Source organism: Bradyrhizobium huanghuaihaiense, from assembly GCF_007830635.1.
GTDB lineage: Bacteria > Pseudomonadota > Alphaproteobacteria > Rhizobiales > Xanthobacteraceae > Bradyrhizobium > Bradyrhizobium huanghuaihaiense.
Window position 1 is genome coordinate 1 of the sequence record NZ_VLLA01000002.1, and the last position, 113,769, is coordinate 113,769.

101 protein-coding genes and 3 pseudogenes are annotated in these 113,769 nt (G+C 64.4%); 67 read left to right on the forward strand and 37 right to left on the reverse strand.

The genetic code is table 11. From position 1 onward, the window contains the following. A pseudogene (locus IQ16_RS04045) lies at positions 1-281 on the reverse strand (IS110 family transposase); the annotation flags it as partial. Between the two features lie 513 nt (positions 282-794). Between IQ16_RS04045 and IQ16_RS04055 the strand changes: the two are divergent. Further along, entirely contained in the window at positions 795-4,010 is a 3,216-nt protein-coding gene (locus IQ16_RS04055) for an ATP-binding protein (RefSeq protein WP_018648900.1), read from the forward strand. Between the two features lie 425 nt (positions 4,011-4,435). On the opposite strand, the gene IQ16_RS45480 is transcribed toward IQ16_RS04055, so the two are convergent. After that, complete coding sequence (locus IQ16_RS45480; RefSeq protein ID WP_018646836.1) at positions 4,436-4,600, reverse strand: hypothetical protein; 165 nt, start codon at positions 4,598-4,600, stop codon at positions 4,436-4,438. 350 nt (positions 4,601-4,950) lie between these two features. Between IQ16_RS45480 and IQ16_RS04060 the strand changes: the two genes are divergently transcribed. After that, entirely contained in the window at positions 4,951-5,184 is a 234-nt protein-coding gene (locus tag IQ16_RS04060; protein WP_018646837.1) for a DUF3551 domain-containing protein, read from the forward strand. Between the two features lie 342 nt (positions 5,185-5,526). Here IQ16_RS04060 and IQ16_RS04065 read toward each other — a convergent pair whose 3' ends face one another. Further along, the gene (locus IQ16_RS04065) at positions 5,527-5,934 is read right to left on the reverse strand and encodes a hypothetical protein (RefSeq protein ID WP_018646838.1); all 408 of its coding nucleotides are present in this window, start codon (positions 5,932-5,934) and stop codon (positions 5,527-5,529) included. Between the two features lie 503 nt (positions 5,935-6,437). Between IQ16_RS04065 and IQ16_RS04070 the strand changes: the two genes are divergently transcribed. Continuing rightward, positions 6,438-6,782 carry a hypothetical protein gene (locus tag IQ16_RS04070; RefSeq protein WP_018646839.1) on the forward strand — a complete coding sequence of 115 codons (345 nt, stop codon included), beginning with the start codon at positions 6,438-6,440 and terminating at the stop codon, positions 6,780-6,782. Positions 6,783-6,861: 79 nt separating this feature from the next. Here IQ16_RS04070 and IQ16_RS04075 read toward each other — a convergent pair whose 3' ends face one another. Continuing rightward, positions 6,862-7,905 carry a medium chain dehydrogenase/reductase family protein gene (locus IQ16_RS04075; RefSeq protein WP_018646840.1) on the reverse strand — a complete coding sequence of 348 codons (1,044 nt, stop codon included), beginning with the start codon at positions 7,903-7,905 and terminating at the stop codon, positions 6,862-6,864. 177 nt (positions 7,906-8,082) lie between these two features. Here IQ16_RS04075 and IQ16_RS04080 point away from each other — a divergent pair, with 177 nt between their 5' ends. Next, positions 8,083-8,394, forward strand: a complete 312-nt coding sequence (locus IQ16_RS04080; RefSeq protein ID WP_145831279.1) for a hypothetical protein — start codon at positions 8,083-8,085, stop codon at positions 8,392-8,394. A gap of 126 nt (positions 8,395-8,520) precedes the next feature. On the opposite strand, the gene IQ16_RS04085 is transcribed toward IQ16_RS04080, so the two are convergent. Continuing rightward, positions 8,521-8,763, reverse strand: a complete 243-nt coding sequence (locus IQ16_RS04085; RefSeq protein ID WP_018646842.1) for a DUF1127 domain-containing protein — start codon at positions 8,761-8,763, stop codon at positions 8,521-8,523. Positions 8,764-8,934: 171 nt separating this feature from the next. On the opposite strand from IQ16_RS04085, the gene IQ16_RS04090 reads away from it, so the two are divergent. From IQ16_RS04090 to IQ16_RS04110, 5 genes are all read left to right on the forward strand, one after another. Further along, positions 8,935-10,503 carry a winged helix-turn-helix domain-containing tetratricopeptide repeat protein gene (locus IQ16_RS04090; RefSeq protein ID WP_020608077.1) on the forward strand — a complete coding sequence of 523 codons (1,569 nt, stop codon included), beginning with the start codon at positions 8,935-8,937 and terminating at the stop codon, positions 10,501-10,503. Between the two features lie 127 nt (positions 10,504-10,630). Further along, positions 10,631-12,484 (forward strand): caspase family protein, encoded by a 1,854-nt coding sequence (locus IQ16_RS04095; RefSeq protein WP_145831280.1) that lies wholly within the window; start codon positions 10,631-10,633, stop codon positions 12,482-12,484. Between the two features lie 444 nt (positions 12,485-12,928). After that, the gene (locus IQ16_RS04100) at positions 12,929-14,563 is read left to right on the forward strand and encodes a flavin-containing monooxygenase (protein WP_145831281.1); all 1,635 of its coding nucleotides are present in this window, start codon (positions 12,929-12,931) and stop codon (positions 14,561-14,563) included. Positions 14,564-14,631: 68 nt separating this feature from the next. Then, positions 14,632-15,825: a methyl acetate hydrolase AcmB gene (gene acmB / locus IQ16_RS04105; RefSeq protein ID WP_018646846.1), complete on the forward strand. Its 1,194-nt coding sequence runs from the start codon at positions 14,632-14,634 to the stop codon at positions 15,823-15,825. A gap of 53 nt (positions 15,826-15,878) precedes the next feature. Further along, positions 15,879-17,990 (forward strand): sigma-54-dependent Fis family transcriptional regulator, encoded by a 2,112-nt coding sequence (locus IQ16_RS04110; protein ID WP_244635523.1) that lies wholly within the window; start codon positions 15,879-15,881, stop codon positions 17,988-17,990. 40 nt (positions 17,991-18,030) lie between these two features. Here the strand turns inward: IQ16_RS04110 and IQ16_RS04115 are convergent, their stop codons facing one another. Further along, positions 18,031-18,774, reverse strand: a complete 744-nt coding sequence (locus IQ16_RS04115; RefSeq protein WP_018646848.1) for an SDR family NAD(P)-dependent oxidoreductase — start codon at positions 18,772-18,774, stop codon at positions 18,031-18,033. Positions 18,775-18,912: 138 nt separating this feature from the next. Between IQ16_RS04115 and IQ16_RS04120 the strand changes: the two genes are divergently transcribed. The 5 genes and pseudogenes from IQ16_RS04120 (at position 18,913) to IQ16_RS04135 (ending at position 25,236) form a co-directional block, all read left to right on the forward strand. Continuing rightward, on the forward strand, positions 18,913-19,683 hold the full coding sequence (locus IQ16_RS04120) for a methyltransferase domain-containing protein (protein WP_018646849.1): 771 nt from the start codon (positions 18,913-18,915) through the stop codon (positions 19,681-19,683). 209 nt (positions 19,684-19,892) lie between these two features. Beyond that, positions 19,893-20,894 carry a DctP family TRAP transporter solute-binding subunit gene (locus IQ16_RS04125; RefSeq protein ID WP_018646850.1) on the forward strand — a complete coding sequence of 334 codons (1,002 nt, stop codon included), beginning with the start codon at positions 19,893-19,895 and terminating at the stop codon, positions 20,892-20,894. 261 nt (positions 20,895-21,155) lie between these two features. Continuing rightward, positions 21,156-21,497 (forward strand): annotated as a pseudogene (locus IQ16_RS47455) (TRAP transporter small permease); the annotation flags it as partial. Positions 21,498-21,740: 243 nt separating this feature from the next. Beyond that, entirely contained in the window at positions 21,741-23,027 is a 1,287-nt protein-coding gene (locus IQ16_RS47460; RefSeq protein ID WP_026312587.1) for a TRAP transporter large permease subunit, read from the forward strand. Between the two features lie 280 nt (positions 23,028-23,307). Continuing rightward, entirely contained in the window at positions 23,308-25,236 is a 1,929-nt protein-coding gene (locus IQ16_RS04135; protein ID WP_145831282.1) for an alkyl/aryl-sulfatase, read from the forward strand. Between the two features lie 142 nt (positions 25,237-25,378). On the opposite strand, the gene IQ16_RS04140 is transcribed toward IQ16_RS04135, so the two are convergent. After that, the gene (locus IQ16_RS04140; RefSeq protein WP_018646853.1) at positions 25,379-26,449 is read right to left on the reverse strand and encodes a glycosyltransferase family 4 protein; all 1,071 of its coding nucleotides are present in this window, start codon (positions 26,447-26,449) and stop codon (positions 25,379-25,381) included. 271 nt (positions 26,450-26,720) lie between these two features. On the opposite strand from IQ16_RS04140, the gene IQ16_RS04145 reads away from it, so the two are divergent. Genes IQ16_RS04145 through IQ16_RS04160 form a run of 4 tightly spaced genes read left to right on the forward strand, consistent with a single transcriptional unit; the run spans position 26,721 to position 32,640 of the window. Then, positions 26,721-28,484, forward strand: coding sequence for an ABC transporter ATP-binding protein (locus IQ16_RS04145; RefSeq protein WP_018646854.1), 1,764 nt, complete (start codon positions 26,721-26,723; stop codon positions 28,482-28,484). A 57-nt stretch (positions 28,485-28,541) separates the two neighbouring features. Beyond that, a complete protein-coding gene (locus IQ16_RS04150) occupies positions 28,542-30,746 on the forward strand; it encodes an amylo-alpha-1,6-glucosidase (protein WP_018646855.1) in 2,205 nt (734 codons plus the stop codon). Between the two features lie 23 nt (positions 30,747-30,769). Further along, entirely contained in the window at positions 30,770-31,303 is a 534-nt protein-coding gene (locus IQ16_RS45485; protein WP_026312588.1) for a PRC-barrel domain-containing protein, read from the forward strand. A gap of 23 nt (positions 31,304-31,326) precedes the next feature. Beyond that, positions 31,327-32,640 carry an MFS transporter gene (locus tag IQ16_RS04160; RefSeq protein WP_018646857.1) on the forward strand — a complete coding sequence of 438 codons (1,314 nt, stop codon included), beginning with the start codon at positions 31,327-31,329 and terminating at the stop codon, positions 32,638-32,640. A gap of 39 nt (positions 32,641-32,679) precedes the next feature. On the opposite strand, the gene IQ16_RS04165 is transcribed toward IQ16_RS04160, so the two are convergent. From IQ16_RS04165 to fixL, 4 genes are all read right to left on the reverse strand, one after another. Next, on the reverse strand, positions 32,680-33,378 hold the full coding sequence (locus tag IQ16_RS04165; protein WP_026312589.1) for a helix-turn-helix domain-containing protein: 699 nt from the start codon (positions 33,376-33,378) through the stop codon (positions 32,680-32,682). Positions 33,379-33,481: 103 nt separating this feature from the next. Next, positions 33,482-33,904, reverse strand: a complete 423-nt coding sequence (locus IQ16_RS04170) for a response regulator (RefSeq protein WP_018646859.1) — start codon at positions 33,902-33,904, stop codon at positions 33,482-33,484. An 88-nt stretch (positions 33,905-33,992) separates the two neighbouring features. Then, positions 33,993-34,610, reverse strand: a complete 618-nt coding sequence (fixJ, locus tag IQ16_RS04175) for a response regulator FixJ (RefSeq protein ID WP_018646860.1) — start codon at positions 34,608-34,610, stop codon at positions 33,993-33,995. A 3-nt stretch (positions 34,611-34,613) separates the two neighbouring features. Continuing rightward, on the reverse strand, positions 34,614-36,131 hold the full coding sequence (gene fixL, locus IQ16_RS04180) for a sensor protein FixL (RefSeq protein WP_018646861.1): 1,518 nt from the start codon (positions 36,129-36,131) through the stop codon (positions 34,614-34,616). A 207-nt stretch (positions 36,132-36,338) separates the two neighbouring features. On the opposite strand from fixL, the gene IQ16_RS04185 reads away from it, so the two are divergent. The 10 genes from IQ16_RS04185 (at position 36,339) to ccoS (ending at position 45,935) form a co-directional block, all read left to right on the forward strand. Continuing rightward, positions 36,339-37,172 (forward strand): universal stress protein, encoded by an 834-nt coding sequence (locus tag IQ16_RS04185; RefSeq protein ID WP_018646862.1) that lies wholly within the window; start codon positions 36,339-36,341, stop codon positions 37,170-37,172. A 37-nt stretch (positions 37,173-37,209) separates the two neighbouring features. Further along, on the forward strand, positions 37,210-37,635 hold the full coding sequence (locus tag IQ16_RS04190; protein ID WP_018646863.1) for a CBS domain-containing protein: 426 nt from the start codon (positions 37,210-37,212) through the stop codon (positions 37,633-37,635). A 399-nt stretch (positions 37,636-38,034) separates the two neighbouring features. Continuing rightward, positions 38,035-39,684 carry a cytochrome-c oxidase, cbb3-type subunit I gene (ccoN, locus tag IQ16_RS04195; protein ID WP_018646864.1) on the forward strand — a complete coding sequence of 550 codons (1,650 nt, stop codon included), beginning with the start codon at positions 38,035-38,037 and terminating at the stop codon, positions 39,682-39,684. Between the two features lie 12 nt (positions 39,685-39,696). Continuing rightward, positions 39,697-40,431 carry a cytochrome-c oxidase, cbb3-type subunit II gene (gene ccoO / locus IQ16_RS04200; protein WP_018646865.1) on the forward strand — a complete coding sequence of 245 codons (735 nt, stop codon included), beginning with the start codon at positions 39,697-39,699 and terminating at the stop codon, positions 40,429-40,431. Positions 40,432-40,444: 13 nt separating this feature from the next. Continuing rightward, positions 40,445-40,609: a cbb3-type cytochrome oxidase subunit 3 gene (locus tag IQ16_RS04205; protein WP_018646866.1), complete on the forward strand. Its 165-nt coding sequence runs from the start codon at positions 40,445-40,447 to the stop codon at positions 40,607-40,609. Positions 40,610-40,615: 6 nt separating this feature from the next. After that, positions 40,616-41,488 (forward strand): cytochrome-c oxidase, cbb3-type subunit III, encoded by an 873-nt coding sequence (ccoP, locus tag IQ16_RS04210; RefSeq protein WP_018646867.1) that lies wholly within the window; start codon positions 40,616-40,618, stop codon positions 41,486-41,488. Positions 41,489-41,598: 110 nt separating this feature from the next. Beyond that, positions 41,599-43,065 carry a cytochrome c oxidase accessory protein CcoG gene (gene ccoG, locus IQ16_RS04215; RefSeq protein WP_145831283.1) on the forward strand — a complete coding sequence of 489 codons (1,467 nt, stop codon included), beginning with the start codon at positions 41,599-41,601 and terminating at the stop codon, positions 43,063-43,065. A 13-nt stretch (positions 43,066-43,078) separates the two neighbouring features. Further along, positions 43,079-43,564 (forward strand): FixH family protein, encoded by a 486-nt coding sequence (locus tag IQ16_RS04220; protein ID WP_018648250.1) that lies wholly within the window; start codon positions 43,079-43,081, stop codon positions 43,562-43,564. An 11-nt stretch (positions 43,565-43,575) separates the two neighbouring features. After that, complete coding sequence (locus IQ16_RS04225) at positions 43,576-45,768, forward strand: cation-translocating P-type ATPase (protein ID WP_018648249.1); 2,193 nt, start codon at positions 43,576-43,578, stop codon at positions 45,766-45,768. Next, the gene (gene ccoS, locus IQ16_RS04230) at positions 45,768-45,935 is read left to right on the forward strand and encodes a cbb3-type cytochrome oxidase assembly protein CcoS (RefSeq protein ID WP_008138466.1); all 168 of its coding nucleotides are present in this window, start codon (positions 45,768-45,770) and stop codon (positions 45,933-45,935) included. The genes IQ16_RS04225 and ccoS overlap by 1 nt, the downstream gene beginning before the upstream one ends. Here ccoS and IQ16_RS04235 read toward each other — a convergent pair. Together IQ16_RS04235 and IQ16_RS04240 are read right to left on the reverse strand one after the other, a co-directional pair. Next, positions 45,925-47,133 (reverse strand): MFS transporter, encoded by a 1,209-nt coding sequence (locus IQ16_RS04235; protein ID WP_145831284.1) that lies wholly within the window; start codon positions 47,131-47,133, stop codon positions 45,925-45,927. The two genes, ccoS and IQ16_RS04235, sit on opposite strands and share 11 nt — an antisense overlap. A 139-nt stretch (positions 47,134-47,272) precedes the next feature. After that, entirely contained in the window at positions 47,273-47,755 is a 483-nt protein-coding gene (locus IQ16_RS04240; RefSeq protein WP_018648247.1) for a cupin domain-containing protein, read from the reverse strand. Positions 47,756-47,770: 15 nt separating this feature from the next. Between IQ16_RS04240 and IQ16_RS45020 the strand changes: the two genes are divergently transcribed. The 3 genes from IQ16_RS45020 to IQ16_RS04250 all read left to right on the forward strand — a co-directional run bounded on the left by IQ16_RS45020 (position 47,771) and on the right by IQ16_RS04250 (position 49,075). Beyond that, positions 47,771-47,944 (forward strand): hypothetical protein, encoded by a 174-nt coding sequence (locus IQ16_RS45020; protein ID WP_158646912.1) that lies wholly within the window; start codon positions 47,771-47,773, stop codon positions 47,942-47,944. Between the two features lie 48 nt (positions 47,945-47,992). Beyond that, the gene (locus IQ16_RS04245) at positions 47,993-48,277 is read left to right on the forward strand and encodes a hypothetical protein (protein WP_026312856.1); all 285 of its coding nucleotides are present in this window, start codon (positions 47,993-47,995) and stop codon (positions 48,275-48,277) included. 81 nt (positions 48,278-48,358) lie between these two features. Beyond that, positions 48,359-49,075: a peroxiredoxin-like family protein gene (locus tag IQ16_RS04250; protein ID WP_018648245.1), complete on the forward strand. Its 717-nt coding sequence runs from the start codon at positions 48,359-48,361 to the stop codon at positions 49,073-49,075. A 24-nt stretch (positions 49,076-49,099) separates the two neighbouring features. On the opposite strand, the gene IQ16_RS04255 is transcribed toward IQ16_RS04250, so the two are convergent. Further along, the gene (locus IQ16_RS04255) at positions 49,100-49,987 is read right to left on the reverse strand and encodes a LysR family transcriptional regulator (RefSeq protein WP_026312855.1); all 888 of its coding nucleotides are present in this window, start codon (positions 49,985-49,987) and stop codon (positions 49,100-49,102) included. Between the two features lie 198 nt (positions 49,988-50,185). Between IQ16_RS04255 and IQ16_RS04260 the strand changes: the two genes are divergently transcribed. Then, positions 50,186-51,334 (forward strand): patatin-like phospholipase family protein, encoded by a 1,149-nt coding sequence (locus tag IQ16_RS04260; RefSeq protein ID WP_018648243.1) that lies wholly within the window; start codon positions 50,186-50,188, stop codon positions 51,332-51,334. A 91-nt stretch (positions 51,335-51,425) separates the two neighbouring features. Beyond that, positions 51,426-52,370 carry an oxygenase MpaB family protein gene (locus tag IQ16_RS04265; protein WP_018648242.1) on the forward strand — a complete coding sequence of 315 codons (945 nt, stop codon included), beginning with the start codon at positions 51,426-51,428 and terminating at the stop codon, positions 52,368-52,370. Positions 52,371-52,650: 280 nt separating this feature from the next. On the opposite strand, the gene glgA is transcribed toward IQ16_RS04265, so the two are convergent. Further along, positions 52,651-54,066, reverse strand: a complete 1,416-nt coding sequence (glgA, locus tag IQ16_RS04270) for a glycogen synthase GlgA (protein WP_018648241.1) — start codon at positions 54,064-54,066, stop codon at positions 52,651-52,653. Between the two features lie 196 nt (positions 54,067-54,262). On the opposite strand from glgA, the gene IQ16_RS04275 reads away from it, so the two are divergent. The 9 genes and pseudogenes from IQ16_RS04275 (at position 54,263) to IQ16_RS04315 (ending at position 63,663) form a co-directional block, all read left to right on the forward strand. Beyond that, entirely contained in the window at positions 54,263-55,459 is a 1,197-nt protein-coding gene (locus IQ16_RS04275) for a CaiB/BaiF CoA transferase family protein (protein ID WP_018648240.1), read from the forward strand. A 132-nt stretch (positions 55,460-55,591) separates the two neighbouring features. After that, positions 55,592-57,127: an ABC transporter substrate-binding protein gene (locus IQ16_RS04280; RefSeq protein WP_018648239.1), complete on the forward strand. Its 1,536-nt coding sequence runs from the start codon at positions 55,592-55,594 to the stop codon at positions 57,125-57,127. A gap of 7 nt (positions 57,128-57,134) precedes the next feature. Beyond that, positions 57,135-58,085: an ABC transporter permease gene (locus tag IQ16_RS04285; protein WP_018648238.1), complete on the forward strand. Its 951-nt coding sequence runs from the start codon at positions 57,135-57,137 to the stop codon at positions 58,083-58,085. Beyond that, entirely contained in the window at positions 58,072-58,944 is an 873-nt protein-coding gene (locus tag IQ16_RS04290; RefSeq protein ID WP_018648237.1) for an ABC transporter permease, read from the forward strand. Before IQ16_RS04285 ends, IQ16_RS04290 begins: the two co-directional genes overlap by 14 nt. Further along, positions 58,941-59,933 (forward strand): ABC transporter ATP-binding protein, encoded by a 993-nt coding sequence (locus tag IQ16_RS04295; RefSeq protein WP_018648236.1) that lies wholly within the window; start codon positions 58,941-58,943, stop codon positions 59,931-59,933. Before IQ16_RS04290 ends, IQ16_RS04295 begins: the two co-directional genes overlap by 4 nt. Further along, positions 59,930-60,897: pseudogene (locus tag IQ16_RS04300) on the forward strand (ABC transporter ATP-binding protein). The gene IQ16_RS04295 and the pseudogene IQ16_RS04300 overlap by 4 nt, the downstream one beginning before the upstream one ends. A gap of 77 nt (positions 60,898-60,974) precedes the next feature. Beyond that, positions 60,975-62,042 (forward strand): alcohol dehydrogenase, encoded by a 1,068-nt coding sequence (locus tag IQ16_RS04305; protein ID WP_018648235.1) that lies wholly within the window; start codon positions 60,975-60,977, stop codon positions 62,040-62,042. A 114-nt stretch (positions 62,043-62,156) separates the two neighbouring features. Continuing rightward, entirely contained in the window at positions 62,157-63,236 is a 1,080-nt protein-coding gene (locus IQ16_RS04310; RefSeq protein ID WP_018648234.1) for an isocitrate/isopropylmalate dehydrogenase family protein, read from the forward strand. Between the two features lie 10 nt (positions 63,237-63,246). After that, the gene (locus tag IQ16_RS04315; protein WP_018648233.1) at positions 63,247-63,663 is read left to right on the forward strand and encodes an ASCH domain-containing protein; all 417 of its coding nucleotides are present in this window, start codon (positions 63,247-63,249) and stop codon (positions 63,661-63,663) included. 92 nt (positions 63,664-63,755) lie between these two features. On the opposite strand, the gene IQ16_RS04320 is transcribed toward IQ16_RS04315, so the two are convergent. The 5 genes from IQ16_RS04320 to IQ16_RS04340 form a co-directional block, all read right to left on the reverse strand. Next, positions 63,756-64,043 (reverse strand): hypothetical protein, encoded by a 288-nt coding sequence (locus tag IQ16_RS04320; RefSeq protein WP_018648232.1) that lies wholly within the window; start codon positions 64,041-64,043, stop codon positions 63,756-63,758. 175 nt (positions 64,044-64,218) lie between these two features. Beyond that, a complete protein-coding gene (locus IQ16_RS04325; protein ID WP_018648231.1) occupies positions 64,219-65,034 on the reverse strand; it encodes an enoyl-CoA hydratase in 816 nt (271 codons plus the stop codon). 121 nt (positions 65,035-65,155) lie between these two features. After that, a complete protein-coding gene (locus IQ16_RS04330; protein ID WP_018648230.1) occupies positions 65,156-66,505 on the reverse strand; it encodes a L,D-transpeptidase family protein in 1,350 nt (449 codons plus the stop codon). 404 nt (positions 66,506-66,909) lie between these two features. Then, positions 66,910-67,281 (reverse strand): helix-turn-helix domain-containing protein, encoded by a 372-nt coding sequence (locus IQ16_RS04335; protein ID WP_020608151.1) that lies wholly within the window; start codon positions 67,279-67,281, stop codon positions 66,910-66,912. A gap of 30 nt (positions 67,282-67,311) precedes the next feature. Further along, positions 67,312-68,358 carry a LysR family transcriptional regulator gene (locus IQ16_RS04340; protein WP_018648228.1) on the reverse strand — a complete coding sequence of 349 codons (1,047 nt, stop codon included), beginning with the start codon at positions 68,356-68,358 and terminating at the stop codon, positions 67,312-67,314. A 485-nt stretch (positions 68,359-68,843) separates the two neighbouring features. On the opposite strand from IQ16_RS04340, the gene IQ16_RS04350 reads away from it, so the two are divergent. Together IQ16_RS04350 and IQ16_RS04355 are read left to right on the forward strand one after the other, a co-directional pair. Beyond that, complete coding sequence (locus IQ16_RS04350; RefSeq protein ID WP_018648227.1) at positions 68,844-69,110, forward strand: hypothetical protein; 267 nt, start codon at positions 68,844-68,846, stop codon at positions 69,108-69,110. A 203-nt stretch (positions 69,111-69,313) separates the two neighbouring features. Next, complete coding sequence (locus IQ16_RS04355; RefSeq protein ID WP_018648226.1) at positions 69,314-70,045, forward strand: cytochrome c biogenesis CcdA family protein; 732 nt, start codon at positions 69,314-69,316, stop codon at positions 70,043-70,045. Positions 70,046-70,085: 40 nt separating this feature from the next. Here IQ16_RS04355 and IQ16_RS04360 read toward each other — a convergent pair whose 3' ends face one another. The 7 genes from IQ16_RS04360 to IQ16_RS04390 form a co-directional block, all read right to left on the reverse strand. Next, positions 70,086-70,742 carry an HAD family hydrolase gene (locus IQ16_RS04360; RefSeq protein WP_018648225.1) on the reverse strand — a complete coding sequence of 219 codons (657 nt, stop codon included), beginning with the start codon at positions 70,740-70,742 and terminating at the stop codon, positions 70,086-70,088. 227 nt (positions 70,743-70,969) lie between these two features. Continuing rightward, a complete protein-coding gene (locus IQ16_RS04365) occupies positions 70,970-71,887 on the reverse strand; it encodes an MBL fold metallo-hydrolase (protein WP_026312853.1) in 918 nt (305 codons plus the stop codon). Between the two features lie 90 nt (positions 71,888-71,977). Then, positions 71,978-73,183, reverse strand: coding sequence for an NAD(P)/FAD-dependent oxidoreductase (locus IQ16_RS04370; RefSeq protein WP_018648223.1), 1,206 nt, complete (start codon positions 73,181-73,183; stop codon positions 71,978-71,980). A 118-nt stretch (positions 73,184-73,301) separates the two neighbouring features. Continuing rightward, positions 73,302-73,583, reverse strand: a complete 282-nt coding sequence (locus IQ16_RS04375) for a hypothetical protein (RefSeq protein ID WP_018648222.1) — start codon at positions 73,581-73,583, stop codon at positions 73,302-73,304. A gap of 97 nt (positions 73,584-73,680) precedes the next feature. After that, positions 73,681-74,640 (reverse strand): helix-turn-helix domain-containing protein, encoded by a 960-nt coding sequence (locus IQ16_RS04380; RefSeq protein ID WP_035668320.1) that lies wholly within the window; start codon positions 74,638-74,640, stop codon positions 73,681-73,683. 303 nt (positions 74,641-74,943) lie between these two features. Then, the gene (locus tag IQ16_RS04385) at positions 74,944-76,401 is read right to left on the reverse strand and encodes a sensor histidine kinase (protein WP_018648220.1); all 1,458 of its coding nucleotides are present in this window, start codon (positions 76,399-76,401) and stop codon (positions 74,944-74,946) included. Between the two features lie 347 nt (positions 76,402-76,748). Then, positions 76,749-77,090: a DUF1236 domain-containing protein gene (locus IQ16_RS04390; protein WP_018648219.1), complete on the reverse strand. Its 342-nt coding sequence runs from the start codon at positions 77,088-77,090 to the stop codon at positions 76,749-76,751. Between the two features lie 138 nt (positions 77,091-77,228). Here IQ16_RS04390 and IQ16_RS04395 point away from each other — a divergent pair, with 138 nt between their 5' ends. Next, positions 77,229-77,462, forward strand: a complete 234-nt coding sequence (locus IQ16_RS04395) for a hypothetical protein (protein ID WP_018648218.1) — start codon at positions 77,229-77,231, stop codon at positions 77,460-77,462. Positions 77,463-77,554: 92 nt separating this feature from the next. Here IQ16_RS04395 and IQ16_RS04400 read toward each other — a convergent pair whose 3' ends face one another. Then, entirely contained in the window at positions 77,555-77,764 is a 210-nt protein-coding gene (locus tag IQ16_RS04400) for a hypothetical protein (protein WP_145831285.1), read from the reverse strand. Between the two features lie 79 nt (positions 77,765-77,843). On the opposite strand from IQ16_RS04400, the gene IQ16_RS04405 reads away from it, so the two are divergent. The 3 genes from IQ16_RS04405 to IQ16_RS04415 all read left to right on the forward strand — a co-directional run bounded on the left by IQ16_RS04405 (position 77,844) and on the right by IQ16_RS04415 (position 80,758). Next, positions 77,844-78,842 (forward strand): TRAP transporter substrate-binding protein, encoded by a 999-nt coding sequence (locus IQ16_RS04405; protein WP_018648217.1) that lies wholly within the window; start codon positions 77,844-77,846, stop codon positions 78,840-78,842. A gap of 84 nt (positions 78,843-78,926) precedes the next feature. Next, positions 78,927-79,442, forward strand: a complete 516-nt coding sequence (locus tag IQ16_RS04410; RefSeq protein WP_018648216.1) for a TRAP transporter small permease — start codon at positions 78,927-78,929, stop codon at positions 79,440-79,442. Beyond that, entirely contained in the window at positions 79,439-80,758 is a 1,320-nt protein-coding gene (locus tag IQ16_RS04415) for a TRAP transporter large permease (protein ID WP_018648215.1), read from the forward strand. The genes IQ16_RS04410 and IQ16_RS04415 overlap by 4 nt, the downstream gene beginning before the upstream one ends. A gap of 52 nt (positions 80,759-80,810) precedes the next feature. Here the strand turns inward: IQ16_RS04415 and IQ16_RS04420 are convergent, their stop codons facing one another. Then, the gene (locus tag IQ16_RS04420; protein ID WP_018648214.1) at positions 80,811-82,085 is read right to left on the reverse strand and encodes a serine hydrolase domain-containing protein; all 1,275 of its coding nucleotides are present in this window, start codon (positions 82,083-82,085) and stop codon (positions 80,811-80,813) included. 163 nt (positions 82,086-82,248) lie between these two features. On the opposite strand from IQ16_RS04420, the gene IQ16_RS04425 reads away from it, so the two are divergent. Further along, positions 82,249-83,166, forward strand: a complete 918-nt coding sequence (locus tag IQ16_RS04425; protein WP_018648213.1) for a dioxygenase family protein — start codon at positions 82,249-82,251, stop codon at positions 83,164-83,166. Positions 83,167-83,171: 5 nt separating this feature from the next. On the opposite strand, the gene IQ16_RS04430 is transcribed toward IQ16_RS04425, so the two are convergent. Continuing rightward, positions 83,172-84,905, reverse strand: coding sequence for a bifunctional protein-serine/threonine kinase/phosphatase (locus IQ16_RS04430; protein WP_035668316.1), 1,734 nt, complete (start codon positions 84,903-84,905; stop codon positions 83,172-83,174). Positions 84,906-84,965: 60 nt separating this feature from the next. Then, the gene (locus tag IQ16_RS04435) at positions 84,966-85,805 is read right to left on the reverse strand and encodes a formate/nitrite transporter family protein (RefSeq protein WP_026312850.1); all 840 of its coding nucleotides are present in this window, start codon (positions 85,803-85,805) and stop codon (positions 84,966-84,968) included. 677 nt (positions 85,806-86,482) lie between these two features. Here IQ16_RS04435 and IQ16_RS04445 point away from each other — a divergent pair. The 11 genes from IQ16_RS04445 (at position 86,483) to IQ16_RS04495 (ending at position 100,223) form a co-directional block, all read left to right on the forward strand. Further along, positions 86,483-87,799 (forward strand): CmpA/NrtA family ABC transporter substrate-binding protein, encoded by a 1,317-nt coding sequence (locus IQ16_RS04445; RefSeq protein ID WP_018648211.1) that lies wholly within the window; start codon positions 86,483-86,485, stop codon positions 87,797-87,799. Positions 87,800-87,860: 61 nt separating this feature from the next. Beyond that, positions 87,861-88,757 carry a nitrate ABC transporter permease gene (gene ntrB, locus IQ16_RS04450; RefSeq protein WP_018648210.1) on the forward strand — a complete coding sequence of 299 codons (897 nt, stop codon included), beginning with the start codon at positions 87,861-87,863 and terminating at the stop codon, positions 88,755-88,757. A gap of 13 nt (positions 88,758-88,770) precedes the next feature. After that, positions 88,771-89,565 (forward strand): ABC transporter ATP-binding protein, encoded by a 795-nt coding sequence (locus IQ16_RS04455; protein WP_018648209.1) that lies wholly within the window; start codon positions 88,771-88,773, stop codon positions 89,563-89,565. Positions 89,566-89,902: 337 nt separating this feature from the next. Further along, complete coding sequence (locus IQ16_RS04460) at positions 89,903-91,294, forward strand: MFS transporter (protein WP_018648208.1); 1,392 nt, start codon at positions 89,903-89,905, stop codon at positions 91,292-91,294. A 178-nt stretch (positions 91,295-91,472) separates the two neighbouring features. Beyond that, positions 91,473-91,901 carry a globin family protein gene (locus IQ16_RS04465; RefSeq protein ID WP_026312849.1) on the forward strand — a complete coding sequence of 143 codons (429 nt, stop codon included), beginning with the start codon at positions 91,473-91,475 and terminating at the stop codon, positions 91,899-91,901. A gap of 10 nt (positions 91,902-91,911) precedes the next feature. Further along, the gene (locus IQ16_RS04470) at positions 91,912-93,129 is read left to right on the forward strand and encodes an NAD(P)/FAD-dependent oxidoreductase (protein WP_018648206.1); all 1,218 of its coding nucleotides are present in this window, start codon (positions 91,912-91,914) and stop codon (positions 93,127-93,129) included. 1 nt (position 93,130) lies between these two features. Continuing rightward, positions 93,131-95,833, forward strand: coding sequence for a nitrate reductase (locus tag IQ16_RS04475; RefSeq protein WP_018648205.1), 2,703 nt, complete (start codon positions 93,131-93,133; stop codon positions 95,831-95,833). A 364-nt stretch (positions 95,834-96,197) separates the two neighbouring features. Next, entirely contained in the window at positions 96,198-97,094 is an 897-nt protein-coding gene (locus tag IQ16_RS04480) for an SMP-30/gluconolactonase/LRE family protein (RefSeq protein WP_035668312.1), read from the forward strand. 19 nt (positions 97,095-97,113) lie between these two features. Beyond that, a complete protein-coding gene (locus tag IQ16_RS04485; protein ID WP_018648203.1) occupies positions 97,114-97,953 on the forward strand; it encodes an aldo/keto reductase in 840 nt (279 codons plus the stop codon). 188 nt (positions 97,954-98,141) lie between these two features. After that, positions 98,142-99,083, forward strand: coding sequence for a DMT family transporter (locus IQ16_RS04490; protein ID WP_026312848.1), 942 nt, complete (start codon positions 98,142-98,144; stop codon positions 99,081-99,083). Between the two features lie 60 nt (positions 99,084-99,143). Next, positions 99,144-100,223: a zinc-binding dehydrogenase gene (locus IQ16_RS04495; protein ID WP_018648201.1), complete on the forward strand. Its 1,080-nt coding sequence runs from the start codon at positions 99,144-99,146 to the stop codon at positions 100,221-100,223. 108 nt (positions 100,224-100,331) lie between these two features. Here IQ16_RS04495 and ppk2 read toward each other — a convergent pair whose 3' ends face one another. Both ppk2 and IQ16_RS04505 read right to left on the reverse strand, forming a co-directional pair. Then, positions 100,332-101,252, reverse strand: coding sequence for a polyphosphate kinase 2 (ppk2, locus tag IQ16_RS04500; protein ID WP_018648200.1), 921 nt, complete (start codon positions 101,250-101,252; stop codon positions 100,332-100,334). 276 nt (positions 101,253-101,528) lie between these two features. Further along, complete coding sequence (locus IQ16_RS04505) at positions 101,529-101,990, reverse strand: Lrp/AsnC family transcriptional regulator (protein WP_018648199.1); 462 nt, start codon at positions 101,988-101,990, stop codon at positions 101,529-101,531. A gap of 136 nt (positions 101,991-102,126) precedes the next feature. Here IQ16_RS04505 and IQ16_RS04510 point away from each other — a divergent pair, with 136 nt between their 5' ends. After that, a complete protein-coding gene (locus IQ16_RS04510) occupies positions 102,127-104,490 on the forward strand; it encodes a transketolase (RefSeq protein ID WP_145831287.1) in 2,364 nt (787 codons plus the stop codon). A gap of 303 nt (positions 104,491-104,793) precedes the next feature. Continuing rightward, positions 104,794-106,224, forward strand: coding sequence for an aldehyde dehydrogenase family protein (locus IQ16_RS04515; RefSeq protein ID WP_026312847.1), 1,431 nt, complete (start codon positions 104,794-104,796; stop codon positions 106,222-106,224). Positions 106,225-106,580: 356 nt separating this feature from the next. On the opposite strand, the gene IQ16_RS04520 is transcribed toward IQ16_RS04515, so the two are convergent. Beyond that, positions 106,581-107,558, reverse strand: a complete 978-nt coding sequence (locus IQ16_RS04520; protein WP_018648196.1) for an SMP-30/gluconolactonase/LRE family protein — start codon at positions 107,556-107,558, stop codon at positions 106,581-106,583. A gap of 89 nt (positions 107,559-107,647) precedes the next feature. On the opposite strand from IQ16_RS04520, the gene IQ16_RS04525 reads away from it, so the two are divergent. The 3 genes from IQ16_RS04525 to IQ16_RS04535 all read left to right on the forward strand — a co-directional run bounded on the left by IQ16_RS04525 (position 107,648) and on the right by IQ16_RS04535 (position 109,819). Further along, positions 107,648-108,472, forward strand: coding sequence for an NAD-dependent epimerase/dehydratase family protein (locus IQ16_RS04525; protein ID WP_018648195.1), 825 nt, complete (start codon positions 107,648-107,650; stop codon positions 108,470-108,472). Between the two features lie 240 nt (positions 108,473-108,712). Continuing rightward, complete coding sequence (locus IQ16_RS04530; RefSeq protein WP_018648194.1) at positions 108,713-109,009, forward strand: hypothetical protein; 297 nt, start codon at positions 108,713-108,715, stop codon at positions 109,007-109,009. Positions 109,010-109,204: 195 nt separating this feature from the next. Next, positions 109,205-109,819: a hypothetical protein gene (locus IQ16_RS04535; RefSeq protein WP_051123066.1), complete on the forward strand. Its 615-nt coding sequence runs from the start codon at positions 109,205-109,207 to the stop codon at positions 109,817-109,819. Between the two features lie 107 nt (positions 109,820-109,926). Here the strand turns inward: IQ16_RS04535 and IQ16_RS04540 are convergent, their stop codons facing one another. Continuing rightward, positions 109,927-110,757 (reverse strand): potassium channel family protein, encoded by an 831-nt coding sequence (locus tag IQ16_RS04540; protein WP_018648192.1) that lies wholly within the window; start codon positions 110,755-110,757, stop codon positions 109,927-109,929. Positions 110,758-110,782: 25 nt separating this feature from the next. Next, positions 110,783-111,688 carry a transglutaminase family protein gene (locus IQ16_RS04545; RefSeq protein ID WP_018648191.1) on the reverse strand — a complete coding sequence of 302 codons (906 nt, stop codon included), beginning with the start codon at positions 111,686-111,688 and terminating at the stop codon, positions 110,783-110,785. 187 nt (positions 111,689-111,875) lie between these two features. Between IQ16_RS04545 and IQ16_RS04550 the strand changes: the two genes are divergently transcribed. Together IQ16_RS04550 and IQ16_RS04555 are read left to right on the forward strand one after the other, a co-directional pair. Beyond that, positions 111,876-112,139, forward strand: coding sequence for a GlsB/YeaQ/YmgE family stress response membrane protein (locus IQ16_RS04550; protein WP_026312844.1), 264 nt, complete (start codon positions 111,876-111,878; stop codon positions 112,137-112,139). Between the two features lie 22 nt (positions 112,140-112,161). Beyond that, on the forward strand, positions 112,162-112,575 hold the full coding sequence (locus IQ16_RS04555; protein WP_018648189.1) for a hypothetical protein: 414 nt from the start codon (positions 112,162-112,164) through the stop codon (positions 112,573-112,575). A gap of 16 nt (positions 112,576-112,591) precedes the next feature. Here IQ16_RS04555 and IQ16_RS04560 read toward each other — a convergent pair whose 3' ends face one another. Then, positions 112,592-113,527, reverse strand: a complete 936-nt coding sequence (locus tag IQ16_RS04560) for a hypothetical protein (RefSeq protein WP_018648188.1) — start codon at positions 113,525-113,527, stop codon at positions 112,592-112,594. Positions 113,528-113,769 lie beyond the last annotated feature (242 nt).

The following is a 113,769-nucleotide window of genomic DNA, read 5'->3' on the forward strand; positions in this document are numbered from 1 at the left end:
TTCTTCGGTCCTTTGCTATAAGGGCGGACATATTTGGCCGGCATCAACCTGGCATCGTGACCTAGCGATGCGAGTTTGCGGCTCAAATGATGTGCGCCGACGCAGGCTTCCATGCCGATCAGGCAAGGCTGCATATTGGCGAGCCGCGCCTCCACCTGGCCACGCGACCACTTTTGCCGCAGCACGATGGCGCCGCGCGTATCGTGGCCCACGACGTGGAACGAGTTTTTGCCGATATCGATGCCGATCACGGCGATCGCAGTACTGGGTGTCTGGGACATGGCGTGCTCCTTGTCTTGGCGCCCCTGGCCAGCTTATCGCTGGCGGGGCAGGAGCACGGCCGGACCATCCCATTAGCCGAGATCGGCGAGCACAAGGTAGTGCGCTATTTGGTCGGTCCTCCCGGTGGTCGAATGAGGACATCAGATGGTGGACGTCTGCGTTTGGGCCCATCGAAAAGCTTTCTTCAGAAATCGCTTGTGGGGGATCCGCACCCGCGCACGCAACAAGGCGGCGATGACGTCGTGTTCGATTTCTCCAAAAGGGTACGGCACGCCGTCACGTCGGATGACGTCGGGGACGCTCAGCGGCCATGGACCCGTCCTAAAGTGCGCCCAGGAAGCACTGCCATTTCAAGAGTTTGACGCAGAATGCGCTGTACGACTGCGAGCACATGGTATTCAATCCCTGGACCTGTCTGCCTGGGCGCGGGCCGCTCGGCAGCGTCAACTGGATGCGGCTCGCCGTCTATCTTGCCTCGCGGCAGGTACGGCGAAAAGTGAACTTGGTGGGTCATGAGCAGCGAGCCGAAGCCCGATCGTTTGGGCGGACTTCAGCGGACACAGGGGCCGCCGAATGTCGAGAATGAGGCTCCGCATGCCGAACGCCGCCAGCTCACCGTGACATTTATCGATATCGTCGGTTCGACACCCCTGAGCGAGCGGATCGATCCCGAGGAGTTCTTCGCGATTATCAGAACTTACCGCGATATCTGCGACGAGCAGATTCGCCGCTACGGCGGTCATATCGCCAGAATGATTGGTGACGGGTTGCTCGCATTCTTTGGCGTCCCGCAAGCCCATGAAAATGATCCTGAGCGCGCGGTCCGCGCCTCTCTGGCGATTGCCGCGGCGATCAAGGAACACAAGTTTCTGCTGTCGGACGGCAGCTTCGTTCGCCTGGGCGTGCGCATCGGGGTCAACACCGGGGTCGTCGTCGTCGGCAGCGTGCCCGGCGAGCCCCCCGATCGACGGGAAGTGTTCGGCAGTACGGCGCATGTCGCTGCCCGCCTGCAAGGACTCGCGAGTGAGAACGGTATCGTAGTCGGCTCGAGCACTTACGATCTGACCCGCAGAACCTTCAGCTATGCGCCGCTTGGCCGACAAGCTCTCAAGGGCGTGGAGGAGCCGGTCGAGGCTTGGCGTGCAGAGGCGCTTGGGTCAAACGAAAGCAGGTTCGACCGCGCGCGGAGGTCGCCTCTTGCCCCGATGATAAACCGAACCAGCGAAAGTGCGTTACTTGCCGAGATGTGGCAGCAGACTCTCGCCGGCTCGGGGCAAGTTGGCGTCATTTCCGGCGAGCCCGGCATCGGCAAGTCACGTTTGATCCGCCAGTTCCGCAGTTCGCTCGGTGCGTCTCCGCGTGATGTTCTGTCGCTGCAATGTTCGCCGTTCCACATCAACACGCCGCTTGCCCCGGAAATCGAGCGCCTCATACGCGCGACCGGCATCCACGAGACCGACAACGCGGAACTCGCGCTGGCAAAACTGCAATCGCTGTTGGCGAGCACCGTCACCGATCTCAAGCAGGCGCTTCGTTACTACGGGGCGGTGCTATCGATCCCCGCATGCGCGGGATACGAGCCCGCGGATTTCGGATCTCCCCTGGAGCGCGAGCGAGCGTTTCAGGTGTTCGTCGACGCTCTTGTCGCCGCCTCGCGCAAGCAGCCGATCCTCGGGATCGTCGAGGACGTCCAGTGGATGGACCCGACCACCATCGAACTGCTGGTACGCGTGATGGCTCGCTGTCCTGGCGAGCGGATCATGGTCCTGATCACGCATCGCGATGATTACAAGGCCGACTGGTTGTCAAGCACGGCAATTAGACGGGTCCCCCTCCGGAAGCTAGCAGCGCATGAATGCGAGCAGATGGTCGCAGCCGTCGCGGGCAGCGATTTCGTGCCGCGCCAGATTACCAGCCAGATCGTGGAAAGGACCGACGGCGTGCCACTCTTTGTCGAGGAGTTCACGCGGGCCGTCGTCGATGCCGGTGCGGTCCCGCTGGCCGCCGAAAGCCCTGCGCCGAAGTTGCCGGAACCCCTGGTGCCGTCAAGTATTCACGATTCCCTGATGGAGCGCCTTGATCGTCTCGGTCCTGCCAAGCGCGTCGCCCAGATCGCCTCCGTTTTCGGAAGGCGTTTCGACTATGAAGGCATTTTCAACGTGTTTCCGGATAAGAGCCAAACGCTGCCACAGGCGTTGCGAGCTCTCGAGAGAGCGGGGATCGTGTATCGCAGCAAGGAACCTCAAGGCGAGGTCTTCACGTTCAAACATGCGATGATACAGGAAGTCGCCTACTCCTCGTTGCTCATGGAGGAAAGGCGTGAACTCCATGCGCGCGTGGCATCGTGGCTGCTCCAAGAAGCCTCCATTGAAGAAAGCGGCCAGCCGGCGGTATTAGGCTATCATTATGCGCGCGCAGGCAACGTTCCGGAGGCGATCGAGGCCTGGCTCCAGGCTGGCAAATCCGCGCTGCGCAGATCTGCCACCAAGGAAGCCGTGGCTCACCTTCGCGAAGGCCTCTCGCTGATATCCAAGATGCCGGCGTCGCCACGGCGCTTCGAGGCTGAAATCGGACTGCAATCCAATCTGGCGATGGCGTACACGGCCAACGCCGGATGGTCCGACCCGAACGTCTATGGCCCCTACAGTCGTGCACTCGAGCTTTGCGCGAGCCATGGCACCATTCGCGAGAAGGCGACGGTGCTGTGGGGAAGTACCATAGCCAAGCTGGTCAACTGCGAGCTCGCCAAGGGCCTCGAACACGCGGAAAATTTCGTCCGGCGGGCAGAAGAGTGGCGCAACGACGAGGCCGCCCTCATGGCCTACACCGCCGCCGTGATCGCCAATTTCTTCCTCGGTCGTTTGCAGCAGGCGAGTGAGCTCGCGGCTCTGGTCAGCGCTCGCTACAATCCGCGCGAGCACGGCAAGCTGGTCCAGATCTATCAGCATGATCCATTGATTGTATCGCTCGTCTATTCCGGACACATTGAATGGCTGTTGGGCCGGCCCGGCCGGGCCAGAGAGTGCTGCGTGACGGCGCGGCAGCTTGCGAACGAGATCGGACATCCGTTCATGGTGGCTTTTGCCTCCATTCTCGGCGTCGCCGATCACTGGTATGAGGGTGACCTTGCGGAGAACCTTGCCAGCGTGAAGCGTGGTCTGAAGGTCGCTGACGAGTATGGCTATCCGATGTACCGGGTCATCGGTCCATTGTGGGCAACCGCAGCGTTGGCGGCACGAGGCCCCGCGCCGGACGTGCTCGAGCAGCTATGCGGCCTGCTTGATAAGCTGCCCGCCGAGAGCCGGTGCATCCAGATGCCGCTCTATCGAATTCTGCTTGCCACGGAATTCGGACGGATCGGGCAGATGGGCAGGGCTCGAAACTTCGCTGCCTCGGCTGAGGCCCTGGTGAAGCAAACCGGCGAGCGCTGGGCTGCTCCCGAGATTTACCGGATCCACGGCTCGCTGCTGTGTCGCGATCCATCGCGGGACGACCGGGCCGCCATGCGCTTGTTCAAGCGCTCGCTTGCCTCTGCCAGGAAGCTCGGGGCGGTCGGTTGGGAATTGCGCACGGCGATCAGCATCGCGCGCCTGGTCAGCGCAGGCGAGAGCGCATCCGGACGCACTGAGGCACGAGACCTGCTAATATCGACCCGGGCGAAATTCGCATCCGCGGAAACTTCCCGCGATCTGCGCGAGGCCGATGATCTGGTGAGAGTGTTGAACTAGTGTTGGCGCCTGAGATCGGACCGTTGGAGCCGGTGATGCGCAGAGCCTGGAGGCCAAGATTCAGCCAATCGCAGGACATAGCCTCGAACTTGGCGCCGACGCACAAAGTTAGTCGATGAAGCGCCGCGCAATTCGAATCGAATTGCAAGGTTCGACTCCCGATGGTACTCGCGCGCACTGATAAAGTGATCGGCTGAGTGCGTATCTTGTTGCGCTGCATGAGTCGGGATGTGGCCCTTGGCTGACTTCCGTTCCTCGCCTGGCACGGTCCGCTTCAGAGAGCTGAGCCGACCATCGTCGTGGAGCTGCCGAGGGCAGCCTTTGACCCAAGCGGACCTTGCAGGGCCAGTTAAATTCGGTCGGCGATCGTCAGGCACTTGGCTTGCTGCCGATGAGGCATCCAGGGCCACGCCAATGTGTGCTCGTTAGTCTTCCGATTTGATCGAGGCACTGCTCTTGCGCAACGCCTCTAGTGCGATGCGGGTGTGGTGGACAGCTTCTTGGCTGCCGGCCTTTTCGAGCGCTTCGAGAGCCCAGATCAAATACTGCATCGCGGTTTCGGCGTCAGCATTCGGGTTCGTGGTGGTCATGCAACCAGTTCGTAGCGCATTCCATTCTGTTCGTCCCCGGCATCCGCGCATGGACAGCATGCAACTGCGATCGGCCGATGAGTGCAAAAGTGAACAGTCCTTGGATTGTGGAAGCAAGCAGCCGGTCAGTGGCCCGAGGCTGCCTCTCGGCGCTCGTCCATGCGTCGGGTGTCGGGTGTAGACGGGAAGCGGCTTGCAGGGATCTCGGGAAATTCACCGCGAACTCTAAGGGTATGATCGGATCATCATTCGGAGCGCTGAAGTTATAGTCGACCCTGGTCTTGGCGCCTTTCCAACTCAAGTGGAGCACGGGTGAGCACTCACCCAACGAGTAATACAGGAGGACTCCGATGCGCCGTATTCTGTTTGCTGCGGTTTCCGCCATTTTGATCTTGGTCACGGTCGGATCGCTCTCGCCCGCAGTCGCAGATCGCTACTGCCTGCAAGGCCGCCGCTGGGGCCATCCCGGCAACTGCCAGTTCGAGACTCTCCAGCAGTGCAGGGCAGCTGCCGCCGGCACCCATGCGTCCTGCGGGATCAATCCGCGCTATGCATTCGGACGCTCGCGGCAGGGCAGACAGTAATCGAGCGCCGCGCGGGCTCGTGGTCCTTGGTGGACTTGCGTCAGTTTCGGCGGAGGTACTTCTCTTGCGCGAAAGTCGCGCAGGCGGTGCAGCGATGCGCTGCCCCTGTGATCGACGAAGGGCGTGATGTCGCCTGTTGGCCCAGAGCAGGCAAGCTCGTAGGATGGGTAGAGCACTTGCGAAACCATCAGCTCCATGTCGGATGCTGCGGATGGGTTTCGCTGCGCTCTACCCATCCTACGGGCCTGCTCCCCGGTAACCACTGGCGGCTTACATTCCGCGGATCACGCGTCGTCGAATACGCCATCCGCATCTGCAAAATCGGTCTCGCAGAAACGAGCCTTAAGCTTTTAGATCCGTGATCCTCATAATTGCGACCACGTTTCCGTCATTGTACGCCTGCTCTTTCGTGTCCTTGTTGCAGGTCCAGACAAAGTTCTTCTTGCCCGTAAAGACCTTTCCTTCCTGATCGAGCCGAAGCTCCCCTTCGGTGATGTGGCAAACCATGGCATTCATCATCGGGGGGCCCATGGTCTTCGACCCCGGCTGCATGATGACGTCGCGCATCGAGACGGTCTTGAAACCGGGGATGAGGGACGGTGTCTCGCCCTCGTATTCGCGCACCACCACTCCTGGCCACGGCGTCGTATCCTTGTAGCCCGCAGTTTGAGCGGAGGCGGGCTTCATCACGGCTGCGGCAGCCGCTGCCAACCCGATTCCCAATGCAGACCTTCGATTGATCTTGCTCATCGCTTTCTCCTGAAGTTACTGCAACGCCGCCGCAAAAGCGGCTCACGCATTCGTGGACTGTGAATGGTCATGCGAGACCGAAAAGGGGCGGTCTCTCAAGGATGCGTACCTGCCGACAGCATTAGCTCTGCTCGTTCGTCCCGAACGGCGACTTCGGCACATCCCGCTTCAACGGCGACTGCATTCTACGCCACCTGAGATGCTTGAGAAACAGGAGGTTTCGTCTAAAGACCAGATTGGCATACCGTCAAGGGCGGAGGACTGCGGCTCCAGGGAATGCCCGGAGTTGGGCTGAGCTGAACAGCGCAGAGCCCGTTGGATGGGTAGAGCCCTTGCGAAACGATTTACGTCGGCCGTATCGATGGGTTTCGCTGCGCTCTACCCATCCTACGCGCGCTGAGGTTTGCGGCGAGCCAAGCGCCAATTTGGCGCCCCTTCCCAGCCTGGAACTTTGCCGATGCTTTGTCGTTCCCGGTGAGCGGGCGCAAATGTAGGCGGAAGCCATGAAATGGATGCTTGTGGTCCTGGTTGGCGGCGTCTCGCCCGTCAATACCGATCTGGTGTTCGACAAGTTCAGCGAATGCCTCGCCGCTGAGGAACAGATGCAGCAGCACTACGCCGATGCGTTCGACGCGTGGGATCGTATGGCTGCGACCAGAATTGACCGGCGCAGGGACTACAAGAAAGCGCGCGAGATTGAGGCCAAACGGCTGTTGGGCAACGTGGGGACGTGTGTCCCGCATGGTGGCGGTGAGCAGCAGCCCGTTACCTCGCAGCAGCAGCCTCCCGCCACACCATCGCAACAGCCTGCTACGCCATCCCCCTCGCAGCCGGTGCCGCGAACTTAGCAGCAGTGATGGACTGACACCTCGGACGCCAGACGTCGAAGGTCTCATCGTACTACTTATCGCCAGCCGGCGCGCCGCGTCAGGCGGCGCGCTGGTTGCGTCGCGAGGGGAGATCCGGGCACAGCACGAGCTTGCCCTCGAGACCGCCAGCCTCGAGGCGGCGGTGAGCATCGGCCACCTCCTCGAAGGAGATCCGCCCGGCGATGCGCGGCCGGATGGCACCACTTGCCAGAAGCTCGAACAGTTGCTCCAGGTCCTCCTTGAACCAGGCGGGATGTCGCGCCCGCATGGCATTGACCGAGTAAAAGCGGGCTCGCTTGCCGCCGGGCAACAATCTCCACAAGTACAGGCGCGCGATCTCCATCACGATAGGAAGCATTCGACGCTGTGCCTGCACGCTCGCAGAGAAGCCGATGGCGCACAGCAGGCCACCTGGCTTGAGCGCTGCGTATGAGCGGCGATAGCCGTCTTCGCCGACGCCGTCGACGATGACGTCGAACCCGCCCGGCAGAATCCGCGTGAAGTCCTCGTGCTGGTAGTCGATCGGCGCTGCCCCCAGGTTTTGGACGAGCGCCATGTGCTCGCTGCGGACAGTGCCCCACAGCTCGAGGCCGGCCAGTCTCCCGAGCACGAGCAGCGCCTGGCCGACCGCGCCGGCGGCTCCGTGAACGAGAACGCGCTGGCCCTGCTGGACCTTGGCCGCGCGGTGCAGAAGCTGGTAAGCGGTCGTCCAGCTCAAGATCAGCGCGGCCGCTTCAGCGGCGTCCACGCCCACCGGCACGCGGGTCAAGTCGTTCGCGCGAAGCGTGCGATACTCGGCGTTCGACCCGACCACCGTCATGTCGGCCACGCGGTCGCCGATCTGAAAGTCGTGCACGCCTTCGCCGAGCTGATCGATGACGCCTACTACGTCGTAGCCCATCACGAACGGCGGCCGGAGGCGCATCGTTTGCGGGTAGAGATGCCGCCTGATCAACACCTCGGTGTAGTTGAGGCTCGACGCGAGGACGCGAACGCGCACCTCGCCGCGGCCAGCGGTCGGCAGGCGAGCGTCGACGATCTCCAGTGCCTCGGGATCACCGAAGCGGCTGACCTGAACAACCCGATTGCGCTGCTCCATCATGGGCGATCTCCACGCAATACCGTCATTCAGCGCAAGGGCGGCAGACTGCCGTCCGGCTCGAAAAATTGAATTGATCCAGATCAAGCTTGAGCGTGCACCGCTTGGAATTCTCCTCGTGCCAAATGACCAGCCGGGTCATTTGGCGCCATCATTCATATTTTTTTATTGGAGGAGAAAATGCCTGCAGTCATTATGCAGTTCGTTTCGCATCCAAGACCCGGTAGCGATCTTGCGACCGTCCTACAGCTGGCAAAAGAGGGTGCGACACTCTGGAAGAAACACGGGGCCGATGTCAGCTATTGGTCGGTGATCGGCGGCGAGGTCGGAAACTATGCCTTCGTTGCTCGCTTCGATAGCGTGGAAGCTTATGGTCGTACCTTGGCGTCGCTGGGCGCCGATCCGGCTTTCGTTGAATTTCAAGCCAAGCGGCTGAAGGCCGGGCAATCGGATTGGGTGCGCTCCAACGTGGCCATCCAGGTTGATCTCTGACGGAGCGCCTTCTCTCCCGCGTGCGAGACCGCCTTCGGGCGGTCTCTTGCTGTGCGGCCGATGTCGCCTGCTGGGCATTGAAGTCAAGGACATATTGAAGGCGTCCACCGCTGGCGGAGGTCGGCATCATCCGGGCGATCGTATGCCTCGCGGGTCGGTATCCCGGTGCGAGGCCACATAGTCGATCTCGCCATACGTAATGCCGATGTCCTTCAGCTCCCGATCACTCAGGCTGCAAAGATCGCGCCGCAGCCGCTCCCATTTGCGCCACTCTTGAAAAGCCGTCCAACAATTCTTGAAGGCGCTGACACTGCGCCGCTGCGATACGTCCGTCTGGACCAAGCCCGTTGTCTGGTAAATCGTGCTCATGGCAGCATCCTCGGGTGCCTGTTTCCACCCCGGACAAGCTGCCAGGATCCGGCCCAGCACGCTTGACCGGCAACTTACATTTTCCTCACCGCCAGCTTATTCTTGCGATTTCCACCGGGGCCAAAGCGCTGGCCGGTGACCGGGACCTCTGAATTCAGGGAGTTTCGCAGCTTGCGCTATCTCTTCGAGGACTACGCATTGGATCCCGACCGTCGCGAGCTGTATCGCGGCGCGAATGTCGTCCCCGTGGCGCCGCAAGTCTTTGACCTGCTGGACTACCTCATCCGCAACCGGGAGCGGGTCGTCAGCAAGGACGACCTCATCAACGCCATCTGGAATGGGCGCAGCGTCTCGGATGCGGCGTTGACGACGCGCCTGAACGTTGCCCGGAGCGCGGTGAGCGACACCGGAGAAGAGCAGCGTCTGATCAAGACGTTGCCGCGGAAGGGCTTCCGTTTCATCGGACCAGTGCGGGAGGAAGGGCGCGATGGTCGGGTGCTCGCCGACAGCGGGGGCGAACCAGAAAAACCTGCCCTCGCGCTCCCCGATAAACCCTCGATCGCCGTGCTCCCGTTTGCCAATTTGAGCTCCGATCCGGAGCAGGAGTATTTCGCAGATGGCGTCGTGGAGGATATCACGATGGCGCTGTCTCTCTTTCGCTGGCTGTTTGTGATCGCACGCAATTCGAGCTTCACCTACAAGGGCCGGGCCGTGGACGTGAAGCAGGTCGGCCGCGAGCTTGGCGTGCGCTACGTGCTCGAAGGCAGCGTGCGCAAAGCCGGAAACCGCATTCGTATCGCGGGTCAGCTGATCGATGCCGAAACTGGAGCGCATCTCTGGGCGGACCGCTTCGAAGGGCCGATCGAGGACATGTTCGATCTGCAGGACGACGTGACGTCCAGCGTCGTGGGCGCAATCGCCCCGAAGCTGCAGCATGAGGAGATCAAGCGGGCCAGGCGCAAGCCGACCGAAAATCTGGATGCGTACGACTATTACCTGCGCGGGCTGGCGAAAGCGCGTTGGACCAAGGGCGCGAACAGCGAGGCGCTCCAGCTCTTTTACAAGGCGATCGAGCTGGACCCTCATCTTGCCTGTGCCTATGGGATGGCCGCCTGGTGCCATGTTCGGCGCAAGGCGCTCGGTTGCATGAACGATCAAGCGCTGGAAAGTGCGGAGGCCACGCGGCTGGCTCGGAAGGCCGTGGATCTGGGGGCGGATGATCCATTCGCGCTATGTATGGGTGGATACGCACTCGCGTTTCTGGCCCATGAGTTCGATGACGCCGCGGCCTTCATGGATCGGGCACTGGCCGTCAATCCAAACCTGGCCAGAGCCTGGATGCTCAGTGCCTGGTTGCGCGTCTGGAGAGGCGAGCCGGACCTCGCGCTCGAGCACGCTGCGCATGCCATGCGCCTGAGCCCGCGCGATCCGTCCATGTACTACACCACGTACGGAGCCATGGCCTATGCTCATTTCCTGGCGAGCCGCTACGATCTTGCGTTGGCATGCGCCGAACAGGCCGTGCGCGACAATCCGGGTTTTCTGCTGTCGACCTGCATCTCCGCAGCCAGCAATGCGATCGCCGGACGGCGTGAGCAGGCGCAAAGGGCCATGTCACGTGCGCTCGAATTCAATCCCGATCTGCACCTCTCCAACCTAAGAGATTTGGCGCCATTTCGCAGGATGGAGGATTTCGCGATCTTCGCCAGGGCGCTCCGTGACGCGGGCCTGCCGGAGTGACGCGCTCTGCCGCACGCGGCAGGGCGACGGCCATCAACCTGGCCGGCTTGTGTGACTGATATCACTTACGCCGCGCTTGCCTTTCATCAGGCTCCGCATAGGCTGCGCACATATATTCGGGGCTGCAATGGGCGCTTTTCGCTGGTTTTCATTGATCTTTTTCATCTGGCTTGGTTGCGGTCCGGCCCATGCCGAGCGCCGGGTTGCGCTGGTGATCGGCAATTCCGCCTACAAGAGCGTGGCGAAGCTCGCCAACCCCGCGAACGATGCCGTCCTGGTCGGCGGCATGTTCAGGAAGGCCGGGTTCGACTGGATCGATACCCGGACCGATCTCAATGCCGCGGAGATGCGAAAAGCGTTGCGTGAATTCGGCGCGCGGGCCCGAGACGCCGAGGTTGCCGTCATCTACTACGCAGGGCACGGCATCGAGCTGGACGGGACCAACTACCTGATCCCGATCGACGCGGCGCTGGAGACGGACAGTGACGTTCTCGACGAGACCGTGGGGCTCGACCGTGCGCTGTTTGCCGTCGAGCCGGCCAAGCAGCTTCGGCTCATCATTCTGGATGCGTGCCGCGACAATCCCTTCGCCAAGACCATGAAGCGGACCGTGGCGGCCCGCGCCATCGGACGCGGCCTTGCCAAGGTCGAGCCGACCAGCCCGAACACGATGATCGCTTATGCAGCGAAGGCGGGTTCGACGGCCTCCGACGGCGATTCCAGGAACAGCCCGTTTGCAGCGGCCCTCGTCGAGCGGCTGCCGACCCCCGGCCTCGATCTGCGCAAGGCCTTTGGTTTCGTCCGCGACGATGTGCTCAAGACCACCGGCTACAAGCAGGAGCCTTATGTCTACGGCTCCCTTGGCGGAGATGACGTGCCGCTGGTCGCGGCGAAGCCGGTCGTCACCGCGCCGCAGGCAAATCCGCAGGACGCGGTGCGTCGCGATTACGAGCTGGCGCTCCAGATCGGCACGAGGGAAGTCTGGACCGCGTTCCTGGCTGAATATCCCGAAGGCTTCTACGCCAGCCTCGCCAAGGGCCAGCTCAACCGGATCGCGGCCGAGGAGACGCGCGCGGCGGCCGCGGAGAAGGCGCGGCGGGCCGAGGACGAGAAGGCTCGGCTCGCAGCGGATCGGGCGCAGAAGGCAGAGCAGGACAAGGCCGCCGCTGCGGCGAAGGCCGCCGAGGATGCGCGGATCGCCGCGGAGAAGGCCAAGCAGATCGAGGAGGCCAGGGCTGCCGCGGCAGAGCAACGTCGCAAGGAGGCGGAAGCCGCGGTGGCAAAGGCTTTGGCCGACAAGGCGGCTGCGGAGAAAGCGCTCGCCGACAAGATCGCCAATGAGAAGGCCGCTGCCGAAATGGCCGCCAGGGAAGCGGCCGCGAAGAAGGCGCAGGACGGCGGCGAGCTGAAGGTCGCGGCCGTTGCGCCGACGTCGTCACAGCCGAGCCTGTCGCCGCAAGAGGCGGCGAAGGCGGTGCAGTCGGAATTGCGGCGGGTCGGATGCCTCTCCGCACCTGCCGACGGCGACTGGAAGGTGTCCTCGCAGCGATCGCTCGCGATGTTCAACAAGTATGCGGGCACCAGGCTCGACCCGACCGCCGCCGGCCTCGACGCGCTGGACGCGATCAAGGCGAAGCCCGGCCGGGTTTGTCCCCTGGTCTGCGACCGCGGTTTCAGGGCCGACGGCGATGCTTGCGTCAAGATCGCCTGCCGTGCCGGCTACCGCGTCAATGACGACAACGAGTGCGAGAAGATCCAGGACAAAAAACCAACTGCGAGCCGCGAGCAGTCCAGGGCACGCGATGCCGAGCGCAAGAGCGACGAGGCTGCACCCGCCAAGCAGCAATCATCCGGCCAGATGATTTGCAATCAGGCCGGCTGTCGTCCCGTCGCTCGCGGGTGCAGGCTCGTCGCCGACACCTCCGCCGGCATCGGCAACGCCGCCGGGATCAACGGACGAACGCGCGAAGTGTGCAACTGATGCGGCGACGGGGCGTTCTCAGATCTGACGAGAGCAGCAAGATAGAGTCGAGCGCTACGTAACCGTGCGAGTTCGCAGGACGGGGAGGGCGCCTGCGGAACACATCACGTTGAAGCTATCGATGGGTTTCGCTGCGCGCGGTCTGTCCTGCCCGCTGAGCGATGAAGGCCCCGGAAGCCTCCGCCAAGGACTCGAAGAGGGGCTGGTCCAACTGCCGTCGTCCTGGCTTGAAATTCCGGTTTCGGAGACCGAAATTCGATCCGGCCGCACGCTCCCCGTTTGAATTTCGAACGGACGGCAAACAGGCTTGCGCGGCCAACACTTCAATGACTGCAAGCGCTTAAATCCAGAAATCCGGTCTGGCACGCAATCTGCGTTTCTCCCCTTGCGTCTCCCACGCTCTGCGGCGGGGAGCAGAACAAGTCTGACATTGGGAGGGAAGCCATGAGTGAGTCCAAGAGTAACGGCGCGGGCAGGCACGAAAGCCTCGACGCAGTGGTGATCGGCACGGGCGTTGCCGGCCTCTACCAGCTCTACAAGCTGCGCGACGAGCAGGGCCTGAGGGTCAAGGCCGTCGATACGGCCACTGGCGTCGGCGGCACCTGGTACTGGAATCGCTATCCCGGAGCGCGCTTCGACTCCGAGGCCTATATCTACCAGTATCTGTTCTCGGAGGAGCTCTACAAGGGCTGGAGCTGGAGCGAGCGTTTCCCCGGCCAGCCAGAGATCGAAAAGTGGCTCAACTACGTCGCCGACAAGCTCGATCTGCGCAAGGACATCCGGTTCTCGACGACGATCACGAGTGCCGTCTTCAACGAGGCAACGCAGCGCTGGACGATCACGACCGACAAGGGCGACACCATCGATGCGCAGTTCCTGATCACCTGCTGCGGCATGCTGTCCGCACCGCTGACCTCGGTGTTTCCCGGACAGGAGACGTTCAAGGGCGTGCTCGTCCACACCGGCCGCTATCCGAAGGAGAAGCTCGACCTTGCCGGCAAGCGCGTCGCCGTGGTCGGCAACGGCGCCACGGGCATTCAGGTGATCCAGACCATCGCCGGCGAGGTCGGCAGCCTGAAGGTGTTTGTGCGCACGCCGCAATACATCATTCCGATGAAGAACCCGAAATACGGGCCGACGGAGGTCGAGGCCTACAAGGCGCGGTTCGAGGAATTCCGAAAGACCCTGCCTCGCTCGTTCACCGGCTTCGAATACGACTTCACCAACGGCGCCTGGAAGGATCTCACGCCGGAGCAGCGTCACACCGTGCTGGAGAAGATCTGGGATGAAGGTTCGCTGCGGCTGTGGCTCGCCTCATTCGTCGAAATGTTCTTCGAGGAGGATGTCAGCGAGGAGATCTCCGAGTTCGTTCGCAAGAAGATGCGCGCGCGCCTGAAGGACCCCAAGCTCTGCGAGGCGCTGATCCCGACCGATTACGGCTTCGGCACGCATCGTGTCCCGCTCGAGACCAACTATCTGGAGGCTTTTCACCAGGCGAACGTCGAGCTGGTCAGCGTCAAGAACAACCCGATCAAGCGGATCACGCCGCAAGGTATCGAGCTCAGCGACGGAACTTCGTATGGGCTGGACGTGATCATTCTTGCGACGGGCTTCGATGCCGGCTCGGGCGCGCTCACCCGCATCGATATCCGCGGGCGCGACGGCCGCTCCCTGAAGGACGAATGGAGCCGCGATATCCGCACCACGATGGGACTGCAGGTCCATGGCTATCCCAACATGTTCACGACCGGAGCGCCGCTGGCGCCCTCGACGGCGCTTTGCAACATGACGACATGCCTTCAGCAGCAGGTCGAATGGATCAGCGACTGTATCGCCTATCTCAAGAAGAATCACCTGAGCGTCATCGAGCCCACCAAGGAGACGCAGGACGCCTGGGTCGCGCATCACGACGAGATCGCGAACACGACCCTCGTGACCAAGACGAACTCCTGGTACATGGGCTCGAACGTCGAGGGGAAGCCGCGCCGTCTGCTCTCCTATATCGGTGGGGTCGGGACCTACCGCCAGAAGTGCGATGAAGTCGCCTCTTCGGCCTATCCCGGCTTTGCCAAGCAGTGAACGACGCAAGGGGCACGCGAACGCGGCCCCTTCTTTTTCGCAATCCCAAAATTCGACGGAGGAAACACATGTGCAGAGAATTTGCCGTAGACGCCGACGCAATCCTCAACGAGACCGTTGCGACGGGGACAGGTGTCCCGGGCGTCGTCGCCATGGTGACTGATCGCAACGGCAATATCTATGAAGGTGCTGCCGGCAAGCGTCGGACCGACCGGCCGGAGGCGATGACGACGGATACGAACTTTGCGATCTTCTCGACCACCAAGGCGATCACCGGCACCGCCGCTCTTCAACTGATCGAAGAGGGCCGGCTCGACCTCGATGCCCCAGCGAAGAGATATGCGCCCGACATCGGCAAGCTGCAGGTGATCGACGGCTTCGACGCCGACGGCCGGCCGAAGCTTCGCGCGCCGAAGCGCGACGTGACGACACGCATGCTGCTGCTGCACACCGGCGGCTTCGGCTACGACTTCTTCAACGAGAACTATCTGCGCCTGGCGACCGACCACGGACAGCCGAGTGTCATCACCTCGTCGAAGGCTGCGATCATGACGCCGCTTCTGTTCGATCCCGGTTCGAAATGGGAGTACGGCACGAACATCGATTGGGTCGGGCAGGTCGTCGAGGGCATCACCGGCAAACGGCTCGGCGACGTCTTCACTGATCGCATCTTCAAGCCGCTCGGCATGGCGAACACGACGTTCGAGATCAACGACACGGTGCGCAGCAAGCTCGCCGGCGTGCACGCCCGCAACGCCGACGGCTCCCTCACGCCGATGGACTTCGAATTGCCGTCAAATCCGGAGGTCCATATGGGGGGACATGGCCTCTACAGCACGGTCGGCGACTACATGCGCTTCATTCGGATGTGGCTGAACGACGGGAATGGCCCGCACGGCCGGGTGCTCAAGGCGGAAACCGTGAGGATGGCGGAAAAGAACCATCTCGGCGATCTCAAGATCACGGCATTGCCGGGGGTGATCAAGTCGCTCTCCAATGATGCCGAGTTCTTCCCGGGCCAGTCGAAATCCTGGTCGTTCACGTTCATGGTCAATGACGAGGAGGCCCCGACGGGGCGGCCGGCCGGAGCGCTCGGCTGGGCTGGCCTCGCAAACCTGTTCTACTGGATCGACCGGCAGAACGGCTTCGGCGGCTATTGGGCAACCCAGATCCTGCCGTTTGGCGATCCGGCTTCGTTCACCGGGTATTTGCGCTTCGAGACGGCCTTCTATGACACCCTGCACCGCCGCAAGGCAGCGTAGGGACCTGGCAGGTCAGGACATCAGGCGCGCCTTTCGGCTTCACGGCTTTCGCAGTGCGGCCGGAGGCGCGCCAAAGTTGCGCCGCGATCCGATTGTCAGTTGCGCGTTGGCATGGAATGATCTCAAGATCGGCCGATCAAGCTCGGGGTCCCTCAACAACAAGAAGATCTTGGACCACTCAGCGCGTCAAAGGAGGAAGCGTGTTGGGTCAGACGCCAGAGGAAGCTTTTGCGAATCCAGGCATTGAACGCGACGTCCTGACGAGCTGGGAGCACTTCCTGTCCGGGACCGGCGCCGGCGGCCGGGTCGTTCGGCCCGCGATCAACGATTCCTGGCTGCGGAGCCGGAAATCGGCCGTGGACTATCGACGCAGCCAGGCTCCAATGCCGATGAACGACGAACGGCTGCACTGCCTGCTCGACAAGCGCACCCGCCTGGTCCACGCCGGCGCCTCGACCATGGCCCTGGCGCGCGACTACATGCGCGAAACAGGCACGGTCATGGTCCTGACCGACGTCGACGGCATCGTGTTGCGCCTGGAAGGCGATACCAAGCTCGCGCTGCGCAATGCCGTGGAGAAGACGCACCTGCTGCCCGGCAGCAATTGGAGCGAGGCGACCTGCGGCACCAACGCGATCGGCACGGCGCTGGAAACCGGCCAGGCCATCCAGGTGCATGCCACCGAACATTTTTGCTCGGGCATCCAGCGCTGGACTTGCTCGGCTTCCGTCGTCCACGATCCCATCGACGGCGCGGTCATCGGAGCCATCGACATTTCCGGGCTGTCGGATTCCTATGGACGACAGGCACTCGCATTGGCGATCTCGGCGGCTGCGCGCATCGAGGCGCATCTGCTCCAGATGGAGCTGGACGCCCGTTACCGGCTTCTCGATCAATGCTTTTGGATGCTGCCTCCTTCGGACCGCCACCATGCCGTGCTGTTCGATAGCGCCGGGCGGCCCTTCAAGGCGAATGGCGAGATGGCGCAGATCTTACGCGACCTCGGTGCGCCGCAGAGCCAGTCGAATTTCCCGCTCCTTGGAAGCAGCGAGGATCGTCCCGGGACCAATCTGCGGCCGGCCTGGATCAAGGAAGAATGGCTGAGACCGGTGGCCTATCAGGGCGAACATCTTGGAACGGTCATGGTGGCGCCGAAGCCAGGGGTTTCGAGCAGATCCGTTTTTCCATCCGCTCAAGGTGAAGCCAAGGCATTCACCAACATCATCCATGCAGACCCCAAGATGCACGCGGTGCTCGAAAAATGCCGCCGTGTCGGCACGACCGCAGCTCCCGTCCTGTTGCTTGGTGAGACCGGTGTCGGCAAGGAGGTTTTCGCTCAAGCCATTCATTCGGCGTCTCCGCGCCGCGGCGGCCCGTTGGTCGTCGTGAATTGTGGCTCCGTCTCGCGCGAGCTGCTGGCGAGCGAGCTGTTCGGCTATGTCGACGGCGCGTTCACTGGCGCACGGCGTGGCGGCATGGCCGGAAAGATCGAGGCTGCGTCCCGCGGCACCCTTTTCCTCGACGAAATCGGCGAATTGCCGCTCGATCTCCAGCCCATGTTGCTGCGGGCTCTGGAGAATGGCGAGATCAGCCGGGTCGGCGACACCGTGGCCCGCAAGGTGGACTTTCGCCTCGTCGCCGCGACCAACCGCGATCTGCAAGCCGAGGTTGACGCCCAGCGCTTCCGCAGGGATCTGTACTACCGTCTCGCGGTCGTGCCCGTCGTCATACCGCCGCTGCGGGAGCGCTGCGATGACATTCCGCTGCTGGTCGATTATTTCGTCGCCCAGGCAAGGTCACGCTACGGCCTTGCCGATCGCCGTTTTGCGCCGGAGGTGCTCGAGCGCCTGCGCCGGTATGGCTGGCCCGGCAACGTTCGCGAACTACGAAACTTGATCGAGAGCCTGATGCTGACCAGTGACGGCGACCCAATCGAACCGTCGGATCTGCCTGACAGCATCCGGCGGACGGAAGATGCATGCGAACCGGGCCTGTCTCTGGCTGAGTCAGCCGAACGTGACTTGATATCGCGCACGCTGCGGTCGTGTAGCGGCAATGTGACGGCGACCGCGTCCGCGCTCGGTCTCGCCAAAAGCACTGTCTATGCAAAGCTGCATCGTTACAACATCCGCTTGGACCCGAGCTCTGCAAACCCCGCACGTTGATGTCGCCGCAACGTCCGCCGCGGCGTCGGGCGTTGCGCGCCTAAAACTGATACCTCCGTAAGCCCCCATCCACCGGGATCACCGTGCCCGTGATGTAGCGCGCCACCGGCGAGGCCAGGAACACCGCGAGTGCGGCGAGGTCCTCCGGCTCGCCCCAATAGCCGACCGGGATCTCCTCTTCCGCAAAGCGCTCGCGATAGTCAGGCGGATAGTTGCGGCGGATCTGCTCGCTCATGATCCGGCCGGGCGGGATGCAGTTGATGGTGATGCCGTGCTCGCCGATCTCGCGCGACAGGCCCTTGGCCCAGGCGTGCACGGCGGCCTTCGCGGCGAAGGCGGCGTTGAGGCCTTCGGGCTCTGACTTGCCGGTGATGTTGACAATGCGGCCCCATTTGCGCGCGATCATCTGCGGCAGCAGCGCATGCGCGATGCGACGGTAGCTGGTGAAGTTCAGCGCGATCGCCTCGTCCCATTTGCTGTCGGGCGCATCGACGGGCAGGGGACGGCTGCCGCCGGCATTGTTGACGAGGATGTCGACATGGCCGAGCTCCCTCACCGCGAAGGCGGCGATCCTCTCGGCCGCGTCGCTGGTCATCACATCCTGCTCGAACGGCGTGATCAGCCCGGAGCCAACTTCCTTCACCAGCTCGGCGAGCAGGTCGGTGCGTCGCGCCACGCCTAGGACACGGACGCCTTCGGCGGCGAGGCCCTTGGCGATGGCGCGGCCGATGCCGATGCTCGCACCCGTGACGACAGCGGTTTTCGATTTGAGCCCGAGGTCCATGGTCGCACGCCCTCTTGTCTGTTTTTTGCTTGTTCGTTTCCCGCCCTGTCCCCGCCGGGTCATTTGCCCGACCGGGACGAGCAGTGGTAACCAAGAGCCTCTGTAAAGGAAACACGAAAAAGAAAAAGGCGTTGAGCGATGGTCTGGGATCCGCAGCAATACCTGAAATTCTCCGGCCACCGGCTGCGGCCTGCCGTCGATCTGTTGATGCGGATTCCGGATTTCGCGCCGCGCGAGATCGCCGATCTCGGGGCGGGCGCGGGCAACGTCACCAAGCTCATCAAGGAGCGCTGGCCGGATGCGACCGTGACTGGCGTCGAGGGTTCGGCCGAGATGGTTGCCGCCGGCCGCAAGGCGGCGCCTGACGTGGAGTGGTCACATGAAGACCTCGGCCAGTGGCGCCCGACGAAGCCATATGACTTGATCTATTCCAATGCCGCACTGCACTGGCTGCCCAATCATGCGGCACTGTTTGCGTCGGTGATGGAGAAGGTGAAGCCCGGCGGCATGCTCGCGGTGCAGATGCCGCGCAATTTTCTCGCGCCCTCGCACGTGCTGATCGGCGAAACCGCGCTTGATGGTCCCTGGCGCTCCAAGGTCGAGCATCTCGTCACGCCGCCGCCGGTCGAAGGGCCGGCCTTCTATCACGATCTGCTGGCTCCGATGTCCGCCAATATCGACATCTGGGAGACCGAATATCTGCAGGTGCTCGAAGGCGAGAATCCCGTGAAGGAGTGGACCAAGGGGACGTGGCTGACGCGCTATCTCGACGTCCTGCAGGGCGACGAGAAGGCCGCGTTCGAGGCGGCGTATGGGATGCGGGTCGCGAAGGCGTATCCGAAGAATGCGGCGGGGCAGACGCTGTTCCCGTTCCGGCGTCTGTTCATCGTTGCCCAGCGCAAGAGCTGATGGCATTGCCGCAATGCGGCATAAAGTTCGCTTCGTCGTAGCGGAGCGGGTGCCGGGTTGCGCATGCAGCTCTCGTCAAGATAGCTTGGCCGCAGAAAATTGGGCTTAGGTCTAGTTGTTCGGGTGGCGGATTGCTGCCACTACTGACGTGCCAAACCGGACTGCAAAACAAAAAAGACCCGGTTTTAGAGGTTGTTGGGAGGTTCTTCATGCGCAAGCTGCTCCTTGCGGTCGCCGCCGCGGCCGTTCTCACGGCGCCTGCGATGGCCGAGGCCCAGAGCCCCGTCGTCATCAAGTTCAGCCACGTCGTCGCCAACGACACGCCGAAGGGCAAGGGCGCGCTGAAGTTCAAGGAGCTCGCCGAGAAGTACACGGACGGCAAGGTCAAGATCGAGGTCTATCCGAACTCCTCGCTCTACAAGGACAAGGAGGAAATCGAGGCGCTGCAGCTCGGCTCGGTGCAGATGCTGGCCCCCTCGACCGCGAAGTTTGCGCCGCTCGGCATCAAGGAATTCGAGGCGCTCGACCTGCCCTGGCTGTTCAAGGACGATGCGACCTATTCCAACGCGATGAAGGGTACGGTCGGAAAATGGCTGTTCCAGAAGCTCGAGACCAAAGGCATCACCGGGCTCGCTTACTGGGACAACGGTTTCCACATGGTGTCGTCGAACCGTGCGCTGACGAAGCCCGAGGATTTCAAGGGCCTGAAATTCCGCATCTCCGGCTCGAAGATCGCCGACCAGTATTTCCGCTTGATGGGTTCGATCCCGCAGATCATGGCGTTCTCCGAAGTCTACCAGGCGCTGCAGACCGGCGTCGTCGACGGCTGCGAGAACACCGCGTCGAACTACCTGACGCAGAAGTTCTACGAAGTGCAGAAAGACATCACCGTGTCCTATCATGCGCATCTGCAATACGCCGTGATCGTCAACTCGAAGTTCTGGTCCGGCCTGCCGCCTGATATCCGCGCGCAGCTCGAAAAGGCGATGGTTGAGGCGACCGACTACACCAACCTGATCGCGCACCAGGAGAACGAGGACGCGCTGGCCGAGATCAAGAAGACCGGCAAGACCACGCTGCATTATCTGACCGATGCCGACCGCAAGGCGTGGCAGGAGGCGATGCAGCCGACTTATAAGTGGGCAAAGGGCCGCGTCGGGCAGGAAGTGCTCGATCTCGTTGCCAAGGAACTCGACGTCAAGATGAACTGACGCGGTTTCCGGAGAGGACAATACCGACGGTCGGGAGTGCAGGCACTTCCGGCCGTTTCGTATCGATAGGGGGACTTTGATTTGCTTCGCGTGCTCAACCAGGCGCTCAACCATCTCGAAGAGTGGTTGATCGCGACGCTGATTGCGGCTGCAACCGGCCTGATCTTCATCGCTGTCGTGCACCGCTATGGCGCGGGCGAATCGATTGCCCTCTCCAGGTGGGCGGCCGCGCACGGGATGACCTGGCTGGCGTCGCTGTCGATGGCGGTGTTCACCTTCCTGTCCGAGCTCGACCTGTCCTGGGCGCAGGAGCTCTGCATCTACATGTTCATCTGGATGGCGAAGTTCGGCGCGGCCTATGGCGTGCGCACCGGCATCCATGTCGGCGTCGATCTGCTCGTCAACCGCCTGCCCGAGCATTCGCGCAAGCACGTGATCCTGTTCGCGCTGCTGTGCGGGGCGCTGTTCACCGGCATGATCGCGGCCTTCGGTACTTCCTTCGTGCGCGAGATGTTCCACACCGGCCAGCAGTCCAACGATCTGGAAGCGCCGATGTGGTTCGTGTATCTCGCGATCCCGCTCGGCTCCGGCCTGATGTGCTTCCGCTTCCTCCAGGTCTCCTGGTTCTACTACTGGACCGGCGAGCTGCCGCACCATGACGAGACCCATGTCGAGGGCGTGCAGGCGGACGCCTCGCCCGCACTGCATCCGCAGCCCGCCGGCGCCGCGACGAAGGCTGCCGCGAGAAAGGTGTCGCCGCTCGGCGTCATCCTGATCATGGCGCCGGTGCTGATCTTCGCGATGTGCCTTGCCGAAAAGTTCGGCGTGGTGGTGCTGCCGCACTGGATGCGCGCCGCGACCGTGTTCGCTCTGCTGATCGCGCTGATGCTGACCGGCATCCCGGTCTCGATCGCGCTCGGCCTCACCGTGATGACGTTCCTGTTCACGCTGACCACGGTGCCGATCGAAGCGGTCTCGATGAAGCTGTTCACCGGCATCGAAGGCTTCGAGATCATGGCGATCCCGTTCTTCATTCTGGCGGGAAATTTCCTCACCCATGGCGGCGTCGCGCGCCGCATGATCAATTTCGCGACCTCGCTGATCGGTCACTGGTATGGCGGCCTCGGGCTTGCCGGCATCGTCGCCTGCGCCATGTTTGCGCTGGTGTGCGGCTCGAGCGTCGCGACGGTGGCCGCGATCGGCGCCATCGTGCTGCCCGAGATGGTGCGGCACGGCTATCCGATGCGCTTCGGCGCCGGCATCATCACGGTGGCGGGCTCGCTCGGCATCCTGATGCTGCCCTCGATCCCGAAGATCGTCTACGCGGTCTCGACCAACACCTCGATCGGCGCGCTGTTCGTCGCCGGTCTGCTCCCCGGCATCATGCTGACGACCATGCTCTGCATCGTCACCTGGTGGATCGCGCGGCAGCGTGATTATCCGCGCCTCGCCAAGGCGAGCTGGGGCGACACCGTCCGCACCTTCCGCGAGAGCATCTGGGGCCTGATGCTGGTGGTCATCATCATCGGCGGCATCTATAGCGGCCTGTTCACCGCGACCGAGGCGGCCGCGATGGCCGCGGTCTACTCCTTCGTCATCGCGGTCTTCGTCTACAAGGCGATCAAGATTGCCGACGTGCCGCGGGTGCTGCTGCGCGCCGCCAACACCAGCGCGATGCTGCTCTACATCGTCACCAACGCGGTTCTGTTCTCCTTCGTGCTCTCCAACGAGAACCTGCCGGCGACGCTCGCCGACTGGATCGCGGCGCAGAATCTCGGCTGGGTCGGCTTCCTGCTGGTGGTCAACATCCTCCTGCTGCTCGCCGGCAACTTCATGGAGCCGAACTCGATCATCCTGATCATGGCGCCGATCCTGGCGCCGGCGGCCAAGAAGCTCGGCATCGACCTCGTGCATTTCGGCATCGTCATGGACGTCAACATGGAGGTCGGCCTCTGCCATCCGCCTGTCGGCCTCAATCTCTATGTCGCGTCCATGATCGCGCGCATGCGCATCACGGATCTGGCGGTTGCGGTGATGCCATGGCTGATCACCATGCTCGGTTTCCTCGTCATCGTGACGTATTGGCCCGATCTGACGCTGTGGCTGCCGCGGGTGCTGGGGATGCACCAGTGAGGGCGTGCGGGGCCCGACGTCTTACCCTCCCCTGGAGGGGGAGGGTCGATCGCGCGTAGCGCGAGCGGGGTGGGGTGATCTCTCCACTCGGGCACCGCATCGGTGGAGAGACTGTCACCCCACCCCGTCTCTCATCTTCGCTACGCTCAGATGCGAGCCGACCCTCCCCCTCCAGGGGAGGGTAAGAGTAGCGTCACGCCAGCTACACGGCGCTCACGATGGCAATCGGCTGTGAGATAGGCTTAGATGGCTCCAACCAGAGCGGGGAAGGAGCCAGCCGATGACCGAGATTTCGAACGAGCCCAAGGTCGCAACACCATCCGTCATCGCGCAGCATGATGCCATGCTGAACGCGCTGCCGTTTTCCGACACGCAGGATTTCGACGATGCCGCGCGCGGCTTTCTCGGCACCATCGACAACGCGGAGATCACGAACGCGCAGGGGCGGATGGTCTGGAGCCTGAAGCCCTACGGCTTCCTGTCGGAAGAAGCGGCGCCGCCCACGGTCAATCCGAGCCTGTGGCGGCAGGCGCGGCTCAATATGCATCATGGGCTGTTCGAGGTGGTGCCCGGCGTCTACCAGGTGCGCGGGCTCGACATCGCCAACATGACGCTGATCGAGGGCGACAGCGGCGTCATCGTCGTGGACACGCTGACCTCGATCGAAGGCGCGCGCGCCGCGCTCGATCTCTACTTCAGGCATCGGGGCCCGAAGCCGGTCGCGGCCGTCATCTTCACGCACACCCACACCGATCACTGGGGCGGCGCGCGCGGCGTGCTGGAGGAGGACGCGCTCGCCACCGGCAGCGTGCCGATCATCGCGCCGAACCTGTTCATGGAGCATGCGGTCTCCGAGAACATCATCGCGGGACCTGCGATGCTGCGCCGGGCGCAATATCAGTTCGGCCCGTTCCTCGCCAAGGGGGCGCGGGGGCAGGTCGACAACGGGCTCGGCAAGTCGATGGCGGCAGGCGGGGTTGCGCTGCTGCGCCCGACGGATCTGATCATGGCGACCGGCGACAAGCGCGTGATCGACGGCGTCGAGTTCGAATTCCAGATGGCGCCGAACAGCGAAGCGCCGGCGGAGATGCATTTCTTCATCCCGCGCTACAAGCTCTTGAACTTGGCTGAGAACTGCACCCACAATTTCCACAATCTGCTGCCGTTCCGCGGCGCCGACGTGCGCGATGCGCTGGCGTGGTCGAAATATCTGGGCGAGGCTTTGCAGCTGTGGGACGGCAAGGCGGAGGCGATGTGCGGCCAGCACCACTGGCCGGTGTGGGGAGCTGAGCGCATCGGCACGATGATCCGGCAGCAGCGCGATCTCTACAAATTCGCGCATGACCAGACCATTCGGCTGATGAACCATGGCCTCAACGCCGCCGAGATCGCCGAGACCATCCAGCTGCCGAAGAGCCTCGAGGGCGCCTGGCATGGCCGCGGCTATTACGGCCACATCCGGCACAATGTGAAGGCGATCTACCAAAAGTATCTCGGCTGGTACGACGCCAATCCGGTCAATCTCGATCCGCTGCCGCCGGTGGAGTCGGGCAAGAAGTACGTCGAGTATATGGGCGGCGCGGACGCCATCCTGGCGCGGGCGCGCGCGGATTTTGACAAGGGCGAATTTCGCTTCGTGGCGCAGGCGCTCGGCCATCTCGTCTTCGCCGAGCCCGACAATGCGGCGGCGCGTCACCTGCTGGCCGATACGCTGGAGCAGCTCGGCTATGCCGCCGAGAGCTCGACCTGGCGTAACGCCTATCTGTTCGGCGCGCAGGAATTGCGCCAGGGCATGCCCAAAACCCCGCCGCGCCCGCCGATGCCGCGCGAGACGCTGGCGGCACTGCGCACCTCGCAGCTCTGGGACGTGCTCGGCATCCGCCTCAACGGCCCCAAGGCGGAAGGCAAGCACATCGTGCTGAACTGGAGCTTTTCCGACACCGGCGAGACCTTCGTGCTCAATCTGGAGAATTCGGCGCTGACCTACACCGAGGGCGTGCAGGCGGAAGCCGCGGACGCCAGCTTCACGCTGGCGCGCGCGACGCTGGACGAGGTGATCGCGAAGCTGACGAGCTTTCCGGAGGCGGTCGCGGCCGGCAAGGTCAAGCTGTCGGGCAATCCGATGAAGCTCGCCGAGCTGATGGGCCTGATGGACGAGTTTCCGAGGATGTTCGAGATTGTGGAGCCGAAGCGGGTGGTGGTGGGGTAGGGCTCTTGTGCCCCGGACGCAGCGCAGCGCTTCTTCAGCGGTGCGCTGCAGAGCCGGGGCCCATGTTTTCCGAGAGCGTCTCTGCCGCGTGGGTCCCGGCTCTGCGCCGCAGCGCGTCCGGGACACGAGAGCGGCGAATGCCTTACTCCGCGCTGCTGACCAGCTTGATCCGCGGCGCTTGCTCCTCGGTCAGGCTGCGATAGGCGGCGAGATAGTCCAGTGCCATACGCCGCGCGGTGAAGCGGGTCTCGAACTGCTTGCGGATCGCGGCGCGGTTCAGTTGCGGAAGGCGCTTGACGACGCCGGCGGCGCTGATGACGTCCTCGACCACGAAGCCGGTCAGGCCCTCGTCGATGATCTCAGGCACCGAGCCGCGGTTGAAGGCGATCACCGGCGTTCCGCAGGCCATGGCCTCGATCATCACGAGGCCGAACGGCTCCGGCCAATCGATCGGCAGCAGAAGTGCAAGCGCGCCGCTCAGGAAGTCGGACTTCTCGTGATCGCTGATCTCACCGATGAACTCCACCAGCGGATTGTTCTCGATCATCGGCTTGATCAGTTCGTCATAGTAATCCTGGTCGGCGCGATCGACCTTGGCCGCAATCTTCAGCGGGATGCCGCAATGGGTCGCGATCTTGATGGCGCGGTCGACGCCTTTCTCCGGCGCGATGCGGCCGAGCACGGCGAGGTATTCCTGCTTCACCGGTTTCGGCATCAGCAGGTTCTCCGGCAAGCCGTGGTGGATCGTCGTCACCCAATTCGCCTGCGGCACCGGCCGCCGCTGTGCGTTCGAGATCGAGATCACCGGCATCTTGGAGAAGGTGTTGAAGACGGGCTGATGCTCCGGCAGGTCGAGCCGGCCGTGCAGCGTGGTCACGAACGGCGTCGGCTGACGGTAGAACAGCGACCACGGATAGTAGTCGAGATGGAAGTGGAGGAAGTCGAACTCCTCGTCGTCACATTTCTGCCGCACGCGCTCCAGGAGCACCATGTGCAGCGCGTTGGGATCTCGTACGGAACCGTCGAGGCGAAGCGCCCGCGGCCATAATGCATCGAGCTTTGCAGATGTCTGCGAGTCGCCACTGGCGAACAGCGTCACGTCATGCCCCAGGGCCACCAACTCTTCCGTCAACCAATGCACCACCCGCTCAGTGCCGCCATACAGCTTGGGTGGAACAGCCTCCGTCAACGGAGCTACCTGCGCGATGCGCATCTCACCATCTCCTCTGCGATCATGAATGTTGAAACCCCCACCTATGCGGCACTGGCAATGCCAGCCAAGGGAACGTTCCCGCAGTTGCGAAGTTCCTTCTCCCGAACGTTACTTATTCGACACGTTGGGAATGGTCGCGATGCTGCCATCACATCTTCGCAGATCGTCCGCATCCGCATGTCGTGATCACCGCGCCCGGGAACCGGGACGGAGCGGTCGATGTTCAATCGATCAACACCAAAATCGAAAATCACGATGGGGCGACAGCCATATGGATCAGCTTTCTGGATACGCGCGCAGACCATTTGCCTTTGTCTTGCGCTATCTCCGGCGTCGCCTCACATCACATCTGGTGATCCTGACCGCCGTCGTGGCGGCCGTTGCCTGCTCCGTGGGCACGCAGTACGGCGTCAAATCCCTGGTCGACAGTTTGTCGGCGGGAACTGCGCATGGTGGCAGAGTATGGCTGGCATTCATTCTGCTCATGTCACTGATCGCCGCCGACAACTTCCTGTGGCGGATCGCGAGCTGGACGGCGAGCTTCACCTTCGTTCGCGTCACCGGCGATCTCAGGCGTGACATCTTTCGCCATCTGACCGGGCACGCGCCGAGCTATTTCTCCGATCGCATGCCCGGCATGCTGACGAGCCGTATCACCGCGACCTCGAATGCGGTGTTCACGGTCGAGAACATGTTCGTCTGGAATGTCCTGCCGCCGTGCATTGCCACAATTGCGGCAATCATGCTGATTGGAACCGTCAGTCCCTATATGGCGCTCGGCCTGATCGTGATCGCCGGCGGTATGGTGATCGCGATGTTCCATTTGGCTGCCGCCGGCAAGCCGCTACACGACGACTTCGCCGACAAGGCCGCTGTCGTCGACGGCGAGATGATCGACGTCATCAGCAACATGCCGCTGGTCCGTGCCTTCTGCGGCATCAGCCATGAGCACGAACGGTTCGATGCGACCGTCAATCGCGAGCTCACCGCGCGCGGCCGCAGCCTGCGCTATCTCGAGAAGCTGCGGCTGACCCATGCCGGCGTGACCGTGCTCCTGACGGTGGCGCTGATGGCCTGGGCCATCACGCTCTGGCAGCAGGGCGAGGCGACCACCGGCGACGTCGTCCTGGTCTGCACGCTCGGCCTCTCCATCCTCAATGCGACGCGTGATCTGGCGGTGGCGCTGGTCGACGTCACCCAGCACGTCGCCCGCCTCACCGAGGCGATTGCGACACTGCTGGTGCCGCACGAATTGCGCGACCATCCCGAGGCCGAACCCCTGGTCAAGAGCGGCGCCGCGATCGCATTCAACAACGTCACCTTCGGCTATCCCGGGGGTGAGAAGATCTTCGAGCGCTTCAGCCTGCGGCTGCAGCCCGGCCAGCGCGTTGGTCTCGTCGGCCATTCCGGCGGCGGCAAGTCGACGCTGTTTACCCTGCTTCAGCGCTTCTACGATGTCGACGAGGGCAGCGTCACCATCGACGGTCAGGACATCTCCAAGGTGATCCAGCTGAGCCTGCGCGAGGCGATCTCGGTGGTGCCGCAAGATATTTCCTTGTTTCATCGCTCGATCCGCGAGAATATCCGCTATGGGCGGCCGAACGCGACCGACGACGAGGTGCTGCGCGCGGCGATTGCGGCGCGCTGCGACTTCGTCGAGAGCCTGCCTGAGGGCCTCGACACCATGGTCGGCGACCGCGGTGTCAAGATGTCCGGCGGCCAGCGCCAGCGCATTGCCATCGCGCGCGCCTTCCTGAAGGACGCGCCGATCCTGCTGCTCGACGAGGCCACGGCCGCGCTCGACAGCGAGTCCGAGGAGGCGATCCGCGAGGCGCTGACACGCCTGATGCGCGGCCGCACCGTGGTTGCGATCGCGCATCGCCTGGCGACGCTGCGCAATTTCGATCGCGTGGTGGTGCTCAAGGCCGGCAGGATCATCGAGGACGGCGCGCCCGACCGGCTGATGCAGGGCCACGGCCCCTACCGTGAGCTGGTGACGCAGGAGATGAGCCGGCTCGCGAAAGTCGCCGCGTAAGGCCGACAGTCGCGTTCGCGTTGGTTGCGTCTCGAAACAAGCGCAGGGGAGCAGCTCATGGCAGGCGAAGTCATCACCAAGTTCGTCTCAGTGACGCGGACCGTGGAGCAGGTCGTCGAGCAGCCCTTCTATATCCCGATGACGGGGCCGTCGGCGCGCCCGCGACGCTCGCTCAAGCACGATGACACCTTCATCGTGCTTGACAGTCATGGCGACATCGGCGCATCGGCCGGCGGGCCGGACGGGCTGTTTCACCACGACACCCGCTATCTCGCGCGGCTCGAGCTCGTGCTCGACGATCTCCAGCCCCTGCTGCTCGGCTCCAACCTGCGCGACGACAATTCGGCGCTGACCGTCGATCTCACCAACCCCGACATCTACCGCGAGGGCAGCCTCGTGCTGCAAAAGGACCTGCTGCACATCGTGCGCACGGTGTTCCTGTGGCGCGGCACGGCCTATCAGCGCATCGGCGTGCAGAACCACGGCGACCGGCCTGCCGGCTTCGAGCTGACGCTGCTGTTCGACAACGACTTCGCCGATCTGTTCGAGGTCCGCGGCGAGCGGCGGCCGCGCCGCGGGACGGGTACGAGCCGGCTGCTCGGGCCGACCGACGTGCTGTTCGAATATCGCGGGCTCGACGATCGCGAGCGCACCACCGGCCTGCATTTCGATCCGCGTCCGACGCGGCTCTCGGTCAATGCCGCCACCTGGCAGCTCGAGCTGGATCCGCACCAGTCGAAATCGCTGTTCGTGGCAGCGTTGTGCAACCGGCCGGTCACCGAGAAGCCGGCGCGCTTCTTCAGGGGCCTGCTCGCACACCGCCGCGAGATGCGGCAATCGACCATGGGCGCGGCCAGCATCGAGACCTCCAACAACATCTTCAACGAGGTGCTGTGCCAGGCCATGGCCGACCTCAACATGCTGATGACGGAGACGCCGCAGGGCCGCTATCCCTATGCCGGCATTCCCTGGTACTCGACGACCTTCGGGCGCGACGGACTGATCACCGCGCTGCAGATGCTGTGGATCGATCCGCGGATCGCCAAGGGCGTGCTGAGACGGCTCTCGCATTTCCAGGCCAAGGCGATCGATCCACTGGCCGATGCCGCGCCCGGCAAGATCCTGCACGAGATGCGCGGCGGAGAGATGGCGGCGCTGCGCGAGGTGCCGTTCGCGCAATATTACGGCAGCGTCGATTCGACCGCGCTGTTCGTGCTGCTCGCCGGAAGCTATTTCGAGCGCACCGGTGACGAGAAGACGTTGATCGAGCTGTGGCCCGCGATCGAGGCGGGGCTCGCCTGGATCGACGGTCCCGGCGATCCCGACCACGACGGCTTCGTCGAATACCAGCGCGCGACGGAGAAGGGGCTCGCCAACCAGGGCTGGAAGGATTCCTACGACGCCATCTTCCATGCCGACGGCCAGCTCGCGGAAGGCAATATCGCGCTCGCGGAGGTCCAGGGCTACGTCTATATGGCAAAGCAGCTGGCGGCGCGCTGCGCGCTGCGCCTCGGCAAGCCGGACCTCGTGCGCAAGTTCGAGGCCGAGGCCAAGGCACTGGCCGAGCGCTTCGAGCAGGCGTTCTGGTGCGAGGAGCTCGGCACCTACGCCCTGGCCCTCGACGGCAAGAAGCGGCCCTGCAAGGTGCGGACCTCCAATGCCGGGCAAGTGCTGTTCAGCGGCATGATCCGGGAGGACCGCGCCCGTCTCGTCGCCGCCGACCTGATGCGGCCGCATTTCTTCTCGGGCTGGGGTATCCGCACCGTCGCCGTCGGCGAGGTGCGCTACAACCCGATGTCCTATCACGACGGATCGATCTGGCCGCACGACAACGCGCTGATCGCGCTTGGGCTCGCGCGCTACGGCCTCAAGCATTCGGTGGCGCATGTCTTCAAGGGGCTGTTCGATGCCGCCACCTATATGGACCTGCGCCGGCTGCCCGAATTGTTCTGCGGCTTCCGGCGCGAGAAGCGGCGCGGCCCGACGCTCTATCCGGTCGCCTGCGCGCCGCAGGCCTGGGCCAGCGCGACGCCGTTCACGCTGCTGGAGGCGGCGCTGGGCATCGAGTTCGACGTGGCGCGCGGCGAGATTCGCCTGCGCAATCCGCATCTGCCGGCGTTCCTGAACGAGGTCATCCTGCGCGATCTGCGCCTCGGCGATTCCAGCGTGGATCTACGCGTCAGCCGCCACGGCGACGACGTGGCGCTGGAGGTGTTGCGCACGCGCGGCCAGATCCAGGTGTCGATCGTGCTGGCGCGCTAGCGGCGCGCCGTGAGGAGGGTGTTATGCGTGCGATCGGAGCGCTAACCCGAGCGCTAACCTTGGGCGTGGCCGTCGTGGCGGGCCTGGCGGTCGCCGCCACGCGCGCCGCCGACGGGCCGCCCGCGGGCCAGACTGAAGCGAATGCGCCGCCGACGGCCCAGCCGCCGGCCTCGACCGTTCCCGTCACGCCGAAGGACGCCGCGCCGCCGCCGTCGGTCACCATCATCGGCGCGAGCGATGCACATGGCGTGCTCGGCCGCGACGTGCGCAGCGCCGCCGACGAGGACATGGGCCGCATCGTCGATGTCATCGTCGACCGGGACGGGCACGTGCGCGCGGCGGTGATCGATTTCGGCGGGTTCCTCGGCGTCGGCAGCCGCAAGATCGTGGTGGACTGGAACGCGATGCGGTTCGGCAAGATTGCCAACAAGAAGGACAGCATCACGCTGGAACTGACCAAGGCGCAGGTCGCGGCTGCGCCGGAATACAAGGAAGACACGCCGATGGTCGTGCTCGGCGCGTCCGGCAGCCTTCAACCGCTGCAAGCGATCCAGTGAGGTGCCGGGAGGGCTGACCGCCTGTGCTGTTGTCCAGGAAGCCGAACCATGCAGATCGCGATGGCCACGTTGAACGGGACAACGTCGCCGCGCTGCCGCCTGCGGGCATTCCGGCGCCATCGCGTCAGAGCCTGCGCGGCCTCGACTGGTTCATCTTCTTCCTCGCCGACGTGCAGACCGGCTTCGGTCCCTTCATCGCGGTCTACCTGACCACGCAGAAATGGACCCAGGTCGAGATCGGCCTCGTGCTGTCGATCGGCGGCATCGTCGCCCTGATCGGACAGATGCCGGGCGGCGCGATCATCGACGCGGCGAAGTCCGAACGGCTGGTCGCGGCGCTCGCGATCGCGACCATCGGCGCCTGCGCGCTCGCCTATGCGGCGATGCCGGTCTTCCCCGTGGTGGTGACGGCCGCCACGCTGCATGCGATGGCGAGCTGCGTGCTGGGGCCGGCGATCGCGGCGATCAGCCTCGGCCTGGTCGGCCCGCTCGCGATCGGCGAGCGGCTCGGCCGCAACGCGCGCTTCGCCTCGCTCGGCAACGGCGTCGCCGCCGCCGTGATGGGCACGGCCGGATATCTCTTGTCGAGCCGCTCGGTGTTCCTGGTCACCTTCCTGCTCGCGATCCCGACCCTGATCGCGCTGTCGCGGATCCGCGAGGAGGAGGTCGACATCAGGCGCTGTCACGGCGAGATGCCGCCGGAAGCCGCCGACCGCGGCGACACCAATGTCTGGCATTTGATCCGGCAGCGTCCGCTCATCGTCTTCGCGCTCAGCGTGCTGCTGTTGCAGCTCGCGAACGCGGCGATGATGCCGCTGATGGCAAGCGCAGTGACGGCGCGGTCGAGCCAGTGGGCGACTGTGCTGGTCGCGGCCTGCATCATCGTGCCGCAGGCGATCGTGGCGCTGCTGTCGCCGACCGTCGGGCGCAAGGCGCAAGCCTGGGGCCGGCGGCCGCTGCTGTTGATCGGATTCGGCGCGCTGACGATTCGCGGTCTGCTGTTCGCGACCGTGCGCGATCCCTATCTGCTGGTTGCGGTGCAGGTGTTCGACGGCATCACCGCGGCGGTGTTCGCGGTGATGATTCCGCTGATCGTCGCCGACGTCGCCTTCGGCAGCGGTCATTTCAACCTGGCGCAGGGCATCGTCGGCACCGCGACCGGCATCGGCGCGTCGCTGAGCACGGCGCTCGGCGGCTATGTCAGCGACAAGTTCGGCAACGCCACCGCCTTCATCGGGCTGTCCGGCGTCGCCGCGACGGGGCTGTTGCTGATCCTGCTCGTGATGCCGGAGACCCGGCGCACCGGCATGGCCGTGACGAAAGAAATGGCCGGCTGAAGAATTTCAGCCGGCCAAAGTAGGCAGGGAGGAAGAATGTCAGGCGTCGAGATTGTGCAGGCGCTGGCGGTTGCGCAGCACGATCTGGCGGGCACCGGAGAAGCCGAGAATGCCCTGGGTGTGCAGCTGGGACAGCGCACGCGACACGGTTTCGAGCGTGAGGCCGAGATAGTCGCCGATGTCGCGGCGGCACATCGGCAGCGCCATCATGCCGGCAACCGCGAGGCGGCGGTCCATTTCGAGCAGGAAGGTCGCAACGCGCTCCATCGCGGTCTTGCGGCCGAGCAGCAGCATGTGGTCTTCGGCGTGACGCAGCTCGGACGCCGTCATGGCCCAGAGCTTGCGGGCGACCTGAACGTCGGTGCCGGCGGCCTTCTCGAGGCTGGCGCGCTTCACGAGGCGCACATTGGTGTCGATGATGGCCTCGGCGGCGAGGCGGTGGGTGGCGCCGGATTCGAGGCCGAACACGTCGCCGGGAAGATGGAAGGCGCCGATCTGGCGGCGACCGTCTGAGAGAAGCTTGTAGCTGCGCACCGCGCCCGACACGACCTGGTAGACATATTCGGCGGGCTCGTCCTCGCCATAGATCTCCTCGTCCTTGCGATAGGAGAACTCGGTGGCGACGAGGCCGACATGGCCGGTGACCGCGCCGAACTGGTCGGAAACGGGGTGGGCAGGAGCAATCTTGCCACCGATCTGGGTGTTGATCGCCTGGGTCTTGAGTGTCTGGGTCAGCATCTGCGCCATCTCCGTTGTGATGGAACATCGCTACCCGGGTTTGCGCAATCCGGAAATTTCGCGCGTTATCTTAAGGACGTTTACCTACGTAGAATCCCGTAGGTCAATTACCGCGGCGGTCCTGGATGGCGTGGCGGATGCACTTGACCAGGTTTTCATCGAGAAGCGGCTTCAAAACCACGTCCTTGACGCCCACTGCAGCCGCCCGGGTCGAGATGTTCTCGTCCGGATAGCCGGTGATCAGGATCACGGGCGTGTCGCTGTCGGACTTGCGCAGGCGGCCGGCGAGGTCGATCCCGTTGATATCGGGCATCTTGTAGTCGATCACATAGCAGTCCGCGCCCGGCGCTCCGGCGGCATTGAGCAGCGCCGTCGCATTCTTGAAGGTCCGCACGGCGAAGCCGTCGGTTTCCAGCAGGAAGCGCAGGGAGCCCAGCACGGCGGCATCGTCGTCGACCACGTAGACAGTGGGCTTTGCCGATGACGCCATCGGGACACGCTGAGGGTGCGAGCCAATCTCGATCATTCTGACTGGCTAGCACAGGTGGCCACAACCGCCTTGACTTGCCTCAAGCCGACTTGCCTCAAGCCGATTTGCCTCAAGCCGGTTCGGCTCAATCGTTGAGCATGCCGGCGCGCATCGCGAGGCGGACCAGCTCCGAGAGAGAGTTGGCCTGCATCTTGGTCATGACGTTGGCCCGGTACACCTCGATGGTGCGCGGGCTGATGTCGTATTCGCGGGCGATCAGCTTGTTGGAAAGACCTGCGATCAGTCCCTCCATGACCTGGCGCTCCCGGGGACTCAAGGATGCGACCCGGGCCGCGATGTCCTGCGCGACGGCCTCGTTCTTGGCGGCCGGCTCGGCCTGACGGATCGCCGTCTCGATCATGGCGGTGAGACGATCGTCCTCGAACGGCTTCTCGAGGAAGTCGACCGCCCCGAGCTTCATCGCCTCGACCGCGAGCGGCACGTCGCCGTGCCCGGTCATGATCAGGATCGGAAACGGGCTCTGCTGCGCCTTCATGCGCTTCAGGAGCTCGATGCCGTCGAGGCCCGGCATGCGTACGTCGGAGACGACGCAGCCGAAGGCAAGGCCGGGCAGGGCGTCGATGAAGCTCTGCGCGTTGTCGAACAGCGTGACGCCGAAGCCGGAGGAATCCAGCAGAAAGTTCAGCGAGTCCCGCATCGCGTCGTCGTCATCGATGACGTAGACATGTCCTTTGGTCGTCATGCATCAATTCTCGTCGGCTGCCGGGAGGGTGAAGCGGAATGTCGCCCCGCCCGATGCGTTGCTCTCGGCCCACATGCGCCCGCCGTGAGCCTCGATGATCGAGCGGCTGATGGACAGTCCCACGCCCATGCCGGTGTCCTTGGTGGTGAAGAAAGTCTGAAACAGGTTTGGAATGACGTCGTCCTGGAAGCCGGAGCCGGTGTCGGACACCTCGATCTCGATCATGTCGTCGGCGACGGGCGTGTTGGTGACGACGAGCTCGCGCCGCGGCGACTGCGCCATCGCCTCCAGTGCGTTGCGGAACAGGTTGACCAGCACCTGCTGGATCTGCACCCGGTCGGCGAGAACGAGGTCGGCTTCCGGATCGAGGCTGAAGCGGAGCTGCACGTTCTGCTCGCGCGCGCCGGCGAGCCCGAGCGCGCCTGCCTCCTCGATCAGCTTGGACAGGCTCTCGACCCGCTTCTCCGATTCGCCGCGGGCGACGAAGTCGCGCAGGCGCCGGATGATCTGGCCGGCGCGCAGCGCCTGCTCGGCAGCACGGTCCAGCGCGCTCTCGATCTTCGGTGTGTTGGGATCGACGCTGCCGGCGAGCAGCCGCCGCGAGCCCTTCATGTAGTTGCTGATCGCCGCCAGCGGCTGGTTGAGCTCGTGCGCGAGCGCGGACGCCATCTCGCCCATGGCGCTCAGCCGCGAGACGTGGACCAGCTCGGATTGCAGCTCCTGGAGCCGCGCCTGAGTCTGCTGGTGCTCGGTGAGGTCGCGGACGAAGCCGGTGAAATAGGGCTCGCCGCCGGACTGCATCTCGCCGATCGACAGGTGCATCGGGAAGGTGGTGCCGTCGCGTCGCTTGCCCGTCACGATGCGGCCGATGCCGATGATGTGGGGATCGCTGGTCGTGCGGTAGCGCGCAATGTAGCTGTCATGCCGGGAGCGGTCCGGCTCCGGCATCAGGATGCTGACATTCTGGCCGATCGCCTCATGCTCGGACCAGCCGAACAGGCGCTCGGCCGCCGTGCTGAACAGCTGGATGATGCCGTGGCCGTCGATGACGATCATGGCGTCGGGGATCGTGTGGAGGATCGAGCGGAGGTGCGTCTCGCGGGTCCGCAGCGCACTCTCGACCTGCTTCTCCTGGTCGATATCGAGGAAGATGCCGCTGAGATGGCGGGCCGAGCCGGCTTCGTCGCGAATGACGCCGGCGCGGGCGCGGATCCATTGCCCTCCGTTGGAGGCGCCCGCGACCTTGAAGGATACGTCGAAGCCGCCGCCGCGTTCGCTGACGTGCTCGATCGCGCTTTCCACGCGGTCGCGATCCCGGGGCTCGAGCTGCGACAGGAAGAGGTCGTAGCTCGCCGGCTGGTCCTGCGCGATACCAAGCAGGGTCCTGGCGGTGTCCGACCAGTCCAGTTCCCGCGTTGCGAGGTCGAGATCCCAGGTGCCGACGCCGAATCCCTCGATCCGGACCCGGAAATGCTCGCCGCGACCATCGTCCGGCGGATGCGTTACGCGGGTCGGCGACAATCGATGGCTCCCATTCTGGTGCGGCGGGCACGGTGCCGCCAGACGTGAGGGCAATTTCGCCCATGGGCGGGCCGGAGGCAAGTTCGGATGTCTGATTCCATTGCGGGATTTCCCGCAAGCCGGCACCGGCAATTTGATCTACCTCATCCTGCCTTGCAGCGGCGAGGCTAGATTTCGCGCCAGTTCACAGCCGTGCGGAGAAGCCCGATGACATACGCGACCGTGATGGTCAGCCTGGCGCTCGATCAATCCAACGAGGCGCGTCTTCAGGTCGCGGGCGAGCTCGCCGAGCGATTCGAAGCGGCCATCGTCGGGGTCGCCGCGGCGCGGTTCGCGCCGCCGCTCTATTTCACTGACGGCGCCGAGGCCCAGGGGCTGATCGACGAGGGCGAAGCTTCCATCAAGCGGCGCCTGGCGGGTCTGGAGGCGCAATTCCGCGCCGCGACGAAGAATCGTGGCGGGCTCGCGGAGTGGCGCAGCGCCCAGGATTTTCCGACGCGCTTCGTCCTGGCGCAGGCGCGCTGCGCCGACATCGTCGTCAGCGGCGGCCAGAGCCCGGCCTTCTCCGACGCTTTCGCGCTGGCAAGCCCCAAGGATCTGGTGATGCAGCTCGGGCGTCCGCTTCTCGCCGTGCCCGACCGGGCCAACTGGCTCGATCTGCGGAGCGTGCTGGTGGCGTGGAAGGATACGCCGGAGGCGCGGCGGGCGGTGGCGGACGCGCTGCCGATGCTGCGCAAGGCGAGGGACGTCACCATCGTCGAAATTCCGGAGCCGGACGACGACCGTTCGCGCGTGATGGCCGGCGTCACCGACGTCGCCGCCTGGCTCGCCCGTCACGGCGTCACCGCGGCCGCGCGCGCCTCGGAGGCCGCGCGGAACGAACCCGCCGCCGTGCAATTGGAGAAGGTCGCCGGCGACGTCGGTGCTGGTTTGATCGTGGCGGGCGCCTACGGGCATTCGAGGTTCCGTGAGCTGGTCCTGGGCGGCGTCACCCAGTATCTTGTCACGCAATCCACGCGTTGCGTGCTGCTGTCGCACTGACGGCCGGTCGGCCATAGCGAGTTGAGGAGGACGCGCCGTGTACAGATTTCTCGAGCAGACCGCCAGTGGCTACATGACGCGCAGCGTCAAGACGGTGCAGCGCGACCGCAACATGCTCGAGCTCAGCGAGATGTTCGAGCGCGACGATTTCAACTCCTATCCGGTCGAGGACGACGGACAGGTGGTCGGCATCGTCACCAAGTTCGACATCCTGAAATGCTTCGCCTTCACCCCAAACCAGATGCTGCCGCGATATCATGACCTGATGAGCCGCAAGATCGGCGACGTTATGACGGCGGAGTTCATCTATGTCAGCCCCGACACGCGCCTGACGCGCGTGCTCCAGATCATGGTCGAGCACCGCATCAGGAGCATCATCGTGCTCGACGGCGCACAGAAGCTGGTCGGAATCATCGCCCGCGAAGACGTCATCAAGGCGCTCAAGGCAACCGCGGGGGATTGAAGTCGGCAAGTGCTCGGCCTGCATGGTTCGAGACGCCCGCAAGGGCGGGCTCCTCACCATGAGGGTCTAAGACTTCGCCGGGAAACAAGACCTCATCCTGCGGAGCCCGCCCTTGCGGGCGTCTCGAAGGATGGCCACAGGCACGCTGCCTGCCACGTGTCTTCTGCCCCGCAGTCGTAGGGTGGGCAAAGCGAAGCGTGCCCACCGTTTCTGTTGCGGTGTTGGATGGATGGTGGGCACGGCGCAAGTGCGCCTTTGCCCACCCTACGATTTCTGGGCTCGCGGAGCCAACCGGCAGCCGTCTCACATTTAGCAGAAATCCATTTGTCTTGATTTCAATCAATTCCCCGCGAGGGTCAATGTGGTTTCTGGCTCCGTGTTCTTTCAGAGAGAATCCGCATGAGCCAGCCCTCCATCTCCAAATCCATGACCATCGGTGAAAGCGGCCTGGCTGTCGTGTTCGCAGCCACCGCCTTCCTCTGCGTGATCGCCTCGGCCAAGGCGCTCGACGCGCCGTTCGCCTTCCATGCGGCGCTCAGCGCGGCGGCGAGCCTGGCCGCGGTGTTCGTCATCATCAACCGCTACTTCGAGCGTCCGGCGGCGCTGCCGCCGGCGGAGATCAACGGCCGCCCCAACTACAACATGGGGCCGATCAAGTTCAGCTCCTTCATGGCGATGTTCTGGGGCATCGCCGGCTTCCTCGTCGGTCTCATCATCGCCTCGCAACTGGCCTGGCCTGCGCTGAACTTCGATCTGCCCTGGATTCAGTTCGGCCGGTTGCGGCCGCTGCACACCTCGGCCGTGATCTTCGCCTTCGGCGGCAACGTGCTGATCGCGAGCTCCTTCTACGTCGTGCAGAAGTCCTGTCGCGTTCGCCTCGCCGGCGATCTCGCGCCCTGGTTCGTCGTGATCGGCTACAACTTCTTCATCCTCGTCGCGGGCACGGGCTATCTGCTCGGCGTCACCCAGTCGAAGGAATATGCCGAGCCGGAATGGTACGCGGACCTGTGGCTGACCATCGTCTGGGTGGTCTATCTGCTCGTCTTCCTCGTCACCGTCATCAAGCGCAAGGAACCGCACATCTTCGTCGCGAACTGGTTCTACCTCGCCTTCATCGTGACGATCGCGGTGCTGCATCTCGGCAACAACCCGGCGCTTCCCGTCTCGGCGTTCGGCTCGAAGTCCTACGTCGCCTGGGGCGGCATCCAGGATGCGATGTTCCAGTGGTGGTACGGCCATAACGCGGTCGGCTTCTTCCTGACCGCCGGCTTCCTCGCCATCATGTACTACTTCATTCCGAAGCGCGCCGACCGGCCGATCTATTCCTACCGCCTGTCGATCATCCACTTCTGGGCGCTGATCTTCCTCTACATCTGGGCCGGTCCCCACCATCTGCACTACACGGCGCTGCCCGACTGGACGCAGACGCTCGGCATGACCTTCTCGATCATGCTGTGGATGCCCTCCTGGGGCGGCATGATCAACGGCCTGATGACGCTGTCGGGCGCCTGGGACAAGCTACGCACCGACCCCGTGCTGCGCATGCTGGTGGTCTCCGTCGCCTTCTACGGCATGTCGACCTTCGAAGGCCCGATGATGTCGATCAAGGTGGTCAACTCGCTCAGCCACTACACCGACTGGACCATCGGCCACGTCCACTCCGGCGCGCTCGGCTGGGTCGGCTTCGTCTCCTTCGGCGCGCTGTACTGCCTGGTGCCGTGGGCCTGGAATCGCAAGGGCCTCTACAGCCTGAAGCTCGTCAACTGGCACTTCTGGGTCGCCACGCTCGGCATCGTTCTCTACATCTCGGCGATGTGGGTGTCCGGCATCCTCCAGGGCCTGATGTGGCGCGCCTACACCTCGCTCGGCTTCCTCGAATATTCCTTCATCGAAACCGTCGAGGCGATGCATCCCTTCTACATCATCCGCGCCGCAGGCGGCGGCCTGTTCCTGATCGGCTCGCTGATCATGGCCTACAATCTCTGGATGACGGTTCGCGTCGGCGAACGGGAAGTCCAGATGCCCGTCGCTCTTCAGCCGGCGGAATGAGGAGCTCAAGCAATGTCGTTCTGGACACGCCACCAAATCTTCGAAAAGAACTCGATCATCCTGATCGTCGGCATCCTCCTGGTGATCTCGATCGGCGGTCTCGTCGAGATCACCCCGCTGTTCTACCTCAAGAGCACGATCGAGAAGGTCGACGGCGTGCGGCCCTACACGCCGCTGGAGCTGGCGGGGCGCAACGTCTACGTCCGCGAGGGCTGCTATCTCTGCCATTCGCAGATGATCCGCCCCTTGCGTGACGAGGTCGAGCGCTACGGCCACTTTTCGCTCGCCGCCGAGAGCATGTTCGACCACCCGTTCCAGTGGGGCTCCAAGCGCACCGGTCCGGACCTTGCCCGCGTCGGCGCCAAATATTCCGACGACTGGCACGTCACCCACCTGATCAATCCGCGCGCGATCGTGCCGCAGTCGGTGATGCCGGGCTATCCGTTCCTCAGCCAGGCCGAGGTCGATCCCGACACGATCGCCGACCACATGCGCACGTTGAGAGCTGTGGGCGTGCCCTACACCGACGAGCAGATCGCCAACGCAGGCGCCGATTTGAAGGCCCAGGCTGATCCCGACAATGCCGGCTCCGACGCCTTCACCAAGCGCTACGCCAAGGCGGTGGTGCGCAACTTCGACGGCAAGACCGGCACGCCGACCGAGATGGACGCACTGATCGCGTACCTGCAGATGCTCGGCACGCTGGTCGACTTCAAGATCTACAACGAGAAAGCCAATCTTCGCTGAGAAGGCATCAACGATGAAAGCCATCCTGACAGCCCACAATCTTGCGTCCGAGCTGGTGACGACGATCTGGACGCCGGTGTTCGTCGCGATCTTTCTCGCGATCATCGCCTACGCATTTTGGCCCCGTAACAAGGCCGCGTTCGACGAAGCGGCACGCCTGCCGTTGCGGGAGGAGTGAGAGACCATGACCGATCATAGCGAAGTCGATACCGTCACCGGCAAGTCCACGACCGGACATGAATGGGACGGCATCAAGGAGCTCAACACGCCGCTGCCGCGCTGGTGGGTGATCAGCTTCTACCTCACCATCATCTGGTCGATCGGTTACTGGATCGTGTATCCGGCCTGGCCGCTGATCTCGAGCCATACGACTGGGCTGCTCGGCTATTCGACGCGCGCCAGCCTCGCGGTGGAGCTCGCCAATCTCGAGACGCTGCGCGGCGAGAAGATGGCGGCGTTGGCGGCGGCGCCGCTCGCCGACATCGAGAAGGACCCGGCCTTGCTGGCGCTCGCCCGCGCCAAGGGCAGGACCGTGTTCGGCGACAATTGCGCGCCGTGCCACGGCTCCGGCGGCGCCGGCGCCAAGGGCTACCCGAACCTGAATGACGACGACTGGCTGTGGGGCGGCACGCTCGACCAGATCATGCAGACCATCCAGTTTGGCGCGCGTTCCGGCCATGCCAAGACGCATGAGGGCCAGATGCTCGCCTTCGGCAAAGACGGCGTGCTGAAGGCCGACGAGATCGTCACGGTCGCCAATTACGTGCGCTCGCTGTCGGGCCTTCCGACCCGCAAGGGCTTTGATGCGGCCAAGGGTGAGAAGATCTTCACTGAAAACTGCGTCGCCTGCCACGGCGAAGGCGGCAAGGGCAACCAGGAGCTCGGCGCGCCTGATCTGACCGACAAAATCTGGCTCTATGGCTCGGACGAGGCCGCCCTGATCGAGACCATCAGCCAGGGCCGCGCCGGCGTGATGCCGGCCTGGGAAGGGCGGCTCGATCCCGCCACCATCAAGGCTATGGCGGTTTACGTGCATTCGCTGGGCGGCGGAAAATAGCAGGTATGGAGGAAACGGGGCGAACAAAAGCGCCCTCGTTTGAGCTGGATCAAGCGATGCGGCGGCGTCGGCTCTAGGTTTAATCGCACCTTTTCGAGACAAACTTCGCGATGAACAAGACCGTGAACCCGAACGAGCTCACATCGGACGACGATTACGGGCCGCTCTACGCAGCCCACAAGAAGGTCTATCCCCAGAGCGTCTCCGGCACGTTCCGCCGGATCAAATGGGGTCTGATGGCGTTCTGCCTCGGCGTCTACTACTTCCTGCCCTTCGTGCGCTGGAATCGGGGCCTCGGCGCGCCCAGCCAGGCGGTGCTGATCGATCTTCCCAACAGCCGCTTCTATTTCTTCTTCATCGAGCTGTGGCCGCAGGAGGTCTACTACTTCACCGGCCTCTTGATCGTCGCCGCGGTGGCGCTGTTCCTGATGAACTCCATCGGTGGCCGCATCTGGTGCGGCTATCTCTGTCCGCAGACCGTCTGGACCGACCTGTTCTATGCCGTCGAGCGCCTGATCGAGGGCGACCGGCGCGAGCGCATGAAGAAGGACGCCTCGTCCGACCCGATGAAGCTCGAGCGCATCTCCGAGATCGTGCTCAAGCATTCGATCTGGCTGCTGATCGCCTGGTGGACCGGCGGCGCCTGGGTGCTCTACTTCAACGACGCGCCGACCCTGGTGAAGCAGCTCGTCACGTTCCAGGGGCCGATGATCGCCTATGTCTGGATCGGCATCCTCACCGCAACGACCTATCTGCTCGCCGGCTACATGCGCGAGCAGGTCTGCACCAATATGTGCCCGTGGCCGCGCATCCAGGCTGCGCTCACCGACGAATGGGCGCTCAACGTCACCTACCGCTACGACCGCGGCGAGAAGCGCACGTCGGTGAAGAAGGCGGCCGAGCTGCGCGCGCTCGGCCAGCAGGTCGGCGACTGCGTCGACTGCTACCAGTGCGTCGCGGTCTGTCCGACTGGCATCGACATCCGCAACGGACCGCAGATGGAATGCATCCAGTGCGGGCTCTGCATCGACGCCTGCGACAACGTGATGGCCAAGATCGGCCGGCCGAAGCGGCTGATCGGCTACGACAACGACATCAACATCCATCGCCGCCAGGAAGGCAAGGCGCCGATCTACCGCATCGTGCGGCCTCGCACCATCGTCTACAGCGCGATCATCGCCGCGGTCGGCGGCATCATGATCTACACGCTGGCGACCCGCAGCCTGCTCGACGTCAACGTGCTGCACGACCGCAATCCGGTCGCGGTCAAGCTCAGCGACGGCTCGATCCGCAACGCCTATACGGTGCGGCTGCTGAACAAGAGCGGCTACGACCGCGTCGTCGCGATCGACGCGGACGGCCCGGCCAACTTGACCGTCCAAGTCGTCGGCGTGGATTCCGTGACGCCCGACCGGCCGATGGTCGTGATCCCCCGCGACTCCACCAGCGAGCTGCGCCTGCTCGTCACGGCGCCGGCGGAAAGCAATCCGGAGAAGTCGGTCCCGGTGCGCTTCCACGTCACCGATATCGGCCTCGGCGAGGTCGCCTCCGCCACCGACAATTTCGTCGCGCCGTAGGAAGGAGACTGCCATGGCATCCAAGCCGCTGACCGGAACCAAGGTGCTCCTGATGCTGGTCGCTTTCTTCGGGCTCGTGATCGGCGTCAACGTCACCATGATGAAGCTCGCGATCGCGACGCTACCCGGAACCGATGTCGACAGCCCCTATGCAGCGGGCCTGACCTATGACCGCGAGATCTCGGCGGCGCAGGATCAGGCCGCGCGCAAATGGCAGGTCAGCGCCCATATCGAGCGCCGTACCGACGGTGGTGCCGCGATCCAGGTCGAGGCGCGTGATGCGAGCGGCCAGCCGCTCGCCGGATTGAAGTTCGGCGGACGCCTGGAGCGGCCGACCGACAAGCGCGCCGATCTCCAGGTCGAGCTCGCGGAAGCCGGCATCGGCGTCTATCGCGGCAATGCCGCGTCCGTCGCGCCGGGGCAGTGGGATCTGGTGATCGAGGGTGAGGCGCGAGGGGCGCGTGTGTTCCTCTCGCGCAACCGCGTGATCCTGAACTGAGGGATCTCGTCATGCAGGTCACACGCGATTTCTCTCACTATGTTCGCGACGCCGGCGCGGGCCTCCGGCATATCGACCTCGCGGTCGAGGGTGTTCACTGCGCCGGCTGCATGGCCAAGATCGAGCGCGGGCTTTCGGCCATTCCTGACGTCACGCTGGCGCGCGTGAACCTGACCGACCGCCGTGTCGCACTGGAATGGAAGGCGGGCACGCTCGACCCCGGCCGCTTCATCGACCGGCTCGAAGAGCTCGGCTACAGGGCCTATCCGTTCGAGACCGAGAGTGCGGAAGCCGCCGAGGTCGCCGAATCCGGCTTCCTGCTGCGCTGCCTCGGGGTCGCCGCGTTCGCCACCATGAACGTAATGATGCTGTCGATCCCGGTATGGTCGGGCAACGTCTCGGACATGCTGCCGGAGCAGCGCGACTTCTTCCACTGGCTGTCGGCGCTGATCGCGCTGCCGGCGGCGGCCTATGCCGGCCAGCCGTTCTTCCGGTCGGCCTGGCGCGCGCTGTCGGCGAAGACCACCAACATGGATGTGCCGATCTCGATCGGCGTGATCCTGGCGCTCGGCATGTCCGTGGTCGAAACCATTCACCACGCCGAGCATGCCTATTTCGACGCGGCGATCATGCTGCTGACCTTCCTGCTGGTCGGCCGCTTCCTCGACCAGAACATGCGGCGGCGGACCCGCGCGGTGGCCGGCAATCTCGCCGCGCTGAAGGCGGAGACCGCGGCCAAGTTCGTCGGGCCCGACGAGATCTCGCAGGTGCCGGTGGCGGCGATCCATCCCGGCGATATCGTGCTGCTGCGACCCGGCGAGCGCTGCGCGGTCGACGGCACCGTGATCGAGGGCCGTTCCGAGATCGACCAGAGCCTGATCACCGGCGAGACGCTCTATGTCACGGCCGCGCAGGGCACGCCGGTCTATGCGGGATCGATGAACATCTCCGGCACGCTGCGGGTGCGGGTCTCGGCGGCCTCCGAGGCGACGCTGCTCGCCGAGATCACGCGGCTATTGGATAACGCGCTGCAGGCGCGCTCGCGCTACATGCGGCTCGCCGACCGCGCCTCGCGGCTCTATGCGCCGGTGGTGCATGCCACAGCACTGCTGACCATTCTCGGCTGGGTCATCGCGGGTGCGTCCTGGCATGATGCGATCGTGACCGGCGTCGCCGTGCTGATCATCACCTGTCCCTGCGCGCTCGGGCTCGCGATCCCGACCGTGCAGACGGTGGCCTCGGGCGCGATGTTCAGGGCGGGTGTGCTGCTCAATGCGGGCGATGCGATCGAGCGGCTGGCGGAAGCCGACCATGTCATCTTCGACAAGACCGGCACGCTGACGCTGCCCGATCTCGAAGTGATGAATGCGGCCGATATCCCTGCCGACATCTTCGAGCTCGCCGGGCGCCTGGCGCTGTCGAGTCATCATCCGGTGGCCGCCGCGGTGGCGCAGGCGGCCGGTGCCAGATCGCCCATCGTCGGTGCGGTCGAGGAAGCCGGGCAGGGCGTGCGTGCGGTGATCGACGATGCCGAGATCCGTCTTGGGCGGCCGTCCTTTTGCGGAGCCGAGGGCCTCGTCGGCCTGACCGACGACCTCGATCCCGAAGCGTCCATCGTCGCGTTCAGCAAGGGGACCGCAAAATTCATCCTCTCGGTGCGCCAGGGCCTGCGTCCGGACGCGCAGGCCGTGATCGCGGCGCTGAAAGCGCGTGGCATCGGCATGGAGATCCTCTCCGGCGATCGCGAGCCGGCCGTGACGGCGGCGGCGCACGCGCTGTCCATTCCCGAATGGGGCGCCGGCGTCACGCCGGCCGACAAGATCGCGCGGATCGAGGAGCTCAAGCGGCGCGGAGTAAAGGTGCTGATGGTCGGCGACGGCATGAACGATGCGCCCTCGTTGGCGGCAGCCCATGTCTCGATGTCGCCGATCTCGGCCGCCCATCTCAGCCAGGCCACCGCCGATCTCGTCTTCCTCGGCCGGCCGCTGGCCCCCGTGGTCGCCGCCATCGACGCCTCGCGCAAGGCGCTGCATCTGATGCGGCAGAACCTCTGGCTTGCGATCGGCTATAATGTGCTTGCCGTGCCGGTTGCGATCAGCGGCGTCGTGACGCCCCTGATTGCGGCGGCCGCCATGAGCGGATCGTCGATCCTGGTGATGCTGAACTCGCTGCGCGCCCGCAGCGCCGAGCGGGAGATTGTGTGATGGAGATCCTGGTCATCCTGGTACCGCTGGCCTTGATGCTCGGAGGCGCCGGTCTCGTCGCCTTCCTCTGGTCGCTCCGAAGCGGCCAGTACGACGATCTCGACGGCGCTGCCTGGCGCGCCATCGCCGACGACGAGCCGCCGCAGGAAGCCCCGGTCAAGCGCTAGGCTTCAGGGCGAAGGTGAGCAGGGCCGCCAATGCGAGGGCGGCGCCGACGCCGGCGACGCAGGCGTGCCAACCGAATGCGTCGAACAATCGCCCGAGCACGGCCGTGCCGACCAGCCCGCCGCAGAAGTAGCAGGCAAGATAGGTCCCGCTGGCGATGCCGCGGTTGTCGGTTGCCGCATGTCCGACGAAGCCGGTCGCGGCGGCCTGCGCGAAGAACGTGCCGACGCCGACCAGAACCATGCCGGCGAGGACTTCGCCGAGATGCGGCGCCAACATCAAGGGCAGGCCGAGCCCGGCGACCGCGAGCGATAACCAGATCGTGGCGCGCGTTCCCAGCCGCGCGGCAACCTTGCCGGCCAGAAGCGTCGTGACGACCGACGGCAGGAAGACGAAATAGACGAGGCCCAGATCCATCATGCCGAGCGACAGCGGAGGCTGCACCAGCACGAAATTGACGAATGTGAAGGTGCCGATGAAGGCGAACAGGATGCAGAAGCCGATGCCGAAGGCCGCGCGCAGGTGCGGATTGCGCCAATGCGCAATGGTGGCGGCGAGCGGCGAAGCCGTCGGCATGATCGCCTGCATCGGCTGCACGCGTCGAATCGTGAAATACACCAGCACCGCGCCGGCCAGATTGAGCGCCGCAAAGAAGTAGAAATTCCAGGCGAGGCCGAGGCCGTCGGCGACCGCCGCCGAGATCAGCCGGCCGACAAGGTTGCTGGCGACATTGCCGGTGATGTAGGCGGCAAAGGCGCCGCCGGCGTCCGTGGCGCTGCATTGCTCGCCGAGATAAGCGAGGGTAAGCGCGAAGGCGGAGGCCATGCAAAGGCCCTGCGCGACCCGCAAGGCGGTGAAGACGGCAAGATTGGGCGCCGACGCCAGCAGGCCGGTTGGGATCGCCAGCAGCGTCAGGCTGAGCAGGATGCCGGTCCGCCGGTTGATGTGCGGGCTGAAGAAGCCGACGACGAGGCTGGCTGTCGCCATGCCGAAGGTGCTGGCATTGACGGCAAAGCCCATCGCCGCCGGTGTGACGCCGTAGTGCCGCGTCAGCGAAGGCAGGATCGCCTGCGTTGCGAAGAGGTCGACGACGGTCAGGAATGCGGTGAGGCCGATCACGAGCGAGCGCAGCACGAGGCCAGGCGAGTGAGCGTCCATCGTCATCGCGGCCGGTTTGATCGACGCGGAAAGATCGGTCATGGCGTGCATCTCCCGAACGGTGGTTGTCATTCCGGGGTGGTGCGCGAGCACCAGACCCGGAATCTCGAGGTTCTCAGGTGCGCAACTGCGCACCGGAGTTCGCTTTGCGCCCCGGAACGACGGCACACTGATGCGCTCGTTACATGTGATGGTCGTTGGGATCCTTGCGGACGTCGCCGACATAGAGGATGACGGTCTCCCTGCCGAGGTTCTTCCACCAATGCGAGGTGCCGTAGACTTCGGGACGGATGTCGCCGGCCTTGTGCACGATCGGATCGACGCAGTTGGAGGCGTATTCCACGATCTCGCCCTGCTGCACGAAGATCAGCGCGGGGCGGTCATCATGGCTGTGCCAGGGCACGATGCCGCCGGGCGCGATGGTCAGCTTGCGGAAGCGCAGCTCGCGGCCCTCGATATGGGCGGGCTGCTTGCCGAGATCGATTGCGCCAAGCGTGACGTCGGTGACGCCGACGGGCTTATAGTCGACCATCTGCTGCGCGTTCGGCTTGATCTTGTCGGCGGGACACTCGCCCGCGAGCGCCGGCTGCGCCGCAAATGTCAGTGCACCGAGAACGGCTGCGCCCGGCCAGACCAGGCGCGACAACATGTGCTGCTTGAACATGGGAAGTCTCCTCTGTTGGCCGCAACCTCGCTGGTCGCCGGCTATGGCAGGAGCTTCGTCGAGACGGCGTCGATATTGAAATGCCGGCTTGCTTTCGATGCGATAGCCCTGCGCTATCTTGATGCGCGGCGGCTATCGAACCGATTGGGCAACGGCATTTCCGCTTCCGGGGGATATGGCGTCCGATGACGGGGCGCCCGATTGGCGGGCGTTCACGTCAATCCGGAGGAGCATCTCATGCCGAAAGTGTCAAAAACCCTGATCTTTTCCGCCGCCTTCGCGGTGATCGCCACATCGGCCTTCTCGGAAGCGGCCTGGGATTTGAAGGCCGGCATGGCCTATGTCTATGGCGGGCCTGGCAAGATGTCGGCGATGGCCATGGCCCCGGCCGAGAAGAACCACGTGTCCATGATGAAGAACGCCAAGAAGGTGCCCGCCAACACCGTCTTCTTCATGGACAACGGCACGCTGTACTCCACCTCGGGACGGCTCGATCCCACCGGCAATTTCTACGTGAATTGAACCGGCCCTCGCGCAACGGCCGCCCCTTGCGGGCGGCCGGACCTGGAACCTAAGATCGCCCTTCTAACGCCGGAGTGGAAGATGACGTCTCTCTCACCAGCCGACGCCGATCGACTGAGGCTCGCCTTCCAGCGCTGCCGCGACATGGAGGGGACGCTGAACGAGCAGCTTCGGGCCTATGCGGATGCGAGCCGTAAGGTGTTTCCGGCCTATGGCGAGGCGGTCGACCGGCTGGTGGCGAGACTGAACGGCAACGGCGGCGGCGAGACCGCGCCGCTCCCTGGCGATGCGATGCCGCCATTCATGCTGCCGGATGAAAGTGGAAGTCTGGTCGCGCTGCCCGCGCTCCTGCAGCAAGGCCCCGTCGCGGTGATGTTCTTCCGCGGACACTGGTGCCCTTATTGCCGGCTCAATGTCCGCGCCGTGGTGCAGGCGCAGGAGCGCATCAAGGCGATGGGCGCACAGGTCGTCGCGATCATGCCGGAGACGCAAGAATACACGAGGCAGGTCAAGGCCGACTCCGGCGCGCCGTTTCCGATTCTCACCGATCTCGACAACGGCTATGCGCTGTCGCTCAATCTCGCGATCTGGCTCGGCACCGAGATCCAGAGCCTGTTGTCCTATCAGGACATGGCGAAATTCCACGGCAATGACGGCTGGATGCTGCCGATCCCCGCGGTGTTCGTCGTCGGCCGTGACGGGATCGTCAGGGCGCGCTTCGTCGATCCGGATTTCCGCAAGCGCATGGAAATCGACGATCTGATCGAAGCGCTGGAGAGCGCGAGCCGGGAGAACTGAGTTTCGGGCCCGGCAGTAGTGCAGCTACCCCGCGATCTCCCGCCAGTCCGCGCCGCGCAGCATCCGCATCACCGCATTGGCGACGGCCGTGCGCTGCCGGCCGGCGACGCCGTAGAGGCTGACGGTGCGGCGTGCGTCGAGCCCGGCGACTGCCGCGCGTTTGACGCTCTCCGGCACCGGCGAGGTGTGGGGCATCATGGCGATGCCGATGTCGGCCTCGACCAGCTCGATCAAATCGCGCTCGCTCGAAATCTCGTGGCCGTGATCGACGTCGATGCCGTGCTCGCGCAGGCTCGCGGAGATACGCCTGGAATGCTCGCAGTAATTCCGGCCGAGCAATTGCTCCGCGCGCAAATCATCCGGCTCGACCGTGTCGTGTCCGGCAAGACGGTGCTTCCTGCTGACGACGAGATCGAAGTCTTCCGTGAACAGCGGCCAGACGTCGAGCCGCTCCCAGGCCTCGTCGATCTCGGCGGCGATTCCGAGCTCGGCTTCGCCTTTCTTGAGGAATTCGCCGACCTCGCGGCTGGTCCCGCGCAGAAAGCGGAATTCCAGCCGGTTGAACTGGCGTCTGATCGCGTTCAGGTGTGGGATGAGCAGTGCCAGGTCGATCGAATGCGTCAGCGCGATGCGCAGCGCGCCGATCTCGCCGCTCCTGAATGAAGAGGCGAGCGAGCGCGCGCCGGTGGCGGCGTCATAGCACTGCTTCAAGAGCGGATGCATGCGCTGGCCGAGCTCGGTCAGTTGCGCGGCCGGTCGTTCGCGGCGGAACAGGTCGCCGCCCAGCTCGGCCTCGAGCTGCTTGATCGCGCGCGTCAGCGACGGCTGCGTCACGTTGCATTCCTCGGCGGCGCGCGTAAAATTCAACAGCTGCGCCACCGCGAGGAAATAGCGAACCTGGTGCATTTCCATGGATCGGCTCCCCAGCTGGATCGGCCGGAATCTAGCCGATCCGGACAGGGAATGACATCCCGGGCTCGATAGCGCCTGCGTATGGTTATGGAAGCCAGCCGGCATTTCCAAAAGGCCCGACAATCGCCGAGAACGGCAGGACGTAACAATGGCCTTACGCCCGACGAATGATAACCATAGGCTCGACAGGAGCGAGACATGAACGGCATGCAGGACAAGGTACAGCGCAAGAGCATGGACCTGCCGGGGCAGGTCGTTCTCGTGCTCCAGGGCGGCGGCGCGCTCGGCTCGTACCAGGCCGGGGTCTACCAGGCCTTGCACGAAGCCGGCATCGAGCCGGACTGGATCATCGGTACTTCGATCGGCGCGATCAATGCGAGCCTCATTGCGGGTAACTCGCCCGAGCACCGGCTCGCGCGCTTGCGGGAGTTCTGGAAGCGGATGGAGCAGCAGCCGGTCTGGGACTGGCGCGCCTCGTTCCCCGGCTTCAACGAGAAGCTGGCCTATTGGTCGACCGTGACCCACGGCATTCCCGGTTTCTTCCGGCCCAATCCGCTGGCGCATGCCGGCGATTCCTATCCGCTGGGTGCCGATCACGCCGGCTTCTATTCGACCACTCCGCTGGAGAAGACGCTGAGCGAGCTGGTCGATTTCGATCTGGCCAATCGCTGCGCGCCGCGCCTGACGGTCGGTGCGGCCCATGTCGGCACCAGCGAGATGCGTTATTTCGACAGCCGTGACGGCGAGCTGACGGTGAAGCATGTGATGGCGTCGGGCGCGCTGCCGCCGGCTTTCCCGGCCGTGCGCATCGACGGCGAGCTCTATTGGGACGGCGGCATTCTTTCGAACACGCCGACGGAGGCGGTGTTCGACGACAATCCGCGCCGGGATTCGCTGATCTTCTCCGTTCATCTGTGGAATCCCGTCGGGCCGGAGCCGACCACGATGGCGGAGGTGCTGAACCGGCACAAGGACGTGCAATATTCCAGCCGCATCGCGAGCCAGATCGTGCGGCAGCAGCAGGCGCATCGCCTGCGCCATGTCATCAACCAGCTCGCGGCGCGGCTGCCCGAGAGCGAGCGCAGCGATCCCGCGGTGAGGGAGCTGACGAGCTACGGCTGTCCGACCCGCATGCATGTGGTGCGGCTGTTGGCGCCGCAGCTCGAGCACGAGACCCATACCAAGGATATCGACTTCAGTCCGTCGGGGATCACGCGGCGCTGGCATGCCGGCTACGCTCACACGCGATCGGTGCTGGCGCGCAGGCCCTGGATCGGCGAGTTCGATCCGCTCGCCGGCGTGGTGCTGCACGAGCATACGGACGAGATGCCGATTGCGGCGGAGTGAGGGCCCTGTCCGTCATTTGATTGGGCGGTGACGATGTCAAGAGCGTGCGGTCTGGGCTATGATCGCGGCGTCTTCGTCGCGAGACTCGCAAGTGGTCGTTGAGAAGGATCTGGAAGCGGCACTCGATCAGGTCCGCGCTGACGCGGCGGGCCCGGTTGCCGGCGTGTTCGGCCCCGCCTCGGTGACCTGGCAAATCGACCGGGAAGCCCTGAACTTCCTCGGCGCCGGTCGCGCACTGCTGCTGCAACTCTCCCATCCCTGGGTCGCCGCCGCGATCGCCGAGCATTCCACAACCTTTGCCGATCCGATCGGTCGCTTCCATCGCACCTTCGACATCGTCTTCGCCATGGTGTTCGGCTCGCTCGACCGCGCCATGCTGTCGTCCCGGCAATTGCACCGGCGCCACGGCATGATCGTCGGCGAGATGCCGGAGACGGTCGGTCCCTTCGCGGCGGGCTCGCGCTACTGCGCCAACGACATTCCATCGCTGCGCTGGGTTCACGCCACACTGGTCGACACCGCGCTGATGGCGCATGATCTCGTTCTGCCACCGCTCTCGGCGGAGGAGCGCGAGCGCTATTGGGCCGAGAGCCGGACGTTCGGTGCGCTGTTCGGGCTGACGGCGGACGACCTGCCGGCGGATTGGTCCGGCTTTGCCGCTTACACCGCGGCGATGGCGCAATCGGACACGCTGACGGTCAGCACCGCGGCACGCGAGATCGCAACGCAGATCTTCACGGGTGCGCGTCCGTGGTTGCGTCCGCCGCGCTGGTATCGCGCGCTCACGGCGAGCATGCTGCCTGAACGTCTGCGCGCGGGTTTTGGTTTTGAGCTCGACGAGGGCGAAGCCAGATCCGCCGACAATGCGCTGCGATGGATCAGGCGCGTCTATCCGAAACTGCCTTACAGGCTGCGCTATGTCGGCCCCTATCAGGAAGCGCAGGCGCGGCTGCGAGGGGAGCTGCAGCCGGATTGGATGACCCGCTGCCTCAACCGCGCCTGGATCGGCCGGTCGCAGATGGACGTGCGTCGCTAGGAATCGTGTCGCGGACAAGCTGCAACGCGTGAGCGTCGCGGCGCAGAGCCGGGACCCAGAGACCACAAGTTCCTGTACAGCGTGGGCCCCGGCTCAGCAGCGCACCACGTCGCAAGGGCGACGCGCTGCGCCGCGTCCGGGGCACGAGACGGGAGCGAGGCGATACTCTCTCCTCCTCGTCATTGCGAGCGTAACGAAGCAATCCAGACTGCCGCCGCGGAAAGACTCTGGATTGCTTCGCTTCGCTCGCAATGACGGAGAACCTAGCAACGCCTCGGCCTCACACCGACGCCAGCTTCCGATACAGCGCGCTGTAGCTGCTGGCCGAGATGCTCCACGAGAACGAGCGTCCCATGGCGCTGCGGCGCATGGTGTCGAGCTGGTCTTGCGCCATGAAGGCCGAGAAGGCGCGGCGGACGCCGCCGAGGAAGGATTCGTGCGAGGGTTTCGAGAACAGGAAGCCGGTCTCGCCGTCGCTGATGGTCTCGGCAAGGCCGCCGGTCTGGTGACCGATCGGCAATGAGCCGAAACGCTGGGCGTACATCTGGCTGAGGCCGCAGGGCTCGAACCGTGACGGCATCAGGGTGAAGTCGCTGCCGGCAAAGATGCGCCGCGCCTGGGCGTCGTTGAAGCCGATCGCGACACCGATGGCATCGGGACGGCGACGATGGGCGTTGATCAGTGCCTGCTCGAGCGCGGGCTCGCCGGAGCCGGTGACCACGATCTGCCCGCCGGCATCGATGATCTCGTCGGCTGCCGCCAGTACGAGGTCGATGCCCTTCTGGTGCACGAGGCGGGCGACGATGCCGAACATCGGTCCGCGCGACACCGCAAGCCCGAACTGCTTGCGCACGTAATCCGCATTGGCCTTCTTGCCGACCCAGTCGCCGGCGCCGAACTGCTGGGCGAGCTGTGCGCAATAGCGCGGGTCCCAGCTCTCGTCGATGCCGTTGAGGATGCCGGTGAGCTCGGCCGCGTCCGAGCGCAGGCGGAGCAGGCCTTCCAGGCCGCAGCCGAATTCGGCCGTGGTGATCTCCCGCGCATAGGTGCCGCTGACGGTGGTGAGGTGCGAAGCGTAGACCAGGCCGGCCTTGAGGAAGGAGACCTGGTCGTAGAACTCGACGCCGTCGATGTGGAAGGAGCTTTCCGGTGCGCCGATCCGCCGCAGCGCCTCCTTCGGGAAGAGGCCCTGATAGGCGAGGTTGTGGATGGTCAGGATCGACGGCAGCCTGGCGCCGCGCCAGGCGAGATAGGCCGGCACCAGCGAGGCCTGCCAGTCGTTGGCATGGACGAGGTCCGCTGCCCAATTCTTGTCCAGCTTGCCCATGGCAAGCTCAGCGGCTGCCGAGGCGAAGCGCGCGAAGCGGATGTCGTTGTCGGGCCAGTCGTGCCCGGACTCATCGCCATAGGGATTGCCGGGCCGGTCATAGAGCTGCGAGCACAACAGCACATAGACCGGCAGGCCGTCCTTGGTCGCGGCACGGCCGAGCGAGCAGGCCGGCATCTCCGCGAACGGCGGGCAGCGGCCGACAATCTGGATATGCGTGAGTTGCTCGATGATGTCGCGATAGCCGGGCAGCATGATCCGGATATCGGCGAAGGGGCGTAGCGCTCGGGGCAGGGCGGCGGAAACGGCTCCAAGCCCGCCGACGCGGACGAAGTCGTCCATCTCTGTCGTGACGAACAAGACCCTCAAGAACTGCTGCCCTCATCCGATCCCGTTTGCTGCTATGCAAGAACGGGTCCAGTTGTCCCGGAAATTCTCAAGCCCGCCGCAAGACGCGTCTGCTCGGTAAAGACTTTCCTACTCAGCCGCCGCCCTCTAGGGTCGCCGCACCAACAAGAGAGAACATCCATGGTTCCTGAGGGGGCCCCAGGGAGACGCGGCACGCATGCAGCTACCAGACAAGCATGAGGGGACGACGACGAAGGCTTTCGCGGGCCTGCGGGTCCTGGATTTTTCGACCACGATCGCCGGTCCCCACTGCGCGCGCATGCTAGCCGACATGGGCGCCGAGGTCATCAAGATCGAGACCGACGGCGGGGAGACGATGCGGACCCGGCCGCCGCTGCGCAAGGGGTGCAGCACCGCGTTCGGCCAGCTCAATGTCGGCAAGAAGAGCCTGGTGCTCGACCTCAAATCCGACGACGGCAGGGACGCCGTCTACCGGCTGGCCGCGACCGCCGACATCCTGGTCGAGAACTTCCGTCCCGGCGTGATGCACCGGCTGCGGCTCGACTATGACAGGCTGCGTGCGGTCAACGAGAGGCTGATCTACTGCTCGATCTCCGGCTATGGCCAGACCGGCCCCTCGGCCGAGCTGCCGGCCTATGCGCCGGTGATCCACGCCGCCTCCGGCTACGACATGGCGCATCTCGCCTATCAGCCCGGCCGTAACAGGCCCGACTATTGCGGCATCTATCACGCCGACGTCGTCACCGGCACCTACGGTTTTGGTGCGATCGCCTCGGCGCTTTATCAGCGCAGCGTGACCGGGCTCGGCCAGCACATCGACGTCTCCATGCTGGAATCGATGCTGACCTTGACCCTGACCGAGTTGCAGAGCTCGCAATTCGCGGTGGCGCCGCCGCCGCGCCCGATGTTCGGACCGACCGAGACGGCAAGCGGCTACGTCATGATCACGGTCGCCAGCGAGAAGACATTCCAGGCCCTGATGGGGGTGATCGGCCGCCCCGAATGGGTCTCCGATCCGCGCTTCGCCACCTACGCCCCGCGCCGCGAGAACTGGGCGGCGTTGATGGACGGCGTCGAGGTCTGGTCGCGGCAGCTCTCGACCGATGCATGCCTGCTCGCGCTTGGTGCTGCCGGCGTCCCGGCCTCGGCCTATCGCACCGTGTCGGATGCGTTGGCCGATCCGCAGCTTGCGCATCGCCAGGCACTCTCCGAGGTGCGGGACGAGGGCGGCTCGTTTAGGGTGCTCAACCTGCCGTTCCGGATGTCGGGGGCCGACACCACGCCGGCCAGGACGGTGTCCGTGCTCGGCGCGCACACGGACGCATTGCGCGACGAGATCGGCCTTGCCGACAAGGCGCCAATTCCGTCAGGCAAAACGGCCGCGACATCTTGAGCAACATGACGCCGCGCATGCGGCGTTTGATCTCTCGTGTGTTCCTCTTGCCGTGGCGAGCATTTGTCGCCAAGCTTGCTTTCCGAGTCATCAACGATCCGAAACATCGGACGAGGGATCCCGGGAGGAACCATGACGAAGATTGCTGCCGCGGCGCGCAAGCACGTGCCGATTTTCCTTGTTGCGGCATTTGCGCTTGTCTCGCCTGCGCAGGCGCAAAAATCGGGCGGCAGCATCACCGTCGGCCAGGAGCTCGACATTCCCGGTTTCGATCCGCTCAAGGTCGGTGTCTACGACACCTCGACCAACACCGCCGCGGCCGCGATCTTCGACACGCTCACCACACTCGATGAAAAAGGCGAGGTCGCGCCGAAGCTCGCGGTGTCATGGACCCATTCCGACGACTACATGATCTGGACCTTCAAGCTGCGCGAGGGCGTGAAATTCCACGACGGCACGCCGTTCAACGCACAGGCCTTCAAGGAGAATTTCGACCGGCAGAAGGATCCCGCCAACAAGTGCCGCTGCGCCTTCTACATCACCAACGTCAAGGAGGTGCTGGCCCCGGACGACTACACCGTCGTCTATAGGCTCACCGATCCTTCCGTGAACCTGCCGGCGGTGATCACCATCCAGAGCCAGAACAACGTCATTCACTCGCCGACCGCCTGGAAGACCAAGGGCGACGACTACAATCGCAATCCCGTCGGCACCGGCCCGTACATCCTGAAATCATGGACCGCCGGCGACCGCATGGTGCTGGAGAAGAATCCCAATTACTGGGACAAGAGCCGTCCCTATCTCGATCGCATCATCCTGAAGCCGCTGCCCGATGCGCAGTCGCGCTTCGCCTCGCTGCAATCGGGTGAGGCCGACATCATCTGGGACGACGAGAACGACGCCGACAACATCATGAAGGCGCAGAAGGACTCCAAGCTCACCGTGCACACCTACAAGGGCTCGGGCGCGCAGGTCTACGCCTTCAACACCAAGGTCGCGCCGTTCGACGACGCCCGCGTGCGCCAGGCGCTGGTGATGGCGATCGACCGCCCGAAGATGTCGCAGGCGATCAGCAACGGCCTGAGCCGGCCCGCGACCAATCCTTATGGCGACGGCTCCTGGGTCAAGTGCAAGGACGACGGCGCGCTGCCGTTCGACGTCGAGAAGGCCAAGGCGCTGATCAAGGATTATGGCAAGCCGGTCGAGTTCAAGATGCTGGTGAGCGCGACACCGCGCGGCCGCATGATCGGCCAGGTGCTGCAGCAGTTCTGGAAGCGCGCCGGCGCCAACATGGAGATCGAGCAGGTCGACCAGGCCACCATTCCCTCGCGCGCCTTCACCCGCCAGTTCCAGCTGACGCCGTGGCGCATCGTCGACCTCGCCGATCCCGATCCGCAGATGTACGCGAATTTCCGCAGCGGCAGCCCGCTGGCGCTCTCCAGCTTCTCAAATCCCGAGCTCGACAAGCTTCTGGACCACGCGCGCGTCACCGCCGATCTCGGCCAGCGCACCGAGGATTACTGCGCCATCAGCCGCCTGATCAACAAGGAGGCGATCTGGTTCTGGACCTTCCAGAACACGTACTACGCTCTATCGAGCGCGAAGCTGAAAGGCTTTCCGAAGATCTACAACGGCGTGATCGACGTCTCGACCACCTGGCTGGAATGAAAACGCGATGCTGAACTTCGTCGTTCGGCGGCTCCTTGCCATCCTGCCGGTGCTGCTTGCCGTTTCGCTGCTCACCTTCCTGATCGCCTCGCTGCTCCCCGGCGATCTCGCCTTCGTCATCCTCGGCGACCAGGCAACGCCGGAGAATGTCGCGGCGCTGCGCCGTGACATGGGGCTCGACCAGCCATTGTGGTGGCGCTACCTGAGCTGGCTCGGTCACGTGCTGCAAGGCGATCTCGGCCGCTCGTTCCGCACCGGGCAGACCGTGCTGCAGGCGGTCGCCGAGCGCATTCCGGTCTCGCTCCAGCTGATGCTGATGGCCGAGTTCATCGGGCTGCTGATCGGCGTTCCCGTCGCGATCGCCTGCGCCGCGCGCGCCGGCGGCGCCTTCGACCGCTTCATGACCGGCAGTGCCTTCGCGATGCTGTCGATGCCGTCCTTCCTAATGGCGATCCTCCTGATCTACCTGTTCGCGGTCGAGCTGCATTGGCTGCCGGCGACCGGCTATGTGCCGTTCACCGAGGAGCCGCTGGCCAATTTGCGCTTCTTCGTGCTGCCGGCGCTCACCCTGGCGCTGGCGGAATGGCCCGGCATCATGCGGGTGCTGCGCTCCGACATGATCGCGACCTTGCAGGAGGACTATATCGCGCTGGCCAAGGCCAAGGGGCTCAAGCCATCACGCATCCTGTTCGTGCATGCGCTCAAGCCTTCGTCGCTGACGCTGGTGACGGTGACGGGCATCAATATCGGCCGCCTGCTCGGCGGCACGCTGATCGTGGAATCGATCTTCGCGCTGCCCGGCATCGGCCGGCTGCTGGTCGGGGCGATCTACACCCGCGACCTCGTCATCCTCCAGGGCGTGGTGCTGCTGGTGGCCTGCGGCTTCGTCATCGTCAATTTCATCGTCGACATGCTCTACGCCGTGCTCGATCCGAGGATCCGCCATGGCCACGCTTGAGCTGTCGATGCAGGACGAGGCCGTATCTGCGCCGGTGCGACGCGGGCGCAAGCTCGGGTTGCTGTTCTGGCTCGCGAGCGGCTGGCTCGCGATCATCCTGACATTGGCGATCCTGGCGCCGGTGCTGCCGCTGCAGAACCCTGTAGACATGGACATGCTGGAGCGCCGCGCCGCGTTTTCGACCGAGCACTGGCTCGGCACCGACGGGCTCGGCCGCGACGAGCTCGCCCGACTGATTTTTGGAGCGCGCGTTTCGCTGACGGTCGGACTGATTGCGCCGATGATTGGCCTCGTGTTCGGCGGCGCGCTCGGCCTGCTCGCGGGCTATTTCCGAGGGCGGTTCGAGACGCTGGTGGTCGGCAGCATGGACGTGCTGCTGGCGTTTCCGCCGCTGATCTTCGCGCTCGCGGTGACCGCCTATCTCGGCCAGTCCATTCCCAATCTCACATTGATCCTCGGCGTGCTCGGCATTCCCGCCTTCATGCGGGTGGCGCGCGCGGCGACACTGACGCTGGCGCGGCGCGAGTTCGTGATCGCAGCCGAGGCGCTGGGTGCGAGCCATGCACGCATCCTCTTGCGCGAGTTGCTACCGAACGTGATCCTGCCGCTGCTGGCCTTCTTCCTGCTCGGCGTCGCCGTCACCATCGTGGTCGAAGGCGCGCTGTCCTTCCTCGGGCTCGGCGTGCCGCCGCCGATGGCGAGCTGGGGCAGCATGATCGGCGAGGGGCGCGAAAGTCTCGACGTCGCGCCACGGCTGGCCTTTCTGCCGGCAGCGGGCCTGTTCCTAACCGTGCTGGCCTTCAACCTCGTCGGCGACACCTTGCGGGCGCTGACCGACCCGCGTCAGGGGGCGCTGTGAGCATGCCGCTCCTGACCATCGAGGACGTCGCAGTCGAGCTGCCGACCCCGCGTGGAAACTTGCGCGCTGTCGATCACGTGGATCTGTCACTGGAGGCGGGGCGCACACTCGGCATCGTCGGCGAGTCCGGCTGCGGCAAGACCATGCTGTCGCGCGCGGTGCTTCAGCTGCTGCCGAGGAAGGCGAAGCTGACGGGACGCGTGATGTTCGACGGCCAGGATCTGGTGCGGCTCGATCGCGAGAGCCTGCGACAGCTGCGCGGGCGCGATCTCGCGGTCGTGTTCCAGGATCCCATGACCTCGCTCAACCCGGTGCTCACCATCGGCACGCAACTGATGGAGACGATCCAGGAGCATCTCGAGCTCGATGCTTCCGCAGCGAAGGCGCGCAGCATCGAGCTGCTGGCCGCCGTCGGCATTCCGGCGCCGGAGCAGCGGCTCGCGCAATATCCGCATCAATGCTCCGGCGGCATGCGCCAGCGCATCGCGATCGCGATCGCGCTGTCCTGCGAGCCGAAGCTCTTGATCGCGGACGAGCCGACCACGGCGCTCGACGTGACCATCCAGGCGCAGATCCTCGATCTGCTCGCGCGCGAGCAGCAGCGCCGTCACATGGCGATGATCATCATCACCCACGATCTCGGCGTCGTCGCCGGCCGCGCCGACGAGGTCGCGGTGATGTATGCGGGCAGGGTGGTGGAGCGCGCGCCGACGCCAGCATTGTTCAAACGCATGCACATGCCCTACACCGAGGCGCTGCTGGCGGCGATCCCGAAGCTGGAGATCACGCCGCACACGCCGCTGCCTGCGATATCCGGTCGTCCACCCGATCCGACGCGGCCGCTGCAGGGCTGCTCTTTCGCGCCGCGCTGCCGCTATGCCACCGGCCACTGTCGCGAAGCCAAGCCCGGGCTGAAGGGCGCGGAGAGGCCCGATCATCTCTACGCCTGCTTCCATCCGATCCGGATGGCCGAGGGGATCGGCGCATGATGCAGCTGGCCGTGCGCAACGAGGCGCTTCTCAACGTCGACAATCTCGTCGTCGAGTATGGCCTCGGCAACAAGACGGTTCATGCCGTTTCCGGCGTCAGCCTCCAGGTCGCGCGCGGCGAGACGCTGGGGCTGGTCGGCGAATCCGGCTGCGGCAAGCGCTCGGGCGCGCGGTGCTGCAATTGCGCCGCGCCAAATCGGGCCGCGTGCTGTTCGACGGCGAGGATCTCACGGCAATGGAGGGCGAGGCGCTGCGCAGGATGCGGCGCCGCGTGCAGCTGATCTTCCAGGATCCGATCGCCTCGCTCAATCCGCGCCGGCGCATCGGCGACATCGTCGCCGAACCGCTGATCATCGCCGGCGTCAAGAATGCTGCGGAGCGCAAGCGTAGGGTTCACGAGGTGCTCGCGGCGGTCGGGCTCGATCCTGATCTCGTCGTGGGCCGCCTGCCGCACGAATTCTCCGGCGGCCAGTGCCAGCGCATCTGCATCGCGCGGTCGCTGGTGCTCAACCCCGAGTTCATCGTCTGCGACGAGCCGGTCTCGGCGCTCGACGTCTCCATCCGCGCACAGATCCTCAACCTGCTGGAGGAGATGAAGGCGCGCTTTGGCCTGACGCTGCTGTTCATCGCGCATGACCTCGCGGTGGTCAAAGCCGTCAGCGACCGCGTCGCAGTGATGTATCTCGGTCGGCTCTGCGAGGTCGGGCCCTCGGAGCAATTGTTCGCACGGCCTGCGCATCCCTACACCAGCCTGTTGCTGCAGGCGATCCCGGTGCCCGATCCGGATGTGCGTCCCGCCGAGAGTGTGGCGACCGGCGAGCCGCCATCGCCGATTGCACCGCCGTCAGGCTGCCGCTTCCGCACCCGCTGCCCACGCGCCGATCAGCGATGCAGCGCGGAGATACCGGAGTTGCGCGAGGTCGCCCCCGGCCAGTTCGCCGCTTGCCACCATCCGCTGGCCTGAACTAAGACCGGTTTGTCTCGTCTCGCCGGCCATGGCATGGTGAGGCCGAGAACGACAAGCATGCCGGGAGGATTCCAATGAAGAGTTTCAAGGTTGCCGATTTCAAGGCGCCGCTGCAGGAGTTCGACGAGGCGACGCCGCAGCCCTCGGGCACGCAGGTGCTGATCAAGGTGAAGGCCGCCGGCGTCTGCCACAGCGACCTCCACATCTGGGAAGGCGGCTACGATCTCGGCCACGGCCGCAAGCCGCTATCGCTGAAGGACCGCGGCATCAACCTGCCGCTGACCATGGGCCACGAGACCGTCGGCGAAGTCCTGGCCTTCGGCCCGGACGTGAAGCCGACCGACCAGGGCGATCTCAAGCTGGGTGATGTCGGCCTCGTCTATCCCTGGATCGGCTGCGGCAAGTGCGCGACGTGTCTCGGCGGTGACGAGAACATGTGTCTGACGCCGCGCTCGCTCGGCGTCTATTGCGACGGCGGCTATTCCGATCACATGCTGGTGCCGCATCCGCGCTATCTGCTCAATCTGAAGGGCCTCGATCCCGCGACAACCGCACCCTATGCCTGCTCGGGCGTCACCACCTACAGCGCGCTGAAGAAGGTCGAGCAGCATTTCGACACGCCGATCGTGATGTTCGGTGCCGGCGGCCTCGGCCTGATGGCGCTGTCGCTGCTCAAGGCGATGGGCGGCAAGGGCGCGATCATGGTCGACATCGACGCCAGGAAGCGCGAAGCGGCCGAGAAGGCCGGCGCGCTCTCCACCGTCGATCCCAAGGCGCCGGATGCGCTGGAGCAGCTTGCGAAGAAGGCGGGCGGGCCGATCCGCGCCGTGATCGACCTCGTCGGCAACTCTGCCACGACGCAGCTCGGCTTCGACTGCCTGACCAAGGGCGGCAAGCTCATCATCGTCGGCCTGTTCGGCGGCGGCGCGACCTGGGCGCTGCCGCTGATCCCGATCAAGGCGGTGACGATCCAGGGCAGCTATGTCGGCAACCTGCGCGAAACGCAGGAGCTGCTCGACCTCGTGCGGGCGAAGAACGTGGCGCCGATCCCGGTGACAAAGGCCCCGCTCAGCAAGGCCAACGACGCGCTGGTGCAATTGCAACAGGGCGCGGTGGTCGGCCGCACGGTGCTGACGCCGTAGTTTCTCTTTACGTCGTTCCGGGGCGATGCGAAGCATCGAACCCGGAACCTCGAGATTCCGGGTTCGGTCCTGCGGACCGCCCCGGAATGACGTCTGAAAAATCCAGGAACCCCCATGTCCGCAAACAACGCCTTCCACATTGCCGTGCTCGCCGGTGACGGCATCGGTCCCGAAGTCATGGCGCCGGCGCTCGAGGTGCTGCGCAAGGTCGGCGACAAATCCGGCCTCAGCTTCCGCTTCACCGAGGCGCCGGCCGGCGCCAACAATTATCTCGCCACCGGCAAGTCGATGCCTGATACGACGATCAAGCTGTGCGAGGAGGCGGATGCGATCCTGCTGGGCGCCTGCGGCCTGCCGTCGGTGCGCTACCCCGACAATACCGAGATCGCGCCGCAGATCGAGCTGCGCTTCATCTTCGATCTCTATGCCGGCGTGCGGCCGGCGCGCCTCATTCCCGGCGTGCCGAGCCCGATCGTCGGCGCGGACAAGCGCGGCATCGATCTCGTCGTGATCCGCGAATCCACCGAGGGCCTGTTCGCCTCGATGGGCAAGGGCGTCGTCACCCACGAGGACGCGCGCGAGACCATGGTCATCACGCGCCGGACCTCCGAGCGTCTGTTCGAGTTCTCGTTCCGTCTTGCCGAGCGGCGCAAGGCGCGCGGCAAGCCCGGGATGCTCACCTGCGTCGACAAGGCGAACGTGTTCAAGGCCTTTGCGTTCTTCCGCGGCATCTTCGACGAGATCGAGAAGAAGCATCCCGGCGTGAAGACCGACCGGCTCTATGTCGATGCCTGCTCGGCGATGCTGGTCAAGCGTCCCTGGGATTTCGACGTGATGGTGATGGAGAACATGTTCGGCGACATCGTCTCCGACATCACCGCGAGCCTGATCGGCGGTCTCGGCATGGCGCCGTCCGCCGACATCGGCGACAAATATGCGGTGTTCCAGCCCTGCCACGGCACCGCGCCTGATATCATGGGGCAGGGCAAGGCCAACCCCACCGGCATGATCCTGTCGGCCGCGATGATGCTGGACTGGCTCGCCGACAAGCATGGTGTCGAAAGCGCCGCCGAGGCCGGCGAGCAGATCGAGCGCGCGGTCGACGAGATCTATGGCGGCGGCATCAAGCCGATGGAATTTGGCGGCAGCAACGGCACGGCCGACATCACGAAGGCAGTGATTGCCGCACTCTGAAAGGAAGCGGATGAGCACGCAGGTCCCCGAACGCTATCGACATCTCCGGACGTTTGCTTTCGGCGACAGCCCCGGGCTCGCGGACGAATTGCTCGATCTCGTCGTCAGGGGCATCAAGACCGCGACCTGCAGCACGGAAGACGAGCCGAACACATCTACGCCCGGCGAGCGCTGGGTCGTGCTCGATGGACGGGGAGAGCCGCGCTGCGTCATCGAAAGCACCGAGGTCACATATCGGCGCTTCCATGACGTCGACGCCGCCTTTGCCTTTGACGAGGGCGAAGGCGACCGAAGCCTGGACTATTGGCGCAGCGCTCATCGCACCTATTTCGGCCGGCTCGGACGATTCAGCGAAGACATGATGCTCATGTGTGAGCGCTTTCGCCTGATCGAGGTGTTTGGGGAGCTGCCGGTCGCGAGATCATAGCCGAGCGGCGCAGAAGCAGGCGCACCGCGTCCGCGCCTTTTGTGAGTACAAAGCGTTGCGCAAGAAAAGGGGCCTCACGGCCCCTTCATCATTTACCAGCGGTGCCAGTGGCGGTGGCCGTAGCCCCATGGACGGGGGCCGTAACCGTAGAAGCGGCGCGGGCCGCCATAGTAGCCGTAGGCGCCATAATAGTTCGGACGCCACCAGCAGCGGCCCCAGGCGTTGCAGACCATACGCACCTGATCGACGTCGGCAGCCGGGCCTTTTGCAATCCGGTCCGCCTGCGGAATGCCGTTCGGCATTGCCGCAAGGGCCGGTCCCGAAGCGAGCGCCATACCGCCCATGGCAGCCAGGCCAAGAACAGCAAGTTTGAGTTTCATCGCAGTCTCCCTCGTTGGTTCCGGGAGAACTAGCGCCAGATCAATTGGTTGCTACCGCAACGCAGGCGGGAGAGGAATTTAATCTTCCTGAACGTTGGTTCACCTCGCTCTGCTTCGTCGCAAGAGCTCCTCGCAATGACGGCGGTGAGAGAGGCGTGTTTGCAACGACAGCCGTTCACTTGCCCTGAAACTGCGGCTTGCGCTTCTCCATGAACGCCTGTCGGCCCTCGCGGAAATCCGCCGAGTCCATGCATGCGGTGCCGATCGCCTTGATCGCGTCCATGTCGCGTGCGCTCTCGTCCTTCAAGACCTGCGCGATGGTGATCTTGGCCGCCTTGATCGCGAGCGGGGCGTTCTGCGAGATCGTCTCGGCAATCGCCATGGTCTCGCCCCAGAGCTGGTCCTCCGGGAACACGCGCTCGACGAGGCCGATGCGCAGCGCCTCGGCGGAATCGATGCGCATGCCGGTGTACATCAGAAGCCGCGCCCAGGACGGGCCGACTAGCGACACCAGATGCTTCAAGCCGTCATAGCCATAGGCGATGCCGAGCCGGGCCGCGGGGATGCCGAACTGGCTGTCCTGCGAGGCGAGGCGGATGTCGGCGAGCATCGCGACCTGCATGCCGCCACCGAGGCAAAAGCCCTGGATGCAGGCGATGGTCGGCTTCGGATAGTCGGCAAGCAGCGCGCGTTGGGCGACGCTGCGCCTGGCGTATTCCTCGGACGCCGCGGCGTTGTGACGAGTCTTCTCGAACTGGCTGATGTCGGCTCCCGACACGAACGCCTTGCCGCCGGCACCGCGCAGGATCACGACCCGCACGGCGTCGTCATCGCGCAAGGCCGTCAGCGCCTCGCCAAAACCCTCCCACATCTCCAGCGACATCGCGTTGCGCTTGTCGGGATTGTTGAAGGTGATCACGCCGACACCGTCGCCGGCGTGCTGGAGGATCTTGCCGTCGGCGTAGGATTTTTCGTTGGAGATCTCGGGCATCGCGCGCTCGCGTGTTGGTTGGCGAGGCGCAATGTGCGGCCGGTCCGAGGCCGCGGTCAACCGCGGCAGGGGACGCGGCTTTGCATCGGCCCGTGCCGCGATTGCATGGCGCGAGAAGCGCCTATTGCGTCACATGCATGTGCGCGGTCAGCGGATGGCCGGCGGCCTTGCCGAAGAACGCCGCCTCTTCGGCCGTCGCCTCCAGCAGCTGCTCGTCCTGGTTATAGACGTCGTTGCGGAACTGGATGGTCTGGTCCTTGGTCATCCACGCCGTGAGATAGATCCAGGCCACCGGCACCTTCTTCGCCATGGCGACCTCGAGATGCTGGCCGCTGGCGATTTCCGCGTCGATCGCGGCGCGGCTCCATTTCGGCTGGTCCTTGAGCAGCCAGGCGGCGAGATCGCGCACATTGTCGACGCGCGAGCAGCCGTGGGAATCGAACCGGTAGTCGTCGCTGAACAAATTGCGCTGGTTGGTGTCGTGCATGTAGACCGAATAGGAATTCGGCATGTCGATCTTGACCGCGCCGAGCGCATTGAAGGTGCCGTTGTGCTGGCGCACCGTGAAGTTCGGCGTGCGCGTGCCCGACCAGTCGACCGAATGCGGATCGATCGGATTGTCGTGGGCGTCGAGCACCTCCATGTGCATGCGCGACAGATAGGTCGGGTCCTTGCGCATATGCGCCGAGATCTCGGTCTTGGCGATCGAGGCCGGCACCGTCCAGGTCGGATTGAGGACGACGCTGGTGATCTGGGCGGTCAGCGTCGGCGAGGGCTTTTCGGTCTTGCCGACGATGACGCGATAGCGCCGCACCACGACGTCGTTCTCGACCGCTTCGGCAAAGGCGGCGGGAATGTTGACCACGACATAGCGCTGGCCGAAGCCGAAATTCATGTTCTCGAGCCGCTCGAGCGAAGCCTCGAGCTGGCGGATGCGCTTCTGCACGGAGACGTTCATCGCCGCGAGCGTGCGCGGCGTCACCGTGCCGGTCGGCGCGAGGCCGTGACGTGCCTGGAAGCGCTTCACCGCGTCGGCGAGATCCTGGTCGAAGGCGCCGCTGGTCTTGTCGGCGGAAAGATCGCCGGAGAGGATCAGCCGCTTGCGCAGGAGATCGTCGCTCGCGCCCTGGACGCCAAGCGCGAATTTGGCATCCGCGGGGATCGTCGGCCAGCCGCCGCGCACGGCGAGTGCGGAATAGCTGAACGCGGCCTCCTTGATGCGCTGGGCGGAGCCTTCGTCATAGGTCGGCTCGTGCGTCAGCGCGAGCGCCGCGGCCGAGCGGCTTTCGGGCGTCGAGGCGGGCGTCGTTGCGGTTTTCGGCGCAGCTGCGTGGGCCGGATTGGCCGCAGCCGGCACCGTCCCGGCCGTTGCCGGCTTGGGCGTGGCCTGTCCGACGGTCTCGGTTTGTGCCAGCGCAGAGGCGCTGGCGAGCACGCCGACGGCAACGATCATCGCATGGCGTTTCGACATGTGTCCCATCTTCCCCCAGGAGAGCGAGGCCCGGACGGGCACTCGCATTGGCAAGGTTCGGCCGCCGCGCTGCGTACGCCGATTCGCGAAATCGACGGAAAATTAGGACGCCGGTGTTGAGGTCCCATTAAGCACGGCAGTCGAAAGCTCCGCGCGTCCGCCCGCGGAGTCTCTCGATTGGGTCGCAGCAAGGGCGGAATGGGTTCGCGAAAACCGCGATGGGGAAGGGAAAAGGACAAGAAAAAAGGGCGGTCAGGCCGCCCCGAAATACGAAGTCCGCGCGCGGATGGCGCACGCCAAATCTGGTTCAGAAGATCCGATCCAGCCGATCTCGTCCAATCCGGCCGCGCCCCCGTGACGCGGCGGATTGAACGTCGGCCGTCAAGGCCAGACCGTCGATCGGCTCAGCTTTCGTTGGCCGCGATCGATTCCATCAGCGAGACGAGCTGACGCTGCACCGTCTGATCCTTGATCTTGCTGTAGGCGCGCAGCAGGCGGAGGCTGAAAGCCGAATCGAGGAAGAGCAGGCTTTCGACTTCGCGCGCCTTGTTGTCGCCGTCATAGAAGAAGGTCACGGGCACGTCGAGGGCGGACGCGATCTGCTGCAGGCGGGCTGCGCCGACGCGATTGACGCCCTTCTCGTACTTCTGGACCTGCTGGAAGCTCACGCCGAGCTTTTCGCCGAGCTCGGCCTGCGAGATCTTCATCTCGACGCGCCGCAGACGGATCCGCTTGCCAAGCTCAATGTCCGGCTTGCCGGCACTGCGCTGCTTCATTCTTTTCGCCGCTGTTTTCATAGTCGTTTCTCACCGTTCTTCGGTTGAAAATCCCCCGAAGAGCTGGGTCAGGGGTTCGCCCATATACGAGTCCTTGAATTCATGCGGGTGCACGAACTCTTCCTTAAACCACGGGAAGCGAGCTGGATTGAAAGCCTCGATCAGCCAGTCAATCATGTGCCGAACGCGCGGGATGCGGCCGCTACCGGGATGGTAGGACAACCAGATATCCAGCGGTCGGTTCAATTCGACCTCCAGTGGAATCAACTTCCCGCCAAGCGCAATGGCGTAACTCGGGAATACGCCGATTCCGGCGCCATTCGCGACAGCCCAGTAATTGGCGCTTGAGACGTTCGTCTTCATGACCAGAAGGTCACGTTCCTGAACGCCCGGGAAGAAGCTCTCAAAAGTCTCCTTGGCGGCGAGCTGGTCGGCGAATTGCAGCACCAGGCGGTGCTTGATCAATTCATGGGCCGAGCGCGGCGTGCCGTGTTTCTCGAGGTATTTCTCCGAAGCCCAGAACATCAGATGCATGCGGCCGAGCCGCACCAGCTTGACGTCGAGCGCAGAAGGCCGTGACAGGTGGATGGCGACGTCGGCCTCGTGGCGCGAGACGTCGGCCGAGCGCATGGCGCAATGCAGGTCGACCAGGATCTTCGGATAGGCCTGCTGGAATTCGACCAGGCGCGGCGCGAGCCAGAACGTGCCGAGACCCTCGGTGACGGCGACGCGGACCTCGCCGGACAGGGCGTTGCCGGTCGAATCGCTGGTGCGCAACACGTCGAACGCGGCTGCTTCCATCCGCTCGACGGCGGAGACGACGAGCGCGCCCTCGTCCGTCAGATGCGTGCCATGGACGTCGCGGGTGAACAGAGTGGTGCCGGTCTGGCGCTCGAAATCGTCAATGCGGCGGCGGACAGCGTTGATCGACAACGACAGCCGTTCGGCTGCCGAGCGGAAACTTCCGCAGCGGACGACTTCCAGAAAGATGCGCGCCGCATCCCAATCGGAGAGGCCGCTGAGATTTGTTTTTAGGCGTTCCTCTGGAGGAACGCCCCTTTCCGCCAAGGAGTGCATACAAGTCCCTTCAGGCGGCTAAACTGGCAGAATCTGGCGCAAACCACAACCACGGCGGGTTGCGGGGTGACGAGTTTTGAACGTCATCCTTTACTACCTCGCTGCTGGTATCATGGTGCGGCCACGGGCTGGGAATCGGGCAGACGATCGCCTGAATTGAGGGGTGTCGCGTGAGTTCCGTTGCGAGCCTTCAGATGGCTGCGGGATTGTCGGCGCTGTCCGCAATGGACATCCTTGCGCAAATAGCGCTTCCAACTCCCTGCATGGATCAATCACAACGCAACAGGCGTTCTCTCCCCGGCTGTCTCGACGATGGCCGACGATGCGGCGGGCCGATGTTCGTCGGAACCGCGAAATCAACGCAGAAACACATTGAAATCATGTTCAGAGGCGTCGCGGCCTCGTGTTATCCTTGGTCTCCCATGGGGGCCAAAGGGGTCGTCGCAAATACGTCTCGCAGGCCGAATTAACGGAAAGAACGCCCGGTGTCGCATTCAGACGAACAGTTGCAGTCGGTGCTGGAGACGCTCGAGGAGTGCCGCAGGGCGCTCAACGAGATGAACAGTCGCGAGTCGGCCGAGCTGCTGTCGATTGTCATCCTCGACGTGCGGATGAAACTCAAAGGAATTGACAGCGCCGATCTCAAGGCGCTGTGCGACGAAATGCTGCGGAACGCCGGAAGCGAACCGCCGCCCTCTTCCAAGCAGACGCAGGACCAGCCCCGGCGTCCGCTGCTCCGCGTGGTGAAGTAGCCGCGCCGCCTGGTCTCGCTTTTTGGCGAGGTTTGTGCGCGTCCCGATGCCGCATCTGTGATCACGGACGGCATCGGGAGGAGCCCTGGTTTTGTGCGCCTCTGTTGCGCATTCTCCGGCATCGGCTACACCAGAGCCGGTGCTCCGGGCCGCGCGCGTTTCCCGCGTGCCGCACCGGCGCCTGAGATGGCTCCGACTGCATCATGCAAAATGTTTCGATCCCGGCGGCGCTGATTGCCGGCCTCGTCAGCTTCCTCTCCCCTTGCGTCCTGCCGCTGGTTCCGCCCTACCTGATCTATCTCACGGGCGCGACGATCGAGCATGTCGAGAGCGAGGAGCCGGCCTCGACCTCCAAGCGCGCGATCATGATGTCGGCACTGCTGTTCGTGCTCGGCTTCTCCACGGTGTTCGTGGCGCTCGGGGCCAGCGCCTCGTTGATCGGCGGGCTGATCCGGGCCTGGTCGGCCGAGCTGTCGATCCTTGCCGGCATCGTCATCATCATCATGGGCCTGCACTTCCTCGGCCTGACGCGCATCGGCCTGTTGATGCGCGAGGGCCGGCTGCCGATCCCCAGGCCCGTCGGCCTCTGGGGCGCCTACATCATGGGGCTGGCCTTCGCCTTTGGCTGGACGCCCTGCATCGGCCCGATCCTGGCTGCGATCCTCTCGATTGCCGCGGCCGAAGCCACGGTGACGAAGGGCGCGGGGCTGCTCGCGGTCTATTCGGCCGGCCTCGGCATTCCCTTCCTGATCGCAGCGCTGATGATCGAGCAGTTCTCCACGCTGTTCGCGCGCATGAAGGGCCAGCTCGTCAACGTCGAACGCGCCATGGGCGTGTTGATGGTGATCACCGGCATCGGCTTCCTCACCGGCGCGGTCTCCAATGTGAGCATCTGGCTGCTCGAGACCTTCCCGGCGCTGCAGACATTCGGATAGGGCGTGCGCCATAGCGCTTCCGAGAGGGGGAGTGCTGCGATCATTCCATGCGTAGCAAAGCCGGAAGGTCGCTCATTCGATGACAGAGGTCGTCACAGATCTCCGCTAATTCTCGCTCAGCTCCCGAATCTCCTCCGGTAAAGCCGAGGACTTTCATTCCTGCGGCCTTTGCCGCGCGGACTCCGGACAACGAGTCCTCAACAACGACGCAACGTGAGGGGTGAACGCCCAACGTACGTGCGGCATGCAGGAACAGGCCGGGGTCCGGCTTCCACGAACCAACCTCATACGCACTGAAGATGCGGCCTTCGAAATGCTCCAGCAGTTTGGTCAATCCGAGTGCATGTGTCAGCTTCGACATGGGGCCGTTGGATGCTACGCAAACCGGAACGTCGATTTCGGCCAATGCCGCATGGATTCCTTCGATCGGCTTCAGTTCGGCATCAAACGCCAGCGCGGTTGCCCGCCGAACGTCGTCGATGAAGCTGTCTCGGACGCGGCGGCCCAGCCGGTGCTCGATTTCGCGCACGCAATCGGCCATCTTGACCCCGCGGAAAGAACGTATGGCGTCTTCGACGCGGATCGATATGCCTTCCTCGGATGCCGTTTGAACCAGCACGGTCAGTGCAATGATCTCGCTATCGACCAGGACGCCGTCCGAATCGAAAATGACAAGTTCGGGACTAGCAGAGGTCATTCTTGCGAGGCTCCAAGCACATCGTTCACCGGAATGTCTCGCTATATCCGGGACAATGGACGGAGGCCATCCTGGCCGTCTGGAATCGTCGCAGGCAGGTCCGTGAGGCTCTGAGGCGGGTCCTCGGCTGTGTCGCGGATGCCGAGGGCGTCACTGATGATTTGAATCAGGGCGCGCACTCGAAGGTCATGAGCACGCGCCCCCGTTTGGTCTCGCCTGACCAGCCGTCAGTAATCCCAGAACACCGGCACCCAGCGGAAAGCGTCGCCGTCGACCGCGACCCGTCCGACGGACGGGAACGGCAAATGCGTGGCGACCAGCATCTCGCCGGTTTCGGCAAGCTCTCGCAGCAGGTGGATACGAACGCGCGCCGCCTCCTCGGGGTCGTGCTCGAAGCCGTTGTGCCAGTCGGGTTGTTCGAACCCGACCGCAAACACGGCATCGCCCGCGAATGTCAGTGCGTCGCCGCCGGACGCTACGCGAACGACGCTGTGTCCGGGGGTGTGACCGCCGGTCCGACGGGCGATGACGCCGGGCGCGATCTCCTGCGTCTCGTCGAACGTCCGCAGCTGACTGCCGTACTCCTTCACGAACCGCTTGGCGGTGGCCCGAAGCGCGTCCGGGAATCCCTGCGGCATGTTGGTGTGGGAGAAATCGGGCGCCTCCCAGAACCTGACCTCGGCGGCCGCGACGTGGATGCGCAGGTCCTTGCGCAGCCGCTGCTTCACGCCGTCGACGAGCAGCCCGCCGATGTGGTCCATGTGCAAATGGGTCAGCACCAGATCGGTCACGGCCGAAAGATCGATGCCGGCGGCCTCCAGTCGCTTGATCAACTGCCCGGCTCGCGGCAGGTGCAAGTTCGGGTCGGAGCCGAGGCCGGCGTCGATCAGGATGGTCTTGTCGCCGCTGCGCACCATGACCGCATTCAGTGCCCAGTCGAACGCGTCCTGCGGCAGGAACATGTCGTGCAGCCAGGCAGCCCGCTCGGCCGGGGCCGCGTTATGCGCCAGCATCGTGGTCGGCAGCGGCAGCACGCCGTCGCTGACCACCAGCACGTCGATCTCGCCAATCTTGAGCGCGTAGCGTGACGGCACCAGTTCTTCGGGGCCCGATGACACGGGATATGAGGTGTTGTGCAGGTTCATGTTCGTCTCCTGTTTCATGGAAGGCTTCTGGCTGAACTTGGTTGAGCGGGCCGCGCAGCCAGGACGCGCGGCCGCCGTCGCTTCACGTGTCTAGAGATCGGTCACACGCTCCGGATCGGCCGAGGCGAGCGCGGCGGCGCGCTCGGCCTTCGGCGGATAGATCCAGACGGTGTTGATCTCCCGCTTCGTCTTCTTGGCGACGTCGCCGACCATCTCGACCTTGCGCTCCCAGCCGCGCGTGAACAGCGCGCCGGCTTCGCCGAGGTCGAGGCAGGTGACATAGGCCTTCTGGTGATAGGGCCTGGTCGGAACGCCCAGCAGCTCGGCGGCGGCATTGTTGCCGGCAAAGGCGCCCATCCGCGTGGCGTGCTGGCACGACATCAGCGCGTAATTGCCCTCGTCGTCGCAGGCGGCGCGGGCGGCATCGCCGGTGGCGAACACGCCGGCGACACCGGGCACGCGCAGATCGCGATCCACCAGAAGCCGGCCAAAATTGTCGCGCTCGGCGGGAATCTGTGCCGTCAATGGAGCGGCGCGGATGCCGGCGGCCCAGACCACCGTCTCGGTCTCGATATGCTCGCCGGTCGAGAGCGTCACACCGGATTTGTCGAGCGAGGCGACGCAGGCCCCGAGCCGGGTCTCAACGCCGAGCTTGCGCAGGGCGTCCTCGATGAGCGGACGGGGGCCTTCACCCATATCAGGGGCGATCGCGCCGTTGCGCTCGACGATGATCACGCGCGACTTCGAATCCTTGCCGAGGATCTTGCGCAGGCGCGCGGGCAGCTCGGTTGCGGCTTCGATGCCCGTAAAACCGCCGCCGGCGACGACGACCGTGTCGCGCCCGTTGACGGCCGGCCGGTCCGCGAGACCGTGCAGGTGCTTGTCCAGCGCCACGGCGTCATCGAGCGAATCGACGCTGAAGCCGTGCTCGGCAAGGCCGGGAATGTTGGGGCGGAACAGGCGGCTGCCGGTGGCGATCGCGAGACGGTCGTAGGACAGCGTTTTCTTCGTGCCCCCCGCAGTCGTGATCTGCACCGTCCGCGCCTCGGTGTTGACGGTCTCGGCGCTGCCCTGGATGTAGTTGACGTCGATCGCCTTGAGGACGTCGAGCAACGGCGCCGTCAGGGTTTCCGGCTTCGGCTCATAGAGCCGCGGGCGGACCACCAGTGTCGGCTCCGGTGCGATCAGCGCGATCTCGAGATCGTCGGGCGAGGCGCCCTGGATGTCGCGCAAACGGGCGGCGGAGAGGGCGGCGTACATGCCGGCGAAGCCGGCGCCGATGATGAGAAGTCGCATGTGGTTCACTCCTGGATTGGGTTGATCGGGACAGACGTGCGTCATCGCGGCCCGAGGTCGGCGGAGCCTGCTGCGATCGGCGATGACGCGAAGAGGTCAAGCGGTGGACGCTGTACCCTTACGGGGCGGTGCAGCTCGGCAGTGACGACAGCAGCGCGGGGCTTCCACAGGCCGCCTGGCAGCTTCTCGGGCTCGAGGGCCAGCCGCGCAGGGCGACCGGCACTGCAGCTTTCCTCGGCCAATCATGATTGACCAGGATTGACGCCAGGGGACTGGCGTTCTGCGCCGGGGCCTCCTCGGCTGTCGGCGAGGTGAGGCGCACGGTCAGCGAGAGCCCGTAGAGGAGCGCTGTTGCGATGGCTTTGCGGCGCGGTGCAATTGCAAGGCGTTTCCAGTCCATTGTTCGTCTCCGTCCGCGTGGTCCGTTCCTGAGATATTTAGCGAACCGGATGCTCGACTGCCCCAGAGCGATTGCCGTCGCTGTCGCGGGATTGCTGCTAACGCGTCCGTCTGCGCCAATCGCTCGGCGTTTCACCCGTCAGCTTCTTGAATGCGGCGGCGAAGGCGGTCTGCGTGGAATAGCCGAGCGCTGCGGCGATCGAGACGACCGGTTCGTCGGTCTCCCGCAGCATGTTCATGGCCTGCTCGAGCCGGTGCTGGCGCAGCCAGGCATGCGGCGAGAGTCCGGTGCTCTCCTTGAAGGACCGGCAGAAATGGAAACGCGACAGACCGGCGTCGGAGGCCAGCGCAGCCAGCGAGACGTCCGCATCGCTGTCCGAGCGGAGACGTTCGATGGACCGGCGCAGGACCATTGGCGAGAGGCCGCCGATGATCGGCTGCGGCGCGGCCGGCACGCCGGCGTGGGCCGCGAGCACGCGCGTGGCGAGGAGATCGGTCAGTTGCTGCCGGAACAGCGTGTCGAGGGTGGCGCTGCCTTCGAGCGAGTCGGCTGCGCTCAGCAGCAGGCGGGACGTGATGGCGTCGGGATGCCCGGTTCTTTCCAGGAGGTCGCCGGGGCTCACCGTGCCGGCTTCATCGGCGATACGCAGCAGCGTTCGCTGCGGAAGATAGAGCTGAACGACATGCATCGAACGGTGGATGTCCCATCGCGAGGTCGATCCGGCCGGAATGATCGTGACGACGCCGGGTCGCGCCGTACTGATCGCAGCCGATTTTCCGCTGCGCCGCTCCAGTGCCTGTGAGCCGGCGGGATAGGTCATGATGACGTGATCGGCCATGGGTTCGACCACGTCGTGCAGCGGCTCGTGCTTCCAATAGGCAATCGTGCCGCTCTGGGAATCGGAGGCCATGCGAAGTGGCTTCGTCTTGAGCACGCGCGCCATCTCCGTATCGGCAGCGCGCAGCTGGGGCGTCGCGCCATCGTCAGGCTGTGCGCCGGGTGGGGGTGGCAAGCCCTTGGGTGAGGGATTGCGCATGAGTGCAGTGCTCCCGATCATTGTGCGGCTCCTCCTGATCGTGTCAGGCTGCACATCAGTCGTCCGTATTTGTACGGGTCGGTGCGCGTTCTATGCGGGTGACGGAACAGCGTCTTTCCTGAAGCGGTCGTGCTTTGTCCGATCCTGCTCAGGGCAGGCGCGCGTTTTCGCAAACGCACGCCGGGCGGCGCCGAGCTGTCGCGGTGTAGGACGGAGATCGCACGAGAGACGGTGAGATGCCGTCGAAATGGCTTGTGAAAGAGCGGCAAGCCGTCACACGGCGAGCTGACGAGCAGGTCTGCACCACTGCTCGATGATCCCTGTTCAGCGCGCCTCGTCCAGCGTGCAAGTGACCGTGCAGACGACGCCGCGCGGCAGGAAGTCGACGGTTGCCTCGCCGCCGAGCTGGTCGCGGGCGCTGCGCTCGATCAGGCGCGAGCCGAAGCCGCGCCGCACCGGCGCGGTCACCGGCGGTCCGCCGATCTCGGTCCAGATCAGGCGCAGCCGCGGCTTCGGTGTATCGGCGATGACCTCCCAGTCGAGCGTCACCCGGCCGGTCTCGCTCGACAGCGCGCCGTATTTCGCGGCGTTGGTGGCGATCTCGTGCACGATCATCGACAGCACCACCGCAAGCCGCGGCGACAGCGGCACCGTAGGGCCGGCCATCCGGATGCGGTCGGCGCTGCTCAGCAGGAACGGTTGAAGCGCACGGGCGATCACCTCCCTCAGCTCCGAGCCCACCCATTTCTCCTGGCTGAGCAGATTATGCGCCTCGGCGAGCGCGCCGAGCCGTCCCTCGAACTTGGCCCGCTCGTCACGACTGGCGCTGCGGAAGGTCTGCACCGCGATCGCCTGCATCAAGGCCAGCGTGTTCTTGACGCGGTGGTTGAGCTCCTCGATCAGGAGATTGTGCAGCATCTCGCCGCGCGCGATCGTGGTTGCCATCCGCACCGCGAAGGTGAGGCCGATCAGCAGCAGGATGCCGCCGATCAGACCGGTGATCGCAATGTTGCGCCAGAGCGGGGCGATCAACGAGCTTTCGGGGACGCCCGCGGCCACCGTCCATCCCGTGAGCCGGGATCGGGTGTAGGCGGAGGCGAGTGCGACGCCGTCGAGCGAGACCGACGACAGCGTGGCCTCGGGAGCGCGAAACATTTCCTCGTGCAGCGAAGGCGATGCGCGCTTGCCGAAGTTTTCAGCGGGATTAGGCACGCGGGCGAATACCGTGCCTGTGGTGTCGAGCAGGGATACTGTCCACTTCTGGTCGGGCCGCTGCTTCTCGACCAGCTCCTGGAATATGCCGATCGGCGGGCTGAAGCAGAGGTCGTAGATCACCTCGCCGTTCCGGAACACCGGCACCTCGACGGTCAACACCTGACGTCCATTGATCGCGCCGGTGAACAGGTCGGAATATTGCGGCGTTCTGGTCGCGAACACGTTCTCGACGATAGCGAGATTGCCACGCAGCGGCAGGCTCGCAGTATCCTCCGAGGCGGTGGAGAATAACAGCCGGCCCTTGCGGTCGGAGATCAGCAGCAGGCCGCCCTTGCCGTACTGGTCGAGGAAGCCGAGCGCGATGCGGCGAAAGTTCTGGAAGTCGTCGTTGCGCAGCGAGTTCGTCAGCGCCAGCACCTGCAAGCTGCCGGTCATGCGCTGCACCTCGGAATCCAGCACGAGGCGCATGCTGCGGACGTTCTCCAGCACGCGGCGCGTCGCGTCGCTGCGGTCCTGCTTGTAATGGTAGAAGGCGATGCCGACCGCGAAGACGATCATCGGCAGCATCGTTCCCGCGACCAGGAGAGCGAGCCGGACCGGCAGGGTGAGCTTTGACAAACGCGCTTGTCCCGCTTCCGGCGCGGCGGCGCCGGCTTATGATTTTGGCGAGAACCATACGGGCAGGACCGGCAGGGCGCCACGATTTTCGCATGTGACGAGCGGTCCGGAAGGATTTTGCAGCGCAGTGCGGCGAGCCCTGCGCCTCAGCTCATGCTGATCGCGGTCAGCAGCAGACACACGACGTAGATGGCCGCCAGACTGAGCCCGGCGATCCGCGCCTCTCAATGCGGTTTCATGCGGTCAACTCCGGCAGGCGGCCGCCTTCATGGCGGCCGCTCGTCCGTCAGTTCTGATCAATCGATTTCCTGAACGACGGTCCGCGTGCCCGGATCCACCAGCATCACGCGTTCGCCGGAATAGACGTAGCGATATTTGGTGAGGGACGGGCCCCAATCGGCCGGAACCGCTTCGAGCTCCACCTCGCTCGGCACCGTTGCGCCGACGATGATCTTCTCCTTCGTCGTAACCGGACGCACCCGGTGCTCGGTGACGTAGGATTTGATCTTGGTGCGGTATTGCGGCTCGATCTGAACGACCGCGGCGTGACCGGTTCCGGTCGTGGTCACGGTGGATTGTGCGAACGCGCCGGTCGAAATCAGAACGGCCGCGGCGGATAACAGGAACAGCTTCTTCATCTTGTCCTCCTCACAAGCATAAGCGCCGCAACAACCTTTCGCCGCGAGCGACGTTCCCCGAGGATAGGAACAAAATACCATTTTTTCCCGTTTCTGAATCGACCGGACCGAAATCCGGCAATTGGAGGAGGAGACAAGATGATGCTGAAGATGGCGACTGCAGCACTGATGGTTGCTGCGCTTTCCCTGCCGGCGTTCGCGGCCGACGAGTTCTACGTGGTCCAGGACGTCAAGACCAAGAAGTGCACCATCGTCGACAAGAAGCCGATGGACGCGTCCATGACCGTCGTCAGCCCGTCGGGCACGATCTACAAGACGCGCACCGAAGCCGAGAGCGGCATGAAGACCGTCAAGGTCTGCACATCCAATTGAGGAGGACGTGATGCCAGTACTCATTCTCTGGGCCGTGCCGGCGATCATTGTGATCGGTGGCGGCATCTATCTGATTGGTCATATGCACTAGGTCAGGCGTGGAAGACGCGCGGGTCGCTGCGTGCAGCGCACAGGTCCGCGCGTCTTCCCGTGTCCCAGGGAGTGAGGGGCCGCTGATGCGGCGTGCCGCGCGCCGGCAGGAACGCGAGTTGCAGTGCAGCAGGTCGTGCAGGAGCAAGTCCTGCGACGAAGAGTACCTCCAGCGCGCGCGAAATGACTTCCGTCCCGCCGAGGTTTTTCATACGCTTCCCCTCGCAAGCCGCATACCGGCTGCACGCACGGCCCGGCGACAGGGCCGGAGCATCAAAGGGAGGGGAGACGATGAAGCGACGATCATTTCTCGCTGGTATCGGTGCAACCACTGCGGCGGCCGCGATCGGCATGCCGTCGATCCTCAGGGCGCAGGCGCCGATCACGCTGAACGGCGCGGTGCAGTTCAACGACGACCATGCGTTCAACCGGGCGCTGATCCGGTTCGAGGAGCTGGTGAAGAAATATTACGGCAAGCCCGTCAATTTCACTTTGCACAAGAACTCCTCGCTCGGCCTCGAGAAGCAGTATTTCGAGTACATGTCGCAGGGCAAGGCGGTCGATTACGGCATCGTCTCGCCGGCTCACATGTCGACCTTCGCCAAGGCGGCTCCGTTCATCGATGCGCCCTTCGTGTTCAAGGGCATCGACCACATGAACAAGGTCGTCGAAGCCAATATCCTGGCACCGATCGCCGACGAGGTCGCGGCGAAAGCCGAGGTCGTTCTGATCGGTTATTCCGGCGGCGGCATCCGCAACATCTTCGCCAACAAGCCGCTCAAGAATCTCGCCGATCTCAAGGGCCTCAAGGTTCGCGTGCAGGGCGCACCGATATGGTCGAAGACCTTTGCGGCCGTCGGCATGAGCCCGACGGTGATCACCTATAACGAAATCTACAATGCGATCCAGAACGGCGTGATATCGGCCGGCGAGAACGAGGCGGCGGGCGTCGAGGCGATGAAGTTCTACGAAGTGGCCCCGCATCTCAGCCTCACCCAGCACGCCGTGTCGATCCGGCCGATCTGCTTCTCGGTGAAGACGCTGAAGACGTTGCCGAAGGATTTGCAGGACGCGATCATGAAGGCCGGCAAGGAGGCCGGCGACTACGGCCGTCAGCTCGAGTCGAGCGAAGAGGTCGTCAAGCTCGACACGCTCGAAAAGGCCGGCAAGCTCAAGCGCGTTCCCTTCGAGGAGCGGGACGCCATGAAGAAGCTCGCCGACCCCGTGATGGCCACCTACGCCAAGGAGATTGGCGCGGAGGGCATTTTCGAGAAGATCAACGTCGCCTGAGCTCGTTGCATCCGCCGACGGCACCTCCGGGCAAGCCCCGCTTCTTGCCCGGCCGTGGCGGATGAGTTGCCGCTGGGAGTCCCAATGTCTGACATGCCCGTCCCGTCCACACCGTCGCTGTGGCGCCGCGTCACGGCGGCCTATGCGAAATTGCTGGAAATCCTGCTTGCGGCCTGCGTCGGCATTCTCGTCGTTCCCGTGACGCTGCAGATCATCTCGCGCTACACGCCCTTCATCCCCTCCTACATCTGGACGGAGGAAATGGCGCGCTTCCTGTTCGTCTGGACAATTATGATCGGCGCCATGGTGGGCGTGCGGGAGGCGCAGCATTTCGAGGTCGACGTGTGGCCGGACCTGTCGCGGCGGTCGGAGGCTGCGGTGCGGATCCTCGCGCGGCTCGGCGTGCTGGCGCTGGCACTGGTATTCGTGTTCGCCGGCCTGGAGTTCACCCGCTTTGCCTGGAACAGAACGTCGGAGTTGGCCGATCTGCCGCTTTGGCTGATTCACGTCGCCTGGCCCGTGACCGGCGCGACGTGGATCGTCTTTGCCGGCGAACAGATCGTCGATGAAATGCGCATTCTGGTCGGGGCACGGCGATGAGCGGCAATGTACTCTCTGCCGGACAGGCTGCGATGGTGCTGTTCGGGGTCTTCATCGGCCTGCTCATCGTGCGCGTGCCGGTCGCTTTCGCGCTCGGCCTTGCCTGCGTGCCGATCCTGCTGATCGAGCCGCGCCTGTCCTTGATGATGCTGGCGCAGGAGACCTTCAATGCGTACAATTCATTCATCCTGCTGGCGGTGCCGTTCTTCCTGCTGACGGCGAACCTGATGAGCATCGGCGGCATCACCGACCGCTTGGTGGCGTTGTCGCGCTCGATGGTCGGGCACTGGCCGGGATCGCTGGCGCAGATCAACGTCGTGCTGTCGGTGTTCTTTGCCGGCATCTCGGGCTCGTCCACGGCTGATGCGGCGAGCCAGTCAAAGATCTTCATCGATGCGCAGACCAAGGAGGGCTACGACCTCTCGTTCTCCATCGCCATCACGGCGGTCTCGGCGGTTCTGGCGGTCATCATCCCGCCGTCGATCCTCATGATCGTGTGGGGCGGGCTGATCTCGACCTCGATTGCGGCGATGTATCTGGCCGGCATCGTGCCGGGTCTGCTGATCGCGGGTGCGCAGATGGCGACGGTGCACATCTACGCGGTGCGCCGCGGCTACCCGACCTATCCGAAGGCGACCTGGGTCGAGATGCGGTGTGCCATCTGGCGGTCGATCCCGGCCCTGATGACGCCGTTCATCATCGTCGGCGGCATTCTGCTCGGCTGGTTCACCGCGACCGAGTCCGCCTGCGTCGCAGTGCTTTATTCCGTCGCGCTCTCGGCGTTCTTCTACCGCGAGACGGGGCCGCGCGAATTGTACAAGGCCTTTCTCGACACCGGGCGTCTTGCCGGCGTCGCGCTGTTTTGCGTCGGCACCGCAAGCGCGTTCGGCTGGCTGCTCGCCTATTACAGGATCCCGCAGGAGCTGCTGGCGAACGTCTCGGCATGGGGCATGGGCACCGTCGCGGCCGGCTTCTTCATCTGCTTCTGCTTTCTGGTGGTGGGCTGCTTCCTCGACGCCATCCCGGCCATCATCATCGTCGGCACCGTGCTGGAGCCGCTGGCCAAGTCGGTCGACCTTCATCCGGTCCAGTTCGCGATCATATCGATCGTGTCACTGGCCTTCGGACTGGTGACGCCTCCTTACGGTCTATGTCTGATGATCGCCTGCTCGGTCGCAGGCGTGCGGCTGCGCTATGCGCTGAAGGACACCGCGATCATGCTGGTTCCGATGCTGCTCGTACTGGCGGCGCTCGTCGTCTGGCCGAGCGTGTCGCTGTTCCTGCCGCGCCTGATCGTGCCGGAGATGCTGAAATGAGCGTCCGATCGTGCGATCCCGCGGCCGCCGGCCGCGGGATCAGCTCAATGGGTTACAGATTGCTCTCGGTGATCGCGGCGTAGACCATGCTGCGCAGCTCGCGGCGGAGCGGATAGGCGCTCGACGGAAGAACCTGCGTCATGAAGATGGTGATCAGCTCCTCGGCCGGATCGATCCAGAACGAGGTCGTGGCCGCGCCGCCCCAATTGTATTCGCCGGGACTGCCGGCGATCAGCGTCTCGGCCGGGCGCATGGTCACGGCGAAGCCGAGGCCGAAGCCGATGCCGTTATAGGTGGCTTCCGAGAACAGCGAGCGCGACACTTCCGGCAGCGCACGGCCGCCGGGAATGTGGTTGGTGGTCATCAGCGCCAGCGTCTTCGGCCCGATCAGCCTGACGCCGCCGAGCTCGCCGCCGTTGAGCAGCGCGCGGCAGAAGGTGAGATAGTCGGCGGCCGTCGAGCACAATCCGCCGCCGCCGGAGATGAAGGAGGGCGGCGTCAGGAACGAGCTCGTCGTCGGATCGTCCTGAAGCGTCAGCCCCTCGCGGCGCTGGCCGGCATGGAAGGTCATGCCGCCGCCCGGGTCCGCCGAATAGCAGGCCGCGAAGCGGTGCGCCTTGGAAGCCGGCACGTGGAAATCGGTGTCGGTCATGCCGAGCGGATCGAGAATGCGTGTCTTGAGGAACTGCTCGAACGGCACGCCTGAGATCTTGCCGATGAGGTAGCCGATCACGTCGGTCGCGACCGAATAGTTCCAGGATTCGCCCGGCGAGAATTCCAGCGGGATTTTCGCCAGTCCCTCGATCATGGTCTGGAGCGTGCCCGACTTCTCGACCTCGCCGAGTTTCTCGGCGCGATAGGCGGCATCGACATTGGAGCGCTGCTGGAAGCCGTAGGTGAGGCCGGAGGTGTGGCGCAAGAGGTCGACGATCAGCATCGGCCGCGACGGCGGCCGGGTCAGGAAGGACGGCGCGGTGCCGGCGACGAACACGCCGAGATCCTTCCATTCCGGAATGTATTTGGCGACGGGCTCGTCGATCGCGACGAGGCCTTCCTCGACCAGCATCATGAAGGCGACGCTGGTGAGCGGCTTGGTCATGGAATAGATGCGATAGATGGTGTCGTCCTTCACCGGCACGTTGCGCTCGACATCGGCCAGGCCCAGTACCGAGCTGTGGGCGATCTTGCCGCGGCGATAGACCAGGAGCTGCGTGCCCGGGAAACGGCCGGCATCGATGTACCGCTTCTTCAGATGCGCATCGACGCGGTCGAGCGCGGCCTTGGACATGCCGACGGATTCGGGCGAGGCGGGGGTGGGGGCGAGCATCAGTTCCTCCGGGCAGTTTCTGAAGGACGGTGATAGCCAAATGGCGGGTCCATTCCAAGCCGGTCGCGCTTAACGCGGGGCGGCCGACTGGTGTAGTGTCCAGCCTGGAACACCTCCAAGGAGCCCGCCCGGGCCAACGAAAAAACGCGAGGGCAAACGCACCATGACCCAGTTCAACGAGACCGAACTCACCGAAGCCGTCGTCAAGAGCTTCGACCAGACGCCTGATACGCGGGCAAAATTCCTGCTCCAGGAATTGGTGAAGTCGCTGCACGATTACGTGAGCAAGACCGGTCTCACCTTCGAAGAATGGGAATATGCCATCGATTTCCTGACCCGCACGGGGCAGAAATGCACCGACACCCGCCAGGAATTCATTCTGCTGTCCGACGTGCTCGGCGTCTCCATGCTGGTCGACGCCGTGAACCACAGGGACCGCGAGGGGGCTACCCAAACGACGGTGCTCGGGCCGTTCTATGTCGGCGAGCACAAGGTGACCGCGCATGGCACCGACATCTCGCCGAACAATCAGACGGGCGAGCGGATGTTCGTGCAGAGCCGCGTCACCGACCTCAAGGGCAAGCCGCTTGCGAACGTCCCCGTCGACGTCTGGCATGCCGACGACGACGGCTTCTACGATTCGCAGAAGGCGAACTATGACGAGGTCGGCGCCTCCGCGCGTGCGCGCTTCATCACCGATCATGACGGCCGCTTCTTCTTCCGCACCATCTTGCCGTGCAGCTATCCGATCCCGACCGATGGCCCTGTCGGCGAGATGATCCTGCAGACCAATCGCCATCCGATGCGGCCGGCGCATGTGCACTTCCTGGTCAATGCGAAGGGCTACGAGCCGCTGATCACCCACGTCTTCATGGACGGCGACAAATATCTCGATTCCGACGTGGTGTTCGGGGTGAAGGACGACCTCGTCGCCAAGGTCGAGCCGCGCAACGATCCCGCAATGCCTGACGGCACCAAGGCGAGCGGGCGGTGGCACTTGATGACTTACGAATTCCACCTCAAGCCCGGCGGCGGCATGGCGCCGAAACCGCTGGGGACGAAGGCGGCGGAGCCGGCGTGATCCAGCTATCGCAGCCGTAGCGCTGCGAGCAGCACGATGACCGCGCAGGCGAGGATCGCCGTGGTCAGCTTCCAGAACAGCAGCGGATTGCGCTCCAGCAGGGGCGTGGTCCGCGTGTTCAGATAGGCCGGATTGGGATTTCTGAGCTCGAAGACGAACTCGGACATGTCTTCGTGGCGCTTGTAGGGATCGGGATGCAGCGCCTTCCTGAGCGCGCCGTCGATCCAGCCAGGAATGCCCCGCTCGGCGTCGATCGCGGGGCGATATCGCAATTTCCACGCGTCCGATCGTCCCCGGATCTTGGCCAGCTGGGCGCCGTAGGGCAGATGCCCGGTGAGCATCTGGTAGCAGATGGCGGCCAGCGAAAACATGTCGGACCGGGGCGATCCGCCCTCGCCGAGAAAATACTCCGGCGCCGTGTATTGGACCGTGCCGAGAATTTCCGCGTCGGCCGATCTCGGCGCAGCCTCGGCGACCCCCGCGACCCTGACCGATCCGAAGTCGATGATCTTTGCGGTACCGGTCTTGTCGATCAGGACGTTGTCGGGCCTGAGATCCTGATGCAGCATCTCCATCCGGTGGAAGGCGCGAAGCCCGGTGGCGATCTGCTCGATGATCCTGCGCACCGTCTCCAGATCGGGACGGGGATTGTCGAGCATCCACTGCCGCAGCGTCTGTCCCTCGACGAATTCGGTCGCGACGTAAAGATAGTTGCGCCGCGTCGATCGCGACCGCGGCTTGAGCACGTACGGACTGTCGATCCGCCGCGCGATCCATTCCTCCATCAGGAAGCGTTTCAGATAGGCCTGGTTGTCGCGCAGGTCGATCGACGGAATCTTGAGCGCGACCGTCTCCTCGGTGTCCGCATCGACGGCGAGATAGATGTGGCTGCGGCTGCTGCCGTGGATCTCCCGGATGATCCGGTAGCCATCGAACATCGCCCGCGGCTCCAGCAGGGGCGGCAGGGGCAGCGCCGAGCTCTGATCGAAGACGCCGGATTCCTCCGGCACCGCATCGATGCGCAGGATCTGCACGGTGATGTTGTCGTCGCTGCCGCGCCGATAGGCCTCCTCGACGATCGCCTTCGCCGCCCCGTCGAGCTCGGCTGCATGTTCGTTGATCGCGTTCGTGACGAAGCGCGGGTCGACGAATTCGTACGCACCGTCGGTTGCCAGCAGGAAGGTGTCGCCGGCCTGGACCTCGACCGTCTGGTAGTCGATCTCGAGCTGCGGATTGATGCCGAGCGCGCGGCCGAGATAGGTCTGCTCCGACGACACGATGATGCGATGATCGTCGGTCAGCTGCTCCAGCGCCTTGCCGGCAACGCGGTAGATACGGCAGTCGCCGACATGGAAGATGTGCGCGGTGGCTGCCTTGATGACCATGGCGCTGAGGGTACAGACATAGCCCTTGTCGCGGTCATAGGCATATTGGCTCTTGCGCGTCTGCGCGTGCAGCCAGGAATTGGTCGCCTCCAGCACGCGGCGGGCGGAGGTCTTCACCGTCCAGGATTCCGACGTGCAGTAATAGTCCATCAGGAAGCTCTTGACCGCCGACTCGCTGGCGATCTGGCTCACGCTGCTGCTGGAGATGCCGTCGGCGAGAACCGCCGCGATGCCCTTCAGGCTGAGCAGCGGCTCCTCTGGAATCAGGACGCCATGAAAATCCTGGTTGACGGGCTTGCGACCCCTGTCGGAGTGCTGGCCGATCGAAATCAGGAGTCCGCGGGTCATCGTCATCACCGGCAAGGGGGAGCCTCACCCTGATCGGGCGAGGCTCCCCTGTCGAGACGTATTCGATCAGGCCGCGACGCGGGGCTTCGCAGCCTTGTCGGCCTGGCGCTTCGGCAGGGTCATGACGTGCGTGGTGTAGAGGGTCATGCCGGTGAAGGCGAGGCCGCCGACGAGGTTGCCGAGCACGGTCGGGATCTCGTTCCAGATCAGATAGTCCATGACCGAGAACTTCGCGTGCAGCATCAGGCCCGACGGGAACAGGAACATGTTCACGACGGAATGCTCGAACACCATGTAGAAGAACACCAGGATCGGCATCCACATCGCGATGACCTTGCCGGGGACCGAGGTCGAGATCATGGCGCCGACGACGCCGGTCGAGACCATCCAGTTGCAGAGCATGCCGCGCATGAACAGCGTGGCCATGCCGGCCGCGCCATGGGCGGCATAGCCGAGCGTTCGGCCTTCGCCGATGTTGCCGATCGCCGCGCCGACCTTGTCGGGCGCCTGTGTGAAGCCGAAGGTCGTTACGAAGGCCATCATGAAGGCCACCGTGAAGGCGCCGGCGAAGTTGCCGACGAACACCAGGCCCCAATTGCGCAGCACGCCACCGAGGGTGACGCCCGGGCGCTTGTCGATCAAAGCGAGCGGCGAGAGCACGAACACGCCGGTGAGCAGGTCGAAGCCCAACAGATAGAGCATGACGAAGCCGACCGGGAACAGCAGCGCGCCGACCAGGGGCTGGCCCGTGTTCACGTTGATGGTGACGGCGAACCAGGCGGCGAGGGCGAGGATCGCGCCGGCCATGTAAGCCCGGATGATGGTATCCCGGGTGGACATGAAGATCTTGGACTCGCCTGCATCCACCATCTTGGTGACGAATTCCGAAGGCGCGAGATACGACATCAATGGTTCCTTTTGCTTCGTAAGTGAGATCGACACGCCCCCTCAGAGGACGCGGCTGAACGTCTTGGCCGTGCGGACGGTTCTGCCGCGCACGAGGGCTATGGAATGGCTGGAAGCTTTGGGAATCGCGTCACGAGGACTGAGCCGGAAGGGCCGCGAAGCAGATGAGCTTCCAAAATGCAGCCGCCAGAGGCTGCAACGATGCGGCAAGCCGCAGTCTTCGTTGACGCCCATAAAGAAGCAAGTTGCGTGCCGCCGAGAGGCGCAAGAAAAGTAACGTTATATCAAGCTGATACGCCCCTCGCCGAATTCGGCCCGAGGCGCTTGGCAGCCTCCTGCTTAAGCGACTGCACAAGCTTTGTGCGCCGCACAAGGATTAGGCAGTGCGCAAATTTCGCAAGCGGAGCCAGCCTGCGACAGTCTGGCGCGGACCATATAACCAACTGAAATTGTTGATGTTTTGGCGGTGTCGAGCTTGGCATGAAGCTTGAATAGTTCCATGCCGACGCCATTGAAGCCGTCCCGCGAGACTTCTCATCCGATTTGCTGACGCCACCAGACGGGGGTCTCCCCCGTCGTGCGTTCGCATGCGCCAAAGACGGCGCCGCCGGACGGACGGGCTGCTCGTGTGCACTGACGCCATCAATTCTGCAACGACGCAAAGGACGACACTACACATGACCAAGCGCATTCGCCGGCCCTTCGAGACTGGCCTCAGCCGCCGTCAATTGTTGAAAGCCGCCGGCTCTACTGCTGCCCTTCTCGCCGCCGCCAAACTCAATTTCCCCGCCGGCGCCTTCGCGCAGGATTCAGGTCCCGAGGTCAAGGGCGCCAAGCTCGGCTTCATCGCGCTCTCGGATGCCGGGCCGCTGTTCGTCGCCAAGGACAAGGGCCTGTTCGCCAAATACGGCGTGCCTGACGTCGACGTGCAGAAGCAGGCGTCCTGGGGTACCACGCGCGACAACCTCGTGCTCGGCTCCGAAGGCAACGGCATCGACGGCGCGCATATCCTCACCCCGATGCCGTACCTGATCTCGGCCGGCAAGGTGACGCAGAACAACCAGCCGACGCCGATGTACATCCTGGCGCGGCTCAATCTCGATGCGCAGTGCATCTCGGTCGCCAAGGAATATGCCGATCTCAAGCTCGGCACCGATGCAGCGCCGTTCAAGGCGGCGCTGGAGAAGAAGAAGGCCTCCGGCAAGGCCGTGAAGGCCGCGATGACCTTCCCCGGCGGTACCCATGACCTCTGGATCCGCTACTGGCTCGCCGCCGGCGGCATCGATCCCGACAAGGACATCGAGACCATCGTGGTGCCGCCGCCGCAGATGGTGGCGAACATGAAGGTCGGCACCATGGACTGCTTCTGCGTCGGCGAGCCCTGGAATCTGCAGCTCGTCCACCAGGACATCGGCTACACCGCGGTCAATACCGGCGAGATCTGGAACAAGCATCCGGAGAAATCCTTCGGCATGCGCGCAGCCTTCGTCGACAAATATCCCAAGGCGACCAAGGCGATCCTGATGGCGGTGCTCGAGGCCCAGCAATGGGCCGACAAGGCCGAGAACAAGCAGGAGCTCGCCACCATCATGGCCAAGCGGCAGTGGATCAACTGCCCGGTCGAGGACGTCTACGACCGCACCGCCGGCAAGTTCGACTACGGCAACGGCAAGGTGGTCGAGAACTCGCCGCACATCATGAAGTACTGGCGTGATCACGCCTCCTATCCGTTCCAGAGCCACGATCTCTGGTTCCTCACCGAGGACATCCGCTGGGGCAAGTATGAGGCGAATTTCGACACCAAGGCGCTGATCGCCAAGGTCAACCGCGAGGACATGTGGCGCGATGCGGCCAAGACGCTCGGCGTCGCTGCCGCGGAAATTCCCACCTCCACTTCGCGCGGCAAGGAGACCTTCTTCGACGGCAAGGTGTTCGATCCCGAAAATCCGGCTGCCTATCTGAAGTCGCTCGCGATCAAGCGGGTCGAAGTCTGATGGAGCCTCGCGGCCGCCCACGGGCGGCCGCATCCTCTTTTGCAGCCGGAGAGATATTGCGATGAATATGCCTGCCACGAAGATTGAGGTTGAGACCGCGACGCCGGCGGCCACCGCCGCGCCTGTCGTCGCGATGACGCCGAAGCGCCCGCCGCGCAGTGAGGCCTACGCACGCATGGCAAGGGAAACCGCGGTGCGCGTCATCCCGCCGCTGGTCGTGCTCGCGCTGCTGACGCTGGTGTGGGAGTTGGTTTGCCGGAGAGCCGGCTCGGCGCTGCCGCCGCCGTCAAAGGTCTTCAAGGACACCAAGGAGCTGATCGTCGATCCGTTCTTCGACCATGGCGGCATCGACAAGGGCCTGTTCTGGCATCTCTCCGCCAGTCTCCAGCGCGTCGCGCTCGGCTATTCGCTCTCGGCGATCGCCGGCATCGCGCTTGGCGTGCTGGTCGGGCAATCGGTCTGGGCGATGCGCGGGCTCGATCCGCTGTTCCAGGTGCTGCGCACCATTCCGCCGCTCGCCTGGCTGCCGCTCTCGCTCGCCGCGTTCCGCGACGGCCAGCCCTCGGCCATCTTCGTCATCTTCATCACCTCGATCTGGCCGATCATCATCAACACCGCGGTCGGCGTCCGCAACATCCCGCAGGACTACCGCAATGTCGCCGCAGTGGTGCAGCTCAACCCGCTCGAGTTCTTCTCCAAGATCATGATCCCGGCGGCCGCACCCTACATCTTCACGGGCCTGCGCATCGGCATCGGCCTGTCCTGGCTCGCGATCGTCGCGGCGGAAATGCTGATCGGCGGCGTCGGCATCGGCTTCTTCATCTGGGACGCCTGGAACTCCTCGCATATCAGCGAGATCATCCTGGCGCTGTTCTATGTCGGCATCGTCGGCTTCGTGCTGGACCGCCTGATCGCGGGCCTCGGCAAGATCGTTACCCGCGGCACCGCGACAAGCTAAGGGGAAGGGACACATGACCGCCTATCTGAAGCTCGACCACATCGACAAGATCTTCACCCGCGGCGCTGCGACGACCGAGGTGCTGAAGGACATCAACCTGACCATCGAGAAAGGCCAGTACGTCTCGATCATCGGTCATTCCGGCTGCGGCAAGTCGACCCTGCTCAACATCATCGCCGGGCTCACGACCGCCACCACCGGCGGCGTGCTGCTGGAGAACCGCGAGGTCAACTCGCCGGGGCCCGATCGTGCAGTGGTGTTCCAGAACCACAGCCTGCTGCCGTGGCTCACCGTCTACGAGAACGTCAGGCTCGGCGTCGACAAGGTGTTCGCCAGGACCAAGACGAGGGCCGAGCGCGACGCCTGGGTGATGCACAATCTCAACCTGGTGCAGATGGCCCATGCCAGGGACAAGCGTCCCTCGGAAATCTCCGGCGGCATGAAGCAGCGCGTCGGCATCGCGCGGGCGCTGGCGATGGAGCCGAAGGTGCTGCTGCTGGATGAGCCGTTCGGCGCGCTCGACGCGCTGACCCGGGCGCATCTGCAGGACTCGGTGATGGCGCTGCATCAGAAGCTCGGCAACACCATCCTGATGATCACCCACGACGTCGACGAGGCCGTGCTGTTGTCGGACCGCATCGTGATGATGACCAACGGGCCGAGCGCGCGCATCGGTGAGGTGCTGGAGGTGCCGCTGGCGCGTCCCCGCAAGCGGCTCGAGCTCGCGACCAACACCACGTATCTGAAGTGCCGGCAGCGCGTGCTCGAATTCCTCTACGAGCGTCATCGTTTCGTTGAGGCCGCGTAAACCAAAGTTTAATGCGCGAAACGTTCGCGCCTAAATAATCGACATCAAGCTCAATCCTTGTGCGCCGCACAAGGATTGAGCGGATCGCAAATTTTGCGAGCGAAAAAGCCCTGCAAAAATTTCGGGCGATACGAATAACGTGCTGAAATCCCTGTATTTCCAGCATGCGCGCAACTGGCACGGAAATTGAAGTGTACTTGCGCGACGCCAACGACGACGTCCCTCAACATCATCAATCAGCATCGTGAACTCGCCACCGGGGTGAAGCCTCGGAGCGCGCCTCCACGCGGAGGCTGAGCCTGCAACGACGCAGCGGTGAGCCTGGAAGGGATAATGTATGACCAAGAATTCGTCTCTAAGTCAGACTTGGATTTCTGACTGGCGCCCCGAAGATGAGGCGTTCTGGAATGCGGGCGGCAAGACCATCGCCCGGCGTAACCTGATCTGGTCGATCGTCGCCGAACATATCGGCTTCTCGGTGTGGCTGATCTGGAGCATCGTCACCACCAAGCTGCCGCAGGCGGGCTTCCACTACACCACCGACCAGCTGTTCCAGCTCGTCGCGGTGCCGGGGCTGATCGGCGCCTTTATGCGCTTTCCCTACACCTTCGCGGTGACGACGTTCGGCGGCCGCAACTGGACCATCTTCAGCGCGGCGATCCTGTTCATCCCGACGCTGTCGCTGGCTTATTTCGTCAGCCAGCCCGACACGCCGTTCTGGCTGATGCTGCTGGTCGCCTCGACGGCCGGTCTCGGCGGCGGCAATTTTGCCTCCAGCATGACCAACATCTCGTTCTTCTTCCCCGACCGGATGAAGGGGTGGGCGCTCGGCCTCAATGCCGCCGGCGGCAATATCGGCGTCTCCAGCGTGCAGCTCTTGACCCCGATCCTGATGACGCTCGCCGTCATCAACCTGTTCCAGGCAAGCCCCGTCGACGGCATCTTCCTGCAGAATGCCGGTCTGATGTGGGTGCTGCCGATCGCGATCGCGGTGTTCGGCGCGGTGTTCTTCATGAACAACCTGACCACGGCCAAGTCGTCGATCAGGAACCAGCTCGCGGTGGTGAAGCGCAAGCACACCTGGATCATGGCGTACCTCTACATCGGCACGTTCGGATCCTTCATCGGCTACTCAGCGGCGTTCCCGCTGCTGCTCAAGACGCAGTTTCCGTCGGTGACGATCTCGATCGCCTTCCTCGGCCCCCTGGTCGGTTCGCTGTCGCGCCCGTTCGGCGGCTGGCTCGCCGACCGGATCGGCGGCTCGGTCATCACCTTCTGGAATTTCATCGCGATGGCGGCGGCGACGGTCGGTGCGCTCTACTTCGTCGGGCACAAGGACTTCATCGGCTTCCTGTCGATGTTCCTGATCCTGTTCGTGACGACGGGCATCGGCAACGGCTCGACCTACCGCATGATTCCCTCGATCTTCCGTGAGCAGAACCTGTTCAAGGTGCGCGGCAAGGGCGATGCGGCACGTAGCGCCGCCCTGAAGACGGCGAGCATCGAGAGCGGTGCGGCGGTCGGCTTCATCGGCGCGATCGGTGCGGTCGGCGGCTATCTGATCCCGAGCGGCTTCGGCAAGTCGATCGCCCTGACCGGCGGTCCGCAGCTCGCGCTCGCGATCTATCTCGGCTTCTACGCCTCGTGCCTGGCTTTGACCTGGTGGTTCTATCTGCGTCGCAGCCCGCAGGGCGAAGGCGCGGCAGGCCTCGCCGAAGCGCGGGTCTGAGCATGATCCGGAAAAGTGTGAAGCGGTTTTCCGACCAGATCATGCTCAAAAAATAAGACTTGGTACGAATCTCGCTTCTCCCCGTACGCGGGGAGAAGACTCTCTGATGACGTTTGACCCATGAACCTTGTCCGCAACGGCGCGGACAAAGGCAGACCGAAACAGACAGGAGAACATCATGACGCCCGAACAGATTACCCTCATTCAGCAGAGCTTCGCCAAGGTCGCACCGATCTCGGAGCAGGCCGCTGTGCTGTTCTACGATCGCCTGTTCGAGGTGGCGCCACCGGTGCGCGCGATGTTTCCCGAAGACATGACCGAGCAGCGCAAGAAGCTGATGGGCATGCTCGCCGCCGTGGTCGGCGGCCTGTCGAACCTCGAGACGATTCTTCCTGCGGCCTCGGCGCTCGCCAAGCGTCACGTCGCCTATGGCGCCAAGGCCGAGCACTACCCCGTGGTCGGCGCGACCTTGCTGTGGACCCTGGAGAAGGGCCTCGGCGAAGCCTGGACGCCCGAACTCGCTGCCGCCTGGACCGACGCCTACGGCGTGCTGTCCGGCTACATGATGTCCGAGGCCTACGGCGCACAGGCGCAGGCCGCCGAATAGGAGATGCCTTGTGAGTGAACCGCTGGTCATCGTCGGTAACGGTATGGCGGCCGCGCGTCTGGTCGACGAGCTCGCCAAGACCGCACTCGGCCGCTACGCGGTCGCCGTGATCGGCGAAGAGCCGCGGCTCGCTTACAATCGCGTGCTGCTCTCTTCCGTGCTGGCCGGCGAGACCGGCTCGCACGAGATCGAGCTCAGGCCGGCCGACTGGTGGCGCCATCGCGGCGTCACGGTGCGCTACGGCTATCGCGTCACCGAGATCGACACCGGCCGCCGCGAGCTCAAGATCGCGGGCGAAGAGAGCATGGAATATTCCAAGCTCGTGCTCGCCACGGGATCGACACCGCTGCGGCTGAATGTGCCCGGCGCCGATCTCGCCGGCGTGCACACGTTTCGCGACACGCGCGATGTCGACCTGCTGCTGACGCTGGCGGCGGCGAAGAAGCGCGTCGTCGTGGTCGGCGGCGGGCTGCTCGGCTTGGAGGCCGCCTACGGCCTCGCCAAGGCCGGCGCGCCGGTGACGCTGCTGCATCTGATGGATCGGCTGATGGAACGTCAGCTCGATGCGCCCGCGGCCGACCTGCTCAAGACGCTGGTCGAGCGCAAGGGCATTCGTATCCTTCTCAACGCCTCGACCGCCCGTATCCATGGCGACGGCCAGGTCGAGGCCGTCGAGCTTGCCGACGGCAGCCGCATCGAGGCCGATGCGGTGATCTTCGCCGCCGGCATCAAGCCCAACGTCGCGCTGGCGAAAGAGGCGGGGATTGCGGTCAATCGCGGCGTCGTCGTCAACGATGTGATGCAGACCTCTTCGTCCGACATTTTCGCGCTCGGCGAATGCGCCGAGCATCGCGGCACCTGCTATGGCCTGGTCGAGCCTGCCTATGAGCAGGCGCGCGTGCTGGCGCGGCATCTTGCCGGCCGGCCCGCCGGCTATCAGGGCAGCGTGGTCTCGACCAATCTGAAAGTCTCCGGCGTCAGCGTGTTCTCCGCCGGCGACTTCATGGGCGGGGAGGGCAGCGAGAGCCTCGTGCTGTCGGACCGCAGGCGCGGCACCTACAAGAAGCTTGTCATCGCCGACGGCCGGCTCACCGGCGCGGTGCTGATCGGCGATACCGTCGATGCGCTCTGGTATCTCGAGCTGATCCGCAATCGCGACAAGGTGGCGGCGATCCGCACCGACATGATGTTCGGCCGCGCGCTCGTGCAGCCTTCGAAAGCGGCTTGATATGACGGCGATCGACCCAAACCTCCGCACCACCAAAACGACATGCCCCTATTGCGGCGTCGGCTGCGGCGTGCTGGCGACACCCGATGGCAAGGGCGGCGCGGCGATCGCGGGCGATCCTGACCATCCCGCCAATTTCGGCCGGCTGTGCTCGAAGGGCTCGGCGCTGGGCGAGACCGTTGGCCTCGAAAGCCGGCTGCTCTATCCCATGATCCGCTGCAAGGGCGTGCTGGAGCGCGTCGCCTGGAGCGATGCGCTCGATCACGTCGCCCATCGCATGCAGCACATCGTGGCCCGCGATGGCGCAGACGCGGTCGCGTTCTATCTCTCCGGCCAGCTCCTCACCGAGGACTATTACGTCGCCAACAAGCTGATGAAGGGTTTTGTCGGCACGGCGAACGTCGACACCAATTCGCGGCTCTGCATGTCGTCCTCGGTCGCCGGCCATCGCCGCGCCTTCGGCGCCGACACCGTGCCCGGCTGCTACGAGGATCTCGATCAGGCCGATCTGCTCGTCTTCGTCGGCTCGAATGCGGCCTGGTGCCATCCCGTGCTGTTCCAGCGCATGGTGAAGAACCGTGGGGAGCGTGGCGCGCGGATGATCGTGATCGATCCGCGCCGCACCGATACCGCGAGCGATGTCGATCTGTTCCTCGGCCTCAAGCCCGGCACCGACACCGCGCTGTTCTCGGGCCTGTTCGTGCATCTCGCCGACAATGGCGCGCTGGACCAGGACTACATCGCTGAGAATACCAGCGGTTTCGACGACGCACTGGCGCGCGCGCGCAACATCGCCGGCAGCGTTGCTGCAACCGCGCTTGCCACGGGCCTCTCCGAGCAGGACGTTGCCGCCTTCTTCAAGATGTTCCGCGACACCGAGAAGGTCGTCACGCTCTATTCGCAGGGCGTCAATCAGTCGGCGCAGGGCACCGACAAGGTCAACGCGATCCTGAATTGTCATCTCGCGACGGGGCGCATCGGCAAGCCCGGCGCTTCGCCGTTCTCGCTGACCGGCCAGCCCAATGCGATGGGCGGCCGCGAGGTCGGCGGTCTCGCCAATATGCTCGCCGCGCATATGGGCTTCACGCCGCCCGACATCGACCGTGTCAGGCGGTTCTGGAAGGCACCGCGCATCGCCACGCATGAAGGCCTGAAGGCGGTGCAGCTGTTCGAGGCCATCAACCGCGGCGAGGTCAAGGCGCTCTGGGTGATGGGTACCAACCCCGCGGTGTCGCTGCCCGATGCGGACTTCGTGCGCGAGGCGCTGAAGAAGCTCGAGCTGTTCGTGGTGTCCGAGAACGTGCTCTCCAACGACACCGTCGAGGCCGGCCCGCACGTGCTGCTGCCGGCGCTCGCCTGGGGCGAGAAGTCGGGCACGGTGACCAATTCCGAGCGGCGCATCTCGCGCCAGCGCTCGTTCCTGCCCGCACCGGGCGAGGCGCGCCCCGATTGGTGGATTCTGAGCGAGACCGCAAAGCGCCTCGGCTTCGGCGACAGTTTTAATTACAAATCCGCGGCTGACATTTTCCGGGAGCACGCCGCGCTCTCCGCTTTCGAGAACGACGGCGGCCGCGATTTCGACATCGGCGCGCTGACCTCGCTGTCGGACGACGCGTTCGACGCGTTGAAGCCGGTACAGTGGCCGGTGCGCGAAGGCGGGACGCCCGGCGAACGTTTCTTCGCGCAAGGCGGCTTCTTCACCAATGACGGCAAGGGCCGCTTCATTGCGCCGGAGGTGCCGACGCTGCGTGGCGAGACCGGTCCCTCGCGCCCCTTAAGGCTCAATACCGGCCGAATCCGCGACCAGTGGCACACCATGACGCGCACAGGGCTGAGCCAGCGGCTCGGCGCGCATCTGCCCGAGCCGTTCGTCGAGATTCACCCCGATGACGCCGGCAAATACGGTATCGCCCATGACGGCTATGCCCGCATCACCACCGATTATGGCCAGTGCATCCTGAAGGCCGTCGTCAGCGAAGGGCAGCAGCGCGGCGCCCTGTTCGTGCCGATCCACTGGAGCGCGATGAATGCCTCGCACGGCCGCGTCGGCGCGCTGGTGCAGTCCTTCACCGATCCGTTCTCGGGGCAGCCAGAGTCCAAGGCGACGCCAGCCGCGATCGCGCCCTATGAATTCGTCTTCCGCGGCTTCGCGCTGTCGCGCAAGCAGCTCGATCTGCCGCAGAACCTGTTGTGGACCCGCGTGACCGTCACCGGCGGCTTCGGCTATCTGTTCGCGGACAATGCGGATCTGTCGCGCTGGCCGGCCTGGCTCGAGAGCGTCGCCGGCGAGGACGTTGCCGAGTATCGCGACTTCGGCGGCGGCGTCTATCGTGCCGCCTCGTTTGCAGGCGACCGCATCGAGACCTGCCTGTTCGTCGGCCCCGCACATGACGCCGGCGATTGGGAGGTGGTCAAGAGCCTGTTCGTGGCCGATCAGGTCACCGACGATCAGCGCCGCATGCTGCTGTCGGGCAAGTCCAGCGAAGGCGCTGCCTCGACCGGCCCGATCGTCTGCGCCTGCTTCGGCGTCGGCCGCGGCACCATCTGCGACACCATCACTGGCGGCGCACGCACCGCCGCCGAGATCGGTGCCAAGCTCAAGGCCGGCACCAATTGCGGCTCCTGCATCCCCGAGCTGAAGCGCCTGATCGCGACGACGGAGGTCGTGCCGGCGAAGCAGAAGGTCGCAAGCGCGGCGGGGTAGGTCCGGCTCTTTCCATCGTCATTGCGAGCGTAGCGAAGCAATCCAGAGTCTTTCCGCGGCGGGATTCTGGATTGCTTCGCTGCGCTCGCAATGACCGTGTTGATGCAGGCGTGCCAAAACCATGATCTCGTGCCCCGGACGCAGCGCAGCGTCCCTTCGACGGTGCGCTGCAGAGCCGGGGCCCATCCAACAGCAGAGGGTTTGGCTTTTCTGGGTCCCGGCTCTGCGCAGCAGCGTTTCACGCTGCAGCGCGTCCGGGACACGAGAGAGGTGGGGACGCAGCCATGCCCTCCGCCCAATCGACGCGACGTCGATTGTCGCCTATGCTGCCGTGCGCTCACCCTCAACAATCAAAAAAACAATGATGTACCTGGAAACGCCGCCGCGCCTGATCGAGACCAGGCTGTTCTCCGCGATGCCCGACAAATTCCGCCGCAAGGGCGAGCGGACCGATTGGGCTGACGCCAACCGCCCTCGCGTGCCGACGGACTCCTTCATCGAGGGACCGTCGTTCGACACGGACGGCAATCTCTACATCGTCGATATTCCATTCGGCCGCATCTTCCATATCGCGCCCGGCGGCGAATGGTCGCTCGTGATCGAATATGAGGGCTGGCCGAACGGGCTGAAGATCGCAGCCGACGGCCGCATTCTTGTCGCCGACTACATGCATGGCATCATGGAGCTCGATGCGAAGGCCGGGCGCATCAAGCCGATCCTGACCGCGCGCAATTCGGAGTCGTTCCGCGGCTGCAACGATCTGCATCTCGCCTCCAACGGCGACATCTATTTCACCGATCAGGGCCAGACCGGCCTGCACGATCCGAGCGGCCGCGTCTATCGGCTGGCACTGAGCGGCCGGCTTGATTGCCTGCTCGACACCGGCATCAGCCCGAACGGTCTCGTGCTCGATCCAACCGAGACGGTGCTGTTCGTTGCGATGACGCGCGACAACGCGGTGTGGCGGCTGCCGTTCATGAAGGACGGCAGCGTGTCGAAAGTCGGCCGCTTCTGCGCGCTGTTCGGCACCAGCGGTCCTGATGGCATGACCATGGATGCGAAGGGGCGCCTGTTCGTCGGCCATGCCTCGCTCGGACACGTCTTCGTGTTCGCGCCGAACGGGGAGCTGATCGCGCGGATCAAGTCGTGCGCAGGCCCGAACTGCACCAATGTCGCCATCGGTGGCGAAAACAGGGATCGACTCTATATCACGGAGTCTGCGACCGGCAGCGTTCTGGTGGCGGATATCGGCGGTCTCTAGAGCATCTGAAGGAATAAACATGAACACAAAACCCTTCGGCAAAACCAACGCCAACGTCTCCGTCATCGGGCAGGGCACCTGGTATCTCGACCATGGCGACCGCAAGCGCGCGATCGCGGCGCTTCAGCGTGGGCTCGATCTCGGCATGACCCACATCGACACCGCCGAGATGTATGGCGATGCCGAGCTCGTCATTGCGGATGCGATCGCGGGCCGCCGCGATGAAGTCTTCCTCGTCTCGAAGGTGCTGCCGAGCAACGCCTCGCGCCGTGGCACCATCACGGCGTGCGAGCGCTCGCTGAAGCGACTCAAGACCGATCGGCTCGACTGTTATCTCTTGCACTGGCGCGGGTCCTATCCGCTCGAAGACACCGTCGCCGCGTTCGAGGATCTGGTGACATCAGGCAAGATCAAATCCTGGGGCGTCTCGAATTTCGATGCCGATGATCTCGACGAGATTCTCGATGTCTCGGGCGAAGGGCGGATCGCCTGCAGTCAGGTGCTCTATCATCTGAAGGAACGAGCCATCGAGCATGCGGTGATTCCGTGGTGCGAGCAGCATGGCGTTGCCGTCGTCGCTTATTCGCCGTTCGGCCACGATGATTTCCCGGCGAGCAACAGCAAGGGCGGCGCCGTGCTCGCGCGCATCGCGGAGGCACGACGCGCGACACCGCGTCAGGTCGCGCTGAGCTTCCTCACCCGTGCGACTACGGTGTTCGCGATTCCGAAGGCCTCATCCGCGGAACACGCCGGCGAAAATGCGGCAGCGGGCGATCTCGTGCTGACGAAAGAGGAGATTTCGGCGCTCGATGCGGCGTTTCCGCGCGGTCCCAAGCCGCGCAGTCTACCCATGCTGTAGTGCACAAACGCCCATTATTAACGGAGTATTGACGCGCGCGGCGATCAGCGCATATCGGCATCCTGTTTTCGGAAGTTGTGAAAGCGGCACATTTGTCGTTTTTTACAAGCGCACTCGATTCGCATTTTTCCCGAGTTCCAGCCGTGACCCCGCCGCCAGCCGCAGCCGCAAGGCTCGATAGTATTTCCGTGCCTATGCCCGAGAAGAAGCATGTTGGTCGCCGCGCGCCCGCGCGCGTCGATCATCCCTTCAAGGGCATCGCACTGATCCTGCTGTCGACGGTATTCCTCGGCTGCTCCGACACCGCCGCGAAATATCTCTCGACCAGCCTGCCCTCGATCGAGATCACCTGGATCCGCTTTCTCACCTTCGCGCTGATCTTCACGCCGGTGATGCTGCGGTCCTCGCCGTATTACGCGATGCGCACCGATCGTCTCGGATTGCACGTGATGCGCGGCGCGGTGCTGCTCGGCTCCTCGCTGTTCTTCATCACCGGCCTCGGCTTCCTCCCGATCGCGGAGGCGTCGGCCACCGGCTTCGTTGCGCCGCTGTTCGTCACTGCGCTCTCGATCGTCTTCCTCGGCGAGAAGGTCGGCATGCGCCGCTGGTTCGCCACCGCGCTCGGCCTCGTCGGCGTGCTGATCATCCTGCGGCCGGGCACCAGCGCGTTTCATCCGGCGGCGTTCTTCCCGGTCGTCTCGGCGGCCTGCTGGGCCGGCACGCTGATCCTGACGCGCATGATGAGCGGTCGTGAGGCCGTCGTCACCACCATGGCCTATTCCTCGCTGACCGGCCTTGCGATCCTCACCGCAATCGTGCCCTTCGTCTGGGTGACGCCGTCCTGGACCGCGATCGCGCTCGGCATCTTCATCGGCGTCGCGTCGACCGCCGGCCAGTGGATCGTCGTGCTGGCCTATCGCTACGGCGATGCCTCGGTGCTGGCGCCGTTCTCCTACTCGCAATTGTTGTGGGTCAGCATTCTCGGCTTCTTCATCTTCGGCGAGGTGCCGAGCATCTGGACCATCGTCGGCGCGGCTTTCATCGTCGCCAGCGGTCTCTACATCGCCCATCGCGAGCGCGTCCGCCGCGCCCAGCTCCTGGTGCTGGAAGAGCGTTTCCCGAACGCCTGACACAAGTTCGCAGCTTCCGCTTCGTGCTATCAACGGCTCCAACAACACGGGAGGAGCCGGATGCGCGCCGCGATTTTCAGGGATGGTGAGATTGTCGTTGGCCAGATGGCGGATCCGAGGCCCGGTCCCGGCCAGGTTCTGGTCAGGACGCTCGCCTGCGGTATCTGCGGCTCCGACCTGCATGCCCGCCAGCACGCCCCCCGCATGGTGGAGATGGCGAAGAAGACCGGCCGCACGCCGATGGATTTGTCGCGCGATGTCGTGTTTGGTCACGAGTTCTGCTGCGAGATCGTCGATTACGGCCCAGGCACTGAACGTCGGCTCAAGCCGGGGACGCATGTCTGCTCGCTGCCCGCGCTGCTGACGCCGGAGGGCATCAAGGGCATCGGCTATTCCAACGAATTCGTCGGTGGCTATGCGGAAGCGATGCTGCTGAGCGAGCCGTTGCTGCTCGAAGTGCCCAATGGTCTTGCGCCGGAACACGCCGCGCTCACCGAGCCGCTGGCGGTCGGCGTTCACGCGGTGGCGAAAGCCAACATTCGCGGCGGCGAGGTGCCGCTGGTGATCGGCTGCGGCCCGGTCGGGCTCGCGGTGATCGCGGCGCTGAAGATCCGGGGCCTGCATCCGATCGTTGCCGCCGACTATTCGCCGGCGCGGCGCGCGCTCGCGGCAAAGCTCGGTGCCGACGTCGTCGTCGATCCCAGGGTGTCGCAGCCCTATACGACCTGGGCCGAGCATGCGCAGATGTCGGACGCGGAGAAGGCGGCGCGGCCGCCGTTCCAGGCCATGCTGCCGGCGCTGAAGCCCGCGATCATCTTCGAATGCGTCGGCGTGCCCGGCCTGTTGCAGCAGGTGTTCGAAGGCGCTCCGCGCGATGCGCGCATCGTCGTGGTCGGCGTCTGCATGGAGAGCGACAGAAGCGAGCCCATGCTCGGCATCATGAAGGAGCTCAATGTCCAGTACGTTCTCGGCTACACGCCGGAGGAGTTTGCGGCCTCACTGCGCCTGATCGCGGAAGGGCAGGTGGATGCCGCGGCGATGGTGACGGCCGAGGTCGGCATCGACGGTGTCGCAAAGGCGTTTGCCGATCTCGCCAATCCGGAAGTCCACACCAAGATCATCGTGCAGCCGTGGCGATGACGGTGCCGTAGGGTGGGCAAAGCGAAGCGTGCCCACCATTTTCACCACGAACGCGGATGCATGGTGGGCACGGCGCTTTGCGCCTTTGCCCACCCTACGAGACCTCCCTCAATACTTCGCCGGCACGTACATCTCCAGCGGGACCGGGCCGCGGTGGTAGTCGGGGTTGCGCACGCGCGCCGGCAGCACCACCGGGACGTGCGCGACCTCCTGGTAGGGGATCTGGGTCAAGAGATGCGAGATGCAGTTGAGCCGCGCGCGCTTCTTGTCGACGGCATCGACGATCCACCACGGCGAGTCCGGCAGGTGCGTGTACTCCAGCATCGTCTCCTTGGCCTTCGTATAGGCCTCCCAGCGGCTGCGCGCCTCGACGTCCATCGGGCTCAGCTTCCACTGCTTGAGTGGATCCTTGATGCGCATGGTGAAGCGGAACTGCTGCTCGTCGTCGGTGATCGAGAACCAGTACTTGACCAGGATGATGCCGGAGCGGATCAGCATCCGCTCGAACTCCGGCACGGTCTTGAAGAACTCCTGGTATTGCTCCTCGGTGCAGAAGCCCATCACGCGCTCGACGCCGGCGCGGTTGTACCAGCTGCGGTCGAACAGCACGATCTCGCCGCCGGCCGGCAGGTGCGCCACGTAGCGCTGGAAGTACCATTGCGACCGCTCGCGCTCGCTCGGCGCGGGCAGCGCGGCGACGCGGCAGACGCGCGGATTGAGGCGCTGCGTGATGCGCTTGATGACGCCGCCCTTGCCGGCGGAATCGCGGCCCTCGAACAGCACCACGACCTTCTTCTTCTCGGTCTGCACCCAGTCCTGCAGCTTGACCAGCTCGCCCTGGAGGCGGAGCAGCTCCCGGAAATAGAGTTTTCGGTCGACCGTCGGGTTCAGCGTATCGGTCTCGTCCAGGAGCTCGTCGAGACGGGCGTCATCCAGCTCCATCTCCAGCTCCTCGTCGAGATCGTCGGCCATCTCCTGGATGATGCGCTCGCGCTTGGCGGTCTGGGCGGTGCGGTCGGATGCGGTCATGGCTGCGGCTCTCGGGTGGGAACGGTTGTCAAATGACCATCGGTGCCCTTTGTTTCATCCATGTGACAACGTCGGCTTCTGCTACCTCGGATGAGGTGTCGGGAACTGCTCCCTCCGCCGTCATTGCGAGCCAACGGGTCCGCGCGGAGCGCGGCCCGATGACAGGCTCCGCGAAGCAATCCAGTGTCCCTCCGTTGAGGCAGTCTGGATTGCTTCGTCGCATCAGCGCAAAATTGCTACGCAATTTTGTCGCGAGCTCCTCGCAATGACAATCCGTCACACTGGCAGCGCGATCGAATATTTCACCTGGCTCAGTGCAAAGCTGGACTCGATCGAGGCGATGCCATCGAGCCGGGTCAGCTTGGTCTTCAGGAACGTCTCGTATGAGGCGAGGTCGGCGGCCACCACGCGCAGCAGATAGTCACGGTTGCCGGTCATCAGGTAACATTCCAGCACCTCATCCCATTTCGAGATGGCGCGGGCAAAGCGGTTGAGGTCCTCCTCCTTCTGCCGCGCCAGCTTGATCGAGATGAACACGCTGACGTGGAGGCCGAGCGCCTTTTGGTCGACGGTCGCGACATAGCGGGAGATGACGCCGCGCTCCTCCAGCAGCTTGACCCGGCGATGGCAGGGCGAGACCGACAGCCCGACCTTGTCGGCGAGCTCCTGCATGGTCAAACGGCTGTCGTTCTGGAGGTAGCTGAGGATCTTGCGGTCGATGGCGTCGAGCTCGGGCATTGGGATGGAACCTGTTTTCAGCGGGCTATGTTGGTAAAATATCCCAATATTTGGAGATATGGCGCGAAAAATTGAGAAGTTTGGCGCCGGCCGCAGGCGTATCATCGTCAGAACCTGTTTCCGGGAGCGCATTGCCATGCCCGTCGATTCCGCCCGCCTCGACACGTTGACCGCTCTCAGCCGCAAGGCGCTGTGGCTGTCGTCCTGGACCATCCACCACGCCAATCACATCCGCCCCAATGCTGATGGACTCAAGGTCGGGGGACACCAGGCCTCGTCCGCCTCGCTCGCCACCATCATGTCGGCGCTGTATTTCCATGTGCTGCGACCCGAGGACCGCGTCGCGGTGAAGCCGCATGCGAGCCCGGTGTTTCACGCCATCCAGTATCTGTTCGGCCGGCAGAGCCGCGAGAAGCTGGAGAACTTTCGCGGCTTCAAGGGCGCACAGTCCTATCCCTCGCGCACCAAGGACGTCGACGACGTCGATTTCTCCACCGGCTCGGTCGGCCTCGGCGTCGCGCAGACGCTGTTCGCTTCGCTGGTGCAGGACTACGTCAAGGCGCATGGCTGGATGAAGGACCGCCGCGAAGGGCGGATGATTGCCCTCGTCGGCGATGCCGAGATGGACGAGGGCAACATCTTCGAAGCCCTGGCAGAAGGGTGGAAGCACGGCCTGCGCAACACCTGGTGGGTGGTCGACTATAACCGCCAGTCGCTCGATGCCGTGGTGCGCGAGGGTCTGTGGGAAAAGTTCGAGACCATGTTCCGCAATTTCGGCTGGGACGTCGTCATCGTGAAATACGGTCGGCTGATGCGCGAAGCCTTTGCCGAGCCCGGCGGCGAGGCGCTGAAGCGCTGGATCGATAATTGCCCGAACGCGCTCTACGCGGCGCTGTGTTTCCAGGGCGGTGCGGCCTTCAGAAAACATCTGCACGACGAGATCGGCGATCAGGGGCCGATCACCAAGCTGATCGACAAGCGCAGCGACGAGGAGCTGCTGGCGCTGATGTCGAATCTCGGCGGCCACGACATGGCGAGCATGCTGGAGGCGTTCGAATCCATCGACCACGACCGCCCGGTCTGCTTCATCGCCTATACCATCAAGGGCGTCGGCCTGCCGTTCCAGGGACACAAGGACAACCACGCCGGCCTGATGACGGTCGCGCAGATGGAGAAATATCGCGACAGCCAGAACATCCGTCCCGGGCACGAATGGGACAAGTACGAGGGTCTCGCGCAGTCCGCCGCCGAACTGGATGCCTTCCTCGCAAACGTGCCGTTCAACCAGGACGGCCGCCGGCTGACCGCGCCTGTCATCGAGGTGCCTGCGCAGCTCAGCTTCAAGCCGTCGCCGCAGATGTCGACCCAGCAGGGTTTTGGCCTCGTGCTGAACGAGATCGCCCGCGGCGACAGCGAGCTCGCAAAACGCATCGTCACGACCTCGCCCGACGTCACCGTCTCGACCAATCTCGGCCCCTGGGTGAACCGGCGCGGCCTGTTCGCGCGCGCCGAGAAGGCGGATTTATTCCGCAGCGAGAAAATTCCGTCCACATTCAACTGGGACTTCTCGCCAAAAGGCCAGCATCTGGAGCTCGGCATTGCCGAGATGAACCTGTTCATCATGCTCTCCGCGCTCGGCCTGTCGCACCAGATCAACGGCGCGCGGCTGCTGCCGGTCGGTACGCTCTACGATCCCTTCATCGAGCGCGGCCTCGATGCGCTGAACTATGCCTGCTACCAGGATGCACGCTTCATGGTGGCGGCGACGCCGTCCGGCATCACGCTCGCGCCCGAGGGCGGCGCGCACCAGTCGATCGCGACGCCGCTGATCGGCATGGCGCAGGACGGGCTCGCCTCGTTCGAGCCGGCCTTCGTCGACGAGCTCGCCGTGATCATGGGCTGGGGTTTTGACCACATGCAGCGCGATCCGGGCGAGGGCGGTTCCGTTTACCTGCGCCTCTCCACGCGCAGCATCGAGCAGGCGCAGCGGATCATGACGCCTGAACTGCAGCAGGGCATCACCGACGGCGCCTATTGGCTGCGCAAGCCCGGTCCGAATGCCGAGGTCGTGATCGCCTATACCGGCGCAGTCGCGCCCGAGGCGATCGAGGCGACCGGCTTCATCGGCGAAAGCCGCCGCGACGTCGGCCTGCTCGCGATCACCTCGGCCGACCGTCTCCACGCGGGCTGGACCGCCGCACGGAAATTGCGCCGCGACCGGCGCGGGGTGCAGCATCTCAGCCACATCGAAAAGCTGCTGGCGCCGCTGCCGCGCGACTGCGGCATCGTGACCTTGATCGACGGCCATCCGTCCGCGCTCGGCTGGCTCGGCAGCGTCCGCGGCCACCGCGTCGAGGCGCTCGGCGTCGAGCAGTTCGGCCAGACCGGCAGCATCGCGGACCTTTATCGCCACTACGGCATCGACGCGAATGCGATCATCGATGCGGCCGAAAGCCTCACCACCGGCGCGCCGGTGCTGCACCGGAAGATGGCAGTGTAGTCGGGGTAACCGGCCGCATGGGCCCCGGCTCTGCAGCGCACCGCTGAAGAAGCGCTGCGCTGCGTCCGGGGCACGAGAGTGTTTGCATCCGTTCTAATCTCGTGTCCCGGGCGCACTGCGGCGCGAAGTGCCGCGGTGCTGAACCGGGACCCATGGCCGCGCTTGCCTCAGTTCAAACCACGCCCCATATTCCGCGCGTCCGCCGCAACGCTGGCCCCGCATATGGCGGGTTCAATTGCCGGCGCTTTCGTGCAAGGATGCCTGCCGAAACGCCCCCTCCAAGCCCCCAAGAAGAGGTTAACGATGGTCAATCGCATGCAATTCTACATCGACGGCGCCTGGGTCGATCCCGCCGTCAAGAAGTCCACCGCCGTGGTCAATCCCGCGACGGAAGAGGCGATGTACGAGGTTGCGCTCGGCTCCAAGGCCGATGTCGACAAGGCCGTTGCCGCCGCCAAGCGCGCCTTCGCAACGTTCTCCCAGACCAGCCGCGAGGAGCGCGTCGCGCTGCTCTCGAAAGTCATCGAGGTCTACAAGGGCCGTCTCAAGGAGATCGGCGCCGCCGTCTCCGACGAGATGGGCGCACCGCTGCCGATGGCGGAGAAGCTGCAGGCCGGTGCCGGCCTCGGCCATCTCATGACCACGCTCGACGTGCTCAAGAACTATCATTTCGAGGAGCCGGTCGGCACCGCCATGGTGCTGCGCGAGCCGGTCGGCGTGGTCGGCATGATCACGCCCTGGAACTGGCCGCTCAACCAGATCGCCTGCAAGGTCGCGCCCGCGCTCGCCGCCGGCTGCACCATGATCCTGAAGCCCTCGGAGTTCACGCCGACCTCGGCGCTGATCTTCGCGGAAATCCTCCATGAAGCCGGCGTGCCGAAGGGCGTGTTCAACCTCGTCAACGGCCTCGGCCCCGAGGTCGGCGCCGCCATGAGCGAGCACCCCGATATCGACATGATCTCCTTCACCGGCTCGACCCGCGCCGGCATCGATGTGGCCAAGCGCGCGGCACCGACCGTGAAGCGCGTCAGCCAGGAACTCGGCGGCAAGTCGCCGAACGTCATCCTCGACGGCGCCGACCTCACGAAGGCGGTGACCGGCGGCGTGATGCACATGTTCAACAACTCCGGCCAGTCCTGCAACGCGCCCTCGCGCATGATCGTGCCGCTGTCGAAGATGAAGGAGGTCGCTGCGATCGCGAAGGCGGTCGCCGACAAGACCAAGGCCGGTGATCCGCGCGGCGAAGGCACCACCATCGGCCCGGTCGTCAACCGCGGCCAGTGGGACAAGATCCAGGCGCTGATCAAGAAGGGCATCGACGAGGGCGCAACGCTCGTCGCCGGCGGCCCGGGCCTGCCCGAAGGCGTCAACAAGGGCTTCTACGTCCGCCCGACCATCTTCGCCGACGTCACCCCCGAGATGACGATCGCCCGCGAAGAGATCTTCGGACCGGTGCTGACCATCCTCGGCGCCAAGGACGAAGCCGAGGCCGTGCACATCGCCAACGACACGCCGTATGGCCTCGCGGGCTATGTCTCGGGCGCGACGGTCGAGGACGCCAAGCGCGTCGGCCGTCAGATCCGCGCCGGCAACGTCAACCTCCAGGGCGTGCCCAACGACCGCACCGCGCCGTTCGGCGGCTACAAGCAGTCGGGCAACGGCCGCGAGTGGGGCAAGTACGGCCTCGAGGATTTCCTCGAGGTGAAGGCGGTGGCCGGCTTCAACGCGGCGTAGGCTTTATCGCTTGAACGAATGTGACGCCGGAGCGGGAAACCGCTCCGGCGTTTTTTCGTCATTGCGAGGAGCGCTTGCGACGAAGCAATCCAGGCTGCCTCCGCAGAGACAGTCTGGATTGCTTCGCTTCGCTCGCAATGACGGAGGAGAGACCTCGTAGGGTGGGCAAAGGAGCGTAGCGACGTGCCCACCACCTCGCGGCGAACAAGAAATGGTGGGCACGCTTTCGCTTTGCCCACCCTACGAGACCGTGCTCACGGCGGGAAAAGAATCGTAGCCCGCATGGAGCGACGCGAAATGCGGGGACACTTTCCCGGATTACGCTGCGCTCCATCCGGGCTACGGGAAAGCAGTGCCTATCCCCCCAACGCCCCCTGCGTATTCACATACAGCGCGTAGATCGACTGGCTCGCGGCCATGAACAAGCGGTTGCGCTTGACGCCGCCGAAGCAGAGATTGGCGCAGCGCTCGGGCAGTGCGATGCGGCCGATCATGACGCCGTCGGGCGCGAACACCACGACGCCGTCGAGCTCGGGATCGCCCATGCCCCAGCCGCACCAGAGATTGCCGTCGATGTCGCAGCGCATGCCATCGGGCGTGCCGGGGCCGGCATCGATGTGAACGCGCTTGTTGGAGATGGCAGTGCCCTCAGGCGAGACGTCATAGGCGAGGATCTTGCGGTTCGGTTGCCCACGCGATTCCACGACGTACAGAATCTTCTCGTCCGGCGAGAAGCACAGCCCGTTTGGCCCGAGCACGCCTTCGGCGACGATGGTTGCCTTGCCGGTTTCGGGATCGAACCGATAGACGTTCGGCTCGATCTCGGGCTCGGCCTTGTAGCCCTCGTAATTGCCGAGCAGGCCGAAGGTCGGATCGGTGAACCAGATTGAGCCGTCCGATTTAACAACGACATCGTTCGGCGAGTTCAACTGTTTGCCGTCGAATTGATCCATCAGCACCGTGATGCTGCCGTCATATTCGGTACGGGTCACGCGGCGCCCGCCATGCTCGCAGGTCACGAGCCGGCCCTGGCGGTCGCGCGTGTTGCCGTTGGCGAAATTGGATGGTTTGCGGAAGACCGAGACCGCGCCGGTCTCCTCCTCCCATTTGATGATGCGCTGGTTCGGAATGTCGCTGCAGAGCAGATAGCGCCCGTCGCCGAACCAGACCGGGCCCTCGGCCCAGCGCAGCCCGGTCGCAATCCGCTCCACCGCCGACAGTTTCAGCCAGTATTTCTCGAAGCGGGGATCGAGCGCGCGGATCGCCGGATCCGGATAATAGCTCGCCGGCCGCCAGCCTAGCCGCTCCTGGGAGTGGGACGATGCCTCATTCATGTCGGTTCTCTCGTTTCGTTCCCTCTGGACAATTCTGCTATCATTAGAGACACGTGACCGCAAATCGGTCACTAACGGCGAGGGACAACATGCCGCGTATTTTGATGACGGGAGCTTCGGGCGGAATCGGCACGAGCCTGCGAAAACTGCTGCCGCCGATCTACCCGGATCTCCTGCTCTCCGACATCAAGCCGCCGGCCGATCTCGGCGCGAACGAAAAATTCAAGGCGGCGGATCTCGCCGATCTCGCGCAATGCGAGGCGATCTGCGAGGGGGTCGACGGCATCATCCATTTCGGCGGCTATTCGGTCGAAGGTACCTGGGACCAGATCCTTCAGGCCAACATCATCGGCGGCTACAATCTGTTCGAGGCGGCGTACCGCAAGGGCGTCAAGCGCGTGGTGTTCGCCTCGTCGAACCACGCCGTCGGCTTCTATCCGCGTCACCACAAGATCGGCACCGACGTCACCCCGCGGCCCGACGGGCGCTACGGCGTCAGCAAGGTGTTCGGCGAAGCCGTCGGCGCGCTCTATGCCGACAAGCACGGGCTGAAGGTGACTTGCCTGCGCATCGGCAATTTCGGCGACATGCCGCTCGACCAGCGCCGGCTCGCGATTTGGCTCAAGCCCGACGACCTCGTGCAGCTCTGCCGCATCGGGTTAGAGCATCCCGACATCCATTTCGAAATCTTCTACGGCGCCTCCCTCAACGAGCGCGCCTGGTGGGACAACCACCGCGCCTACGAACTCGGCTATCGTCCCACCGGCCGCGCCGAAGATTTCCGCGAGCACGCGATGGCCGAGCAGGCCAAGCTGAAGCCGGATCCGGTCGGCGATTATTTCCAGGGCGGCACGTTCTGCAGCATGGAGTTCGACGCCGATCCGAGCCGCATCATCGATTGGAAGAAGCGGTAGCGTCGACAATGCAGGTGCGCCCTCCCGGCTCGGCTTGCGGGGCCGGGAGAGGGCACGATCGCGATGACGGCGGAGCTTTTTGAACGGCCCCTTGCGTCTAACGTCTGAATTCACACCGTAGAGTTCCGGATTTCCGTTTTCGGAAATAGGCGTTCTATTGTCGGAACACGTGAAGCGTTTCTTCTATGCATTGCGTCGCGGACGTGACCGCCTTTTCATTCTAGCGATTGTGGAAGCAAGATGCGCAAGATGGTTCTCTCAGGGGCCGCGGTGTTGACCGTCGTCATCGTCGCCGCGGTATCCTGGCCCACGCCGCGCCCGGACGTGGAGCGTTTCGGGGACAGTGTCTACGAAACGATCTGGTTCTGGCGCATCCCGGCCTACGCCCACAATTCAGCCTGGAGCGTGCGCTGGATGTGGAACGATCCGCTGCGCGCACAGGCAAGATGCTGCCGGGCCACGCCGCAGCCGATCTCCGAACCGGGCTCGCAGGTTCCTCCGGCCAGTCAGGCGATCGCGCGCTTGGCAGGCAGGTAAAACGGCCGCGTAGTTTCTGGTTGAAGTGCTGCATCACGCGCTGTGCCAGCTGGACGCAGATGGTTCCGCAGATAGTTCGCATTTCTCTCAAATGAGTTCCTTGCTTTAAGCTTAACCAGAAACCTAATCCTCGATTTACAGCTGCAATCTACAGTTTACCTTGTTCTTGAATCAGTCATTCAAGGACGCCAAACAATGCGCCGCTTAGCGCTCAACTCATGTCTCGTGATTGTTCTGGCGGCATCGGGTTTCAGCGCGTCCGCCGACGAGAAGGCCGATGGCGGCAGCTCGGCGTCGCTGGCTCCGCGTACGAAGATCGAATGTTCGCTCAAGCGCAAGCCTGGCGAACCGCTCGATCCCCCGTCAACGGCTGCCATCCCCTCGGCCGAATCCTTCGTTGCCGGCGAGTATTTCAGGGAGGACATTACGCCGACCGCGCGCGTCAAGATTTCGTGGCTCGGCGCGACCTTCGCGCGCCGGTTCGCCGTCAAGGTCGAAACCACGGACGACACGTCTCTGCAGACTCATGTCTTGAACAATCCTGCAAATGCCGCGCAGATCGTCGATGAGCTGGGCGCTCGCGCCGAGAGCAAGCTTGCCGATGTCTGGTGTCTGTTGAAGCTGCAGGCCAACGGCGAAAGCGGGGCGCTGCAGACCAGCTCCGCTCCGAACCTCTTCTTTGTCCGTGACGGCACGGGCGATCTCGGCGTGGTTGACGCCCTGTGGGGTGGCGCGGGCTGGGAAATTGGAGCCAGTCCCATCAGAAACCCGCGGGCATGGACTCCCGGCACGCGCGTTTTCTCTCACTGAGACGAGACGTCCTCGGTCTTCGCAGGCGGGGCGCGGCGGCCGATCCTTCTCGGCCTGCTGCATCCGTGGTGATGCCTTGCGCGCGCTTCAGCGCGCCGTCATGTGGCCTAGTCCATGCCTTCGTCGGGAATATTCAGGATGGTCCCGCAGGCCTTGCAATGCACCGCGTCCACGTCATGGCGCTGCAGGCCGCAGACCGGGCAGGGAAAGCGCACCTTGGACGGCGCGAGCAGGGCCTTGGCGAGATTCAGGAACAGGGTCACGCCAAAGATCATGATCACGACGGTGATCAGGCGTCCGACCGTGCCGGGCAAGGTGATGTCGCCGAAGCCGGTCGTGGTCAGTGCGGTGACCGTGAAGTAGAGCGCGTCGGCATAGTTGGTGATCTGTTGGTTATGGGACCTCTGGGTCTCGTAGACGACCCCTGTCATCACGAAAATGAACACGCCGAGGTTGGCGACGGCAAAGACGACTTCCTCGTTTCGCCGAAAGAAGGCGCTGTCGATCCGCAAGCGCGCCACCATCTGGTAGTCGCGCAACAGCCGCAACGTTCGAAACGCGCGCAGGAATCCCCCGGCTTCGCCGGCAAGCGGCGCGAGGAACGAAATGATGACGACGATGTCGGTCCAGGTCGAAAGCCGCACGAGCTCATGCAGCGGCCGGCGGCTGATAATCATCCGGGCAGCGAAATCCGCGAGGATCAAGATGCCGAACACGACGTCGAGTGCCTCGATCGTTCTGGTGCGGGGCAGAAACGAGGTCGCGATGATGAACAGAACCGTGACGATATCGAGCGCGAGCAGGGCGTAGCGAAATCTGACGCACCCGAACGTGTCGCCTTCGTAAAGCTGCCGGATCCTGCCCTTCAGGCGCTCGAATGGGACCGCGACAGCGTCGAGCAGCCCATGTCCCTTTGTGTTGTTGCGATGAACCACCATGGTCAGCGACCGCCATGCCCGCGGTCTATCCCTCCGAAGGGTCGAGCATCTCGCCGAGCTTGCGAACGGCGACATTGATCGACATGCCGAGGTAGTCGCCGGAATCGCCGAACCACGAGCCGGCCAGCGGCACGGCCTGCCCCGGATGCCGCGCTATGGCCACCGGGATGAGGTCGAAGCCGGCGCTCAGGCTGTTGGTGGGATCGTAGTCGAGCCAGCCGGCGCCGGGCAGGAATACCTGCACCCATGCATGGGTGGCGCCGGAGCCGGTCATCCCCACGGCGCCGCCATCGAGCGCGGCGTCATAGAGATAGCCGCTGACGAAGCGCGCGGCAAAGCCGAGGCGGCGCAACGTCTCGATCATGAGCCAGGCGAAGTCCCGGCAGGTGCCGGATTTCGTGCGCAGCGTCTCGCCGGGGGACTGGGTGCCTTCCGCATCTCTTCCGCGATAGCTGAACTCGCTGCGAAACAGGCCCAACATCCGGCGCAGCACGTCGGCGGTCCGGTCCTGATCGCCGGCAACGAAGCTCTTGGTCCACGCCGCATGGCTGCCGTCCGGGTCGTCGGCATGCGGACGCAAATATCCTGCAAGATCGGTCCACTCATCCGGCGTGTACTGCACGGGGACTTCCTCGGCCCGCGGATCCAGCGGAAACGTCTCCAATCCCTTGATGCCGAAATAGATGCCGCGAACCTTGAACGTGAAGGTCAGCTCGCTGCCGGGCTCGCTGAAGTCCATCACGGTGACGGCATTCGAGCGGGCGTCGGTGACCCAATGCACCTTTGATGGCAGACTGGTCGAGGCGGACCAGCGAAGCAGCCGGGTGGAGGAGCCGCGCCGCGGCAGGAACATGGCCCGGTGCGTGCCGAACGTCACCGGCTTTGCATAGCGAAAGGTCGTCGTGTGCGTGATCTCGCCGATGATCGCCATGCATCGATCCGCTTCGCGTTGCGGGGCTCGTTGAGCGCCTTCCGCACAAGAAAGAGCAGGCTCCAGCTTTCGGCTCGGCCGCTTCCGCCCATTGATCTAGATCAACGTCGCTCCGGGGATCGTCTGGCCCATCAAACGACATTCCTTCAGACGTTGATGTGCGAATTGACCGAATGGAGCGATGGACATGGGCATCCTTTGGACGATCATCATCGGATTTATCGTAGGACTGGTCGCGAAATTCATCATGCCCGGCGACAAATCCGAGCCCAAAGGGTTCATCTTGACGACGGTCCTGGGAATTATCGGCGCCTTTGTTGCCACCTGGCTCGGTCAGGCCGTGGGATGGTACCGGTTCGGTGAGGGCGCGGGCTTCATCGGAAGCGTGGTCGGTGCCATCATCCTTCTGTTTCTGTACGGCCTTGTCATGGGTCGTCAGGGGCGCGCCTGATCGATCACATGATCGGCTGAGCATGAACATCAGGCTGCCAGCTGTCGCACTGCTCGCGATGATCGTGCCAGGGCCGGCGCAGGCCGCAGCGCTCAGCGAGGCCGAAGCGACGTTCCTCGACCAGCTCGTCACCGCATCCGCGGTTCTGGAGCAGCGATGCACCGGCTATGAGGTCGACGGTAGCGGCAGCGTTCAGCTCGGCGCCCGGCTTCTCGGCAGCCCTGATGCGGCGATGGCGATGATCGACGCCTATGCTGCGGCCATCAAGGCCTTTGATGGCGAGAGCTACGATCCCGGAAAATTCCGCTCAGAGGTGGCCGAGGCGGCCCGAAGAACATTCCGGCAGGTCCGGACTGACTTGATCAGGAACCCGACACGGGCCTGCGCCGATCATGGCGAGACCAGCGTGGCGCGCGGCCTGCTGAGACGGTACTGAACGGACTTGCGCGATATCAGCCGCGGGCGATGTCCTGACTTATCTTTTGCAGTCGCGTGAAGGCGGCCCACGCTTTTGGATAATCGGCGTCCTTGGAATCGATCGTGAGCAGCGCGCGGCAGGCTTCGTTGATCTTTTCCGGCGAAGGACGCATCGAGATGTTCGCCGATGACTCCGCCTTCTTCCAGCGGTCCTCGACGTCTTTCGCCAGGGCCAGTGCTTCGGACGGAGTCCGTTTCCGGGCTGATCGCGCCAATGCGTGATCCGGAGGGAATGTGGGCCAGGCGGCCGGAGGCCGATCTACTTGCCACTCACTCTCCTTCTCCTTGGCAGCCCCACGGGCCGCGGGCGAATTTGACCCCTGTCCATTTGCAGCATCAGGCGGAACGGTCTTGGCGGCGAGGTCGCGGACCTGCTGCTCCATCGTGCCGCCGGATGACGATCCGCCCGCTGAAGCTGCAGGCTTCGTCAGACCGGGGGCGACCGACGTCTGCACGTCGGGGGCGACCTTCTGAACGGTTTTGACGACCGCCGCGACGCCGGGCGACACACCCAGCCGCTGCTGCGCGACCTTGTCCTCCTCCGTGGGGCAAGGTCGGTATCCCGAGCGCTGATGCGTGATCCGCCCGTCGTCATCGATGCGGGCAAAATCAATGGCCACGGTGTAGACGAAAGCGACATCGACAGACTGGCCGAACTTGTCCCTCGCTTTGACACCGCCGCAAACATACCTCGCCGCGCCGGCCTCAACTGAATGCAGTGCGCTGAATTTGGCCGAGTCCGGATCGATCAGCGCATGCTCGACGGCCGCGCGCGCTTTCGAATGTTCCGAGGAGAACGTGCTGAACAGGACGTCCGGGTCGAGGAAAGCGGGTTGGTAGTACCACACATACTCCGCGGCGAAGAATGCTCCGCCGAAGGCCACTGCGATCAGGAAACCAGGTACATTCATGGGACTGTTCCGGGAAATGGAACCCGGCATGGTTGTTATGTGTTTCTGAAACCATTTGGGATAGAGTCCTCTAACAACCGGTTAATCGGTTGAGTGACTGGACGTCATCTACCAGAAGATTATTTGTTTGATTGGATGAGTTCCGCGGGGTTCCATGACCCGGCGAATTCTGCGCATCGCTGTCGCCGATGCGGCCCGCAACGCCAAGCGATGCCGAGGCCACGTTCCTCGACCAGTTCGTC

Excerpts from the sequence above, each read along its gene's own strand:
- IQ16_RS04510 (WP_145831287.1), top strand. The coding sequence starts at position 102,127 with ATGCCCGTCGATTCCGCCCGCCTCGACACGTTGACCGCTCTCAGCCGC.
- IQ16_RS04150 (WP_018646855.1), top strand. The coding sequence starts at position 28,542 with ATGGCAGGCGAAGTCATCACCAAGTTCGTCTCAGTGACGCGGACCGTG.
- IQ16_RS04425 (WP_018648213.1), top strand. The coding sequence starts at position 82,249 with ATGACCCAGTTCAACGAGACCGAACTCACCGAAGCCGTCGTCAAGAGC.
- IQ16_RS04125 (WP_018646850.1), top strand. The coding sequence starts at position 19,893 with ATGCGCAAGCTGCTCCTTGCGGTCGCCGCCGCGGCCGTTCTCACGGCG.
- IQ16_RS04465 (WP_026312849.1), top strand. The coding sequence starts at position 91,473 with ATGACGCCCGAACAGATTACCCTCATTCAGCAGAGCTTCGCCAAGGTC.
- IQ16_RS04075 (WP_018646840.1), bottom strand. The coding sequence starts at position 7,905 with ATGATGGAGCAGCGCAATCGGGTTGTTCAGGTCAGCCGCTTCGGTGAT.
- IQ16_RS04325 (WP_018648231.1), bottom strand. The coding sequence starts at position 65,034 with ATGCCCGAGATCTCCAACGAAAAATCCTACGCCGACGGCAAGATCCTC.
- IQ16_RS04375 (WP_018648222.1), bottom strand. The coding sequence starts at position 73,583 with ATGGACTGGAAACGCCTTGCAATTGCACCGCGCCGCAAAGCCATCGCA.
- IQ16_RS04225 (WP_018648249.1), top strand. The coding sequence starts at position 43,576 with ATGCAGGTCACACGCGATTTCTCTCACTATGTTCGCGACGCCGGCGCG.
- IQ16_RS04400 (WP_145831285.1), bottom strand. The coding sequence starts at position 77,764 with ATGAAAAACCTCGGCGGGACGGAAGTCATTTCGCGCGCGCTGGAGGTA.
- IQ16_RS04205 (WP_018646866.1), top strand. The coding sequence starts at position 40,445 with ATGAAAGCCATCCTGACAGCCCACAATCTTGCGTCCGAGCTGGTGACG.
- IQ16_RS04240 (WP_018648247.1), bottom strand. The coding sequence starts at position 47,755 with ATGTTCAAGCAGCACATGTTGTCGCGCCTGGTCTGGCCGGGCGCAGCC.
- IQ16_RS04445 (WP_018648211.1), top strand. The coding sequence starts at position 86,483 with ATGACCAAGCGCATTCGCCGGCCCTTCGAGACTGGCCTCAGCCGCCGT.
- IQ16_RS04390 (WP_018648219.1), bottom strand. The coding sequence starts at position 77,090 with ATGAAGAAGCTGTTCCTGTTATCCGCCGCGGCCGTTCTGATTTCGACC.
- IQ16_RS04530 (WP_018648194.1), top strand. The coding sequence starts at position 108,713 with ATGCGCAAGATGGTTCTCTCAGGGGCCGCGGTGTTGACCGTCGTCATC.
- IQ16_RS04525 (WP_018648195.1), top strand. The coding sequence starts at position 107,648 with ATGCCGCGTATTTTGATGACGGGAGCTTCGGGCGGAATCGGCACGAGC.
- IQ16_RS04380 (WP_035668320.1), bottom strand. The coding sequence starts at position 74,640 with ATGATCGGGAGCACTGCACTCATGCGCAATCCCTCACCCAAGGGCTTG.
- IQ16_RS04460 (WP_018648208.1), top strand. The coding sequence starts at position 89,903 with ATGACCAAGAATTCGTCTCTAAGTCAGACTTGGATTTCTGACTGGCGC.
- IQ16_RS04305 (WP_018648235.1), top strand. The coding sequence starts at position 60,975 with ATGAAGAGTTTCAAGGTTGCCGATTTCAAGGCGCCGCTGCAGGAGTTC.
- IQ16_RS04415 (WP_018648215.1), top strand. The coding sequence starts at position 79,439 with ATGAGCGGCAATGTACTCTCTGCCGGACAGGCTGCGATGGTGCTGTTC.
- IQ16_RS04370 (WP_018648223.1), bottom strand. The coding sequence starts at position 73,183 with ATGCGACTTCTCATCATCGGCGCCGGCTTCGCCGGCATGTACGCCGCC.
- IQ16_RS04235 (WP_145831284.1), bottom strand. The coding sequence starts at position 47,133 with ATGACCGATCTTTCCGCGTCGATCAAACCGGCCGCGATGACGATGGAC.
- IQ16_RS45485 (WP_026312588.1), top strand. The coding sequence starts at position 30,770 with ATGCGTGCGATCGGAGCGCTAACCCGAGCGCTAACCTTGGGCGTGGCC.
- IQ16_RS04360 (WP_018648225.1), bottom strand. The coding sequence starts at position 70,742 with ATGACCTCTGCTAGTCCCGAACTTGTCATTTTCGATTCGGACGGCGTC.
- IQ16_RS04455 (WP_018648209.1), top strand. The coding sequence starts at position 88,771 with ATGACCGCCTATCTGAAGCTCGACCACATCGACAAGATCTTCACCCGC.
- IQ16_RS04485 (WP_018648203.1), top strand. The coding sequence starts at position 97,114 with ATGAACACAAAACCCTTCGGCAAAACCAACGCCAACGTCTCCGTCATC.
- IQ16_RS04095 (WP_145831280.1), top strand. The coding sequence starts at position 10,631 with ATGGGCGCTTTTCGCTGGTTTTCATTGATCTTTTTCATCTGGCTTGGT.
- IQ16_RS04065 (WP_018646838.1), bottom strand. The coding sequence starts at position 5,934 with ATGAGCAAGATCAATCGAAGGTCTGCATTGGGAATCGGGTTGGCAGCG.
- acmB (WP_018646846.1), top strand. The coding sequence starts at position 14,632 with ATGTGCAGAGAATTTGCCGTAGACGCCGACGCAATCCTCAACGAGACC.
- IQ16_RS04145 (WP_018646854.1), top strand. The coding sequence starts at position 26,721 with ATGGATCAGCTTTCTGGATACGCGCGCAGACCATTTGCCTTTGTCTTG.
- IQ16_RS45480 (WP_018646836.1), bottom strand. The coding sequence starts at position 4,600 with ATGACCACCACGAACCCGAATGCTGACGCCGAAACCGCGATGCAGTAT.
- IQ16_RS04430 (WP_035668316.1), bottom strand. The coding sequence starts at position 84,905 with ATGACGATGACCCGCGGACTCCTGATTTCGATCGGCCAGCACTCCGAC.
- IQ16_RS47460 (WP_026312587.1), top strand. The coding sequence starts at position 21,741 with ATGCGCGCCGCGACCGTGTTCGCTCTGCTGATCGCGCTGATGCTGACC.
- IQ16_RS04540 (WP_018648192.1), bottom strand. The coding sequence starts at position 110,757 with ATGGTGGTTCATCGCAACAACACAAAGGGACATGGGCTGCTCGACGCT.
- ccoG (WP_145831283.1), top strand. The coding sequence starts at position 41,599 with ATGAACAAGACCGTGAACCCGAACGAGCTCACATCGGACGACGATTAC.
- ntrB (WP_018648210.1), top strand. The coding sequence starts at position 87,861 with ATGAATATGCCTGCCACGAAGATTGAGGTTGAGACCGCGACGCCGGCG.
- IQ16_RS04555 (WP_018648189.1), top strand. The coding sequence starts at position 112,162 with ATGAACATCAGGCTGCCAGCTGTCGCACTGCTCGCGATGATCGTGCCA.
- IQ16_RS04220 (WP_018648250.1), top strand. The coding sequence starts at position 43,079 with ATGGCATCCAAGCCGCTGACCGGAACCAAGGTGCTCCTGATGCTGGTC.
- IQ16_RS04310 (WP_018648234.1), top strand. The coding sequence starts at position 62,157 with ATGTCCGCAAACAACGCCTTCCACATTGCCGTGCTCGCCGGTGACGGC.
- ccoP (WP_018646867.1), top strand. The coding sequence starts at position 40,616 with ATGACCGATCATAGCGAAGTCGATACCGTCACCGGCAAGTCCACGACC.
- IQ16_RS04245 (WP_026312856.1), top strand. The coding sequence starts at position 47,993 with ATGCCGAAAGTGTCAAAAACCCTGATCTTTTCCGCCGCCTTCGCGGTG.
- IQ16_RS04120 (WP_018646849.1), top strand. The coding sequence starts at position 18,913 with ATGGTCTGGGATCCGCAGCAATACCTGAAATTCTCCGGCCACCGGCTG.
- IQ16_RS04285 (WP_018648238.1), top strand. The coding sequence starts at position 57,135 with ATGCTGAACTTCGTCGTTCGGCGGCTCCTTGCCATCCTGCCGGTGCTG.
- IQ16_RS04280 (WP_018648239.1), top strand. The coding sequence starts at position 55,592 with ATGACGAAGATTGCTGCCGCGGCGCGCAAGCACGTGCCGATTTTCCTT.
- ccoO (WP_018646865.1), top strand. The coding sequence starts at position 39,697 with ATGTCGTTCTGGACACGCCACCAAATCTTCGAAAAGAACTCGATCATC.
- IQ16_RS04545 (WP_018648191.1), bottom strand. The coding sequence starts at position 111,688 with ATGGCGATCATCGGCGAGATCACGCACACGACGACCTTTCGCTATGCA.
- IQ16_RS04480 (WP_035668312.1), top strand. The coding sequence starts at position 96,198 with ATGTACCTGGAAACGCCGCCGCGCCTGATCGAGACCAGGCTGTTCTCC.
- ccoN (WP_018646864.1), top strand. The coding sequence starts at position 38,035 with ATGAGCCAGCCCTCCATCTCCAAATCCATGACCATCGGTGAAAGCGGC.
- IQ16_RS04340 (WP_018648228.1), bottom strand. The coding sequence starts at position 68,358 with ATGCACTCCTTGGCGGAAAGGGGCGTTCCTCCAGAGGAACGCCTAAAA.
- IQ16_RS04550 (WP_026312844.1), top strand. The coding sequence starts at position 111,876 with ATGGGCATCCTTTGGACGATCATCATCGGATTTATCGTAGGACTGGTC.
- ccoS (WP_008138466.1), top strand. The coding sequence starts at position 45,768 with ATGGAGATCCTGGTCATCCTGGTACCGCTGGCCTTGATGCTCGGAGGC.
- IQ16_RS04320 (WP_018648232.1), bottom strand. The coding sequence starts at position 64,043 with ATGAAACTCAAACTTGCTGTTCTTGGCCTGGCTGCCATGGGCGGTATG.
- IQ16_RS04385 (WP_018648220.1), bottom strand. The coding sequence starts at position 76,401 with ATGCTGCCGATGATCGTCTTCGCGGTCGGCATCGCCTTCTACCATTAC.
- IQ16_RS04070 (WP_018646839.1), top strand. The coding sequence starts at position 6,438 with ATGAAATGGATGCTTGTGGTCCTGGTTGGCGGCGTCTCGCCCGTCAAT.
- IQ16_RS04505 (WP_018648199.1), bottom strand. The coding sequence starts at position 101,990 with ATGCCCGAGCTCGACGCCATCGACCGCAAGATCCTCAGCTACCTCCAG.
- IQ16_RS04080 (WP_145831279.1), top strand. The coding sequence starts at position 8,083 with ATGCCTGCAGTCATTATGCAGTTCGTTTCGCATCCAAGACCCGGTAGC.
- IQ16_RS04185 (WP_018646862.1), top strand. The coding sequence starts at position 36,339 with ATGACATACGCGACCGTGATGGTCAGCCTGGCGCTCGATCAATCCAAC.
- IQ16_RS04255 (WP_026312855.1), bottom strand. The coding sequence starts at position 49,987 with ATGGAAATGCACCAGGTTCGCTATTTCCTCGCGGTGGCGCAGCTGTTG.
- IQ16_RS04140 (WP_018646853.1), bottom strand. The coding sequence starts at position 26,449 with ATGCGCATCGCGCAGGTAGCTCCGTTGACGGAGGCTGTTCCACCCAAG.
- IQ16_RS04435 (WP_026312850.1), bottom strand. The coding sequence starts at position 85,805 with ATGTCGTATCTCGCGCCTTCGGAATTCGTCACCAAGATGGTGGATGCA.
- IQ16_RS04055 (WP_018648900.1), top strand. The coding sequence starts at position 795 with ATGAGCAGCGAGCCGAAGCCCGATCGTTTGGGCGGACTTCAGCGGACA.
- IQ16_RS04170 (WP_018646859.1), bottom strand. The coding sequence starts at position 33,904 with ATGATCGAGATTGGCTCGCACCCTCAGCGTGTCCCGATGGCGTCATCG.
- IQ16_RS04115 (WP_018646848.1), bottom strand. The coding sequence starts at position 18,774 with ATGGACCTCGGGCTCAAATCGAAAACCGCTGTCGTCACGGGTGCGAGC.
- IQ16_RS04405 (WP_018648217.1), top strand. The coding sequence starts at position 77,844 with ATGAAGCGACGATCATTTCTCGCTGGTATCGGTGCAACCACTGCGGCG.
- IQ16_RS04290 (WP_018648237.1), top strand. The coding sequence starts at position 58,072 with ATGGCCACGCTTGAGCTGTCGATGCAGGACGAGGCCGTATCTGCGCCG.
- IQ16_RS04330 (WP_018648230.1), bottom strand. The coding sequence starts at position 66,505 with ATGTCGAAACGCCATGCGATGATCGTTGCCGTCGGCGTGCTCGCCAGC.
- IQ16_RS04495 (WP_018648201.1), top strand. The coding sequence starts at position 99,144 with ATGCGCGCCGCGATTTTCAGGGATGGTGAGATTGTCGTTGGCCAGATG.
- IQ16_RS04515 (WP_026312847.1), top strand. The coding sequence starts at position 104,794 with ATGGTCAATCGCATGCAATTCTACATCGACGGCGCCTGGGTCGATCCC.
- IQ16_RS04520 (WP_018648196.1), bottom strand. The coding sequence starts at position 107,558 with ATGAATGAGGCATCGTCCCACTCCCAGGAGCGGCTAGGCTGGCGGCCG.
- fixJ (WP_018646860.1), bottom strand. The coding sequence starts at position 34,610 with ATGACGACCAAAGGACATGTCTACGTCATCGATGACGACGACGCGATG.
- IQ16_RS04560 (WP_018648188.1), bottom strand. The coding sequence starts at position 113,527 with ATGAATGTACCTGGTTTCCTGATCGCAGTGGCCTTCGGCGGAGCATTC.
- IQ16_RS04060 (WP_018646837.1), top strand. The coding sequence starts at position 4,951 with ATGCGCCGTATTCTGTTTGCTGCGGTTTCCGCCATTTTGATCTTGGTC.
- IQ16_RS04365 (WP_026312853.1), bottom strand. The coding sequence starts at position 71,887 with ATGAACCTGCACAACACCTCATATCCCGTGTCATCGGGCCCCGAAGAA.
- IQ16_RS04100 (WP_145831281.1), top strand. The coding sequence starts at position 12,929 with ATGAGTGAGTCCAAGAGTAACGGCGCGGGCAGGCACGAAAGCCTCGAC.
- IQ16_RS04335 (WP_020608151.1), bottom strand. The coding sequence starts at position 67,281 with ATGAAGCAGCGCAGTGCCGGCAAGCCGGACATTGAGCTTGGCAAGCGG.
- IQ16_RS04475 (WP_018648205.1), top strand. The coding sequence starts at position 93,131 with ATGACGGCGATCGACCCAAACCTCCGCACCACCAAAACGACATGCCCC.
- IQ16_RS04355 (WP_018648226.1), top strand. The coding sequence starts at position 69,314 with ATGCAAAATGTTTCGATCCCGGCGGCGCTGATTGCCGGCCTCGTCAGC.
- IQ16_RS04085 (WP_018646842.1), bottom strand. The coding sequence starts at position 8,763 with ATGAGCACGATTTACCAGACAACGGGCTTGGTCCAGACGGACGTATCG.
- IQ16_RS04410 (WP_018648216.1), top strand. The coding sequence starts at position 78,927 with ATGTCTGACATGCCCGTCCCGTCCACACCGTCGCTGTGGCGCCGCGTC.
- IQ16_RS04395 (WP_018648218.1), top strand. The coding sequence starts at position 77,229 with ATGATGCTGAAGATGGCGACTGCAGCACTGATGGTTGCTGCGCTTTCC.
- IQ16_RS04165 (WP_026312589.1), bottom strand. The coding sequence starts at position 33,378 with ATGCTGACCCAGACACTCAAGACCCAGGCGATCAACACCCAGATCGGT.
- IQ16_RS04275 (WP_018648240.1), top strand. The coding sequence starts at position 54,263 with ATGCAGCTACCAGACAAGCATGAGGGGACGACGACGAAGGCTTTCGCG.
- IQ16_RS04535 (WP_051123066.1), top strand. The coding sequence starts at position 109,205 with ATGCGCCGCTTAGCGCTCAACTCATGTCTCGTGATTGTTCTGGCGGCA.
- IQ16_RS04135 (WP_145831282.1), top strand. The coding sequence starts at position 23,308 with ATGACCGAGATTTCGAACGAGCCCAAGGTCGCAACACCATCCGTCATC.
- IQ16_RS04420 (WP_018648214.1), bottom strand. The coding sequence starts at position 82,085 with ATGCTCGCCCCCACCCCCGCCTCGCCCGAATCCGTCGGCATGTCCAAG.
- ppk2 (WP_018648200.1), bottom strand. The coding sequence starts at position 101,252 with ATGACCGCATCCGACCGCACCGCCCAGACCGCCAAGCGCGAGCGCATC.
- IQ16_RS04260 (WP_018648243.1), top strand. The coding sequence starts at position 50,186 with ATGAACGGCATGCAGGACAAGGTACAGCGCAAGAGCATGGACCTGCCG.
- IQ16_RS04315 (WP_018648233.1), top strand. The coding sequence starts at position 63,247 with ATGAGCACGCAGGTCCCCGAACGCTATCGACATCTCCGGACGTTTGCT.
- IQ16_RS04250 (WP_018648245.1), top strand. The coding sequence starts at position 48,359 with ATGACGTCTCTCTCACCAGCCGACGCCGATCGACTGAGGCTCGCCTTC.